Source organism: Bowmanella dokdonensis, assembly GCF_017254865.1.
GTDB classification, from domain to species: Bacteria; Pseudomonadota; Gammaproteobacteria; order Enterobacterales; family Alteromonadaceae; genus Bowmanella; species Bowmanella dokdonensis.
The window spans coordinates 56,750-140,048 of the sequence record NZ_JAFKCV010000011.1 but is presented as its reverse complement, the minus strand read 5'-3'; the positions used below and the strand labels follow the sequence as shown (position 1 = coordinate 140,048).

The following is an 83,299-nucleotide window of genomic DNA, read 5'->3' as shown; positions in this document are numbered from 1 at the left end:
ATCGAGAAGAGCGTATGGTTTTAGAAATTTTGAAAACTACCGGATCAGAGTAATGACCCATTGCGGATGGAATGGTGTTATTAATCGTGTACGTTGAGTGCTGATCCCCCGTTTATGGGGTAGAGCCTACGTTGAGTGCTGATCCCCCGTTTATGGGGTAGAGCCGAAAATAAGAATACAGAGTGGTGCCCGGGGCCGGACTTGAACCGGCACGGCGTTACCGCCGAGGGATTTTAAATCCCTTGTGTCTACCAATTTCACCACCCGGGCATCGGGGGATTTTTGTTGATACAACGTAAGTGTATCGAAGTCTCTAATCTTGTCGTTGCTCCTGCGGAGCAAACCAATTTGCCCTTCCCGGCTTCCTGCCTCCCATGGCACTCGTGCTTCCTGCACATCGCCCCCCCGGGCATCGGGGGATACCCAGGTAAATAACCGTTTAAATGAGATTTACCAGGGGGAGTCTCCCTGTATCAGGGAGAGAAAACTGGAGGCGGAACCCGGAGTCGAACCGAGATCCACGGATTTGCAATCCGCTGCATAGCCATTCTGCCATTCCGCCAGATTTGGAGCGGGAAACGAGACTCGAACTCGCGACCCCAACCTTGGCAAGGTTGTGCTCTACCAACTGAGCTATTCCCGCTTAATTCTTTTCTTGAGGCTGTCATAACTCAGCAAGCTGAGCTATTACAAAATACATCCTGTATCTTGCCCTCCGGGCCGTCGCTTTGGCGACGTTCAACATGGTTCCAGACCATGTTGTCCCGCTTAATTCTTTTCTTGAGGCTGGTCATAACTCAGCAAGCTGAGCTATTACAATATACATCCTGTATTTTGCCCTCCGGGCCGTCGCTTTGGCGACGTTCAACATGGTTCCAGACCATGTTGTCCCGCTTAATTCTTTTCTTGAGGCTGTCCATAACTCAGCAAGCTGAGCTATTACAAAATACGTCCTGTATTCTCCCCTCCGGGCCGTCGCCTTGGCAACGTTCAACATAGTTTACCCGGCATTTGACGGACAAGGAGCCCGGTCAAATGTGAGGCTGAATTCTACAGTCAACACCTAAGCTGTCAACCACAAAAGCGTCATTTTCAGACTGAGTGTTGAAAATTTGACTGATAAGCAGCAAAAACGCCCATTCCATTTGATTGCCTTGTCAGGCTTCGGCAGTGAGATGCTTCCAGGCCGCCTTCAGATAGACAAGCATGGACCAGACCGACAGGACCGTGGCAATCAGCAACAACAGCTTGCCAAGCGTAACCCAATAGAGGGGGAAGCCCATGAAAAATTCCAGCTCAGACAGCAATCCTATCAGCGCCAGCATTTGCGCCATGGTCTTGGCTTTGCCGATAAAAGAGACCTTGACCGTGTCCCGCTTACCGGCTGCAGACATCCATTCCCGCAATGCCGAGACAAAAACCTCCCTGGACATCAGCAGGATAGCCGATACGGTGATCCAGACCGTATCGTAACTATGCGCAATCATCAGCAACGCAGCGCATACGATGAGCTTATCAGCCACCGGGTCAAGAAACGCACCGAAGGCGGTGGATTGCCCCAGTCTGCGCGCCAGATATCCGTCAAACCAGTCGGTAATGGCGGCAAACCAGAAGATCAGGGCACCGGCCTGATGGGCCCATTGCCAGTCGAGGAAATAGACGATAACAAATACCGGAATCAGGCATACACGAAGGGCGGTGAGGAGATTGGGAATGGTCCACATACTACTTGTCAAATTCCGGTCATATTCTTCTTCTGGTGGCAATATTACACTATTCGGGCAGATGCCGTCCCGCTATTACACGGCCTTTCGTGTCCATCTTCAGCCATGCAGATGCTCATAGATACTCTGGGCCATTTCTTCGCTGATACCTGGCACTCTGGCCAGCTCTGACTGGCTGGCATTGAGTACTTCCTGCAAGCCCCCCATATACTTGAGCAGACTCTGCCGTCGTTTGGCCCCCACCCCGGGTATGGACTCCAGCCTGGATTGGGTTTTAACCTTCTGCCTACGATTGCGGTGCCCTGCAATGGCAAAGCGATGCGCTTCGTCGCGGATATGCTGGATCAGGTGCAGGGCCCCGGAATCCGCCTCAAGGGGGATGGTGTCGTGACTGCCCGCCAGGATCAGGGTCTCCAGGCCCGGCTTGCGGCTGGTGCCTTTGGCCACCCCTATGAGCATGGGCGTCTTGGCATGGGGCCAGTTTTCGAACTGGGCCTCAGCCTGGGCCAGTTGGCCCTTACCGCCGTCTATAAACAGGATATCCGGGATCTTGTTTTCATCCTGAATACTGCGGTAACGGCGCTTCAGTGCCTGGGCCATGGCCGCATAATCGTCCCCAGGGGTAATGCCCTCGATATTGTAGCGACGGTAGTCGGTTTTGTACGGTCCTTCCCGGTTAAATACCACACAAGAGGCCACAGTCTGCTGACCGGAAGTATGGCTGATATCAAAACACTCCATACGCTGAATGGGACGGTCCAATTCCAGCACCTGCTCCAGTTCCAGAAAGCGTGCGAATACCGATTTCTGGCTGCTCTGCTGGGTTTCCAGGGCATTTTCGGCATTGGTGTTGGCCAGTTTGAGATAACGGCGCTTCTCGTCACGGGCCCCCTGAAAAAACTGCACCTTATAACCCGCCTGGCGACTGAGCAGCTCTTCGATAGCTCCCCCCTCTTCCAATGACATGGGGATCACTACCTGCCTGGGAATAGACTTGTTGCCTGCCAGGTAAAACTGTAACAGGAAGGACTGGAAGACTTCGCCCGGGGTGGAATCGGCCGGCACCTTGGGAAAAAAGCTTTTGCTACCCAACAACTTGTTGTCGCGGATAAAAAAGCCCTGAATACTGGCAATACCATTGCGGTAGGCAAAGCCGAATACATCCATCTCCGGTTGATCGCCACTGACCCACTGTTGTTCCTGAACTTTGCTCAGAGCCGCTATCTGATCCCGGTAGCGGGCGGCAGCCTCAAACTTCAGTTCGGTGCTGGCCAGTTCCATTTTATCTACCAGCACATTGATCACCTCTGCGTTCTTACCCTTGAGAAACATCCTTGCCAGTTGCACCTGCTGCTGGTATTCCTCATTGCTGACCAGGCCCTGCACGCAGGGCCCGGCGCAACGTTTAAGCTGGTATTGCAGGCAGGGACGTGTCCTGGCTTTGTAATAACTGTCTTCACACTGGCGGATGGGAAACAGCTTCTGCATGGTACGCAGGCTTTCCCTTACCGCCCAAGCGCTGGGATATGGGCCAAAGTACTCCCCTTTTACCTTGCGCCCTCCCCGGTGAATGGTCAGGCGGGGATGCTGATGTTCGGTAAGCAATATGTAGGGATAGGACTTATCATCCCGCAACAAAACGTTGTACCTGGGCCGGTACTTCTTAATGTAGTTGTTCTCAAGGATGAAGGCTTCCGTCTCGCTGTGTGTAACAGTGACGTCCATGTTGGCAATCTGGCGTACCAGAGACTCGGTTTTGACACTGCCGAGGTTGCTCCTGAAGTAACTGGCCACCCGCTTTTTGAGGTTTTTGGCTTTGCCCACATAGATTACATCGCCTTTCTCGTTGTACATGCGGTACACACCGGGCTGACCGGTCAGCGACTTGAGAAAAGCCTTGTGATCGAAGGTCTGCTCCTGGCTCATTGGCGCGGATTCACCTCTTTGCCTGATTGGGTTTGCATGGCCTTATTCTGGCAGTTTTTTGCTGGCAGCAAAACGCCCACCAAGACAAAAGGCACGTGAGAGAACATCAAGGACAACGAAACAGGCTTACAGTTGATCTGGATTGATCAGTTTGTGGCGCAGGGCCAGGTGGGTAAGCTCCACATCCCCGGTTACCCCCAACTTTTCGAACATGCGATAGCGATAGGTGTTGACCGTTTTGGCGCTGATGCTCAGGCGTGAGGCAATATCCGGCACCTTTTCCCCCTTGGTCAGCATGATCATGATCTGCAGTTCTCTTTCCGACAATTCCCCAAAGGGGTTGGATTTGTTGCCATCCACCTTCCCCAGCGCAATCTGCTGTGCCACGTCCGGCGCAATGTATTTCTGCCCCGCGCTGACCTGGAAGATGGCCCGGATCATTTCCTTAGGCTCGGCATCCTTGGTGATAAACCCCCACGCCCCAAGTTGCATGACCTTGGCAGGAATCGGGTTTTCCTTGTACATGGACAGAAACACCACCTTGACTTCCGGGTTGTAACGCAGGATTTTCTTGGTGGCTTCCAGTCCACCCATGCCGGGCATATTCATGTCCATCATGACAATGTCCGGTTCCTGACCGCGACAAAACTTTATTGCCTGCTCGCCGCTGTCGGCTTCCCCAATCACCTGGAAGGACTTCTCTGAATCCAGAATCAGTCTGATACCGGTGCGGACCAGGTCATGATCATCTACTAACAAAATCTTTATCAAGGGTCAGCTCCGGCGATACTAATATTGTTGTGAGCTTTAAGTGTTCCCTGGCCCGAACTTCTCGCAGTTACTTTGCAAAAAATTTTCTCTGACCAGAATGAAACCCTGGCCTCAACTCAGGCTATTTCCATTAACGGTAAAAATGGCTGCACAGGCGATTCCAGCCCATGATGACCTGCTGCAGCCCCTGCCCTATATTGCGGGCATAGCATCGGCGTACCTCACAGGTAATGATCCAGCGATCTTCACATTCCCCCACTCTTGCAGGGTTTGACGGCGCGCCGCCACATCGGCATCTGGCAGGTCTGACTGGTAAACCTTCATTCATATTCTGCCATATTTTCCGTGTCACCAGATCTGACAGATAGATAGCATAAAACCCTTGGTTAAGGCTATCAGTAGTCTGTAAATTCTGGCCGAATGTTTATTAATCGGACGATCCTGTTCTTTGTTGTTCCACTTTAAACCTTTCAGCCTTTGGGTGCGACTTCTGCTATCAGTCTTAAACATCCAGATTGGGAGTTGCCACCAATGATACGTGTCTTATTGCTTTTTTGTAGGCTTCTGTCAGGCCTGATTCTTACATTTCCTGTGTCGGCCGATAGTGTCCGCTTCGTTGGCGGTTATTGGTTTGACGGGGAGAAATTTGAACCTGAGCAGTGGTACGCAAGGGACGGCAGACTAACCCGACAACGGCCAGAGCAAATAGACCGGCAGATTGACCTGGCAGGTCTTTACCTGCTGCCTCCATTTGCCGAGGCACACAATCACAACCTGCAAAACCCCTTTCTCGCCCGACGGTTTCACGATGACTATGTGCACCGGGGAATCCTCTATGGATTGATGATGTGCGCCTCTCCGTCGCCAGATAGCATAAGCCTTACCCGGCAGATACTGCGAGAACGGCAAATCCTTGACATTCAACTGGCCAGCGCCTGTATATCCAGCTCAGACGGCCATCCCCTGGCAATGGCACTGCAACCTGAGTCTGGCAGCAGCCAAGCCCCCCGGCCACAGGATCTGTATGATACTAGCTATATCGTTATTGATGAGTTAACCCAAATCGAGACTAAATGGGAACTGGTACAGTCCAGTCAGCCAGATTGGATAAAACTGATACTGGTGCATAGTGAAGACGAATCGCGGAGGGGCAATGAGCACTTCTTCGGTATTAATGGTCTCAAACCTTTTCTGATTGCGCCTTTGGTGGAAAAAGCCCATGCTGCTGGGATCCGGGTTACCGCCCATGTGGAGTCGGCAGCAGACTTTGAGGTGGCGGTAAATAGCGGGGTGGATATGATTGCCCATCTGCCCGGCTACCACTGGCATAAGGGATATGCTCTTAGCGGCTATCGTTTAACAGACAGCAGTATCGCCATGGCCGCACAGAAGAATATTGCGGTAATTGCGACCAGTAACGTGGCAACCATGTTTCACACGCATGATCCGGACCGCCAACAGGCTGTCAGGACACTGCAGATAGAAAATCTCAGCAGGCTGAAGCAGGCCGGCGTACCAATCCTGACCGGCAGTGACAATTTTATGGGCTCAGTGCTGGACGAAATATTTTACCTTAAAGGCGCAGGACTGTTTTCCAACCTGGAGCTGCTTCAAAGCCTGTCCGTAAAAACCCCGCAACAGCTTTTCCCCAAGCGACGATTGGGACAATTTGAGGAGGGTTTCGAAGCCAGTATGGTGGCTCTTAGGGCCAATCCACTTAACGATTTGCGGGCCCTTCAGGAAGTGCAAAAGATCATCAAGCTGGCCAGGGATGTCTCCCCGGCTCCCCGGGCGGCTCCCTGACCAAACTCAGGGAGCCTCGGCAAGCCACTTAGCCCTGCTGTTCGGCCCACCGATTCAGTTTAGCTTCCAAAACAGGCATCGGCATGGCACCGTCAATCAACACCTGAGTGTGGAATTCACGAAGGTCAAACTTGTCGCCCATCCTGGCCGCCAGCTTCTCCCTGAGTTGCCGGATAGCCCGCTCCCCCGTCTTGTAAGACAGGGCCTGACCAGGAATGGCAATGTAACGTTCCACTTCAGACTCGATATCGGCTTCTCCCATGGAAGAATTCTGTCGCATAAAGTCCATGGCCTGCTCCCGGTTCCAGCCTTTTGCATGCAGACCCGTATCCACCACCAGACGCATGGCTCTGAGCTGCTCGTCCGACAGTCGGCCGTACCACATGTAAGGATCGGTAAAAAGTCCCAGTTCCTTACCCAGACTTTCGGCGTACAGGGCCCAGCCCTCGGAAAATACCGTATAACCTTCGAACTTACGAAAATCCGGCAGGCCTTCCACCTCCTGCTGTATCGCTATCTGAAAATGATGTCCAGGGGCTGCTTCGTGAATGCTCAGGGTCTCCAGCAGGTATTTGGGCTGGGACTTGAGATCATGGGTGTTGATGTAAAAAATGCCGGGACGGGAGCCATCTGGGGCCGGTTGCTGATAGCTGGCGCCGGCTGATGAAGCAGCACGGTATGCTTCTACCGCACGAACCTCGTAATCCGCTTCAGGTGCAATACTAAACAGTTTTGGCAGGCGGGCGTTGATATCCGCCTTGACCTGTTCATAGGCCTGGATCACCTGCTCCGGGCTGTCGAAGAAGAACTTGGGATCGGTCTTGAGGTGTTCGAAAAAGGCTTGAAGATCGCCTTCAAAGCCCACCTGTTCTCGCACTTTGTCCATTTCGGCGCGGATACGTGACACTTCATCCAAACCAAACTGGTGGATCTCGTCGGCGCTGAGCGGCAAGGTGGTGTTGACGGCAATCATGTGTTCGTACCAGGCCTGCCCATTGGGCAGTTCCGACAATCCCACCGAGTCCCGCCCCCTTGGCAGATACTCGCTCATGACAAACTCATGCACCTTGCGATACGTGGGCACAATCACCTGCATGATCATGGCCTCGTAGTCCTTTTTCAGTCTGGCCTTCTGTTCATCGCTGAACCCGGCATGGTCTTCCAGCGCCTTAACCGGGCCGTAAAACACACTGTCGCCGGGCGCATCGACTATATGTGCCTGAAGCTGTGGCAGCACTTTGACAATGATGCTTTTGGGCAGCACCACACCTTTTTCCATACCCTGACGCATGGCTTCAACCGCGCTGTCCATATAGGTGGCGAAACCTTCGGTGCGCTTGATGAAATTTTCGTAATCTTCAAGGGTATTGAAGGGCTGTGCGCTGGCCCCTGAGCCCAGCATGGGATAGAAGTTCTGTACACCCCACATCTGATTAAACGGCATCATATGGGCGTTGAACTCAAAGCCCCTGATGGCCATTTTCCGATCCCTAAGGAAGATGTCATAGCTGAGTCTGTCCTGTCCGGACAGGGCATCGGCATCGATGGCCTGAATGGCCTTCAGATACTTCTGTTCGAAGGCCAGTTGTTCGGCCAGGGTGGCTTCGCTAATAGGGTCGGAAAACCTGTCGTTGTAGTCATGCACACCAACAAAGGTGGCATAAACGGGGTTGTTGGCCAGGGACTCGCTGAAATAAGCATCCACCGTTTGCGCCAGTTGTTCGCTTGGCGACACCTGAAGTTGGGCGGCAACGCTTTGCGTCTGATCTGCTGATGCAGTGTTGGTGGGGTGCTGGGCATCCTTCTGACAGGCTGTCAGGGCCAGGGTGACACTAAGGGCGATAAGATGTTTGTGCATGGCATGACCTTTTTATCTTTGTTGTTTACTACCAGTAGGTGAACCATCTTATCCCAGTTGGGCGCCCTTGACAGCAGGTTCGGGTGGCCCTGACTGGGACCACCCGCTAGAATAGCGGCAAATTCTGCAGAAGCGCGACTGTCCAATGAAAAAACATATCTATGTGGCCTACACTGGCGGCACCATCGGCATGCGTCCCTCCAGCAAAGGCTATGTGTGCGTGCCGGGATACCTGTCGCAGACCCTGGCCAGGATGCCCGAGTTCCACCGCCAGGAAATGCCGCAGTTTACCATTCACGAATATGACAGTCTGATGGATTCCTCGGATATGTCGCCCATGGACTGGCAGCGGATTGCCGATGACATTCGTTCAAATTATGACGTGTATGACGGCTTTATCATCCTGCATGGTACCGACACCATGGCCTATACGGCCTCAGCCCTGTCTTTCATGCTGGAGAACCTGAGCAAGCCGGTGATTGTCACCGGCTCACAGATCCCCCTGGCAGAAATCCGCAGCGACGGCCAGGTCAACCTGCTCAATGCCTTGTACCTGGCGGCAAATTACCCGGTGCATGAGGTCTGCCTGTTTTTCAATAACCAGTTATTACGCGGTAACCGCAGCCGTAAGATCCACGCCGATGGCTTCAACGCGTTTGCCTCTCCCAACTTCCCCCCACTCTTGGAGGCCGGTATCAATATCGAGGTGGTTGAGGGTAAGGTACAACCCATTATCCAGCAGGAACTGGTGGTCAGCCCGATGACAGCCCAGCCTATCGGCGTAGTGACGCTCTATCCGGGGATCAGTGCCGAAGTCATCCGCAACACCCTGCAACAGCCGGTCAATGCGCTGATTTTACTCAGTTACGGAGTGGGCAATGCGCCACAGAATCCGGCTCTGTTGGCACAACTCGAACAGGCCAGGAAGCAAGGCATCATAGTGCTTAACTGTACCCAGTGTCTGCGTGGCAAGGTGAACATGGCCGGCTATGCCACCGGCAATGCTCTGGCCCAGGCAGGTGTGGTCTCAGGGGGCGATATGACTCTGGAAGCGGCGCTGGCCAAACTGCACTATCTGCTGAGCAAGGGGCTGCCTGTAGAACAGATACGTGAATTGCTGACCCAAAGCCTGCGTGGTGAGCTCAGCGAATAATACCAATCGGATTAATCTTTAGTGCAATCAGAGCTGCCCAGGAAGGATTAGTTCAAGGCGCGGCTTCGAAGGCATAGTGGTGCTATGTCGAGAAGTCGGAACGCAGAAATAATCCTTCCTCGGCGCTCCCTGTGGGCGAAGTCAAAATGCCCGCTACCTGTGTTGCTCGCATTCGATTTAGCGCCACTAGACCTTCATACGAGCGCCTTGGTATCGAACATTTTGTCTTTCGCTGAATGTACTAAAGATTAATCCGATTGGTATAAAGCCTCACCAGAGGACTATCTGGCTTCGCTGCCGGATACGCTCAGCAGTTCCTCATGCAGTGCCCATTTTTGCATAATCTGTCTGTACTGGCCCTGATCTTTGAGGGCCTGCAGAGCATTACGCAATTTTTCCACTGTGCCCACCGGGGTAAGTTTACTCGCAGCGAGATGGATCTCGCCGGGAAAATCCTCCAGGGCAAAGACCCGCTTAAGTTCAGCCGGTTGAAAGCCTGCATCACTGACCTCCGTGCGCATGGCCAGGGTATTGGTCATTACCAGGTCGATGCGTTTTTTAAACAATAGCCCCCACAATTGATGATATTCAACGCTGAGTACCAGGTTGCCCTGTTCTTCACTGAAACCATGGCTGCGCAGATAACCTTCAGATGTGTAGCCCCGGATAGTGCCGACAATGTACTTCTTGGCCTGTTCGAGACTATCTATTGTGAGTGGGTCCCTCTCGGACAGTGCGACCAGAAAGGGTTTATTGACAAATACCTGGCCCAACCAATGAAAACTCTGTTCGCGCACCGGGCTGCGTAGCAGCGAAGCCATAATGACATTCGGCTGGTGCAGGCTGAGCTCGTGGGCCCGGGCCCAGGGATGGATTTCAAATCTGACCGGTAATCCCGCCTGGTGGCCGATGGCCATCGCCAGTTCATAGATAGCGCCTGTGGGTCTTTTGTGTTCATCGAGATAGTGGAAAGGGGGGAGATCTTCCGAAACAAAAGTAACAGTTGGCGGTTGGGCTTCGGCACCACCAGCCAACAACAGAGCCAGAAGAATCCTGCGAATCATGCTTTTATTCCGGACGATCACTCCATGCCAGAGTACAACAATCAGGCCCTGTTACTCAAAGATCTGTCTGACTCTGGTTAACAATTGCCTGTCCTGCTCCGTCAAACAGCCCTGCCCAATCCAGCTCACCAGCAACTTATCCAGGTTTGGCATCTCCCCTTCCTGCAGCTTTGACGCCATCAACTGCAACTGCAACTGTCTGCGCATTTCCTGCTCCTCCCGGGGGGAAGGGTGATCCGCCACCAATTCCATCAATAGAGTGATTTCGCGCCTGTCCTGTCCTATTTCTGAGGTTGGCTGTTGCACAAAGGCCTCACGCCATTGAGCCGGTAATCCCTCTACTCCCTGGGGCACAGTTCCTGTCCAGTTGGCCAGCAGTTCAAACAGGCTTTGTTTGTCAGCCTGTTGTTGCTTGGCCTGCTGCCCGGCGATCACCTCTTGCGCCAGCCTGTCCAGTTCATCAATCCGTTGACGCCAGTGCTGGGCGGATTTTCCCTCAAGCTGTTTCAGCAAATTCTCAAGTTCTTCACGACATTCCTGCAGGGCCTGACGGACACCTTCCTGGCTGTCCGAGCTGGACAAGCGGCTGCGGATTTGGGTCACCAATTCAAAGAGTTGTTTTTCCACCCGTTCCTGCTGCTCCCTGCCTTGTTGCAAACGGGTATTGCGCCTGGCAAACAGTTCGTCATTGATCTGCCTGAATTCCTGCCACAGGGCCTTCTCGTCCTTATGCCCGGCATGTCCTGTCTGCTTCCATTGCTCCTGGAGCCCCTTGGCCTGCTCACTGGCTTCCAGGCTGTCGGCCTGTTCCAACAGGCCTCTGGCTTTTGCGATAAGACGATGCTTTTGGGCCCCATTGTCCTGTTGCCAGGCGACAATCCTTTCCTGCAACGGCGACAGTGCCTGGCGATAGGCCTGATTCAGCTCATCGACACGCTGATGATCCACCTCACCTGCATTACGCCATTGCTGCTTGAGTTGACTGACTGTCTCGGCAAGTCGCTCCACCGGTACAGTTTGTCCTGCCAGTGCATTGAGCTCTTCGAGCAGCGATAGCCTGGTTTTCAGATTCTGTTCACGGCGCTGCTCGGCTTCGGCGTAATACTGACGAACAGGTGCAAAAGCCACCTCACAGGCCATATCAAACGCCTGGTTAAGCGCTTCGTCTTCTTCGGTATCAATCCTGCCCAGACTGTTCCAGTCCTTGCGTAATTGCTTTACCTTGTCTGATCGTTCCTGCACTGGCAGGTCGGCGCTGGCCAGCCGCTGCACCTCTTCCAATAGCGCTGGCTTTCTTGGCTGGGCCAGGTAAACCTGCCAGTCCCTGAGATTCTCGACCCGCTCCTGAACCTGTCCGAATAAGCGACTTTGCTTCTCCCTCTCCTGTTCGGGCAGCATCTGATACCATTGGCAGGCGCGTTGGTACAGTCCGATAGCCGCATGGAATTTGCCGGTCTGCACCTGAACCTGTACTTTGTGAAGGCTGCCGCGGACCTTACTGGCCAGTTCGCGGACCTGCCCCTCAAGTCCATTGATCGACTGCCTCCAGGCTCTGTCCAGTTCCTGCCACTGTTGTTGCAAGCTTTGCGGCCAGATAGCCACAAAAGAAGATTGGGCCTGACGATACTCGCGTCGAACCTGCTGCCAGAATTGCCTGCTGTCGGCCAGTTCAGGCAGACTCTCAGGCAGTGGATGCTCCGCCAAACACCGGTAAAGCTGCTGTGAATGCTCAATGGCCGCTTGCAGGGCCGGCAGGTCGGCAATCTGAGCTTGCAGGGTCAACAGACGGCTTTGCAAGGCTTCTGGCCGACTGTCCGGACCCAGTCCCTGCAGAACCTGTGCGGCCTGCTCAAGCTTACTTATTGCCAGCTGTTGCCAGGCCTGGTCACAGGTTTCGAGCTGACTCAGTTGAGCCTGAAGCTGCTCTGTTACTTCCTGCACCTGGGCAATCTGTGCAGCCTGCTGCTCTGCTCGCTGCAAGGCTTGTTGCTTTTCCCGCCAGGCTGGCTCCAGTTCTCTTTGCCTGGCGTAGAGGCGGTCACTCAGTTGCTGGTACTTCTCGCTCAGTTCTTGTTGCAAAGATTCTGGTTGCTGTGCAAGACCTTCGGAGAGGGACTGATACTCACTGATCAGCAACTTATGCTCGGTTTCCAGTTGCTGATAATCCTGCCGATCCTTCAAGGCCAACATCTTGGCCAATACCAGACGCAGGGACTTTTCCTGCTTTTCCAATGCCTGCTGGTGATTTTTCAACCCGGCCAGTTTACCGCTCGCCGCCGCTGCCAGCTCCGGCAGCGGATGCTTTCTGGCAATCCGGTTCAGCACGGCTTCTTCGTCAGTCCTTTCCAGCAGGGCTAAACACAGCTCCGCATTGCGGCTTTCCTGTATGACCTTTTGCTCCAGAGCCGGCTTGGCAATTTTGCTCAGTATGGCCAGGCTCAGCGCCGTATCCTCGTCATGCTGCCACTTTTTAAGCAACAGCTTCTCCAGCAACGCCGGATTGCTGCATTCACGGACAAAAGCCTGCCGTTGTTTCTCATCAAGCCGGTTGCCATCTTCCGCCAGCAGCATGGACTCCACCTGCTGCTGGGCCCGCTTATGGATCCGTTCGTTCTTTTCCGTCAGCGCCAGCTTCCACCAAAGGGCAAAACTGTCCAGGTGCTCCAGGGCCGCCAGGCGTACGGCCGGGCTTTCGTCATTAAAGGCCAGTTCATGCAATTGGGATTTTTGCTCTGGCAGGGCCGGATCCAGACTCTGTATAGCCTTGATTCGAACGGCAGGGTCCGGATGCTGAAATTTGGGACGGAAAAGCGCTTTAAATATCATCCGTTTTAAACCTGGCAATGGAAGGCTGAAATTGTTGTTTTAAGTCCCGTTTGGACTTGTGAATAATCTGGCCATTAGCCCCCACCTGCATATGCTGATCGGGTTTGAGAACCTTAGCCTGATACATCATCACCGCTTGCAGGCTGCTGTCCCGCTGGGCGGGAGTCAGGTGGGTGCCATCCGGCCACTTGCCGGTTTCCACGGCCTGCAATAAGCGTTCGTATACCTCAAAGGGCATGGCACAGACCATCGCGTCGATATTCATTCAGTCTGACTTCCTGATAAAAATTAACCGCACCCGATTGACCACATACCAGACAAAACCAATCAGGGAACAACCGATAGCCAGATTGTACTGCAACTGGCCATGCCAGAGGCAGAGGGGGCCGCCGTTTTTTATCAGGTTGAGAGCAAATTCGCATTCAAATTCACTCGGTGCTGAATCCCCCCAGTAGAGGATGGCAAATCCAGCCACAAACATCAGCATAGCCACCATGGATTGCGTCTGGATGGACTGAGTCTTCTTGAACTTCTGCAGGCGCTGCTTGCGCAGAATATCCTCATCCGAGGCCTTACCGATAGCAAAGCCGCAGTGCTGACACTGGCTGGCCTTATCAGAAATTTTCTTGTTGCAGGATGGACAATCAATCAGGGCCATTTTTCCCCCCATCAGTCATAGAAGTTATTCCGTTGGCGCTTATAGCAAAAGCGCGGCCTTGGCCGCGCTTCATCAAACTGTCAGTCCTTCGGGGCCGACTTGGCTTTGAAATCACGCCAGTACTCGTCCACTGTTTCTTTCATTTCCTTGCGCAGCATCATAATACCGAACAGATTCGGCAGGGTCATTACGACAATGGCCACCGCGGCCAGGTTCCACACCAGAGTCGTATCGGAAAATGACGCCCAGAAGAAGCCTGCAACATAAAATACCCGGTAGGGCATGACGGAACGGGGGCCCAGCAGGTAGGTCATGGCCCGGTCGCCGTAATAGGACCATGCAATGGCTGTGGAAAAAGCGAACAACAACAGTCCGATAGAAACGATGTACTGGCCGTAATCCCCGAAGAAACCGCGGGTAAAGGCGATGGTCGTCAGAGTCGCGGAATGCACCAGGGACTTGCCGGTGACAATAATATTGTCCTTGGCCAGCTTGCCGTCCTGCACATTCAGGGTACCGGTGAACAGATCTTCCTTCTCTCCCACGCTGAACATCACATCTTCCGCCACAGAGCGGGCGTTGATGACGGTAAAGTCGCGGGTCAGGGCCTTGCCGGCGACCACTTCAATACTACCGTTGAAGGTTTTTACCTGATGGCCGGTTTCATTATTCAGATAGAGATACAGTTGGTGCTTGTCCTGGTCATTCTGATCTGAGTACTGGCCTGCCAGTATCACCATATCGGCACGTTCAAACTGATTGTCGAACTTTTCCTTCCAGACGCCGGATGACAGGATCACCAAACCAGTGAGGGTACAGATGATAATGGTATCGATAAAAGGTTCCAGGATAGACACCATGCCCTCGGAAACCGGTTCATCGGCTCTGGCGGCGGCGTGAGCGATAGGAGCCGACCCCTGCCCCGCTTCGTTGGAGAACAAACCGCGATTTACACCACGGTTAAAAGCATAAGCGATGGTGGCGCCGAGGAAACCGCCGGCAGCGGCAGAACCGGTGAAGGCATCGGAGATGACCGAGGCAAAGGCCGGACCAATATTCTCGATATTATAGAAAATCACCCCCAGTGCGCCGACAATATAGAGTACCGACATAAAGGGCACGATTCTGGAGGTAACCTTGGCGATACGATGGATACCGCCAAGGATCACCAGACCCAGCAATACTGCCAGTACCCCGCCGGTGAGCATGGGCTCAAGACCGAAAGTGGCTTGCATGCCCTGGGCGATGTTATTGATCTGCGGCAGGTTACCGGTGCCAAAAGAACTGATCACTGTGGCGATGGCAAAGGCAACGGCCAGCCACTTCATATTCAGGCGTCTGTCCATGTAAAACATGGGGCCGCCAGCCATCGTGCCGTCCTCGGTCTTGATCCGGTATTTGTGTGACAGGGTGACCTCAACAAACTTGGTGGTCATGCCCAAAAAGGCCGTGGCCCACATCCAGAACAGGGCGGCCGGACCACCGAGAAAAATAGCGAAAGCCACTCCGCCTATATTGCCCGTACCCACGGTACCGGAAAGGGCGGTAGTCAGGGCCTGGAAATGCGACGTATCGCCCGGGGCGCCCTTACGGTCCAGCTTACCGGTGACCACCAGCCAGGCATGTCTGAAGTATCGAATCTGTGGAAAGCCCAGGTACAGGGTAAAGAACAGACCCACGCCCAGCAGCACATAAGGAAACCAGGCTGCACTGCCCAGCATGCCATCGAGGCCGAGTAATAGTTGATTGAAGGATTCCAATGCGTTCCCCTTTTATTTATCGTTATTTTCGCTTGTTATAGATAAGCGGGCGGCTTTCCATCCACCCGCGCACAGCTTACCTGTGTTCATGCATTATTTGCAGTCTTTTAATCCCGCCGCAGACGCCATCGGACCTGTTGCGGATCGGACCTGTCAGAGCTGGCTGAGCACAGCCCGTATCGCCACCAGCACATCCTGTCCCAGCTTTTTGCTGCGCTCCGGTGACCAGCCGTAGGCCGCATCGGGCAATTCGGCGTTGTCCTTGAACGGCATTTCCAGCGTGTAGGCCAGACACTGGAAGTCGTTGCCCACGGCATTGGAGCCTACGGTCAGATTGGCTTCACCAGGTTTGTCCTTGGGATAGCCGTAGGTATCCTGGAATTCCGGTGTAGCAATCAGCAAAGCCTGTTTGAAAGTGCTTTCCAGATGGGCAATCTTATCCGAGTAATTGGGTATCCCCTCACCGCCGGCCACAAAGTTATAGGGCAAGGCTTCATCACCATGCACATCCAGAAACATGTCCACCCCGGTCTGTTGCATCTTATTGCGAACATGGAAGACTTCCGGGCTGTTTTCCAACGACGGATGAGCCCATTCACGATTCAGGTTAATTCCCTTGGCATTGGTGCGCAGGTGGCCGCGAACTGCACCGTCCGGGTTCATGTTGGGCACCACGTAAAAGACCGCCTGCTCCAGCAATGAACGGGCCAGCCCGTCATCTTCGTCGAGCAACCGCTCCAGCAATCCTTCAACCAGCCATTCGGCCATGGTCTCTCCCGGATGCTGGCGGGCAACGATCCAGATTTTCTTCCTGCCTTGTTCTGCCTGTCCTATGGTCAGCAACGACATATCGCGGCCATCGAGGGTTTCGCCAAGATGACTGAGCTCGCAATCAAACGAAGTCTGCGCCCAGGCCAACAGATCAAGGTGACGCTCATAGGAATAAGGGGCGAAATAAGCAAAATAGGTGGTAGCGTACTCGGGCGTATGGTCAATAATCAGGCTGTTGCCATCGAATTCGCAATCCACCCTGAACCATTCCTGGCGGTCATAGGAGGCTACGGCCTGGTAGCCCTGCCAGCCATCCGGATAGGCAGACTTGGCCAGATCTTCAATGACCAGCCTGTGATTCTGCATGGACTGACTGTCGAGTCGGAAGTGAAACCACTGATAAAAGTCTGATTGATTGTCCTTGCGGATACGAAGACGAATATTGTCCGGGGAATTGGCCTCAACGACCTGGATATTACCGCTATCAAAATTGCAGCTTATTCTCATTGTAAATCTGACGTAAGGTGAATGACGGCGCTTAATCTAACACAAACTGGGGCATTTCTCACAAGCCCGAGGCCAGCCATTGGCGCACTTTAAGTCCCAGTCCCGAGCTGTAACCCATATCCGATGCCAGCACCCGGTTATCCCTGTCCAACAGGTAGTAGGTGGGATACCCGCGAAGATTAAATGTCATTTTCAGTTCCTGATGGCCGAGCAGAACCGGACCACTTACTTCATGTCGGCGAACGAACTCCCACACCTCCTCGACAGAACCATAATCCATGGCGATGGTAATTACCCTGACCGCTTTGGAATCCAGACTGTTCAGATTGCCGATGCTGGCAGCGCAAATCCCGCACCAGGGGGCAAAAAAGTACAGCAGTACAGGTCGCTCGTCTGCCGCCAAGAGGATCGACTCCCTCTGTAACGACAACAGGCTGATTTCCTCTACCTGACTGCCGCTCACAAGCATATGCCGCGTCTGCCACTGGTAAACTCCTCCCAGCAGCAGGATTAACAGGGCCCATCGCCCAAGGGCTCTGAGCCTCCTGGACCTGACCAACTTCTTCATTCACGCCTCCTTTTATCAGGCTGTACTCGTATTTTTATCGTCTCACCGTCTGACAGCCGCGATTATTTTTTAATGCCTTTTCACCGGCGTAAAATTTTATCGCTACACTCATGTGTGGCAGGCCAAAGCTGAACAGAGCCTGCCTTTGGGCGGTCCATCATTCCCGGAGAATGTGCATGGCGTCACGTGATTTGAAAGATCTGGTCCCAGAGGCCAGAGAAAAAGCTGAACGGGTTACCCGTGCCTGCCATGATGCTGCCGGCTTCGACCTGCTTATTTATTGTACCCTCAGAACATTGGAGGAACAGGCCAGACTCTACCGCCAGTCCCGTTCCAGGGCCGAAGTCGAGCAGAAAATGGCCAGCTTCCATCGTCAGGGTTTCGGCTTTTTGGCCAATGTACTCGAATCGGTCGGCCCCTGCTATGGCAAGCATGTCACCAATGCGGCCCCTGGCGAGTCTTGGCACAACTATGCCGAAGCCTGGGACGCCGTGCCGCTGATCGGCGGCAAAGCTGCCTGGAACTATCTGGAAGCCAAAGATCATTGGGATGCCTACGGAGAAGCAGTACGCCAGGTGGGAATGAGCTGGGCGGGCGATTGGACGACCTTCAGGGAATACCCCCATGCACAGTTGCGCATCGGGGGTAACCCGTTGAAAACCCTCTCCCCGGAGGCCGTGCGGGAAACCCTGATCAAAAACAAACTTATCGATGCCAATCTGTTTTAGGAGACTGCACCATGATGCAACTGATTGCCGCCATCCCAAACATCTTCTCTGCCATCAATAAAGTGTCCGATCTGTTTGGCAAGGGGCGCCAGACGGTGCAGCAGATTACGGGCCAGGCATCTGTGGCCTCAACACCGGAAGAGTTGCAAACTGAAGTCCAGCAGATGTCTCTGGATCAGCAGAATCGTTGGGCAGAAATCATGGCCAGGGAAGTGGACCAGTATCTGGCCCAGAATGAGCGCCTAGGTGTGGAGATTGGCCTGGTGGACAGTCACATCACCAGTAAACTGGATGCCAGCGCTGCTTCAAAGATTGCTCTGATGCGCATGACCACCCGCCCCTGGGCGGTGCGCTGGATGGTCTACTATGTGATGTTTCCCTTCTTCCTTGTGGTGATCGACCTGATCCAAAACCTGCTGGTGACCTGGCTGCCTTTCCTGCAGCGTTGGATCCAGCCATTTAACGCTTTCGAATATGTGTTCGGGGTCATGCGCTGGCCGGATCATCCAGACCCGGGCCTGATGAGCGGACTGGCGCAACTTTTCTCTCAGGGACAGGGCCCGGTCACCTTTGCCGGCCAGTTATATATGGAGTCTATTCCCTGGGTGGTGGGGATCATTGTCAGCTACATGGGACTCAGGGAGATTGGCAAAATAAAGGGGGTGGCGGATAAAAAGCCGGAGGGGCAACTACAAAGCGCCTCTCCGCCGTCAGTTGTGACCGAAGCCCTGCATCAGGGCGTCAGTCTGGTCGGCAACATCCGGTCCTGGTTTAAAAAATAACCGGCAGGCCGTTGTCCCTGTCAGGTTCCTGCTGTAAAAAAGCCCGGACAAGCCGGGCATTTTCAGTGTAGCTCTGTTCTTATCGGATGACTTTACTGGCCGGCAGGGTCGGTACCTTTTGTCCGGCCATATCCTGCACCACACGCATGACCTGGCAACTATAGCCAAACTCGTTGTCATACCAAACATACAGGGTGGCCCTGTCGCCTGCCACAATAGTGGCCTGGGAATCCACCACCGATGCAAAGCGCGACCCCACCAGATCGGTAGAAACGATTTCCGTGGACGCCGTATAGTCAATCTGATGCTGTAAATCGGAGAACAGCGAGGTCTTGCGCAAAAACTCGTTTATCTCCTCCCTGCTGGTTTCCTTACCCAGATTCAGGTTCAAGATGACCAGCGATACATTGGGAGTGGGGACACGGATGGCATTACCAGTGAGTTTTCCTGCCAGCTTGGGATACGCCTTGGCCACGGCTTTGGCAGCGCCGGTTTCGGTAATGACCATGTTCAGCGGTGCCGCACGGCCACGACGCTCGGCCTTATGGAAGTTGTCAATCAGGTTCTGGTCATTGGTGTAGGAATGCACTGTTTCCACATGACCGTTAAGAATACCATAGTGCTCATCCAGGGCTTTGAGTACCGGTGTTATGGCATTGGTGGTGCAGCTTGCTGCAGAGAGTATGGCGTCTGCAGGATCGATGTCATGATTGTTGACCCCATAGACGATATTCTTGATGTCGCCTTTACCCGGCGCGGTCAACAACACCTTGGCGGCGCCTTTGGACTGCAGATGCATGCCCAGTCCGTCACGGTCACGCCACATGCCGGTGTTGTCCACCACGATGGCATTGTTGATGCCATACTTTGTGTAGTCCACCTCGGCTGGACTATTGGCATAGATCACCTGGATATAGGCGCCGTTGGCTTTCAGCGCATTGCGCTCCGCATCCACCGTAATGCTGCCGTTAAAAGGACCATGCACCGAGTCACGGCGCAGCAGGCTTGCGCGCTTTTCCAGGTCTCCTTCCTTGCCACCCCTGACGACAATGGCACGCAGGCGCAACTTGTTGTTACGGCCGTGGCGCTCAATCAGAAGGCGGGCCAGCAGGCGGCCAATGCGGCCGAAACCATAGAGCACCACATCCTGGGGTTCATGGGTGTCGTCCCGATCGACGATATCGGCCAGCTCATCACGCAGATAACCCTGTATGTCGCGGCCCTGGGCCTTATCCCCGAAATGATAGTTATAGGCCAGCTTACCCAGGTCCACCTGGGCAGGAGCCAGCTTCATCCCGCTCATGGCCTCCAGCAGCGGCCAGCTCTCACGCAACCGCAGCTTATTGCCCGTATGCAGGCGCACCATGCGATGCGCCTTGATGATGTCTATGCTGTTAGCCCCCAGCAGTGGACGACCATAAAGAGTTACCTCGACCGCCTTTTCACGGTACAGTTTGCCAAGCAGAGGTTGCATCAACTCGGCATATTCCTGCCGCTCCTGCCAGCTGTTCAGTAACTCTTGTTCATGTTGGTGGTTCATGCACTTCGCCTTTACGTCTTTGGGTTATAGAAGAGGTGGGTTGTCGATGACGCGTGGATAAAAACAGGTTACCTCTTGGCATCGTCAAAAACGGCCGCTATTTTAATGAAACAGCGGGCCCACGCCAAATTGTGCTTAAGTTTCAGAATTACTTGAATTAGCTGATTTACCAGTTATTTGTAGGTAAACTTTCTTCATTTTCCGGAGTTTTCATGGGTAGAATCCCCTCAGTTTTTTTACTTTTCCTGCTGTCCGCCTGTGGGGGCTTCAACAGCAACAGTGTCAAGGATATCTGCGAGACCTATCCCGACATGTGTAGCGATCTTAATCCGGATGGCTGGTGCCGGGCGGAAAAGGCCGACATCATCAAGCACAGGTATCAGATGTCGGTCAGTCCCACAGATAAGCTGCGTTATGATCTGTTACTGGATTTCGAAGACTATAAGAAATGTATCAGCAAGGCCTCTCAGATTGAGCATATCAAGCTCAAGGAAAAGAAATCGGAACGTATCCGTGGCCTGCTGACCGCCGAGCGCGAACTCAAGCGGCTGGCAAATGAAACCCGCGATGCCACCACACCGCATCTGCTTTACTATCAATGGTCGCGTTTTCACAGCGAGCAGGCCTTACAGGGATTTTTGCAGTACGAGAAGAACAATCAGCTTGAATACCCCGAAATGCAGGTCGCACTGGCCACTTACTACAGCAAGTTTGATCGCCCAAAGACCATCCGACTGCTCTACCACGCACTGGAGCTGTACAAGGAAGATGAAGAAATCGACAGGGAAATCTTTCGTAGCCTGTCCAGTTTGTTTATGAAGGAAGAGCAGTTTGACTGGGCTTATCTGTGGGGTTATGTCGCTCGGGAATTCGGCGTGGAAGATCTCAACCTGACCAGTATTCAGGCCATTTTGCATGAACAGGGAAAGAAGACCGCCCCCATTGAGGATAAGGCGGCGCACTATATCGAGCTGATTGAAGAGGGGCGCTTTATCGCCCCCCTCTAATCACTGACTGCATTTTTGTAAGCCACTTTCAGGAAAAATATTTGTTCGCAGGACAAAATTTCTGGTTAATTCGTCTGCAATGGCAAAAAAGCCGGCTTGATGCCGGCTTATGCGGGGATCGCACTGTGGGTTATTTCTTGATTGCCACCTGAGGTTGTCCCGGCTGGCTCCATTCGATATGAAATTTTCGGCCCGGTGATTTGTCGGTGCGCTCGAAAGTGTGGGCACCAAAGTAATCCCGCTGCCCCTGCAACAGATTAGCCGGCAGCACCGCACAGCGGTATGAGTCGTAGTAGTTAAGCGCAGAGGACATAGCTGCACAGGGGATCCCCATCAAGGTAGCATCCGCTACCGCCTTACGCCAATTGCCCTGAAAGGACTTTATCTGGCTGGCAAAAAACGGATCCAACAACAGATTGGCCAGGCTGTCATTCTGCTCATACGCCTGGGTAATGGATTGCAGGAAAACCGCGCGGATAATGCAGCCGGCCCGCCAGATCTTGGCTATCTGGGCAAAATCCAGTTTCCAGCCCTGCTCCTTGCTAGCCATCGCCATCAGCTGGAATCCCTGAGCATAGGCACAGATTTTCGAACAATACAGGGCATCGTGCAAATTCTGCACGGCCTGGTCCTTTTCCTGCCCTGAAAGGACCGGCGCCTCTGGTCCCGAAAGGGCATCGGCTGCCACCAGACGTTCGGCCTTAAGACTGGAAATACTGCGGGCAAATACCGCCTGAGTAATGGTCTGCGCCGGACTGCCCACCTGCAGGGCACTGACGGCCGTCCAAAGGCCGGTCCCTTTTTGTCCGGCCCTGTCGAGGATCAAATCCACCAGCGGCTGGCCGGTTTCCTCATCCAGTTTATCCAGCACCTCGGCGCTGATCTCGATCAGGTAACTGTTCAGCACCCCCTGATTCCACTGACGGAAGGTTTCAGCGATTTCTGCTGGCTGCATACCCAAACCGGCGCGCATGATGTGATAGGCTTCACAAATCAGCTGCATGTCGGCGTATTCGATACCATTGTGCACCATTTTTACATAGTGCCCGGCCCCCACAGGACCGATATAAGTGGCACAGGGCTCCCCTTCCCTGACCGGCTTGCCGGGTACATGTGACTCGATAGGCTTGCCGGAGTCCGCATCCACCTTGGCAGCAATGGCTTCCCAGACCGGCTTGATACGGGTCCAGGCATAGGGATCCCCTGAAGGCATCAGAGAAGGACCAAATCTGGCCCCCACTTCACCACCGGATACGGCCGTGGAAAAGAAAATAAATTTGCCCTTGTAATGGGCTTCACGGGCCACCGAGTCGGTCCACAGGCTGTTACCGGTATCCACGACTATGTCATCGGCGCCGATGCCGGCATCAATGAGATGGTTACAGACATGGTCCACCGGTTCACCGGCAGGCACGGACAGAATAACCAGATGGGGCTTCTTCAGTTTGGCCAGCAGCTCGGTGTAGGAACGACAGCCATGGATTCGAACCTCCTCACTGCCGGCTTCCTGCCTGTCCTGGGCCAGAATGGCATCCACCTTGCTCTGATCCAGGTCGAAGCAAGCAATACGGTATCCGTTGTCGGCCAGATTCAGGGTCAGGTTTTTACCCATGACTCCCAATCCGATAAATCCAATGTCGCAAAGCTGAGTATCTGGCGTCATCTTACTATCCCGTATTGTGGACCCGGAAAAATTGGCGGCGATTATACACACTCCACCCCGCCTTGTAACTTCTGCCCGCCACTTCCTGCTTCCCCGTATCCGTCACTCAGCAGGCAAAGGCTTTTGTAGGCCAGGGTGAAGCGTTCATGACAGGGCTGAGTAGGCATATCGGCGGGATGGTCGTAGCGGGTGTCCAGTAATAAGGACCAGTTGGCCGAGCCAGGCGGCAGATGAAACTCCACCTCATGATCACTGGCATTGAACAGAATCAGCAAATGTTCGGCCCCTTCACCTTCCCCCTTCAGTGCCACGGCAAAAGCCTGGTTGTTCACATCATGCCAGTCGTCCACCACCTTTCGGGCGCCGTCCGGGCGATACCAGCCCACCTTGGAAACGTTGTAGTGAAGGCAGAACTGATCGTCATGCAGATTCAGGCAACTGAGCAGCTCGCTACCCCGGCGCAGGGCGATCACATGTCTGCAGAAGGCGAGAAAGTCTTCCTTACGCTGAGTTAACTCCCAATCCAGCCAGCTTATTTCATTGTCCTGGCAGTAGGCGTTGTTGTTGCCTTTCTGAGTGCGGCTCAGTTCATCTCCCCCGAGTATATGGGGGATACCCTGGGAAAATAACAAGGTGGCAAACAGATTGCGTTTCTGACGATCCCGCAATGCCAGTACAGCCTTGTCCTGGGTGGGACCTTCGGTTCCATAATTGGCCGACAGATTGTGGCCATGGCCGTCGCGATTCTGCTCCAGGTTGGCTTCGTTATGACGTTCTGCATAGCTGACCAGGTCCTGCAGGGTGAAGCCATCATGGTAAGAAACCATGTTCACCGTACTGTGCACCGAGCGGGTGTCCTTGTCGAAGATGTCCCGCGACCCCAACAGGCGCGTGGCAAACACGCTGGTCAGGCCTTTGTCACCCCGCCAGAAGGCCCGCACATTGTCACGATACTTGTCATTGCATTCATGCCAGTGCGACGGAAACTGGCCAAGACGATATCCGCCGATGCCCAGATCCCAGGGTTCGGCGATCAGCTTGACTCCTTCCAGCACGGGGTCCTGGCGCAGGGCGCGAAAAAAGCCTGACTGTCCGGAGAACTCGTAAGGATCCCGCCCCAGACTGGCGGCAAGATCAAAGCGAAAGCCATCCACTCCCATCACTTCCACCCAGTATCGCAGGGCATCCATCACCATCTTCATCGCATAGGGATGCGCCGTATTGACGCTGTTACCACAGCCTGAATGATTCAGATAACGACGGTAATCCGGGATGCCGAACTCATTGTGCTGGAACAGATAAAAAGCCTGATTGTCCAGCCCTTTGAAGGACAGGACCGGTCCATCCAATCCTGCTTCTGCTGTGTGGTTGAACACCACGTCCAGAATCACTTCTATCCCGGCCCGGTGGAAGCATTCCACCATAGTACGAAATTCTGCCACCGGGTCCTCAATGGCATAACGGGGATCGGGGCTGAAAAAGTTGATTGGATTGTAGCCCCAGTAATTGGTCAGGCCTTTCTCGCTGATTGCGGGTTCAGGCATAAAAGCGGCCACCGGCATCAGTTGAATTGCCGTAACCCCCAGTCTTTGCAGATGGTCGATGACGACCGGCTCGCACAGACCAAGGAACTTGCCCTGCCTGGCTTTGGGCACTTCCGGATGAAGCCTGGTCAGGCCTTTCACATGGGCCTCGTAGAGGATCAGGTCGGCACTGGTATGATTGGGTTTATCGGCTGCCCGGAAAGTCGGCAGTGCCTCACAGACAACGCCCTTTGGCACCATAAACTGACTGTCACCCTTGTACTGCCGGGCATTCCACAGGGCCGGGCGGTTGAGGCGTCTGGCATAGGGGTCGATCAACAGCTTCTGGGCATCGAAACAATGGCCAATCTCAGGCACGTTCTTGCCATCCACCCGGTAACCGTACAACTGCCCGGCGCGTATCCCTTGAAGATGGCCATGCCAGACCTTGCCGGTCTTGGCTGGCAGATCTATCTGGCAAAGGGGCTCTTCCGTATCAGCATGGAACAGGCACAGAGTGACTTTTTCGGCATTGGGGGCATGCAGGGAAAAATTGCAGCCTGTGGCTGTCAGGCTGGCCCCATAAGGCCTGGGACAGCCTTCGCTAACCGAACAGCTCAGCTCAGGATTCTGGCTCATATAAAACAAACAGAGTCGACAAAGGAGGTAAATTTACCCTGATCGAATGGGGTTTGCCATGCCAGGGCTGCTCATCCTGCACAATAGTCTGCTGTTCATGGTAACCACTGCCCCAGTAACGACTGTCATCGGTATTCAGCAACAACCGGTAGTGACCCTTGTCCAGCGCTCCGATACGGAAGTTCTCCCTGGGGATAGGCGTGAAGTTACTGATCACATAGACTTTCTGCCGGCCGTCGGCGGACCGGCGTAAAAAGGCCAGGACACTCTGTTCTGCATTCTGGTGATCCACCCACTCGAAGCCTTCCGGTTGGTGATCACACTGGTGCAGGGCCGGATACTTCAGGTAAAGGTGGTTAAGTTCCCTGTAAAGGCATTGAATACCTTTGTGTTTGTCAAACTCAAGCAGATGCCATTGCACCGAACTGTCATGATTCCACTCACTGGACTGACCTATTTCGTTGCCCATGAAATTCAGTTTTTTACCGGGGTGACCATACATAAAGGCCGCATAACAGCGTTGGTTGGCGGCCTGTTGCCATTCGTCTCCCGGCATTTTTCGCAGCAACGCCCCTTTGCCATGCACCACTTCATCGTGGGACAGGGGCAGGATAAAGTTTTCGTCGAAGGCATAGACCATGGAAAAGGTCATTTCATTATGGTGATAGCGGCGGTAAGCGGGGTCCTTGGCGATATAATGCAAGGAGTCGTGCATCCAGCCCATGTTCCATTTGAAGCCAAAGCCCAGTCCCCCCTCGAACAGGGGCCTGGAGACCCTGGGATAGGAGGTGGACTCTTCAGCAATGGTCATGGCATGGGGATGCCTGGCATAGACTTCCTTGTTCATCCATTGCAACAGGCTAATGGCCTCATAGTTGTGATTGCCGCCGTCCACATTGGGGATCCACTCCCCGTCTTTACGCGAATAGTCCAGATAGAGCATGGAGGCGACCGCATCCACCCTCAGACCGTCTACATGGAATTTATCCAGCCAGTACAGTGCGTTTGCCACCAGAAACTGCCTGACCGTATCCTTGCCATAATCATAGATGCAGGAGTTCCAGTCGGGGTGCCAGCCCTTTCGGGGGTCTTCATATTCATACAGGTGGGTTCCATCGAAGCGGGCCAGGCCATGACCATCTTCGGGAAAATGTGCCGGCACCCAGTCGATGATGACGCCGATGCCGGCCTGATGGCAGGCATCGACAAAGTATTTGAAGTCGTCCGGATTGCCGAAACGGCTGGTGGGGGCAAACAATCCCACCGGTTGATAGCCCCAGGAACCGTCGAAGGGATATTCGGAAACCGGCAACACCTCAATATGGGTATAGCCCATCTCCCTGACATAGGGAATGAGTTGTTCGGCCAGTTCCCGGTAAGTCAGGTAACGGGCTCCTGTTTCATCCATACGCCGACGCCATGAGCCCAGGTGGACCTCATAAATACTCATGGGGTGGCTGTATTTGTCCCGTCCCGCCGTTTCCCGCCAGTCGCCATCCTGCCACTGATACTGGTGATGATCATAGACCACCGAGGCATGAGAAGGATACTGCTCGGCGTGAAAGCCTACCGGATCGGCCTTATGGGGCAGGCCGTTCCCTTCCCTGTCTTTGAGGGCATACTTATATCGGCTGCCCGGCTCCACTCCCGGCACAAACAACACCCAGTAGCCCAGGCTGGTCTTCTGCATGGGGTGGGCTGTCTCATCCCACCAGTTGAAATCACCTATTAAGCTGACGGCTGAGGCATTGGGTGCATACAGGGCAAAGCGGGTGCCCCTGACAGGGTGTTTGAGTTCCATGTCCAACTCAATAACCTGAGCACCGAGCTGCTGATACAGGTTCTCCGGACTGTGGTCGATAAAATGCACCGCATGGTAGGCCTGGTCCCGGAACTGATACGGATCGACCCGCTGAAATTTGCCCTGGGGCGTGTCAACTTCAAAGGCATAGCAGGAGGGCATCTTCTCTGCCGCCAGTTCAATGCTGAACAAACCGCTCTGGGCCTCTGCCAGCAAGGCACCCTGCAACTTGCCTGTCCTTACATCCACCAAGTGAACCTGATTGGCCCCGGGCAACCAGGCACGAAGGATGACCTTGTCCTCATGGGGCTGAGGGCCCAAAAAGCCGAAGGGTTCGGCCACCCGGGCCTGTTCCAGTGCCTGTGTCTGCATGTCTACCTCATTGTCAATGTGCTAAGCCTGACCGGCTCTCGCTCTGGCCTGTGTCAGGCCACTGGCCAGTCCCTTGAGGGACGGGTCAGTAAATATCTGTTCCAGATTTCGAGTCAGCTTGCGCTGCCAGTTGGGATATTCACTGCTGGTGCCCGGGACATTTACCGGCTTATCCATTTCCAGCCAGTCTTCCAGTTGCAGGCTCAGCAATGTGCTGGATCCGGCGGCCATATGGATCTGCAAACCGTGGTTGAGCTCCTTGCTCATGCCTACCTGTTCCACCTGCTGCCCCACCCACTCCGGGATAGAGCCATGCCCATGGAGGGAATCGAGGATCTGCTGCTTATTGTCGTGCCTGGAATCATATAACCCCTGCAAGATCTGCTCGGATGGATACAGATTCAGACGCTTGCCCAGTTCCAGATCCAGGCAATGCCAGTAACCGGTCAGCGTCGGCATATCATGGGTGGTGAGGGTCGACATGGATTGTACCGGGTAATGGGCCGGGGAGAAAAAGCCGCCGTCTTCTGCCTGTTCGAAGAAAAATACCCGATAGGAATGCACACCGTTGTCCGCCAGTTTATCGCGGATCTCCTCAGGTACAGTGCCCAGATCCTCACCGATAACCAGCACCTGGTTGCGATGACTTTCCAGAGCCAGTATGCCCAGCAAATCATCCACCGGGTAATAGACGTAACCGCCCTGTCTGGCCGTATCCCCCTTTGCCACCCACCACAGGCGCAATAAAGCCATCACATGGTCAATACGCAGTGCCCCACAGGAGCGCATGTTGGAGGCGAATAAGTCGATAATGGGCTGGTACTGTTGCTGATAAAGCACCTGCGGATCCATAGGCGGCAGTCCCCAGGTCTGCCCCAGGGGCCCCAGAATATCAGGCGGAGCACCGACGCTGGCACCTGTGGCGTACAGCGCCTTGTTGCCCCATATTTCTGCACTGCCTTCACTGACGCCCACTGCCAAATCCCGGTACAGGCCAATGCCCATGCCATGTTCGGCCGCCACCTGGTGTGCTTGCTCCAACTGCAGAGCCGCCTGCCATTGCAGGAAAAGGAAGAATTTGATGCGCCTGGCATGGGTCTTCTTGAACTTGCTGACCTGCGGCAGATGGTATTCGGCCAGTTCCCCCGGGAACACCGGCCAGCCCCAGAAGTCTTTTCCCCGCCCCTTAAGGTCTTCTTGCAGGGCATCGTAGGTGGCCAGCATCTCCAGGCTTTCGCCGCCTTCCCGAATAAATTGCTTGAAGGCACGATTCTGCTTGCTGTTACCTTTAAGCAAGGTCTGCTCATAGCGGGTAAAGAGCATATCCAACACTTGCAGCTTGAGTTGGGTAACCGCCTCATAATCCACATACTCCACTGCCCTGGCATGACGAAGCCGGGCCTGGAAATCGGCCGAATTCACCAGTTCCTGCACCTCATCTGATTCAAAGCCCTCAAGAGCGCTCACATCGATGTAAATAAAATTCAACCAGCGACGTGATGAGGGGCCATAGGGGCTGCAGGAGCCTGGATTAGCCGGATACAAGGCATGGATGGGATTCAGTCCGATAAAGTGGGCCCCCTGGGTTGCTGACTGTGCAAGCAGGTACTTGAGATCGCCAAAGTCCCCTATCCCCCAGTTACGTTCGCTGCGCAGACAGTAAAGCTGCACACTCAGACCCCAGAACTTTTTGCCCTGTTCGATCTCCTTTGGCTTATAACAGGCCCTGGGGGCAATAATCAGGCGCATGCCGGCAATCTCGTCACCATCCTCATCCTGCAGACTCAGGTGGTGATATCCCAACCCGGGTTGCGCAGACAAATCGATCAGATATTCCTGGAATTCCACATCCTGCAGGTGCGCCACATTAATCAATTCGCCTTCACAGGGCACTACCTTCTGGGACAAAATCCCGCCCTGCTCAGTGGCCAGTTGTAAATGATAGGAATCGTTGACCAGTTCAATGGGCAGGCGCAGCGTAATGATCAGGGGTTCACCCAGTCGGTTTACTTGCACCGGGTCCAGGGGAGTCATCCAGGCCTGTTCCCGCTCCTGCTCCAGTTTAGCCGTCAGAGCCGCCTTGTCATCCACCGGATACCCCATGGCCTTAAGCAGCTTCGCCTTGGTCTGCGGCTCAACCCGGGCCGGCTTACCCCAGGCATCCACATAATTGGACTCGATACCCTTAATTTCTACCAACTTTTCTATGAGTGTTTCGTTCATGGAGCAGCAACGCCTAAACTGAAATTTGTCAAAAATTACACTTGGAACCCTGTCTCTGGTCTTTATCACCAGAAGGACCCGCTGGCCGACACTATACTGAGTTTTATTGACGAACAGATGATGAAAACGTATGCAAAGCGGTCAAGGGTTTGCCATGCCTGTTTCGAAACAGCCTGCATACAGGTTGGATAGAAGCTAGCCAAGAAAGCAAGCATAGTCTAACTGTTCAGGGTACACCCACACTTATTCGTAATTTAACAACATTATATTGACATAATTTTGCCTTGGACGGCAGTTTGATCCATAATTTCTGTAATTTATTTTCACAATGACCAATGATGAGGAATCCCATGTCAATCAAAGTCGCAATCAATGGTTTTGGCCGCATAGGTCGTAACGTCCTGCGCGCCCTGTATGAAGCAGAAAAGCAATATGATCTTGAAATTGTCGCCATCAATGATTTGGGTGACGCCTCCATCAATGCCCACCTGGTCAAATATGACACGGCGCATGGCCGTTTTGCCGCCAGGGTCAGCCATGACGATGAGGCCATCTATGTCAACGACGACAGGATCCAAATCTTCTCTGAACGCAACCCGGCCGACTTGCCCTGGGGCAAGCTGGGTATCGATGTGGTGTTTGAATGTACCGGTCTGTTTACCGATAAGGCCAGTGCCGGCCAACACCTTCAGGCCGGCGCCCGCAAGGTTATCATCAGCGCACCAGGCAAGGACGTGGATGCCACCGTGGTATATGGCGTGAACCACAACGTGCTGACTGCCGATATGAGCATTATTTCCAATGCATCTTGTACGACCAACTGCCTGGCACCGGTCGCCAAGCCGCTTTACGATGCCCTGGGTATCGAAAGTGGCCTGATGACGACCATTCATGCCTATACCAATGATCAGCGTCTGAGCGATGTTTACCATACAGATGTGCGCCGTGCCCGTGCCGCTGCCATGTCAATGATCCCGTCAAAAACAGGCGCTGCAGCGGCTGTGGGCCTGGTGGTACCGGAGCTGAAAGGCAAGTTCGACGGCATGGCCGTGCGAGTGCCGGTGATTAACGTTTCCCTGGTGGATTTGAGTTTTATCGCCGGTCGTGAAACCAGCGTAGAGGAAGTCAATCAGATTATTGCCACGGCTGCAGCCAGTTCGCCCATGAACCAGGTATTGGCAGTGAACGAATTGCCGTTGGTTTCCGTAGACTTCAATCATGTGGCTTATTCGTCTATCTTCGATGCCACTCAGACCAAGGTGCAGGGGCGCCTGGTGAAAGTCATGTCCTGGTACGACAACGAATGGGGCTTCAGTAACAGAATGCTGGACAATGCCCAATATTGGCTTAGCCTCTGATACTGGATATTCTAAGAAGGCGGCCAGGACCGCCTTTTTTGCAGCAGGAGGACGCTTTTTGTGAAACTTTCCACCCATGTCTCACAACGCACATCCGATCAGGGAATGTCTATCATCAGTATCGATAACCAGGCAGCCAGCCTCGAACTGTCGCTGTTTGGCGCCCATGTCCTGAGTTACATGCCCAAGAAGGACAGCCGCCAGCGACTCTATATGAGTCCCTGTGCACTGATGGATGGCAGCAAAGCCATACGCGGCGGGATCCCCATATGCTGGCCCTGGTTTGGTCAGCATGAGGCAAGCAGTTTGCCCGCTCATGGCTACCTGCGCACCCGGGTCTGGAGAATTACCCGTATCGACGATGATTTGCGTGAAACCCGCCTGCAACTGCAACCCGGCAGAACACGGGGCGAGGGCTTTGACGGCTGTGCCGATGTGACACTGACCCTGCTGGTGGGCGACAGTCTCAGCCTGAGCCTGGATACCCAAAATATCGGCCAGCAGCCTTTTAGCTACAACGCTGCCCTGCACTCTTATTTTCGGGTCAGTGATATCCATAAAGTCAGGCTGGCAGGTCTGGACGGTGACTACCTTGATAAGGTCAGGGACGGGCAAAGAGCTCCCACCCCAGATCCTTATACCTTTGAAGGTGAGACTGATCGAATCCATCTCTGCCAGACATCCGACACCTTACTTACAGACCCGGACTATGAAATGAGTATCGGACACCGGGGCCATGACAGCATAGTGGTCTGGAATCCCTGGCAGCAGAAGAGTGAGGCGATGGCGGATATGCCAGACGGGGACTACCGACAGATGCTGTGTATAGAAACAGCCATTACCCAGGGCAAGCGACTGGCCCCGGATGAACAACATCAACTGGTGCAAATTATTGATTGATCTGTCTGATCATGCGTATTTCATAAAAAAACCGCCTGTAGGCGGTTCTTTTCTAAGTCCAGACCTTAACCGGCCTGGGCATCCACCGCCAGTGCACCTTTAACGGCCTGACTGGCCAGCTCGGTGATCCTGTCCCAGTTACCCGCTTCCACCACATCATCAGGCGCCAACCACGAGCCACCGACGCATTTCACATTAGGCAGGGCCAGATAATCCAGATAATTGTTGGCTGAGATACCGCCAGTGGGACAGAAGGTCACATCCGGAAAAGGCCCGCCGATGGATTTCAGGGCTTTGATGCCGCCAGAGGCTTCGGCCGGGAAAAACTTGAAGTGGGTATAGCCGAGATCCCTGCCCTTCATCAACTCCGAAATGGACGAGATGCCGGGGATCAGGGCAATCTTGGCCTCATTACCGGCTTCCAGCAATTCATGGGTCAGGCCGGGGCTGATGGCAAACTTGGCGCCGGCTTCCACCGCCTGCTGGAGCTGCGCGGCGTTGGTCACAGTCCCCGCCCCCACCAGGGCATCGGGTACCTTATCAGCAATTTCCCGTATTACTTCCAGCGCTGCCGGGGTCCGCAGCGTCACTTCCAGCACCCGGATCCCACCTGCAATCAGGGCCTTGGCCAGAGGTACCGCATGGGCGACCTCTTTGATCACCAGCACCGGAACAACGGGTCCCTGGGCGAACAGCTGCTGTGAAGAAATCATCCAATCTTTAGTCATGAAGTTAACCTTTATAATGCTGGGTCAGGTAAGCGGCAGCGCCGATGAGACCGTGATCCGGTTCGGTGATCACAAAAGTGGGGATGGCCGCCACATATTCATGAAAGCGCCCCTTGGCCTCAAAACGACTGCGGAACTCACTCTTTTGCAGAAAATCCACAAAGCGCGGAGCGATGCCGCCCCCCACATAGACGCCGCCGAAAGTGGCCAGGTTCAGGGCCAGATTACCGCCGAAGCTGCCCATCACCCGACAGAACAGATTCAGGGTCGCCACGCAGAGGTCGCAACGGCTATGCAACGCGCGCTCGGTGATATCGGCCGGATCGGTCAGATCGGCAAACTTGCCCTCATGCTCAGCAATGGCCTGGTAAATTTGCACCAGCCCTCTGCCCGACAAGACTTCCTCGGCTGAAGCATGGCCGTACTTTTCGCGCAGCAAACGCCATACCACCAACTCCAGTTCGTCCACCGGCGCAAAATCCACATGTCCGCCTTCTCCGTCCAGGCATTGCCAGCCGCCGGCAGTGGGCACCAGGTGACCCACGCCCAGTCCGGTGCCGGGACCGAATACGGCAATATTGGTTTGTGCTACCGCGGTCCCGCCACCGATCTGTACCTTCTGCGTATCCGTCAGTACCGGCAGGGACATGGAAATGGCCGTATAATCGTTGATGACATCCAGCCACTGTAAATCCAATTCCTGCTTAAGCTGAGACTTGGAAAAACGCCAGTGGTGATTGGTCATCTTGATCAGATCTTTATCCACCGGACAGGCGATGGCAATGCAGCCAGCAGAGAACGCCACCCCGGGAAAATTGTCCTGATAGGCACGAATGGCGTCACCAATAGTCGCGTAATCATTGCACAGGTATTTCTTCACCTGGGTAATGCCTGACTCTGTGACCTGCGCCAGGCGGATATTGGTACCGCCCACATCCGCCACAAACAGTTGACTCATAAAGCCTGCTCCTGCCTGACGAACAAGGAGCAGGCCCCCTGCTCGGCGCCGGTCAGGTTACAGCGCATACCGGCAAACAGCTCACGACCCATGCCCTGCAGGTGGTGATCGATATCTGCCTGCTTATTCTCACGCCTGGCCAGTTCCGCCTCATCCACATGCAGGATCAGTTCGCCGGTTTCGGCGTTCATCTCGATGATGTCGCCATTCTGCACTTTTGCCAGCAAGCCCCCATCATAAGCTTCTGGGGTCACATGGATGGCCGCCGGTACTTTGCCCGACGCGCCGGACATACGTCCGTCTGTGACCAGGGCTACCTTGTACCCTCTGTCCTGTAACACACCAAGGGGCGGGGTCAGGCTGTGCAGCTCAGGCATGCCGATGGCCTTGGGGCCCTGGAAACGCACTACCACAATACAGTCTTTGTCCAGTTCGCCGGCTTTGAAGGCGCGCCCCAGGTCAAACTGGTCCTCAAATACTACCGCTGGCGCCTTGATACGGGTTTTGCCTTCACGCAGGGCCGAGGTCTTAATGACGCCGCGCCCCAGGTTACCGTTCAGTACCGCCAGTCCGCCATCGGGCTTGAAGGGGGCCTTCACCGAAGAAAACACCTCTTTGTCCAGCGATGCCTTGGGACCGTCCTCCCATACCAGCTCACCATCTTTGAGCATGGGCTCTTTGGTGTACTGCTCCAGTCCCCGGCCACAGATGGTGTTGACATCATTGTGCAGCAAACCCGCATCCAGCAATTCCCTGAACAGCAGCGCCATCCCCCCTGCCGCGGTGAAATGGTTGATATCGGCCGAGCCATTGGGATAAATCCGGGTCAGAAGTGGCACGGCATTGGAGATATCGGAAAAATCATCCCAGTTGATGATATAGCCGGCTGCCCGGGCCACCGCTACCAGGTGCATGGTGTGATTGGTGGAACCGCCGGTGGCCAGCAGCGCTACCAGACCATTGACGATACTCTTTGCATCGACTATGTGGCCGATAGGCATGTAATTGTCACCCAGGTCCGTCAAACGGGTGGCCTGCACTGCCGCAGCCCGGGTCAGGGCGTCGCGCAGGGGCGTACCCGGATTAACGAAGGAGGATCCTGGCAGATGCAGGCCCATCACTTCCACCACTAACTGGTTGCTGTTGGCGGTGCCGTAAAAGGTACAGGTACCGGCCGAATGATAGGACTTGGACTCCGCTTCCAGCAGTTCCTCGCGGCTGGCTTTGCCTTCGGCATAGGCCTGGCGGACCCTGGCTTTTTCCTTATTGGGAATACCGGATGGCATGGGGCCGGCCGGCACAAAGACGGTGGGAAGGTGGCCGAAGCTCAGCGCCCCCAGCAGCAACCCCGGCACTATCTTGTCACAAATTCCCAGCATTACCGCTGCATCAAACATGTTGTGAGAAAGGGCTACTGCCGTGGACTGGGCAATGACATCCCGGCTCATAAGGCTCAAATCCATGCCGGGGTTGCCCTGAGTCACACCATCACACATGGCCGGCACGCCACCGGCAAACTGGGCCACACTGCCCACCTGATGTACCGCTTCCTTGATCAGGGCCGGATACATCTCGTAGGGCTGATGGGCTGACAGCATGTCGTTATAGGAAGAGACAATGGCCAGGTTAGCCTTGGTCATGCTGCGCAGGCTTGCCTTGTCGTCCTGGTTACAGGCGGCAAACCCGTGAGCCAGGTTACCGCAGGACAATACCCCTCGATGGGGGCCCTGACGTCTGGCCTTGTCAATCTTGGCCAGATACTGGGCGCGGGTGGCCTGGCTGCGCTCGATAATGCGCTCTGTCACTTCCTGGATGGTGGAATGCATGGTGTTTCTATCTCCTATGGCGCCCACACTAGCTCGACTTCAGCGCGTTTCAGCACCGCACGGATGGGCATCTCAAATTCATCTTCACCGGCCAGTGCCTTGTCCAGCACGGCACGTTTGGCATCGCCGGTCAGATGCAAAAAAATATGTTTACTGTTGAGCAGGGCGGCCAGGCTGAGTGACATGCGCCAGTTGGGCGCAGTAGCAGGCTGCACGGCCAGATAAGGGCGGGGATAGTCCATATCCAGCCCCTGACCTATCTGTTTTGAACAGGGAAACAGGGAAGCCGTATGACCGTCTTCTCCCATACCCAGAATCAGCACATCAAATGGCTGGGGAATCTCCCGGAGGTTGGCCACGCAGTCGGCAACGCCCTGCTGTGCCTCTGTAGCGGCGTTTTTCAGGCCAACAAACTGTGCCCTGGCGGCCTTGCCTTTGAGCAGGTGTTCCCGAACCATCTTCTCGTTGCTGGCATCATCCGTTGCAGGTACCCAACGTTCGTCGGCAAGACTCACTACCACTTTGGACCAGTCAAGCTCGGCTTCGGACAAACAGGCAAACAATCCCTGGGGAGTACGCCCACCTGAGACAATCAGGCTGGCTTGTCCATGGTTATCGATCCCCTCCTGCAACAGCCCGGCAATGCGCTTGGAAAACTGCTGATTCAGTACCTTGGCGTCGGTGTAAGTGGTCTGTTTCATGGTTACTTTTTCCCCAGCTTGGACTCGTACCAGGCACGATTATCCCGCGCCATCAGGGCGATGGAGGCAACCGGACCCCAGGTGCCCGCCTGATAAGGCTCAGGAGGCTCATTGCTGCTCTCCCAGGCTTTGATAATGCTGTCCACCCAGGTCCAGGCCTGTTCAATCTCATCGCGACGCACAAACAGAGCCTGGTTGCCGATCATCACCTCAAGCAGCAGCTTTTCATAGGCGTCGGCAATGCGCTCGTCGGCAAAGGTCTCGGAAAAACTCAGATTAAGCTTGGATTTCTGCAGGTTCATGGAGCTGGAGCCGGTCAGACCCGGCACCTTGTTCATGACGGTAATTTCCACCCCTTCGTCAGGCTGCAGGCGGATTGTCAGCTTGTTCGGCGGCAGTTTGGCAAAACTGTCCTTAAACAGGTTGTGCGGCTGCGGCTTGAAATAAATCACTATCTCGCTGACCTTGGTGGGCATACGTTTGCCGGTACGCAGATAAAACGGCACGCCGGCCCAGCGCCAGTTGTCCAGCTCAACTTTAAGGGCAACGAAAGTTTCAGTTTCGCTTTTCTGGTTGGCATCGGGCTCGTCCAGATAGCCGGGTACTTCCTTGCCTTTGACAAAACCGCCTGTGTACTGGCCACGAACGGTCTTTTCTCCCACATTACTGCTGTTGATCGGACGCAGGGACTTGAGCACCTTGAGCTTTTCGTCGCGGATACTGTCCGCATCCAGGGTGGTGGGCGGCTCCATGGCAATCAGGGTCAGGATTTGCAACAGGTGATTCTGCACCATGTCACGCATCTGCCCCGCCTCGTCGAAATACCCCCACCGTCCCTCAATACCTACCGACTCGGACACACTGATCTGCACATGATCGATACAGTTGTGATCCCAGTTGGTGGCGAAGATGGAGTTGGCAAAACGCAGGGCAATCAGGTTCAGGACCGTTTCCTTGCCCAGATAATGGTCGATACGATAAATCTGGTTCTCGCGGAAATATTCCGCCACCTGATTATTGATTACCTTGGACGATGCCAGATCGTGGCCGATGGGCTTTTCCAGCACCACACGCATGGTCGGGTCGATGATCCCCGCATCGTTCAGGCCTTTGCAGATGGCCCCGTAAATGGAAGGCGGTGTGGCCAGGTAGCATACCATGGTGCGCTTTGCATCCACATGCTCCTTGAAGCCTTCGTAGGCCAGGCTGTCCTGCATATCCAGGCAGACATAGTCAAGCTTGGCTGAGAAACGCGCCCAGGTGTCCTCACACAGGGACTGACCGGAGAATTTCTCGATATTCTCCTTCACCAGGGCGACATATTCCCCGTTGCTCATCTCATTGCGGGCCACACCGATAATCTTGGTGTCCCGGTGAACCAGACTGGCTTTTTCCAGTTGATATAAAGAAGGCAGGAGTTTGCGACGGGCAAGGTCACCTTTTGTGCCAAAGATGACGAAATCGCAAGGTTCTACTGTATTTTCCAACACCATGAGTTTCAACCCGAATAAAAATAAGTCAAAAAAAGTTCCAAAACGCGGTAAATTTACTAAATAACGTTCGGCTGGCTTGGGTCTCGATGCCGATAGTAAACATTATATGTAGTAAAATTACAACTTAACGTGAAAGTTTTTACCAGACCTGCCCGCTTTTCTGGCCGCCTTTTGGCGAAAAAGCTAGCAAATCTGTCAAAAACTTACAAAAATAGTCCCATACCAATTATAAGTAGAATCCGCAGTGCCTATGAACATTCTTGAAAAAATCAGTCAGAGCCAGTCCGCATTCAGCAAGTCGGAGCGCAAAGTGGCAGAGGTGATCCTGGCCAATCCGCAAACGGCAATCCATTCCAGCATTGCCACCCTGGCCAAGATGTCCAATGTCAGCGAGCCGACGGTCAACCGTTTCTGCAGACGCCTGGACACCAAAGGATTCCCGGATTTCAAGCTGCATCTGGCGCAGAGCCTGGCTAACGGCACGCCCTATGTAAACCGGCATGTGGAAGAGTCCGACGGGCCGGAGGAGTATACCAAGAAGATATTCGAATCCACCATGGCTTCTCTGGAAGTCGCCCGCCAGTCCCTGGATATCAACGTCATAAACCGGGTGGTGGATTTACTGACCCAGGCGCAGAAGATTTCTTTCTTCGGCCTTGGCGCATCAGCCTCCGTGGCCCACGATGCCCTGAACAAGTTTTTCCGCTTCAATGTGCCAGTTATTTATTTCGACGATATCCTGATGCAGCGTATGAGCTGCATGAACAGCTCGGAGGAGGATGTGGTGGTGCTGATTTCCCATACGGGTCGCACCAAGAGCTTGGTGGAAATCGCCCAGATCGCCCGCGGCAATGACGCCACGGTGATTGGCATTACGTCTAAAGACAGTCCCCTGGCCAGGGAGTGCAGCCTGGTGGTGTCGCTGGACGTCCCTGAAGATACGGATATGTATATGCCGATGGCGTCTCGCATAGCACAGTTAACCCTGATCGATGTCCTGGCCACGGGTTTTACCCTGCGCCGGGGCACGAAATTCAGGGAGAACCTCAAGCGGGTGAAGGATACGCTGCGTGAATCCCGCTATGACAAGAAACCCGCGACCTGAGGCGTGAGGCGTGAGGCGTGAGGCGTGAGGCAGTCTGCTTTCATTCCACTGGATATCAGGCATTTTTTTGGCCAGTCGCCTCATTCCTGCCCTTTCCTCTGCCCACCTCACTGATAAGCTACGTTAAAAGATTTCACAAACTCTTCATTTACCGCTAGAATTTTGTAATAAAATTACAGATTGATTGTCACTGTAAGCAAATTCAACCTGGGATGTCTGCACATCCTGTCACCTGTGAGCGAATCCAAGATGCTGAGAAGAACCAAAATCGTTGCCACGCTGGGCCCCGCTACCGATACACCGGAAAAAATAGAAGCCATCATTGCTGCCGGGGCCAATGTGGTGAGGATGAACTTCTCCCATGGCAGTGCTGAAGATCATATCAACCGTGCCGAGCGGGTGCGGGCAGCAGCGGCAAAACTGGGCAAGTATGTCGCCATTCTGGGCGATTTACAGGGTCCGAAAATCCGTGTGGCCAAGTTCACCGAAGGCGCCGTGGAACTGACGGTGGGTGATAGCTTTATACTGGATGCGGAACTGGGCCGCGACGAAGGGAATCAGCAGCGAGTCGGCATCGATTACAAAGCCCTGCCCCAGGATGTCCAGGCAGGCGACATTCTGTTGCTGGACGACGGCCGAATCCAACTACAGGTCAGTGAGGTCAGAGGTAACCAGGTTCACACCAAAGTCACAGTGGGCGGCAAGCTGTCCAATAACAAAGGCATCAACCGCCTCGGAGGCGGATTGTCGGCAGAGGCCCTGACCGAGAAGGACAAAGAGGATATTAAGACGGCGGCCAGGATGAAGGTGGATTACCTGGCGGTCTCGTTCCCCCGTAACGGCGATGATTTGCGTTATGCCCGCCAATTGGCCGTAGAAGCGGGATGCGATGCAAAAATCTGCGCCAAGGTGGAGCGGGCCGAGGCCGTTGCCACGGACGAGGCCATCGACGATGTGATTCTGGCCAGTGATGCGGTGATGGTGGCCCGGGGTGATCTGGGCGTGGAAATTGGCGACGCAGAACTGGTGGGTGTGCAGAAGAAGCTCATCTCCCGCTCCAGGCAACTGAACAAGGTGGTCATTACCGCCACGCAGATGATGGAGTCGATGATTTCCAGCCCCATGCCCACCCGTGCCGAGGTAATGGATGTGGCCAACGCCGTCCTGGACGGCACAGACGCCGTGATGCTGTCCGCTGAAACCGCCGCCGGCCAGTTCCCCATTGAAACGGTCAAGACCATGGCGCGGGTCTGTGAGGGGGCCGAAACCCATCCCAGCGTGAAGATCTCCAAACACCGTATCGATGAAACCTTCAGTTCCATCAGTGAAACCACGGCGCTGTCCGCCGTCTATGCCGCCAATCATTTGTCCAGCATCAAGGCGATTGTTGCCCTGACCGAAAGCGGAGGCACCCCCAGGCTGATGTCCAGGATCACCAGCAGCCTGCCCATCTACGGGCTGTCCAGACATGAGCGCTCACTGAACTGCATGGCTTTGTACCGGGGTGTCAAGCCGGTATACTTCGACTCCACCGGCAGCCCCCCCGGGCAGCTCAAGGCGGATGTCATTGCCTGCCTCAGAGCCAGGGAACTGGTGCAGTCGGGCGACCAGTTCATTATGACCTATGGCGATGAAATGGAGACCGAAGGGGCAACCAACGGCTGCAAGATAGTGGTGGTGCCCTGACCACTGAGGAGTGAGGAGCAGGTGGCCAACCACACTGCTCCGCCCTTGGCTACCTTCTCTGTTCCTCTGCGGGCGCCGCAATATTCACACTTTCCCCATGGCTGGGTTTGGCCTTGCCGACTGCGGCCAGCATCGACCCCAGCATCACCATGCCGGCACCAATGTAGGCCCAGTGGTCCAGATCGCTGGCGGCGAAATGGTCAGGCCATATCCGTACCGCCAGCTCCATGCTGGTAAAGGTAAACAGCGGCGCCAGGGCAATCACGGCACTGACTTTGGATGCATGCCAGATATGCAGGGCTTCGGTAAAAGCCCCGTATGCCACAACAGTATTGGCGCAACAAAACAGTAGGGCAAACAGCTGCAGGCTGCTCATACCCCAGATCAACCCCAGGTCAGAGAATGGCAACAGCACCAGTGTACCTGCAACATAGAGTATAAGTGTCAGTTGCCTTGCGGTCAGGGCTCTGAGCAACACCTTCTGGGACAAGGCATAACCTGCCCAAGTCACCGCCGCCACGATAATCAGCAGCACCCCCTGGGTATAACGGCCAAGGGAACTGAACAACACCGGCAGCCTGTCATTGAAGAACAGCAACAGACCTGCCAGCAGTATGACGGCGCCCAGGGTCTCCAGCTTGTTAAAGCGTTCCCGGTAAATCAGGATGCCTCCAACCATTAATAAAAATGGCGCCAGTTGGATCAACACCTGGGCGGTCTCGGGATTAAGATAGTCCAGCCCCAACAGGTAGAGTACATAGTTGGCAATCAGTCCGACGGCTGCCGATGCGATAAGCAGGTTATTGCTGCGGCTGATGCTGCGCATGGGCGGCAGAGCTTTGCTTCGATAAAGCATGAAGCCCACCACCAGAGCCGCCAGCGTGAAGCGGTACCAGGTAATGCTGATGGCATCCATGGCCTCCAGGCTGAGCTTGAGAAATACCGGCAACATTCCCCACAGCAGCGCCGTAAGCAGGGAAAGGCCAAAACCATACCAATGTCTGACTGGAACGTTTTGCACTTAAGCCTCATGAAACTGGAGTTGAGGGGCATAGGGTAGCCCTGACATCAGGCTGCCAGGGCCTAACTGTTGCCGGCAGGGTGACTATTTCTTTGCTATCTGGTGTTTACGCACTGCCCGTCGCATTCGTGAGATCCGCACATGGTCCAGGCGCTTGTCATCCTCCATAACCAGGGATTCCTTTTCCGGTGGCAGGGAAGCCAGTTTGCGTAAGGCATTGACCTGCTTAAGCTGCAGTTCGACCCAGGCTCCCTGTGGCAGGCGCTTTTCCAGTTCGATGTCCCCATAGCGTACCCGGATCAGCCGGCTGACTTTGACGTCCTGGGACTCCCACATACGACGAACTTCCCGGTTACGTCCTTCACTGAGTGTTACGTTGAACCAATGGTTCATACTTTCTTCATCGCCGGGATGGCGGCGGATACTGGTAAATTTCGCTTCGCCGTCCTCAAGTTTTACGCCGTTTTTCAGGCGTGTGAGAATATCCTGGGTCACGTTGCCAAACACCCGCACCGCATATTCCCGTTCGACTTCATGGCTGGGGTGCATCAAGCGGTTTGCCAACTCGCCATCATTGGTAAACAGCAACAGGCCGCTGGTGTTGATATCCAGACGACCCACGGCTATCCAGCGGCCATGCTTCATGCGGGGCAGTCGATCAAATACGGTATCACGGCCTTCCGGATCCTTACGACTGCAGAGCTCCCCTTCAGGTTTGTTATACATCAGGACACGGCAAATAGGCTTTTCGGTTTGGGGATCCAGCAACTTGCCGTCGACGCGAATCTTATCTTCCGCCTCCACCCGTTGTCCCAGTGTGGCCAGTTGGCCGTTGACGGACACCCTGCCCTGCTCAATCCACTTTTCCATCTCCCGACGGGAACCGATACCGGCGTTGGCCAGTACCTTCTGTAACTTTTCGCTCACCTTTGCGCCTTTTGTCTGATGCTATATGTCGCCCTGCAGTGGGCAGCCATGGCTTTGTGAAGGTCGCTATTCTACCCGTGAAGCTTTCGCAGACCAAACAATACCAAACAATATATCCGCTTAGATTTATCCCTCAGTAGAAGACAACTTCCGCAGCCAGGACCTGAGCCATATTGCCTTCCCCCTCAAGGAAAAGCTTCAGGTCATAGCGTTTACCACTGAGGTTGATGCCATGGTTCTCCACGTAAAGATGATCTCCCAATGACTTTTTCAATGCCGAGAGACGTTGCCCCTGGTGAATGTTGTCGGTCAGTTTCCATCGGCTGTGCTCCAGATCAGATGCCAAGCCGAACAGGCTTTCCTGCATATAGAGGCGACTGGCTGCAGTGCCGCTGGCTTCAAACAGCAAATGGTTGTCAAACACGTCCAGTTGTCGGCCGGCCTGCAGGTAAACACGACCAATTGGTGTACCCAGCCTGACCAGCAAATCGGCAGCCCCGAAAGAGTCAGTACGGCTTATTTCTTCCATCCCCTGATGGAGCTTCTGGTAACGGTCAGGATCGGAAGACAGCAGGATGGACAATGGCTGGCTTTGCAGTGATTCGATACTGAACCCCACCAGATATAGCTGCCGCTGTCGCCCGGACATATCAGCCTGATGGGACTGATCAAACCTAAGGCTCAGACGGCTGTTTTTTCCCTCAAGTAACAATTCGTTGGCAGCATTGAGGGGCACATCCGTACTTAACAGTTTGCGCACATTCTCCAGCGAACTATTCACCGTCAGGTTACTGTCTTTAAGGTGCCAGGCGAATTCGTCAAACACGGGCAAAGGCGGGACGCGATTCAGCAGATCGTAGCTTAGCAGCCGGTCGGTAAAATCGATGCGAATCAGTCTGCCATCACTGAAATGCAGCCAGTGGCGCCGTCCATACAAAAGCGATTCGACACCTTTAAATAAACGAAATTCAGCACTGGGGTAACCTAATTTGTCAATGACCTGCATACGGTTCAGACCCAGGCTCAAATCGTATGGAGCATCTTCCACTGAAAGTGCCAGATCCTCCGGCTCCGGTCTTTGGAAGAAGGCTGTTTCGGGGATGGGTTGTCCGTCCAGCAGAGATATCCCGGCATGCTTCTGTATCGCAAGGACAGTAGTTCTGCCTTTGAATTTCTTTTCATAAAGGGAACGTAATTGACCCAGACTGTCATATTTGCTGTCTTTGCGTTGCGCCAATACTTCTTCCTGGCAGCTTAAAATGGGCAGAACCTGGTATTGATAAAGGGATCGTGACTCCCTCTCGCCACTGCGGTTAAGCAGTGAACGTCGCTGAATATGCAGATCCTCAATGATCAGCGCATTTGCGCCTTTCTCCTGGGCCGCAATCTGCATCCGGTTGAGCAGGCTGGCAAGGGATTGCTGGTAAGCCACTTCACTGTCCCGGATCAGTTCCCCTTGCACCTGCACTACTTCCAGCGCCTGATAATCACAACCCGGGTAATAATCCAGAATCGGCGGTAGGGCCACGGCGGACTGGCTGGCAACAAGGCTGGCAAGCGCTATAAGACATCTGTTCATTATTGTTTCCCTGAATTATTGGTTTTCCCTGAGAAGACCAGAGGTTTCCGGCCCCTGATTGTTAACAATATGTAACAGCTTAGTGCAAGTCCTGCAATGGATGCTGTGAAGGGAGGGCAATATCCTGCTGTTCTTCCAACTGGCTCAGGGCCTCCACCGAAGGCAGGTCTTCCAGTCCTTCCAGGGAAAAGTAATCGAGAAACCCTTTGGTGGTGGCATACAGGGCGGGCCTTCCCGGCACTTCCTTATGACCCACCACTTTGATCCAACCCCGTTCGGTAAGCGTTTTGATGATATTACTGCTCACCGAGACCCCCCGCACATCTTCTATCTCTCCCCGGGTAATAGGTTGGCGATAGGCAATCAGCGCCAGGGTTTCCATCAGCGCGCGGGAATAGCGCGGTGCCTGCTCCTGCCAGAGTTTGCTCAGCCAGGGAGCCAGGCTGTCCATGGACTGAAAACGATAGCCACTGGCTACCTTAACCAACTGTACGCCACGTGGCCGGTAATCCAGTTGCAACTCATCGATTACCGCCTTAAGACGTTTCTGGCTAACCTTCAGGTCCAGAAGCACTGTCTCTTGCAGCTTCTCCGGACTCAGGGGTTCATCGGCAACAAAAATCGCGGCTTCCACCAGTTGTTTGAGTTGCTCATCGGAAATCTTTGCCATGCTCAGCTCTCTTCAACGGCGCTTTTAGCTTTTACATGAATGTCGGCAAAAGGTTGGGCCTGGACCAGATCAATCAGGGATTCTTTCACCAACTCCAATACCGCCAGGAAAGTAACCACGACTCCGGCTCTGCCTTCCTGCACGTCAAACAGACTGCCAAAGGCAACGAATTCATCCATCCGCAGCCGCTCCAGGATACGACTCATACGTTCCCGGGTAGACAGGGCTTCACGCTTGATATGATGATGCTCAAAGGCTGAAGCCCGTTTTAACACTTCCTGGAAGCTCAGCACCAATTCCTGCAAGGTCACGGTGGGCAGAATGCGTATAGGTTGGCAGTTGTCACTGGGCATGGCGCTGGAGAGAAAATAATCTCTTTCCTGTCTGGGCAGTACATCCAGTTCCTGTGCAGCCTCCTTTATGGCCTCGTATTCGCGTAGGCGCCGAATCAGCTCGGCGCGGGGGTCCTCTTCATCCTCTGTGGCATCTTCACGCCTTGGCAACAGTACACGGGATTTAATTTCCGCCAGAATAGCCGCCATCAGCAGATATTCCCCGGCCAGTTCCAGCCTCAGGTCGGTCATCAACTCCACATACTCCATGTACTGACGGGTAATCTGCAGAATGGGCAATGTAGCGATATCAAATTTCTGTTTGCGTATAAGGTATAAAAGCAAGTCCAGTGGCCCTTCGAATGATTCGAGAATCACCTCCAGTGCATCGGGGGGAATATACAGGTCCTCAGGCTTTTCAAGCAATGCCTGACCATGCACAAAAGCCAGTGGCAGCGGGTGCTGCACCGGCGCTTTATCCTTGACTGGAACAATTACCGGCTCAGACAAAGGCGGACACATCCCCTTCACCCTCTCGCAGGATAATGCATTCTCCTTCGGACAAATCCAGAACGGTAGTGGGATGCTCTCCCAGGCTGCCGCCATCGATAATCAGATCCACCTGTTTTTCCAACCTGCCACGGATTTCCTCCGGATCCGATTCTGTCATCTGGTTGCCCGGAAGAATCAAAGAAGTGGACATCAAGGGTTCACCCAGTTGCTCCAGCAATGCCAGGGCAATGGCATTGTCAGGCACACGGATGCCGATGGTCTTTCGCTTGGGATTCTGCAGCCGTTTTGGTACTTCCTTGGTGGCCTTCAATATAAAGGTGTAGGGGCCGGGGGTATTGTTCTTGATCTGTCTAAAAGCCTGGTTGTCCACCCTGGCGTAGACGGATAATTCCGACATATCCCGGCACATCAGCGTAAAGTTGTGGTCCTTGCCGATGTCGCGAATACGGCAGATACGCTCCAGTGCCGCCTTGTCATCGATATGACAGCCTATGGCATAGCCCGAATCAGTCGGGTAAACCACCACGGCCCCCTGATGGATCATCTCACAGGCCTGCTTGATCAGGCGTAGCTGTGGATTGACTGGATGGACCTCGAAAAACTGGCTCATACTGACTTCCCGGTTTGTGGCTGCGCTAAATTCCATGTCTTCCATATTGGCACAAGGTCCTCAGGCAGCGAAAGATTTTTACCCAGCTCGGTCCAGCGACCGGGAAAATGGAAGTCGGAACCCACCGACGCCGCCAGGCCGTATTCCCTGGCGTAGCTGGCCAGTTGCCGTTTGCTGTCGGGCGCCAGTTGCGGGTGGGTAACTTCCATCCCCTCTCCGCCTGCTGCGGCAAACTCCACCAGCAGTCGACGCAGCCATTTGGCCGACAGATCATAGCGGGCCGGATGGGCCAGCACCGGGTTGCCGCCCGCTGCCTTTATCCAACTGATCGCCTCGGGTATTTCCGGCCAACTGGGCTTAACGAAGGCGCGCTTGTCCTTGCCAAGGTATTTGCGAAAAGCATCTTCATGGTCCTTAACCTGTCCTGACTTGACCAGCGCCCGGGCAAAATGGGTACGGGTCAGTTGCCCCTGCCCGGCCAGCCTCCGGGCCTGCTCGTAGATTCCCGGCACTCCGGCTTTTTCCAGTTTGGCGGCCATTTCCCTGGCTCGGACTTCACGTCGCTGTGCCTGTTCAGCAAGCCGTGCAGTAAAAATGGCCTCCTGATGGTCCAGATTCAGGCCGAGAATATGGATATCGAAGCCATGCCAGCGGGTGGAAATCTCTACCCCGGCAATAATCTGCAGGGGACGCCTGAGGCCGGCCTGGTAATGTCTGGCTTCATCCAAGGCGGCCACGGTATCGTGATCGGTAATGGCCAAGACGTCCAATTGCATGTTGTGCGCCCTGTCGATGAGCTCCCTGGGGGTCAGGGCACCGTCGGAATAACAGGTGTGGCTATGCAGGTCTATTTTCATGAATTCGTTTTTGCCTATTGACAGAGCATCTATTTTGTTTTCTTCTATAAGCCTTGAATCTTATAACAAATCGACTCGAACGCCGAGCGTAAATACAGAATCAGCAAAGACTTATGAACATCATGACAAACACAACAGCTTCTTGGTGGTGGCATTTCCCGAACTAGCGGGCTGTGCGTATTTGTGTTTGGACAAATCGATCAGAAGGCCCGCAATTGCGGGCCTTTTTTATTGGTCAGATAAAAACAATCGAGCAGGATGAAGTAACGATGAGTTTAGCGCAACTAAGTGATCAACCGGGCAGAGTGGAAACCCTGATACTGGATAGCCAGTACCAGGCCGATCCGTTGAATCTGTACCAGTTGCTTTGTCATGGCAAGGCTCACAGCCTGTTGCTGGAGTCGGCAGAGATAGACAGCAAGGACAACCTGAAAAGCCTGCTGCTGGTGGACGCCGCCCTCAAAATCGAATGTCGCCGCAACCAGGTTCATTGCATTGCGCTGACCGATAACGGTAAGGGATTGCTGCCCCTGCTGTCTGCACAATGTCCGGCCGACCGGGTACAGAGTATCGATGGCGATAAGCTGGTACTCGACTTCCAGACTCCGGATCCGACCCTCGACGAAGACAGTCGCCTTAAAGCCCGGTCTGTTTTCGATGCGCTGCGCACCCTGCTCAATAAGGTCAAACCACTGCGCCAGCACCCACATGCCTTGTTCCTCGGTGGTGCCTTCGCCTATGATCTGCTCGGTAGCTTCGAGATGTTGCCGGAGGTACCGGAGGGCCATAACAGCTGTCCCGACTTTGTCTTTTACCTGGCCGAAGTATTGATTCTGATCGATCACCAGACCCGCAGTACCCAAATCATCGGTAGCGTATTTTCCGGCCCTCAGGTGGCCCAGAGCTATTTTGCTGTCAGTCAGCGCCTGGAAAGCCTGAATCAGCAGTTGCATCATTCCCATCGTTTCTCTCAGTCTGAGGTGGAGGTCATCAGCCTCTCCCAGTTGCAGGTGGACAAGTCTGATCAGGCCTACCAACAGGATGTCATGGAACTGAAGGAACATATCCTGGCCGGTGACATCTTCCAGGTGGTGCCATCCAGAACTTTCAGCCTGCCCTGCCCCGATCCTCACCTGGCGTATGCCAGACTCAAGTCGCAGAATCCCAGCCCCTATATGTTTTTCCTGCAGGATGAAGACTTTTGCATGTTTGGTGCCTCCCCCGAATCCGCCCTCAAATACAGCCGCTCCACCAATCAGGTCGAGGTTTATCCCATTGCCGGTACAAGACCCCGCGGCATGCGCGCCGATGGCAGCATTGACCGGGATCTGGACAGCCGGATCGAGCTGAATCTGCGTGAGGATCAGAAGGAAAAAGCCGAACATCTGATGCTGGTGGATCTGGCCCGTAACGACATTGCCAGGGTGTCGGTGGCGGGCAGCCGCTATGTAAAGGATCTACTTAAAGTGGATCGCTATTCTCAGGTCATGCATCTGGTCTCGCGGGTGGTGGGGCAGCTCAGGCCGGATCTCGATGCCCTGCATGCCTATCAGGCCTGTATGAATATGGGTACCCTGGTCGGTGCACCCAAGGTGTCAGCCGCCCGTCTTATCCGGGAAGTGGAAAAGCAGCGCCGCGGCAGTTACGGTGGCGCCGTGGGCTATCTTAATGGGCAGGGGGATATGGACAGCTGTATCGTTATCCGTTCAGCCTTTGTCAAAGACGGCATGGCCCGGGTGCAGGCTGGCGCAGGTGTGGTGCACGACTCCGATCCTGCCAGTGAAGCCAATGAAACCCGCAGCAAAGCCCAGGCAGTGATCCGGGCTATTGTAGATGCCCACAGTAAGGGAGATCCTCAATGAGCCATTCCACGCAGGTTTTTTTGCTCGATAACTTCGATTCCTTTACCTATAACCTGGTGGACGAGATGCGCTGCCTGGGATTTGAACTGACCGTCTATCGCAACAACCAGCAAGCAGGATTTCTGCTCGAAAAAATGCAGGCTTGCGCCAATCCTCCGGTACTGATGCTCTCCCCAGGCCCAGGCGCGCCCTCCGAGGCAGGTTGCATGCCGGCACTGCTTAAGCTGGTGCAGGGCAAATTTCCGGTACTGGGCATTTGCCTCGGCCATCAGGCCATTGTCGAACATTATGGCGGCAAAGTCGGCCGGGCAGGTGATGTAATGCACGGCAAGGCATCGGCCATTGAGCATTGCCAGGACCGGATGTTTGCCGGATTGCCCCACCCCCTGCCCGTGGCCCGTTATCACTCGCTGATGGCCTCCCATGTGCCGGCAGGCCTGGAAATCCTGGCCAGATATCAGCATATTCCCATGGCGGTATATCACGCCAGAGACAAAATGCTCGGCATGCAATTCCATCCCGAATCGATACTGACTTCACAGGGCAGCCGGTTGCTGGCCCAGTCCATTGCCTTTCTGGGAGAACAATAATGCAGGCAACATTGGAAAAACTCTATACCAACCAGCCCCTCAGCCAGGAAGAAGCGAGAGAACTGTTCAGCCGGGTAATCCAGGGGCAGATGGATCCCGTCGTACTCTCAGCCGTACTCACCGCCATGAAAGTACGAGGTGAAACTCCGGCTGAGATTGCCGGAGCGGCCAGGGCATTGGTGGACAACGCCAGCGCGTTCCCCCGCCCGGACTATGAGTTTGCCGATATCGTCGGCACCGGCGGTGATGGCCTTAACACCCTGAATATATCCTCGGCAAGCGCCATCGTAGCAGCAGCCTGCGGGGTCAAAGTGGCCAAGCATGGCAATCGTAGCGTGTCGAGCCGGTCCGGCTCGGCGGATCTATTCCGGGAATTTGGACTTAACCTTGAGATGAGCGCCAACATTGCCCGGGAATGCCTGGACAAGAGCGGCCTGTGTTTTTTGTTTGCCCCCAACTATCACAGCGGCATACGTCATGCCATGCCGGTACGCAGTGCACTGAAAACCCGCACCCTGTTTAACCTGCTCGGGCCACTGGCCAATCCGGCCAGACCCACCCATATCATCATTGGCGTCTATCAGAGCCAGTGGGTAAGGCCCTTTGCCGAGACATTGAAGTTGCTCGGTTATCAGCAGGCACTGGTGGTGCATGGGAGCGGCCTGGATGAGTTTGCCCTGCATGGCCCCAGCCAGGTGGCAAGCTTACAGCAAGGGCTGATTGAAGAGTTCACCCTGACCCCGGAAGATTTCAATTTGCCACAGCAACCCATAGAGGCCATCGCCGGTGGCGATCCTGAACATAACAAGTCGTTGATCGAGAAGCTGCTTCACGGCAAAGGTGAAGCGGCCCACCGCCAGGCGGTCGCCATCAATGCCGGTGCCCTGCTTAAGCTGACCGGGCGGGTGGATAGCTGGCGCCAGGGCGCCGAGATGGCCCAGGAGATCCTGCATACCCAGGATGCCATGCAGGTCATCCAACAAACGGCCCAAATAAGCCAGACCCGGGAGCAATGATTGATGGCTAATGTGTTGGAGAAAATTGTCGCGGATAAGCGCGAAGAACTCAAAACCCGCAAGCAGAGTTTGCCGCTGGAGAGCTTCATTGACACACTCACCCCGTCGCGAAAAAGCCTGTTTGATGCATTGTCCCAGCAGCGAGCCGGCTTTATCTTCGAGTGCAAGAAAGCCTCTCCCAGCAAAGGACTGATTCGTGAACATTTTGATTTGGATGAAATACTGGATGCCTATACCCCCCATGCGGCCGCCATCTCAGTGTTGACCGATGAGAAATATTTCCAGGGCAGCTATGACTATTTGCGCCACGTGACAAGCAGGGTCAGCCAACCGGTTCTGAACAAGGATTTCTTTATCGATCCTTATCAGGTTCATCTGGCCCGTCTGTACGAGGCCGACGCGATTTTGCTGATGCTGTCAGTATTGAATGACAACGAGTACCATCAACTGGCTGAACTGGCCAATCATTATCACCTGGATATCCTCACCGAGGTCTCCAATGAACCCGAAGCCCGGCGAGCCTGCCAACTTGGGGCCCGGATCATCGGCATCAACAACCGCAATCTGCGGGATCTGAGCACAGACCTGTCGGCCACTGAACGTCTGGCGCCCCTGCTGCCAGAAGACGCACTGATAATCTCCGAGTCCGGTATTTATACCCATCAGGATGTACTGAGACTGGCCCCCCTGGCAGACGGCTTCCTGGTCGGCAGTTCATTAATGGCGCAGCAGGATCTGGCACTGGCGGTCAGTCAACTGGTGCTGGGGCAGGTCAAGATTTGTGGCCTGACCCGACCACAGGACGTGCAGGCTGCCAGGCAGGCGGGGGCCAGCTATGCGGGGCTGATATTCGCGCCAAAGTCACCCCGATACATCGGCCTGGCCCAGGCTAGAGAGCTGGTGAGAAGTGTTCCGTTTAACTATGTGGGCGTGTTTGTGGATGCCCCTGTAGATGAAGTGGCCAAGACCGCTGCGATCCTGAAACTTTCTGCCGTGCAACTGCATGGTCAGGAGGACGACCTTTACCTTGCCACGCTCAAACCCCGTTTGCCTGATGGCTGTGAGCTTTGGCAGGCACGGGGAGTAATTAACAGTCTGCCGGTGCTGGATAATCCCCTGGTGGACCGTTATCTGTTGGATTGCCAGGTGGGCGGGCATTTCGGCGGCACGGGCCAGGCTTTTGACTGGCAGTTGCTCCAGACGCTTGAGGACAAATCCCGACTGGTGCTGGCCGGCGGCTTGTCACCCGATAATATCCATCAGGCGGCGGCCACCGGCGCGGCAGTGCTGGACGTGAATTCGGGGGTAGAAAGTGCGCCCGGGATCAAGGACAGCGACAAGATCACCTTATTATTTTCCCAATTAAGAGACTACTGATGAGCAAACATTTACCGACCAAGTTTGGCGAGTATGGCGGCATGTATGTGCCCGAACTGCTTATTCCCGCCCTTGACCAGTTGGAGCAGGCCTTTATGGATGCCCAGCAGGATGAAAGCTTTCAGCAGGAGTTTATCGGCCTGCTCAAAGATTATGCAGGCCGGCCCACTCCCCTGACCAAAACCCGTAATCTGGTCAGCAACCCCAAAGTGACCCTGTACCTGAAGCGCGAGGATCTGTTGCACGGCGGTGCCCACAAGACCAATCAGGTGCTGGGTCAGGCTCTGCTGACCAAACGCATGGGCAAGACCGAAGTGATTGCCGAAACCGGTGCCGGCCAGCATGGGGTGGCCACCGCCCTGGCCTGTGCTCTGCTTGGCCTCAAGGCCCGTATCTACATGGGTGCCAAGGACGTCGAGCGTCAGGCGCCCAATGTATTTCGCATGCGCCTGATGGGCGCTGAGGTGATTCCGGTCAATGCCGGCTCCGGCACCCTTAAAGATGCAGTTAATGAAGCCCTCCGCGACTGGTCAGCCAGTTACGACAAAGCGCACTATCTGCTGGGTACAGCCGCCGGTCCGCACCCCTTCCCCACCATAGTGCGCGAATTCCACCGCATGATCGGTGAGGAAACCAAACAACAGATTCTGGAAAAAGAAGGTCGTCTGCCCGATGCGGTGGTGGCCTGTGTGGGCGGGGGATCCAATGCCATCGGTATGTTTGCCGATTTTATCGACGAGCCCTCCGTACAACTGATTGGTGTGGAGCCGGCGGGCAAGGGGCTGCATACCCATGAGCATGGCGCAGCCATTGCCAAGGGCACCAAGGGCATATTGCACGGGGCCTATAGCTATATCATGCAAACTCAGGACGGCCAGATTGAAGAGTCCTATTCGGTGTCGGCGGGACTGGATTATCCGGCCGTTGGGCCTCAGCACGCCTACCTCCATGACATAGGCCGGGCCACCTATGAGTCGGTGACCGATGAAGAGGCCCTGAATGCCTTTCAGCTACTGGCCCGCAAGGAAGGAATTATTCCGGCTCTGGAGTCTTCCCATGCCCTGGCGCATGCCCTGAATATGGCAGACGGTGCAGAGGAGCAAATGCTGATCGTGGTCAATTTATCAGGACGGGGCGACAAAGATCTGACCCATGTACACCAGATTCTGAATGGAGAAACCCAGCGTGGATAGATATCAAGCAATGTTTGAACGCCTCAGGGAGTCGGGACAAGGCGCATTTGTGCCCTTTGTGATGATCGGCGATCCCAGTCTGGAAGACAGCCTGGAGATTATCGAGGCGCTTATCACCGGCGGCGCCGATGCACTGGAATTGGGTATTCCCTTTTCCGACCCCATTGCAGATGGCCCGACCATACAAAAAGCCGCGATTCGTGCCCTTGACAATCAGGTTCGCCCCCGAGATTGCTTTGCCCTCCTCACCCGGGTCCGGGATCGTCACCCCGATATTCCCATCGGTCTGCTGCTGTACAGCAATCTGGTCTTGTCGCCGGGGATAGACAAATTCTACCGCCAGGCCGCCAAAGCCGGCGTCGACTCCATTCTGGTTGCCGATGTGCCGATCCGCGAGTCTGCTCCTTTCAGGCAGGCCGCCAGGGATCACGGCATGCACCAGATCCTGATTGCCCCGCCTAATGCCAGTGAACAGACCATGGCCAGTATCGGAGAGTTTTCCAGTGGCTATACCTATCTGCTGGGCCGGGCCGGAGTCACGGGTACCGAAACCGCTGCCAGCATGCCTGCAGGCGAACTGATTGACCGGCTAAAAGCCGTCGGCGCGGCGCCCCCCATCCTGGGTTTTGGTATTTCCAAACCCGAGCAGGTCAAATCCGCCATCCAGGCCGGTGCGGCAGGCGCCATTGCCGGTTCTGCCACGGTCAAGATCATTGAACAGCACCTGCACGACAAACCGATGATGCTGACCCGTCTGGCAGAATTTGTCGCCGGCATGAAGTCGGCTACTGTTTACAGTTGAAGCCAATGAGCCGGGACAACTCTTTGTCCCGGTCACAATTGGCAACGAACTCGACCTGTCTTGTGAGGTCAAAAATCGGTACTATTCTGCTATCGGACAAACTGAGGTATTCCCCGTCTATGAATTTTTTAATGGAGTTTCTGCCCCTGCTGGTCTTTTTTCTGGTTTATAAGTTCCAGGGAATATTCTGGGCCACTGGCGCCCTGATGCTCGCCACTGCAGTGCAGATGCTGGTGACCTACCTGCAGACCCGCAGTATTCCCAAAAAGCAATGGGTGTTCTTTCTGATGATTCTGGTGTTTGGCGGACTGACCATTGCCCTGCAGGATGAACTCTTCATCATGTGGAAACCCTCCCTCGTCTACCTCATCTTTGCCGCGGTTCTGCTGGTCACCCAGGCCATGAACAAGCCAGCGCTAAAAGGGCTGCTGGGCAGCGCCATGGAACTGCCGGAACCTATCTGGAAAAGGCTGAATCTGGCCTGGGCAGCCTTTTTCCTCGCCAGTGCGGCAGCTAATCTTTACGTGGCCTACAGCTTCAGCCAGGATATCTGGGTCAATTTCAAGGTATTTGGCATGACGGGTGCCACGCTGCTCTTTACAGTATTGACCATCATTTATGTGTATCGCTTTATGCCCGAGGAACAGAAGCAACAAAGCGGTACCAATGACGAGAAACAGGGGTAACCCATGTGGTACATGATTTATTCTGAGGATGTGGACAACAGCCTGCCCTTGCGCAAGCAGGTCCGACCCGACCACCTGGCCAGGTTGCAGCTATTGAAGGATGAGGGCCGCCTGCTGATAGCCGGCCCCTGTCCGGCGGTGGACTCGGAAGATCCCGGTGAGGCCGGCTTTACCGGTTCGCTGGTGGTGGCCGAGTTCAGCAGCCTGGAGGAGGCCAGGGCATGGGCAGAAGCCGATCCCTATGTCACCGCGGGGGTCTATGCCAGCAGCCTGGTCAAACCCTATAAAAAAGTCCTGCCTTGAATTTGCCTCCCCGGGGGAACAGAGTGCACATGAGCAGCAAAGAGGAAAATCTCTGCATCCTCTGTGACTCTGTGGCAAACACCAGATAATGTTGATAATCAGCCGCAACGTCGCCATCAGCGAAGATGAAGTGGAACTGACGGCCATCCGTGCCCAGGGCAGCGGTGGCCAGAATGTCAATAAAGTGGCCAGTGCCATTCATCTGCGTTTCGATATCCGCGCTTCCTCCCTGCCGGACTTTTATAAACATCGTTTGTTAAAACTGTCCGACAACCGCATCAGCAGCGAGGGGGTGCTAGTCCTCAAGGCTCAGTCTTATCGTACCCAGGAACAGAACCGCCAGGATGCCCTGGATCGTCTGGTAGCGATCATCCAGGACGCCGGCAAGACCCAAAAAGCCAGACGCGCCACCAAACCCACCAAAGCCTCACAACGCAAACGGGTGGACAAGAAGAAACAGGCCGGTGCCAAGAAAGCCTTGCGCGGCAAGGTCGACGTTTAATGCCAATCGCACCGGTGTTGGTGCGGCAGTAGTCCTTCGTATCCTTTTCTTTACACCGCACTAAATGGTACCAGCAGGTTCGTCTAGACTTAACAGAACAGGATTTTTCAACCGAAAAGGAGCGTCCAATGAAAAAACTACTCTCTGTTGCCCTGACCTGTTGCTTTTCCAGTCAGTTGCTGGCCCATGCGGCCGTTGTGGAAATGAAAGATGTGAAGTCAGGAAAAAGCCTGGGCACAATTGAAATTACCTATACCGAATATGGGACAGTCTTTACGCCTAACCTGGTCGGGCTGACACCTGGATTGCATGGCTTTCATGTCCACCAGAATCCGGACTGTGGCGATAAGATGAAGGATGGAGAAAAGGTTCCAGGTGGAGCGGCGGGTAGCCATTATGATCCAGAGGACACGGGCCATCATGGTTACCCCTGGACAGCAGATAACCACCGGGGGGATCTGCCTGCCCTGTATGTCAGTAAAGATGGCGTTGCCAGTCATCCTGTCCTGGCCCCCAGGCTGAGCCTGACGGAGCTTGACGAGCAAAGCCTGATGATCCATCAGGGCGGCGATAATTATGCCGACGAGCCCGAACCCCTGGGCGGCGGCGGTCCCAGAGTCGCCTGTGGAGTGATTAAGCATTCCTGACTGCAAACCTGGCACGCACAGACTTTATCCGTTGAAGCCCTGTCTTGGCCGTTAAGGATAATACTGGGGAAAACGCTGCTGAAACTCCATGATCAGACGGGTAAAGGTGCCGTCTTCAAGCATGCTGGCTGCGGTGCGGGCAATGTCGTCCGCCCGCTTCGTAAACCGGGAGTTTTTTGAAAGGCCGACATACACCGGCGTAACGGCACTGACTGAGTACTGGGCCATTGGCAGATTCTGTTGGTACTGGGGATGCTGATTTACAATAAACTCCCCGTAGTTGCGCGTACAACGCACTGCATCTACCCGGCCTTTGGCCAGATGGGAATGCTTCCGCTGCTCGCCTGAATCCAGCAGCCCGGTCATAATGTCCACGCTCCCTTCTTTGAGCCATTGCAGACATCGGTTAGAAGGTATATCGCCGGTAAAGCTTAAGGTCAGTCCCAGCCGATCTGCCAAGGCCCTGGTCACCACCACGTTTTCCCCTGTCACCTTGCCATTGGGCAGGATGACCTGCAGCGGAGGGTAACGGTCGACGCCCATAGCCAGGCTGTTGGCTTCGCTGGCCAGAGCCGGCCAGCAAAATATCAGCCAGCATAGGTGGAATCTCAAAGCGGTCTTCATCTTCAGCATCCCTTCCTTTACAGGGTAAAGCGAGATACCGCCTTATTTAGTTGCGTCATCAACTCACCCACCTGCGAAATGGCGCCGCTGGACTGACGGGTTGAATCGGCGCTCTGCTCGGCCAGCTCGACTATTCTCTCCAGGCTGGCGGCCACCGTCTGCAGAAGTTCATCCTGATATCCGGTATCCTGTACAATCTGTCGGTTGATGGCATCCAGCCCCTGGACGATCTCCTGGATCCCCTGGATTTGCGTGTTCACCTGTTCAATCAGATTAACACTGCTCTCCGCCTGCTTTTGCCCCGTGTCTATGGCACTGACCGCCTGTTTGGCATCCGCCTGCAGGCTCGCGATCATCTGTTCGATTTCCTCGGTGGAATTCTGCGTCCGGTTTGCCAGGGTTCGCACTTCATCGGCCACCACGGCAAAGCCCCGCCCCTGCTCTCCAGCCCGCGCCGCTTCGATGGCTGCGTTCAGTGCCAGCAGATTGGTCTGCTCGGCAATGGTCTTGATTACATCCAGAATTCCGCCGATGCTTTTGCTGTTGTTGTCCAGCCTGGCAATGATGTCTGCTGACTGGGAGGCCTGCTCTGCCTGAGACTGGATCTGGCGGCGTGATTCTCCCACCAGTTTGCCGGCTTTGCCTGTCTGCTGGGTTACCTCGGCCAGGCGTTGCATGCTCTGCTGGATCTGCTCCAGATTGCTGCGGCTGGTCTGACGCACCTGATCCGTATGTTCGGCCGTATTGCGCACCTGACTGGTCTGCTGATCGACCAACTGCAGGGTATTTTGGCTGAGTTTTTCACTGCCTTCGATAGCCTCCTCCAGTAAGGTCTCCTGCTGGATGATCTGCGAGACCACCTGATGCAGGCTGTCGCTGAGCTGATTGACGTTACGGGCCAGGGAGGCGAACTCATCTTCTCCGTGGGCATCCGCCTTATGGGTCAGATCCCCCTGACTGATAACAGCCAGGCTGGCGCGGATTTTATCCAAAGGCTTGGAAATGCTGCGTGCAGCCACAAAACCTATCACCACCACCAGCCCCATGGCCAACAGCATAATCAGCACACTCTTGAGAATATTGCTCTGTACTGCTTCGAGAATGGCGTTCTGGCCCTGCAGCGTGTCGCTATTGATCTGATCAAACAAATCTGCCAGACGAGCCCTGGCCAGTTCCACTGACGCCTCTGCCTGCTCCATGTGCTGGGCGGACTGGGCCAGCAGGGTCAGTCTTTGCTCCTGTAGTTCGATAAGTCCTTCCTTGCCCTGGTATTGTCTGACAAATACCTCAAACTGCTCGTTGAAGGCCTCCATCAGACCATCTGTTTCCACCCCGTCGGCAATCCGGCGGATAAAGGTCACGTTGTTATTCAAGTCCCCCAATGTCAGCAGCAGATTTTCCTTGATGGTGGCACTGAGGTCCGCATCTGCGGTGGCGATATATTCCTTGCTGGCATTGAGCAGGGTCACGATAATGTTGTCGATTCGCGCTCCGGCTCCCACCACCGGCGCCAGCCGGGGATCGTCCTCTGCCCCGTCCAGGTAGGACATGTCAAGAAGGTTGGCGCCGGCATCCCCCCCGGTATACTGGGCCTGGCTGAACACCTCATTAATCTGAGTCTGCAACCTCAGCAATTGCAGTCGTTTGTCGTACATCTGGCCGGTCTGTTGCAGATAGATAGTCGATGCTTCGACGGCACTATCGAGCAGGGCCGCATCCTGCCGGTTTAATTGTTGCTCTGTCAGACTGTTCAATTCTTGATTGAACTGCTCAGCCAACTGGGAAAAGACTTCCCGGTTGGCCTGCAGCGTATCGGCCTTTTGCATGTAATAACCTTGCAGAGAGACCTTGGCCATCGTGAGTATCCGGGTTTGCACCCCCAACATCTGCGACTGGATGGGCATTTTCTCCTGAACCACTTGCTCTGCCGACTCACGGATATCCGCCAGCCCCCAGTACGACAGCACATTGGTAAACAACAGCAGTAGTCCAAACAGGACAAAGCCTGCGATGATCTTTCCGACAACCGTTATACGCATGGATAACTACCTGATAAATGGAGATTTACTCTCTTCTGGATTATGTTGATTCTAGTCTTATAGCCCAGTTTATCAGGCTTCTCGACTTTGGTTTGCCGTCACCGCAGCAATGGCCGCTATAGACCCATCTGGTCAAACCAGACGATTAACGACATGATAACAATATATTTGTAACTGTATCAAAATGTATCTGACCCGGCGCGCTGAGTCGGCTCCCTGAATAAATATCTGTGTCTTCCGACTGAATCGCTTTTCATCCGGGTGCAGTTCCCTATAATGAGTCCATCTTTTACCTAATGAAACCTTGTTGCATGGATCAGAACCAAGAACTTAAGCGGGCCGGCCTGAAAGTGACCCTGCCCCGAATCAAGATTCTGGAAATACTGCAGGATCCCAAGAATCAGCATATCAGTGCCGAAGACGTGTATAAGATCTTGCTGGAACAGGGAGAGGAAATCGGTCTGGCCACGGTTTACCGGGTTCTCAACCAGTTTGACGACGCAGGCTTACTGGACCGGCATCATTTCGAGGGCGGCAAGTCAGTCTTCGAAATCGGCCAGAAAAAACACCATGATCATCTGGTCTGCCTCAAATGCGGGAAGGTGGTGGAATTCGAAGACGATATTATTGAAAAACGCCAGATGGAAGTGGCGAAGAAGAATAAGATGTCACTGACTCACCACAGCCTGTACCTGTATGGCGTGTGCCAGCCCCGCTGTGAAGATGAGTAGCTGCCTCTGACTTAGGGTAATAAAAAAGCTGCCAATGGCAGCTTTTTTGCTCTTTGCTATCAATATTCGTACTTATGGGCGGAAAACAGGGCCTGGGCCTGTTGCCAGATGGGACCGGTTTTGCCCTGCCCCACAGGTTTGCCGTCCAGCTCTACCACCGGTGCCACTTCCTTGCTGGAACTGGTCAGCCAGATTTCATCCGCCGACCTGACCTCATCCATGCTGATAATTCGCTCATCTACAGGCAATTCGCTGTACTGGCGCAGTATATCCAACAGCATATGCCGGGTGATGCCTGGTAATAGTTGATGATCCAGGGGCGGTGTGGCAATCCTGCCCTGTGTAACGACAAACACGTTACAGGAGGCGGCCTCGGTCAGTTCGTTGGCTTCATTGAACAGCAGCACTTCGTTCATCTGGCGCTTCTGGCCTGTGCGGTAGTGCATGATATTTCCCAGCAACGCAGTGGATTTGATGTTGCAGCGCTTCCAGCGTTTGTCCTGCTCAGACACCACCCGGAAAACGGGGGTCTTGCTCGCATCGGCCACCGGTTCTGTGGGGATTTCAAAGGTAAAGGCAAAGACTGTCGGTTCAAGATTGTCCGGATAAGCATGGGCCCGGCGGGTTTCCATACCCCGGCTGACATGCAGGTAAATTCCCAGGTTGCCCTTGCCATTGGCGTCCAGCAATTGCTCAATAATGCCCTGCCACCTGGCGGTATCCATATCCAGGCGGATTTCCAGAGCGGCCAGGCCCTGCTTGAGCCTGGCCATATGCAGAGCAAAGCCGACCATTCTGCCCTGGTAGGAAGGAATGACTTCGTAGATACCATCACCAAACAAAAAACCGCGATCCATGGGAGAAATTCGCGCCTGTTCTATCGGCATAAATTGCCCGTTCAGGTAGATCATATTCATCTGCGGCGTTCCTCTGGTGGTTTATCGGCGCGTCATCATAGCGCAGTTGGGCCGGCCGCTGCCATCATCCCCCCTCAGCACAATGGACAATTTTATCCCGCCACTGGTCGGTGGCATACTTCTTCATCAGTTGGCTGACATCTCTGGGATAATCGAGCAGACCGCGCTGTTGCAGGTACTCTGGGCTGTAGAGTTTGGACGCCGAACGTTCACCCAGATCGCAGGCGAAGGTAACAATGTCCTTGCCCGGGCCCGTCTGTATGGCCGCACACAAGGCGCCGGCCACATTCAACGCCGAGCTGCTGCCCAGCACTATGCCGTCCTTGTGCCTGACATGCCGGGACAGAGTGAGGATATCCAGATCCGGCAGATTGACAGCCCTGTCCACCCTTGCTCTGCGGAAATTTTCCACCAGCCGCATGATGCCGATCCCCTCTGTCATGGAGCTGCCATGGCCGCTGAATTCACCGGTTTTAAGATAGCTGTAGAGGCCCGAGCCATCCGGATCCACCAGCCATACCTGCACTTCTGGATTTTGCTCTTTCAGGTAACTTGAGGTACCGGCAATAGTTCCGCCAGTGCCGGCGGAGGCTACCAGAATATCGACTCTGCCTGACAACTGCTGCCAGATTTCCGGCCCGGTGTTCAGGTAATGCGCTCGAAAGTTGCTGGGATTCTCAAACTGATTGGCCCACCAGTGGTCCTTATGCTGTTCGGCCAGATGTCTGGCCCGATGATAAAAATGATTGGGGTTGCTGAAGGGACAGGGATCCACCGTCATCAGCTTCGCCCCGTAAAGTTCCAGTACGCGCTCCTTCTCCCTGGCCTGATCATTGGGCATCACCGCCATCATCTGCATACCGAACGACTTGGCCACCAACGCCAGTCCTATACCTGTATTGCCGGCCGTGCCTTCGACTATGGTCATGCCGGACTTAAGTTCGCCGCGGGCCATGGCGTCCCTGACCATCTGCAGGGCTGCACGGTCCTTGATGGAGCCGCCTGGATTCTGGAACTCACATTTAAGCCAGATATTGCATCCTGTCAGTTCAGACAGTGAGTGGATGCGCAGTAAATCCGTCTTGCCAATCAGTTCGGCCTGATGTCGGACATTGATCATGGGGTCCCCCTTTTAACCGTGCAGTTTCAGTCTGCGCCTTTATTGGCGATAACATCCAGCGGCTGGCGTTTGCTGCCCAGATTACGGTAGCAATGAGCCAGAAACAACTCAGCAGTGGCGATGGCATCCTCCAGGGCCCGGTGGGCCGGAAACGGCGCCAGGCCGTAACGGGCCCGGCACTGCTGCAGGCTCAGGCCGACTGTTTCCAGGGGTTGATGGCGTTTCTGTAAGAGTCGCTTCTCCAGCATCAGGGTATCGACTACAGGCGGTGGCTGCCAGTCAATGCCCATCGTCTGACAGGCCTCGCGGATAAAGGACAGATCCAGCCCAGCATGATGAAACAACCAGACAGTATGGGGATGCTGCCGGGTTTCCTGCCAAAGCAGCGTCAACACATCAAAGAGCTGGTCCCCGTTGTTCAGATGTGCACGGGTGAGACCATGGATCACCGGACTCTGGCCCAGGGAGCCGCAGCTTTTAACCACAAACTCCCGGCTGTTGGCCACATCAATGACAGGCGGACTGAGCGGCACCCAGGCCGTTGAGAGAATTTCTCCCACAGTTGGATCCAGGCTGGAGAGCTCAAGATCAATAGCCAGATAACGGTATTCCCGCCAGTCGCGAAAATCCTGCTGAACGCCGGTCATTCGCAACAAAGTGGACCACATCAGAATGCACCGCGGGAAAACTTCATTGCCAGTCCCTCCTGGGCATCCTTGAGCAGCCGAAAAGCGGCCTTGAGCTGGCGCCGGGTCAACGAGTCCAGACTATCCGGGTTAATCAAATTATCGCTCACCTGTCCGTCCAGTTGATGCTGCAGGCGTAATTGCACCAGAAAACGCCAGGCCGCCAGCAGGTCTTCGCTGTCCCTGACACTCATGCCTTTGTTCTCGCCAAGGGTGCGCAGGCGCTGGGGTGTGCTGGCAAAGGGGAGCTGCGCCGCCAGGGCGTGAACCCGCACTATATCGTTGAGGATAGCTATGCCGTTTTTCTTGATATCCAGTACCTGCTCATTAACCCCGATTCGCTGCGTGCGAAAACGATTGAACAGACCAATGGGCACAGGCTGATCTGCTGCATTGGCGGCCAGATTGGCCAGGAAAATCTGATTGCCGGCCATTCTGGATACCTGATTGGCAAAGCCCTCATACAGGCGTCTGTCGCCAAATACCCGCCTGTGGTCGAAAAAGATGTTGGTGCGTAACAGCGCATCTTTGTGAGGTTCGTCGATCCAACGAGCAAAGTTCTTCAGCCAGCCGTTAAGGGACAGACGTAGCTGAGGATTGGTCGCCATGATATTGCCAGTACAGAGCCGCAGGCCGCAGCGCGCCATTCCCTGACAAACAAACTCAGCCAGGCCGGCGAACCAGTCCAGATCCTGATCCTCTGTCTGGTCGCTCAGTAGCAGTCCGTTGTCCTGATCCGAGCCCATGGCCTGGTCCCGCCTGGCCTGGGAGCCAAATGCCAACCAGACGAATGGGCCCGGAGCCGGTCCATTCTCTTTGAGATAGAGTGTGATCAACTGAACATTAAAGGCATCAGTAAAGCTGGCCAGCAACTCACCCACCAGGTGCACATCCACCACACGGTTGGCAAACTGGTGCAGATGACCGGGCACCGACTCGGCAATGGCATATAATTGTTCGACTTGGCTGGCCTTGCGTATCTGATTAACCAGAAACAGCGGTTCACTTCGTTGCTGGCGCATCAAATCCGAGGCAGTGATCACGCCGACAGGATTACCCTCCCGCAATACCGCCACATGGTGCACATTGTGGCTGGTCATACGTTGCATCACGTCAAACAAAGGCGCCTGCCAGTCCACGCTAATCACCGGTGACGTCATAAACTGCCGGATCGGCAGCTCAAAGGACTGACGGCCTGCCACGACCCGGCTACGGATATCCCTGTCGGTAACAATGCCAAGCAATTCCTTCTGTTCGCTGACCAGCACACAGGAGATCTTTTCTGCCGTCATGGTCTCTGCCGCTTCAGCCATGCTGCAATCGGGTGCCACGCTGATCAGGGGGCGCTCAAGGATGTCGGTCACCGGCATTTGCGTCCAGTCATGACCGACCCGGCTGCGGGATTCCGTTAACAGGCGGTCACCCAGGGCATGGGAAAAATAACCAGCGAAAGATTTGTCCTGCTGGCACAGACGGTCAAACGCTGGCTGTGACAGGGTATAAACCAGTCCGTCCTCAATCACATTAAGCCGGTTGGTGATGGGACGTTTTGTCAGTAATGACGGATAGCCAAATAAGTCGCCCCGCTCCAGTCTTTCAATCAGTTGGTTGTTACTGTCCAGCAGATCAAATACCCCCTGTTTGACCAGATATAGTTGGGGCTTGTCACGGGGCATGATTTGTTCGACGTTGTCTTTGCACAGGTAGCTCAGTACCAGGTGCTGGCGACAATATTCCAGCAACTCGCCGGATAACTGATCGAAAGGGGCACAGCGGTGCAGAAAATCCAGTACAGAATCCGTCATAGCTATCCTTAATTGCAGGGACGGGATACATGCACCCTCCCTGCAGCCAATATAGGACAAAAAAAATGGCCAGGGGAGTCCTGGCCACAGATGTTTTATTTACTCTGTTTCCTAATGAGCTTTGGCAGCCCCGGATCCTTTGGGAAACCGAATACTTTCGACCATCTCCTGTACATCCTGGGGCACCTCGGCGGTGAAACGGTTCACCAGCAGCGCCACCCCGAAGTTCAACAGCATGCCAAGCGTACCTATGCCTTCAGGTGAAATACCAAACCACCAGTTGGCAGGCACATTAGCAGCCGGATTAATGAACTTGAAGTAGATGATATAGGCTGCAGTAAAGGTAATACCGCTGAGCATCCCGGCAATGGCTCCCTCCTTGTTCATCTTCTTATAGAAAATCCCCATAATAATAGCCGGGAAGAATGAGGACGCTGCCAGTCCGAAGGCGAAGGCGACGACCTGAGCCACGAAACCGGGCGGATTAACCCCGAAGTATCCGGCGATCACAATGGCTACTCCGGCCGCCAACCTGGCGTAGAAGAGCTCCTTCTTGTCGGTGATATCCGGCATCAGGTTGCGTTTGAGCAGATCATGGGACACAGAGGTGGAGATAACCAGCAGCAGTCCGGCAGAGGTGGACAGGGCTGCAGCTATACCACCGGCCGCCACCAGGGCGATGACCCAGCCCGGCAGATTGGCAATTTCGGGGTTGGCCAGCACCATGATGTCCCGATCGATTTGCATCTCATTGCGTTCATCGCCGGAGTAGAACATCTTGCCGTCATCATTCTTGTCCTGCCAACTGATAAGACCCGTGCGTTCCCAGTTCTTGATCCAGTCGGGTGCCTGGGCATACTCGGTACCCTGCATCTGCTCGCCATTAATGGTATTGATCATATTGACCCGTGCAAAAGAAGCGATAGCAGGTGCTGTTGTGTAGAGAATGGCAATAAACAGCAGCGCCCAACCGGCCGATTTACGCGCATCCCGTACCTTGGGCACGGTAAAGAAACGCACTATGACGTGGGGCAGTCCGGCGGTTCCCACCATCAGGGCGGCGGTGATACAGAACACATCGATGGTACTCTTGGTACCCGAGGTATATTCGGCAAAGCCGAGCTCCGTGGACAACCCGTCCAATTTATCCAGCAGGTAGGTCTCAGTGCCTGTCAGGGTGCTGCCAAATCCCACCTGGGGCAGTACATTGCCTGTCATCAGCATGGAAATAAAGACGGCAGGTACCAGATAGGCAAAGATCAATACGCAGTACTGGGCAACCTGGGTATAGGTGATGCCTTTCATACCTCCAAGCACTGTATAGAAAAAGACGATACACATGCCGATGACCACACCTGTGGTGATATCCACTTCCAGGAAGCGACTGAAGACCACACCCACGCCGCGCATCTGTCCAGCCACATAGGTAAAGCAGACAAAAATTGCGCAGATCACCGCCACCGTTCTGGCCAGCTGCGAGTAATACCTGTCACCGACAAAGTCCGGCACGGTAAACTTGCCGAACTTGCGCAGATAAGGCGCCAGGCACAGGGCCAGCAGCACATAACCTCCGGTCCATCCCATCAGGTATACGGCACCATCGTAGCCCATAAATGAAATTAGACCGGCCATGGAGATAAACGAAGCCGCCGACATCCAGTCGGCCGCGGTGGCCATACCGTTGGCCACGGGGTGGACACCGCCGCCGGCCACATAGAAATCACTGGTTGACCCCGCCCTGGACCAGATGGCAATGCCGATGTAAAGCACAAAGGAAGCGCCGACAATCAAAAAGGTTAAAGTTTGAATATCCATGCTCTGCTCCTAGTCTTCATGCACGTTGTACTTGGCGTCCAACCTGGCCATGAGCCTGGAGTAGACAAAGATCAAAACTACAAACACATAAATGGATCCCTGCTGGGCAAACCAGAAACCCAGTTTGAAGCCAAACAGCGGGATCTGGTTGAGAGCATCGGCAAACAATATGCCGCAGCCGAAGGACACGATAAACCAGACCGCCAGCAACTTAAGCACCAGCGCGATATTCTCGCGCCAGTAGGCGGTGGCCTGTTGAGGGTTTTCGAACGCCATAAGCGCCTCCTGATGATTACACTTCGCAGACAGGCCCTTCGGCCCCTGCCCAGGTCCTGAGGACCACCGAGATTAACGGATTTTTGACATTTCGATAACAAATCTAGCAGTCTGGGAAATAAGGAAAATGCGACCATGGTCGTACAGGGAGCCAACGGTGTCAGCTCTTTACCGGAATGATACCCCTGCAGAGCTGATACCTTGGTCGAATAGGCGGGTCAGAGCCGTCTCCCCCATGCTAAAGTAACGGCAAAAACGAAACGCTGAGAGCTGATGACCATGACGTTTTTCTGGATCCTCGCCGCACTGTGTTATGTGGGGCTGTTGTTCTGGCTGGCCCAGCGTGGCGATAAGGCCGGTTCCAGAGCCAATAGGCTGGCCCGGCATCCCGTGATTTACGGGCTGGCCCTGGGGATATACTGTACCTCCTGGACTTATTATGGCGCTGTTGGCCAGGCCGCCAAGTCCCAGTGGCAGTACCTGCCGATTCTGCTCGGTCCGATTCTGCTGTTCCTGTTTGGTTATCCCCTGCTGCGCAAGATGCTGGATGTGAGTAAACGGCAGAATATCACCTCGGTGTCCGACTTTATCTCCTCCCGATATGGCAAGCGGCGAAGCATTGCCGTGATTGTCACCCTGTTGATGACAGTCGCCACCGTGCCCTATATCGCTTTGCAACTCAAAGCAGTGGACGCCAGCTTTGCGGTGTTTGCCAGTCTGGAAGTCGGTTCCGGCACCAACTATAAAGCCCTGGCTGCCACGCTGATCATGGCAATCTTTGCCGTCATTTTCGGCACCCGCCATGCGGATATCACCCAGTACCGTTCCGGTCTGATGCTGGCTATCGCCGCCGAGTCTCTGGTTAAGTTATTTGGGTTGTGCTGTGCAGCCTTATTTGCATACAGCCTGCTGGTTAGTCCAGCACCGTCTTTGCCGCCGGTTGCCAGCCAGCTCAGTCAGTGGCAGGACTGGCAGGGCTCAGTTTTCGACTTTATCGTGCAGGCGGCCATGGCCGCCGCCGCCATCTTCTGCCTTCCACGCCAGTTTCATGTCATGATCGTGGACAACCACAAGCCTGCGCATCTGGCCATGGCGCGCTGGCTCTTTCCCCTGTATCTGCTGCTTACCGCAGTAGCCATCATTCCGGTATCCATGGCCGGTAACCTGCTGTTTACCGGCAGTGGTGTGGATCAGGATACTTACCTGATGCAACTTCCCCTCTCCCAGCAGCAGAGCCTTCTCAGTCTGTTGATTTTTCTCGGTGGTATTTCGGCTGCCACTGCCATGATAGTGGTCTCCAGCCTGGCCCTGTCGACCATGCTGACCAATGATGTGGTAATGCCTTTGTTACTGCGCTATCAACCGCAGCGCTGGCTGAAGGATAAGAACTACAAACAGAAACTCCTGCATATCCGCCGCCTGGTGATTCTGCTTATCCTGTTAATGGCCTATGGGTATTTCAACGGCTGGGCCCAAAGCACGGCACTGTCCAGTATCGGGCTGCTGGCCTTTTCCCTGGTCGTTCAGCTTATGCCGGCCATTCTGGGTGGGCTCTACTGGCGGCAGGGCCATGCCAGCGGCGTACTGGCCGGCTTGGCCCTGGGGCTGAGTTGCTGGGTGACGTTTGTGATGATACCTGTCATGGAACAACCCGGGACAGACAGTATCAGCATTATTACCCAAGGCGTAGTGATCAGCTGGCTGGCCAACCTGGCAGGCTATTTGTTGTTTTCCCTGAGCGCCGGACACAGCCTGCTCGAGCGCATGCAGGCCAGTGCATTTGTCACGCCCCATGCCACGCCGCCGGCAAGAAGCCGTATCACGGCCAAAAGCAAGATCCGTATTATCGATCTGCAGGAGTTGCTCAATACCTTTATCGGCGCCGAGCATACAGGACAATTGTTCAGGAGGTACAGCCGCGACTATCAGGTGGTGCTGGATGCCAACGGAGTACCCACCGACGACTTTATTCAGTTCTGTGAACGCAGCCTGGCGGGCGTGCTGGGGGGGAGTTCAGCACGGGCTCTGGTCAAGGTGCTGGTGTCAGGCCAGCAGATGGATGTGGAGGAGGTATTCACCTTTTTCGAAGACACCACCGAAGCCCTCAAGACCAATCAGGCCATCCTGTTTTCCAGTATTGAAAACCTGTCACAGGGGATCAGTGTAGTGGATAAGGATCTGAAACTGGTGGCCTGGAACAAGGCTTATCTGGATTTGTTCAACTACCCGGCCGGCATGGTGGAAATCGGCCAGCCCGTTGAAAACCTGGTGCGCTTCAATGCCGTACGCGGCGAATGCGGGCCGGGCGAAGTGGAAGATCTGGTCAGAAAGCGCATCGAACACATGCAACAAGGCTCTCCCCACCGTTTCATTCGTCGTCGCTCCGATGGCAGGGTCATTGAGATGAATGGCAACCCGCTGCCCAGCGGCGGCTTTGTTACCAGCTTCACTGATATCACCGAACACGTGGAAATCCAGCAGGCTCTGGAAGAAGCCAACATAGATTTGGAAAAGCGCATCGATCATCGCACGCGGCAAATTCGTGAAATCAATGAAGAACTGAAGCGCGCCAAGCAACTGGCCGAGCAAGCCAACCAGTCAAAGACCCGTTTCCTGGCCCTGGCCAGCCACGATATCCTCCAGCCGCTCAATGCTGCGCGCCTGTATCTGTCATCGCTGGACGAGGACAGCCTAAGCGACCAGAACCGGCACATCATCGACAAGCTTGGCACCTCACTGACCTCCAGTGAGCAATTAATATCCACTCTGCTGGAGATCGCCAAACTGGAACAGGGTGCCCTGTCTCCCACTCTCTCGCATATTTCCCTGGCTGAGATCATCCAGCCCCTTGAGCAGGAGTTTCGTTTGCAGGCACAAATCAATAATGTGCACCTGCGAATTCGTCCCTGCCGTGCTGTGGTTTACAGCGATCCGACCTACCTGCGGCGTATCCTGCAAAACCTGATTTCCAACGCCATCAAATACAGCCCCGGGGGTAAAGTGCTGGTGGGTTTCCGCCGCCGTGGCCAACACATCCGGATTCAGGTGCTGGATACGGGCTTCGGCATCTCAGAAACAGAGCAGAAACTGATATTTTCAGACTTCTACCGGGCTCACCGCGGAGAAATCAAAGGGGTGGGGCTGGGCTTATCGGTAGTGAAGAAAATGAGTGAACAGTTGCACCATCCCATCCAGCTTGAGTCAGAGCCTGGCAGGGGAAGCGCTTTTTGTGTGACAGTGCCGCTGGGCAATGATCAGTTCCTGCAAAGATCACACGCTAATGACATAGGTAGCGGCCAGTTTAGTCATATCCGGCTGTTGTGCGTGGATGACAACCCGGTCAACCTGGACGCCCTGCAAAGCCTGCTGGATAAATGGGGCTGCCAGGGGCGGTATCTGGACAAGGTAGACAAGGCCCTGGACTACGCGAAGCAGCACCAGGCACCGGATATGCTGATTGTGGACTACCAGCTTGATGACGAGTACATCGATGGTCTGGAGTTAATCGAGCAGCTTCGAAACCAGTGGCAGATGCCCCTGCCTGCCTTACTGGTAACGGCCGACAGGAATGAGAGCCTCAAAATCAGGGCTCAGAGCATCGGCGTCAGTTTTTTATCCAAACCCATCAAACCGGCAGCTCTGAGAGCCTGGCTGGAGCACAATCAGAGCAGACTAAAAGGGTAAGGCCGGGGAGCGGTCGATCATTTTATCTTGGCTGCCCCTTTGCTCCAGCTGCATCCAGATTTTCTCATGAAAATAGAAGGCCAGCGTATTAACAGAGGGCTCCACCAAGGCCACCAGTCCACCGATCAGCATATCTCCGGTCAACAGATAGGTAATAGTGAAGGCAATACTGAAATGCAGCAGGGCAAAGGTAAACGTCTTAATCATCTGTATCACCGCTTAATCAACAATCTGTGGGACCAGCTTAGCCACAGAAATACTGAGTTAGAAATGATTAAAAGCAACCAACACAATCTATATTTATGATTAAAATTCCACTGTGACAATCTCATAGCTCAACTTCCCTGCGATAAACGGCCTGAAATGAAGGTTATTTACAATTGAAACCTTATTTTTTTGCCACTGCTTGCTAAAATGTCCCTCCGAATCGCCGGATAATCTTTCAGCCTGTTATTTTTGTCTGAAAAATAACAGGTTACCTACATAATCCGCGATCGACACACACTAGGCACATCAACTGGTACAGATAATGAAAACATTGAAGAAAGCCTCTATTGCACTGGGCGTACATGCCGCCCTGTTCGCACAGTTCACTTTTGCCCAGGAACAACAGGACACCGAGCCAAAGAAAAAAGAAGCGCAGGTGCTGGAGCAGATTACGGTAACGGCGCAAAAGCGCACTCAAAGCATTCAGGAAGTGCCCATTTCCATCGCCGCCCTAAGTGGCGAGCGGTTCGAGAATATGTTCTCCGCCGGTGATGACGTGCTGGCGCTGGCTAACAGGGTTCCCGGTCTGTATGCCGAATCCTCGAACGGTCGCATCGCCCCGCGCTTCTATATTCGCGGCCTGGGTAACAGTGACTTCGATCTGGCAGCCTCCCAGCCGGTCTCCATCGTGATGGACGACGTGGTGATGGAAAACGTGATTCTTAAAAGTTTTCCTTTGTTTGATGTGGAACGGGTGGAAGTGATCCGGGGTCCCCAGGGCACCCTGTTTGGCCGTAACACAACGGCAGGTATCATCAAGTTTGATACCACCAAGCCTCGCCAGGACTTCGATGCTTTTGTGGAAGGCGCCGTCGGCACTTATGGTACCAAGAATATCGAAGGAGCGATTGGCAACGGCATCACAGACGATCTGTCCTTCCGTTTTTCTTTTATCTCGCAGAACCGCAGCGACTGGATAGATAACGCCTACACGGATGAAAATGACGTGATGGGCGGTCACCATGAGAACGCTGCCCGTCTGCAATTTTTGTATGACACCGGCGATTTCAGCGCCCTTTTAAATGTGCATGCCCGGGATCTGGAAGGAACATCCTCTATTTTCCGCGCCAATGGCGTATCCGCGGGCAGCAACAAGCTGAATGAATATTATGTTCGTGACAAGGTATTCTATAACCAGGGCGACAATAACCCGCAGGAATACCAGGGCAGTGGTGCGTCACTGAAACTGGACTTCGACTTTGACGGCTTTACCCTGACCTCCATTACTGCATTGGAAACTGCCGAGGGCCGCGGTAAAGGCGATATCGACGGTGGGGTTGCAGGCGTTGGGCCGGGCTTTATCCCCTTCGATGCGGTTACAGAGGACCAGTTGGATGATCTGGAGCAGTTCACCCAGGAAATCCGCTTTACCAGCACAGGTACTGAAGGCTATGACTGGCAGTTTGGTGCCTTCTATTTTGACTCGTCCTTCGGCGTCACCAGTATCGATGGCTTTTTCGGCGCTACCACTGTCTATCATGACAACAATACTTGGGCGGTATTCGGTCAGTCATCCTACGATGTGACCGAAAAACTGACCGTTACCGGTGGTATCCGTTACACCTATGACGAGAAAGACTTCCGCGTCGGCGCCCAGAATGTGGATGGCTTCGCGTTGGTTATTGGTGCGGCACAGATCCAGGACTATGAAGACATCAATGTCGATGACGGCCAGATCAGCTGGGAACTGGCGGCCAACTACAATATTACCGGGGACTCCAGCCTGTTTGCGCGGATTGCCCGCGGCTTCCGCGCCCAGACTATCCAGGGTCGTGACGTGGCCTTCGAAGCTCCCCCCTCTGTAGCCGAAGCCGAGACTATCGACTCCATTGAGTTTGGATTCAAGTCAGATCTGGCGGATGACACCCTGCGCCTGAATGCTGCCGTGTTCTACTATGAGATTGATGACATTCAGCTCTCCGCCATCGGTGGTGCCACCCAGGGCAACCAGTTGATCAATGCCGATCTGGGCGTGGGCAAGGGCTTTGAAGTGGATCTGGAATATCTGGTCAATGACAATCTGACCGTGACGGCCGGTTACAGCTATACCCACACTGAACTGAAGGACCAGGATCTGACTGTGGCCCCATGTGGTTCGGGTCAGTGCACCGTACTGGATCCGATGGAAGACGGCCTGGCCCTGATCAACGGCAACCCCTTCCCGCAAGCCCCTGAAGATATCTTCAATTTCACCGCACGTTATGCGACCGAATGGGGGGATGACGGGGAGTTCTTCGTCTTCACTGACTGGGCCTACCAGGGTGACACCAACCTGTTCCTATACGAATCCGCCGAGTTCCAAACCTCAGGCAACTTCGAGGGGGGCCTGCGCATCGGCTACGAAAACTTCAGCCATGACTACACCGTTGCCCTGTTCAGTCGCAATATCACCAATGAAAACAATATCAAAGGCGCCATCGACTTCAACAACAACACTGTTTTTGTCAATGACCCCCGCATTGTCGGCATAGAGTTCCGCGCCAACTTCTACTAAGCGCTGCTACCTGAAACCGACTCTAAAACGCCCCACCCGGGGCGTTTTTTATGGCGACGTCAACCCCGCTGATTTTCCCTCACTTGACGGATACCGGTGTAGCGCATTTACTTACCCACTGCGCTTGTTCGCAACCTTCAGGGAGAGAAAAAATGAGAAACAATCAACCCGTTACACAGAAAGAATAAAGCTTTGACGATAGTCAGCGTCTGATATCCGGTACCGACCACCGGGGTATTATCACCCATTGCAATAGTGCCTTTATCGCAGTCAGCGGTTTCAGCAAAGAAGAACTGATCGGAAAACCTCATAATCTGGTGCGCCATCCGGATATGCCCCCTGCCGTTTTCAAAGCCATGTGGAACACAATTTCCAGTGGCCGTGTATGGATGGGCCTGGTCAAAAACCGTCGTAAGAACGGTGACCATTACTGGGTCAGTGCCTTCGTCACCCCGGTTTTTGGAGGGGATCGGATCACCGGTTATGAATCAGTACGGGTCTCAGCCACCAGGGAGGAGAAGCTCCGGGCAGCGCAAATCTACCAGAGAATGCGCAATGGGAAGTCGCCCCTCTCGGCGATTAGTGCTCTGCGACACCAGTTAAACCAGGTGTTGCCCAGCCTGGTGCCGGGGCTGATACTCAGTATCCTGCTGGCGGTGCTGACAGGGCCCCTGGCGGCCTCCCTGGCGCTGGCCGCAACATTGCTGTCAGCCCTGTGGACAGGCTCATGCACCAGCCGGGAATGGCTGGATTTGGTAAATCTCAGCCCCGGCTCCTTCAGCGATGCGTTGGTTGCACAAACCTATTATGCGGATATGGGCAACCGGGCTCGTGCGAAGCTGGTCCTCGGCAGTGAACTCGCCCACAACCGGACCGCCCTGACCCGTATCGAGGACGCGGCTTCGGTGCTGGACAGCATAGCCTCACAGACCCATCAACAGGCAGAATCCACTTCCTCAGCCGTGGATCAGCAGAACCACGCTACCCAGCAAATAGCCTCGGCCATTAATCAGATGTCAGCTGCCATCCAGGAGGTGGCGGGCAATGTGGAAGACAACTCAAAAAGTGCCAGACAGGCGCTGATCAGCGTCAAGGATGGCGCCACACTGGCTGACGATGCCAAACATGCCATCGATGAACTGAACAAGACCGTTGCCAGTATTGCCAGAACGGTTAATGAGTTGGCCGACTCAACCAATGAGATAGGCCAGGCGGCGAGCCTTATCTCGAGCATTGCCGATCAAACCAACCTGCTGGCCCTCAATGCGGCCATCGAAGCTGCAAGGGCAGGCGAACAAGGCAGAGGCTTCAGTGTGGTGGCCGACGAAGTCAAATCCCTGGCCGCTAAAACCAGGGAATCCACAGATAAAATACATGGTATTGTCGAGGTACTGACAAAAAGGGCTGGCAACGCGGTAAAAGTGTCCCAGGACGGAGAGATGGCAGCGAAACAAGGCCTGGAAAAAGTCGAGCTGACCAGCAAGTCGTTGGCCAGTATCAAAGAGGTGGTCGGGCGCATTGCTGAGCTGACTGATCAGATGGCCTCTGCAGTGGAGGAACAAAGTACAGTGGCCGAGCACATCAACCAACAGGTTGTTGACATCGCCGATGGCGCAACCGACACTCGGGAATCGGCTTCCTCTTCATTGAAGGCAAGTTCAACGCTCAGTGAAACGGTGCAGGGAGTCCGTTCGATTATCAAACGGTTCGCCATAGAATAAACCTGCTGTCCGACAGCATAAAAAAGGCCGGTCACTGACCGGCCTTACTTGTATTCATTGCCCGCTGTCAGGCCACTGATTTTTCTTTTTTGTTTTGCTTGGCACTGCCTTCCAATTCACCCGGCGCAAAATCGTCCACGCTCAGGGCAATACGCCGCAGATTGTCGGTCCGCTTTAGCTGCTCGGCTTCATGCTCGGAAATCACGCCTTCTTTCAATGCCAGCTCCAGTGTCTGTGCCAGCGGCAGCTTGCGCGGAACACGCTTGTCTTTCTGCGCAGCCAGGATCTTCTTCTCAACCGGCACACTGTCAAACATGGCCAGAAAGGCTTTTTCAACCATGCCAACCGGGTCGTCTTCCTTGTCACCGATATAGCACAGGTGAGTAAGGCGATCGCGCATCACTCCGGGCTGCATCAGGCTGTCACTGACCTGCTGGGTGATCTCATCTTGTGGCATCTGATAATGGATACCAAAGGGAAACACTACCCGCTTGACCAGATGGGCCACAATCCGGTTGGGGAAGTTCTGGAAAAAGCCGTCAAAGGCCACCCCAATCCTGAACAGGCAACGCTGCAGTGCATAATGGACAAATGGCAGGTCTGCCACCTGGCGACCATCGGATTCGTAGCGACGCAGCACAGCAGAGGCAATATACAACTGACTGAGCACATCACCCAAACGGGCGGAGATCATCTCCTTACGCTTGAGATCCCCACCCAGAATCAACATGGAGAAATCTGCACACAAAGCCAGGCCACGGGACATACGGGACAGCTGCTTATAATAAGTGGCCGTTTCTCCCGATACCGGTGCACTGTTAAAGGCACCGACTGTCAGGCCCTGAAACAATGAGCCAAAGAAGTTCCCCATGGCAAAGCCCACATGCCTGACCAGCAGGCCGTCGAACTCTTTCAGTCCCTGTTCGGCATCGATATTGGCTGCCGCTTCCATCTCGGCAAAGACATAGGGATGGCACCGGGTGGCGCCCTGGCCAAAAATCATCAGATTGCGGGTCAGGATATTGGCTCCTTCCACCGTAATGGCCACGGGCGTGCCGAAGTACTGGTGAGCCAGGTAATTCTTAGGTCCCAGTTGCACCCCCTTACCCGCATGGATGTCCATAGCGTCGTTAATCACCTCACGGGACATCTCTGTCATATGGTACTTGGCAATGGCGGTCACCACAGACGGACTCTCGCCCAGGTCTATGGCCCCGGCTGTCATGGAACGCATGGCTTCCAGGGTATAGGTCAGGCCACCGATACGGCCCATGGCTTCCTGGATACCTTCAAACTTGCCGATAGACAAACCAAACTGTTTGCGCACAGCGGCGTAGGCGCCGGTAGTACGGGCAGATAAGTGGGCGGTGGCGGTCGCCAGCGCAGGCAGCGAGATACCCCGGCCCGCTGACAGGCATTCAACCAGCATACGCCAACCACGGCCGGCATAGTCCGGGCCGCCGATAATCCAGTCCAGGGGAATAAATACGTCTTCGCCTTTGGTCGTGCCATTCATAAAGGCCATAGCGACCGGGAAGTGGCGATCTCCCACCTGCACACCTTCATGACTGGTGGGGATCAGGGCACAGGTAATACCCAGCTCCTTCTTGTCGCCCAGCAGTCCGTCAGGATCGTACATCTTAAACGCCAGACCAAGCACGGTGGCCACCGGCGCCAGGGTAATATAGCGCTTGTCCCAGGAAAGCTTCAGACCCAGTACTTCCTTCCCCTCGTGCATGCCCTTGCAGACAATACCCGTATCCGGAATGGCTCCCGCGTCTGAACCGGCTTCTGGGCCGGTCAGGGCAAAACAGGGAACGTCGGTACCGTCAGCCAGGCGCGGTAACCAATAGTTTTTCTGTGCCTGGGTACCATAGTGCATTAACAGCTCCCCCGGGCCCAGCGAATTGGGCACCATGACGGTGACGGCTGTGCTAAGAGAACGGGTGGAAATACGGGAGACGATGGTGGAGTTGGCAATAGCCGAAAACTCCAGGCCCCCGTAAGCCTTGGGAATAATCATGGCAAAGAAGCCTTCCTTGCGCAGGTACTGCCAGACTTCCTTGGGCAGGTCTTTGTCTTCGTGGACTATCTTGTGATCGTCCAGCATTTTCAGCAGGGTCACCACCTGATTATCCAAAAAGGCCTGTTCTTCTTCACTCAGCGCCGGCTTGGCATAGCCGTGCAGTGTGTTCCACTGGGGCTTGCCACGAAACAATTCCCCTTCCCACCAGATCGAGCCGGCTTCCATAGCCTCACGCTCAGTGCTGGACATGGGCGGCAGGATTTTTTTGAAGATCTCAAACACCGGTTTGGTGATGAGATTGCGTCGTATGTCGGCTACACCAAGGATCACGGCGAGAACGACCAGTATTATCAATAAAACAGACATGATGACACCTTCTCTTATGCAATATCCAACATGGGATTTGGGTTCTGAACTGCGCTGGCAGGTGCCCCTACCCCCGCAGAAATATAGGGCATCAACCTGTGGATGATGCCTTCGACATTTACTTGCTGCTGGTAATCGGCCAGGGCAATTTCACTCAGGGCCTTACTCGAAGCCATGGTGAACACGAAAGTTCCGATGGCAAAGTGCAGGCGCCAGAAGATTTCGGCGGCGGACAACTGGGGCACGGCCAGGTGCACGGCGTTCACAAAACGCTGTAAACTGGCACCGTAGTGATGGGTAATATATTTTCGCAGGTGTCCCTGAGACTCCGAGTAGCCCCGCCCCAACAACCTCACAAAGATGGCGGTGCCGTTGGGCCTGACCTGATTGAGCAATAATAATGGCTGGACCAGACTGGAAAACACCTGATCCACGCTGGGCTGCGGATGTTGAGCCAGCAATTGCTTAAGCTGCTGATCGACCGCCGGCATCAGTATTCGCAGATAACGCTGCAAGACTTCCTGAATCAGTTGCTTCTTTGAGCCGAAATGATAATTCACTGAGGCCAGGTTGACTTTGGCCTGACTGGTAATGGCCCGCAAGGAGGTATCGCCAAAGCCATGTTCGGCAAACAGGCTCTCGGCCGCATTGAGGATCTCTGTCTTGGTCTCTGCACTCATATCAAACAACCGATTCAAACAATAGTTTGAATTTATGTTTAAATCGACTCAAGTTCAAGTGCTTGTTTGAAACAAACCTCTCCACCGTCGCGATTGAATGTCTATCTTATTGTTTTATATAAAAATTAAATATATTTAACATTCTGTAACATTTGCGGGGAACTCCGACGTATTGTGCAGGTCACAGTAAATAGCAAGGTTATGTTTTCTGCTCTCCCTGGACCCGATTTCACTAGCGCTTTATGAAACCGGGTCTTTTTTTATGCCCGCTTCAGTCCTCTGTTCTTCCTTGCAGACGTTTTTCCAGATGCCCTGCCCCGCCATTGACTGTAGCCCTCGCCCTGTTCAGGAGCCGTTGTTATACTGACCCGGCAACAGTTGATACCTACGACAAGAACCGGGCATCGAAGCCCAATAACGATAAGAACGAGGAACCTATGCTCAAACAGAAAATGGCCCTGTCGGCCGTGATGCTGGGCCTGTCCATGGCCCTGTCCGCCTGCCAGCCCAAAGAAGCCCCTGATACCACCACTCAGGCGCCTGTCGGGACAGAACAGAAACTGACGGCTGAGGATGCCAAAACCTTTATTGAAAACGCCCAGAAGGAAATGGAAAAGTTGCAGATGCCTGCAGCGCAGGCCGCCTGGGTGTATGCCACTTACATTAACCAGGACAGCGCCGCCGTCTCTGCCTACTTGAGTGAAAAGCTCTCAGTCCGCACCGCAGAGCTTGCCGAAGAGGCCGCCAAGTTCAGGGATGTGGAAGTGGACGCTGCCACCCGCCGTAAGCTGGACCTGTTGGTCAATTCCTTCGTGCTGGCGCCGCCGGCCGATCCGGATAAATCTGAAAGGCTGTCCAAACTGTCAGCCGAACTGGACGGCATGTATGGCAAGGGAGAGTATTGCCGCGAGAACGGCGAATGCTGGGACCTGGGCCAACTGACGTCAAAAATGGCCAACAGCCGCGACGAAGCGCTGCTGAAGGAAATCTGGACCGGCTGGCGTCAGGTTGCCGTACCCATGAAGCCCCTGTACGAAGAGTTGGTGACCCTGGCCAACGAAGGGGCCCGGGATCTGGGTTTCAAGGACACCAGCGAACTGTGGCGTGGCAAATACGACATGCCGGCTGACGAATTCCCGGCCATGCTGGACAACACCTGGAATCAGGTAAAACCCTTCTACGAAGCTCTGCATTGTCATGTCCGAGCCGAACTGGGTGAGTATTATGGCACCGACGTAGTGCCGCAGGACAAGCCGATCCCTGCCCATCTGCTGGGCAATATGTGGGCCCAAACCTGGGGCAATATCTATGAACTGGTCAAGCCCGAGCGCAAGATGCAGGTGCCGGATGTAACGGCGGCCCTTAAAGACCAGGACTATGATGAACTCAAGATGGTCAGGCAGGCCGAATCCTTCTTCACCTCTTTGGGCTTCGAACCCTTGCCCGAAACCTTCTACGAGCGTTCCCTGTTCACCCAACCGGCCGACCGGGAAGTCATCTGCCACGCTTCGGCCTGGGATCTTGATGACAAGGACGATTTGCGTATCAAGATGTGTATCCAGAAAACCGGTGAAGAATTCAACGTGATTCACCATGAACTGGGGCATAACTTCTATCAGCGGGCCTACAAGGACCAACCGATGCTGTTCCGCGGCTCAGCCAATGACGGCTTCCACGAGGCAATTGGCGATACCATTGCCCTGTCGATCACGCCCAAGTATCTCAAGCAGATTGGCCTGATTGACGAGATTCCTGATGAGTCCAACGACATCGGCATGTTGCTGCAGGTGGCCCTGGACAAGATTGCCTTTGTGCCGTTCGGCCTGATGGTGGATCAGTGGCGCTGGAAGGTGTTCTCCGGTGAAGTCACCCCGGAAAACTACAACCAGGCCTGGTGGGAACTACGGGAAAAATACCAAGGTGTGATGGCTCCTGTTGATCGCCCTGCCGATGCGTTCGATCCGGGTTCCAAGTACCATGTACCGGGAAATACGCCGTACACCCGCTATTTCCTGGCGCATATCCTGCAGTTCCAGTTCCACAAGGCTTTGTGTGATATTGCCGGCGACCAGGGACCGGTGCACCGCTGCTCTATCTACGGTAGCAAAGAGGCCGGCAAGGCTCTCAACGAGATGCTGGAAATGGGCATGAGCCAACCCTGGCAGGACGCTCTGGAAAAACTCACCGGCACCCGTGAAATGGACGCCACCGCCATCCTGGCCTACTTCGCCCCGCTTAAGCAATGGCTGGATGAACAAAACCAAGGCCGCCAGTGCGGGTGGTAATGCGGTTCGCGTAGCGAATCCAGAGTGATTTGTGAGCCACGTCCCTGTGGCTCCTCTGTTTCACAGACCAGCTAAAGCTGTCCCAATTTATTCCAGATAAATTGGTAACATCGCTCTGACAAAATCGTCAGGAACGATTTTGAACAGCCAGAGGCTGGCCCGGAAGGCAAACTGCAAGAAGGAGTTTGTAAAGGATTACCACGGGACAAATTCTTCTGGAAGGAATTTCTACATCAGAGGAACGACGATGGCCCGTAGGGCGGAGGGCAGGACGCCCGGAGAAACACAGGAAGTACGACCTGGGTGAGCTCCATCATGGATGTGCGCAAAGCTGACCTAAGATACTCAATATACAAACCCGCTCCGGTGGGTTTTTCTTTATTCCTGAATTCCAATGCCTGCCGGCTAACCTTGAATCACCTCTTGTAACAATCAGGTCATTGAGCGTTTATTAACCACCTGTTAAGGTTCAGAGTCGAAAAATAATAAGGAAACGCATGGACGCCGGGAAAATACAGAAATGGGCCGTTACCGGTCTTGTATCCATACTGCTGCTAGCGCTCCTGGCAATGGGTTGGGTGGAATATCAACTCAGGTATTTTGCCGGCGAGTACAGCAAGGTGGTGGACCCCGGCGATTTTTCAACGCCACGAACGCCCCTGCTTATAGCCAATGTCAGCACACTCAGTCCTGACGGCACCACTATGTTAGACAAGCAGTATATTTTTTTGGACGGGGGACAAATCCAATCCGTATCGACCACCGCTCCCTCAATCCAGGGAATCAAGACCATCGACGGTAGCGGACTGTTTGTTGTTCCGGGCCTGACAGACAGCCATGTCCATCTCAGGCATAGCCAGAACGACCTGCTGCTTTACCTGGCCAATGGCGTCACCAGTATTAGTGAAATGAGCGGCAGCAATACACATCTGCAATGGCGGCAAAACATTGAGGAAGGACAGGCCGGTCCCCACCTGTTTGTCACTTCACAAAAGCTGGGTAACTGGGGCTGGCTTGAAGGGCTGTTTCAGCACTGGACCCGTGGCCGCATAAATATTGGTAATCCTGACCAGGCCCAGGAACTGGTTTCATCGTTGCAAATACAGGGCTATGACGCTATCAAACTCGGCAGTTTTGTCGATGCAGCCAGCTATAAAGCCCTGGGACTGGCGGCCCGTGAGGCAACGATACCGCTGGTGGGTCATCTGCCATTGTCGGTGGATTTTGATGCGCTGTGGCGTTCTGAGCAGACACAATTGGCGCATATCGAAGAGATCGTCAAAGCCCTTAACACCGAGTTTGGTTACTTCAGGCCGGAAAACGCCGATGAGTTTCTGGCATTTGTTGGACAAAGGGCAAAGGCCATTGCCGGAAAACTGGCCAGCAAACAGATAGCGGTCAGTACCACCTACTGGCTGATGCAAAGTATTCCCACACAGAAGTTTGCCCTGAATAAACTGCTGCAAGAGATTGACCTTGCCTATGTGAATCCGGCAATGGTGGAGGGCACACTTTTGTCACCCGGTTGGCTGCCGGGACATCACCCTTACCAGCTGGACGGCCAGGAGAGCGAAGAACAGTTGCAACGGATCCGGGTTTACTGGCAAGCCAACGCCGATGCGCACAAACTGGTTCTGCAAGCTCTAATTCAGGGCAATGTCAGGTTGCTGGCTGGTACAGACGCCAATAACGCTGTCGTCGTACCCGGCTTCTCTTTGCATGATGAGCTTGAAGCCTTGGTAGAGGCCGGCATGAACCCGGCACAAAGCCTGCACAGTGCTACCGCGGCTCCTGCGGACTGGATGGGCAGGAAGACCGGTCGGATTGAACCTGGCTACGCCGCCGATCTACTGGTCCTCAGACAAAACCCGCTGGAGAATATCAGTCATACCTCGAGCATCGTAGCGGTGGTCCATCAGGGACGACTATTTGACAGGAGCCAACTGGATAAGATGCTTGACGCAGTGCGACAGGCTAACAGGCAAAGCAGAAATATCTCTATCGACCCTTGGCTGCCATAACGGCAGGTGAACCAATAGTTGCAGGAGATGTCCGACCGTTGCCCTGTGCTCAATTTGATCTGGAAAACCTTGATAGACAACTCCTTCTTGGACACATTCAGTTAATTTGTCCAAAGAGCGTATATACCTGTCCCTTGCCCTTTCGATTATCTTAATACTGGCCAGACAAGGCAGTATAGTCGCAACTGACTATATCAACCCACCTGACAGAGCTGGACAGCCAGTAGGCAAGCTCCGCCAGCTGTGAGGTCGGATTAACCAACTAAATGCCAAACACGCCACCGACCCGGTTTTTGAAGTAAATGGCAAATCACTGGGCTCTCTGTTCCTTGCCATGGATACGAGACCAGATATATTGGCTTGCACCGGACACATCCTGTCCCGACTGGAGCCAGGATAGAACCAGACGTAGATCCTCCCGGCTTTCCACCACCGCCAGAAACAAATCTCGCGCATGCTAAGGTAGAAGCGATTCAAGCATGATTGAATCTGATACATCAGTCTTAAACCTAAACTGTACTAGCTCAGACCTGATCTGACAGTTACCCGATTTTGCGGTGCCAGCGTCAGATTAGATTTGAGCTAAATTCTTTTCCGCCCAAATCCGTTTTCCATCAGTCAAAGTGTCCATTGGTGTTCTGCCACAGCACATCTTGCCCTGATGAGTTCGTTCATTGTTGTAATAATCCAGCCAGTCATCAAGATCTTTCTGAAGCTCCTCCAGTGAGCCGTAGAGCTTCTTACGGAAGGTTACTTGGTAGAACTCGTTTAGAATGGTTTTGTGGAAACGCTCGCAGATACCGTTGGTCTGCGGATGCCTCGCCTTGGTTTTGGTGTGGTCGATGTCGTTGATGGCCAGATAAAGCTGATAATCATGTTGTTCGACCTTACCGCAATATTCTGTGCCCCTGTCGGTCAGGATGCGAAGCATCGGCAGTTCTTGTGCCTCGAAGAACGGCAATACGCGGTCATTGAGCACATCGGCTGAGGTAATCGGTGTTTTCGTGGTGTAGAGCTTGGCAAAGGCCACTTTGCTATAGGTATCGATGAACGTTTGCTGGTAGATACGGCCTACGCCTTTGAGATTCCCCACATAGAAGGTGTCCTGTGAGCCAAGGTAGCCGGGATGGTGGGTCTCAATCTCACCGCAGGCTTCATCATCCTGCTGCTTCTTCTCCAGCGCCGCAACCTGGTCGTCGGTCAGGATAATCCCGTCACTTTCTACTTTCGCTTCCAATGCGGCCAGGCGCTTTTTGAAATTTTCCAGGTTGTGACGTAACCAGATTGAGCGAACACCACTGCCAGAGACAAACACACCTGTTTTACGCAGTTCATTACTGGTTCTGGCTTGTCCATGAGCTGGGAATGCAATGGCGTGTGCTATAACCGCTTGCTCAGTCTGCTCATCGACCCGATTCTTCAGGTTCGGTGTGCGCCTGGATTGGTTGATAAGCGAATCAACACCCCCTTCCTCCACCAATTCCTGATAGCGATAAAATGTATCCCGAGACACGCCCATTACCTTACAGGCTTTGGATACATTTCCCAGCTCTTGAGCCAGATTCAACAAACCGGCTTTGTGTTTAATGATGGGATTGCTAGTATGCAACATGAGAGTTACCTTTTTGTTTTGATTTAAGATTCGACACCTTTATCAAAACGGGTAACTCTCTGTTTTTCAAGCAGATGTGTCAGATTAGGTCGAGACTAGTTCACCTAAACAGATCATTTCTGGCGACGACAATTCGCTCTACAACCATCTTCTGGTGCGTTGTTTATACAGCGCAAACTGCTCACCAAATACTTCCTCTACTCGTTGCTCCTCACGTGGAA

67 protein-coding genes and 3 tRNA genes (1 of these 70 only partly in view) are annotated in these 83,299 nt (G+C 54.3%); 25 read left to right on the top strand and 45 right to left on the bottom strand.

The annotated features are described in order from the left end of the window. Positions 1–183: 183 nt before the first annotated feature. The 6 genes from J0A66_RS16975 to uvrY form a co-directional block, all read right to left on the bottom strand. Positions 184–270 (bottom strand) — tRNA-Leu (locus tag J0A66_RS16975). 218 nt (positions 271–488) lie between these two features. After that, positions 489–562, bottom strand: a tRNA-Cys gene (locus J0A66_RS16970). 5 nt (positions 563–567) lie between these two features. Continuing rightward, positions 568–643, bottom strand: a tRNA-Gly gene (locus J0A66_RS16965). 514 nt (positions 644–1,157) lie between these two features. Next, positions 1,158–1,724: a CDP-diacylglycerol--glycerol-3-phosphate 3-phosphatidyltransferase gene (gene pgsA, locus J0A66_RS16960; protein ID WP_206575037.1), complete on the bottom strand. Its 567-nt coding sequence runs from the start codon at positions 1,722–1,724 to the stop codon at positions 1,158–1,160. 99 nt (positions 1,725–1,823) lie between these two features. Next, positions 1,824–3,650 (bottom strand): excinuclease ABC subunit UvrC, encoded by a 1,827-nt coding sequence (gene uvrC / locus J0A66_RS16955; RefSeq protein WP_206575036.1) that lies wholly within the window; start codon positions 3,648–3,650, stop codon positions 1,824–1,826. 126 nt (positions 3,651–3,776) lie between these two features. Further along, entirely contained in the window at positions 3,777–4,421 is a 645-nt protein-coding gene (uvrY, locus tag J0A66_RS16950; protein WP_206575035.1) for a UvrY/SirA/GacA family response regulator transcription factor, read from the bottom strand. Between the two features lie 591 nt (positions 4,422–5,012). Here uvrY and J0A66_RS16945 point away from each other — a divergent pair. Next, the gene (locus tag J0A66_RS16945) at positions 5,013–6,224 is read left to right on the top strand and encodes an amidohydrolase family protein (RefSeq protein WP_206575034.1); all 1,212 of its coding nucleotides are present in this window, start codon (positions 5,013–5,015) and stop codon (positions 6,222–6,224) included. A 28-nt stretch (positions 6,225–6,252) separates the two neighbouring features. Here the strand turns inward: J0A66_RS16945 and J0A66_RS16940 are convergent, their stop codons facing one another. Continuing rightward, positions 6,253–8,082 (bottom strand): DUF885 domain-containing protein, encoded by a 1,830-nt coding sequence (locus tag J0A66_RS16940; protein WP_206575033.1) that lies wholly within the window; start codon positions 8,080–8,082, stop codon positions 6,253–6,255. Positions 8,083–8,227: 145 nt separating this feature from the next. On the opposite strand from J0A66_RS16940, the gene ansA reads away from it, so the two are divergent. Continuing rightward, positions 8,228–9,235, top strand: coding sequence for an asparaginase (ansA, locus tag J0A66_RS16935; protein WP_206575032.1), 1,008 nt, complete (start codon positions 8,228–8,230; stop codon positions 9,233–9,235). A gap of 281 nt (positions 9,236–9,516) precedes the next feature. On the opposite strand, the gene J0A66_RS16930 is transcribed toward ansA, so the two are convergent. The 7 genes from J0A66_RS16930 to J0A66_RS16900 all read right to left on the bottom strand — a co-directional run bounded on the left by J0A66_RS16930 (position 9,517) and on the right by J0A66_RS16900 (position 17,389). Further along, positions 9,517–10,299 (bottom strand): substrate-binding periplasmic protein, encoded by a 783-nt coding sequence (locus J0A66_RS16930; RefSeq protein WP_206575031.1) that lies wholly within the window; start codon positions 10,297–10,299, stop codon positions 9,517–9,519. 51 nt (positions 10,300–10,350) lie between these two features. Beyond that, entirely contained in the window at positions 10,351–13,125 is a 2,775-nt protein-coding gene (locus J0A66_RS16925) for a DUF349 domain-containing protein (RefSeq protein WP_206575030.1), read from the bottom strand. Beyond that, entirely contained in the window at positions 13,115–13,390 is a 276-nt protein-coding gene (locus J0A66_RS16920) for a YeaC family protein (RefSeq protein WP_206575029.1), read from the bottom strand. The genes J0A66_RS16925 and J0A66_RS16920 overlap by 11 nt, the downstream gene beginning before the upstream one ends. Next, positions 13,391–13,783: a zinc ribbon domain-containing protein gene (locus J0A66_RS16915; protein WP_206575028.1), complete on the bottom strand. Its 393-nt coding sequence runs from the start codon at positions 13,781–13,783 to the stop codon at positions 13,391–13,393. Between the two features lie 80 nt (positions 13,784–13,863). Then, positions 13,864–15,543 (bottom strand): alanine/glycine:cation symporter family protein, encoded by a 1,680-nt coding sequence (locus J0A66_RS16910; RefSeq protein ID WP_206575027.1) that lies wholly within the window; start codon positions 15,541–15,543, stop codon positions 13,864–13,866. A gap of 153 nt (positions 15,544–15,696) precedes the next feature. After that, a complete protein-coding gene (locus tag J0A66_RS16905) occupies positions 15,697–16,821 on the bottom strand; it encodes a M14 family metallopeptidase (RefSeq protein WP_206575026.1) in 1,125 nt (374 codons plus the stop codon). A 58-nt stretch (positions 16,822–16,879) separates the two neighbouring features. After that, the gene (locus tag J0A66_RS16900; RefSeq protein ID WP_206575025.1) at positions 16,880–17,389 is read right to left on the bottom strand and encodes a TlpA family protein disulfide reductase; all 510 of its coding nucleotides are present in this window, start codon (positions 17,387–17,389) and stop codon (positions 16,880–16,882) included. 176 nt (positions 17,390–17,565) lie between these two features. On the opposite strand from J0A66_RS16900, the gene J0A66_RS16895 reads away from it, so the two are divergent. Beyond that, entirely contained in the window at positions 17,566–18,117 is a 552-nt protein-coding gene (locus J0A66_RS16895; RefSeq protein ID WP_206575024.1) for a M15 family metallopeptidase, read from the top strand. A gap of 11 nt (positions 18,118–18,128) precedes the next feature. Continuing rightward, a complete protein-coding gene (locus J0A66_RS16890; RefSeq protein ID WP_206575023.1) occupies positions 18,129–18,899 on the top strand; it encodes a hypothetical protein in 771 nt (256 codons plus the stop codon). Positions 18,900–18,978: 79 nt separating this feature from the next. On the opposite strand, the gene J0A66_RS16885 is transcribed toward J0A66_RS16890, so the two are convergent. Continuing rightward, positions 18,979–20,439, bottom strand: a complete 1,461-nt coding sequence (locus tag J0A66_RS16885) for a glyceraldehyde-3-phosphate dehydrogenase (protein WP_206575022.1) — start codon at positions 20,437–20,439, stop codon at positions 18,979–18,981. Positions 20,440–20,651: 212 nt separating this feature from the next. On the opposite strand from J0A66_RS16885, the gene J0A66_RS16880 reads away from it, so the two are divergent. Continuing rightward, entirely contained in the window at positions 20,652–21,446 is a 795-nt protein-coding gene (locus J0A66_RS16880; RefSeq protein WP_206575021.1) for a DUF2989 domain-containing protein, read from the top strand. A gap of 130 nt (positions 21,447–21,576) precedes the next feature. On the opposite strand, the gene gnd is transcribed toward J0A66_RS16880, so the two are convergent. From gnd to malQ, 4 genes are read right to left on the bottom strand one after another with little or no spacing between them, the layout of a single operon-like run. Beyond that, positions 21,577–23,109 (bottom strand): NADP-dependent phosphogluconate dehydrogenase, encoded by a 1,533-nt coding sequence (gene gnd, locus J0A66_RS16875; protein ID WP_206575020.1) that lies wholly within the window; start codon positions 23,107–23,109, stop codon positions 21,577–21,579. 41 nt (positions 23,110–23,150) lie between these two features. Further along, positions 23,151–25,271: a glycogen debranching protein GlgX gene (gene glgX / locus J0A66_RS16870; protein WP_206575019.1), complete on the bottom strand. Its 2,121-nt coding sequence runs from the start codon at positions 25,269–25,271 to the stop codon at positions 23,151–23,153. Beyond that, positions 25,255–27,444 carry a 1,4-alpha-glucan branching protein GlgB gene (gene glgB / locus J0A66_RS16865; RefSeq protein ID WP_206575018.1) on the bottom strand — a complete coding sequence of 730 codons (2,190 nt, stop codon included), beginning with the start codon at positions 27,442–27,444 and terminating at the stop codon, positions 25,255–25,257. Before glgB ends, glgX begins: the two co-directional genes overlap by 17 nt. A 21-nt stretch (positions 27,445–27,465) precedes the next feature. Next, complete coding sequence (malQ, locus tag J0A66_RS16860) at positions 27,466–29,667, bottom strand: 4-alpha-glucanotransferase (protein ID WP_206575017.1); 2,202 nt, start codon at positions 29,665–29,667, stop codon at positions 27,466–27,468. Between the two features lie 350 nt (positions 29,668–30,017). Between malQ and gap the strand changes: the two genes are divergently transcribed. Together gap and J0A66_RS16850 are read left to right on the top strand one after the other, a co-directional pair. Next, a complete protein-coding gene (gene gap, locus J0A66_RS16855) occupies positions 30,018–31,025 on the top strand; it encodes a type I glyceraldehyde-3-phosphate dehydrogenase (protein ID WP_206575016.1) in 1,008 nt (335 codons plus the stop codon). Positions 31,026–31,085: 60 nt separating this feature from the next. Continuing rightward, a complete protein-coding gene (locus J0A66_RS16850; RefSeq protein ID WP_338143909.1) occupies positions 31,086–31,925 on the top strand; it encodes a D-hexose-6-phosphate mutarotase in 840 nt (279 codons plus the stop codon). 65 nt (positions 31,926–31,990) lie between these two features. On the opposite strand, the gene J0A66_RS16845 is transcribed toward J0A66_RS16850, so the two are convergent. From J0A66_RS16845 to zwf, 5 genes are read right to left on the bottom strand one after another with little or no spacing between them, the layout of a single operon-like run. Further along, a complete protein-coding gene (locus tag J0A66_RS16845; protein ID WP_206575015.1) occupies positions 31,991–32,653 on the bottom strand; it encodes a bifunctional 4-hydroxy-2-oxoglutarate aldolase/2-dehydro-3-deoxy-phosphogluconate aldolase in 663 nt (220 codons plus the stop codon). Positions 32,654–32,657: 4 nt separating this feature from the next. Next, positions 32,658–33,611, bottom strand: a complete 954-nt coding sequence (locus J0A66_RS16840; protein WP_206575014.1) for a glucokinase — start codon at positions 33,609–33,611, stop codon at positions 32,658–32,660. Continuing rightward, on the bottom strand, positions 33,608–35,437 hold the full coding sequence (gene edd / locus J0A66_RS16835; protein WP_206575013.1) for a phosphogluconate dehydratase: 1,830 nt from the start codon (positions 35,435–35,437) through the stop codon (positions 33,608–33,610). Before edd ends, J0A66_RS16840 begins: the two co-directional genes overlap by 4 nt. A 14-nt stretch (positions 35,438–35,451) precedes the next feature. Then, entirely contained in the window at positions 35,452–36,138 is a 687-nt protein-coding gene (gene pgl / locus J0A66_RS16830; RefSeq protein WP_206575012.1) for a 6-phosphogluconolactonase, read from the bottom strand. Between the two features lie 2 nt (positions 36,139–36,140). Continuing rightward, positions 36,141–37,631: a glucose-6-phosphate dehydrogenase gene (gene zwf, locus J0A66_RS16825; protein ID WP_206575011.1), complete on the bottom strand. Its 1,491-nt coding sequence runs from the start codon at positions 37,629–37,631 to the stop codon at positions 36,141–36,143. A gap of 250 nt (positions 37,632–37,881) precedes the next feature. Here zwf and J0A66_RS16820 point away from each other — a divergent pair, with 250 nt between their 5' ends. Together J0A66_RS16820 and pyk are read left to right on the top strand one after the other, a co-directional pair. Beyond that, a complete protein-coding gene (locus J0A66_RS16820) occupies positions 37,882–38,736 on the top strand; it encodes a MurR/RpiR family transcriptional regulator (RefSeq protein ID WP_206575010.1) in 855 nt (284 codons plus the stop codon). Positions 38,737–38,985: 249 nt separating this feature from the next. Then, complete coding sequence (pyk, locus tag J0A66_RS16815; protein WP_206575009.1) at positions 38,986–40,422, top strand: pyruvate kinase; 1,437 nt, start codon at positions 38,986–38,988, stop codon at positions 40,420–40,422. 49 nt (positions 40,423–40,471) lie between these two features. Here pyk and J0A66_RS16810 read toward each other — a convergent pair whose 3' ends face one another. The 7 genes from J0A66_RS16810 to J0A66_RS16780 all read right to left on the bottom strand — a co-directional run bounded on the left by J0A66_RS16810 (position 40,472) and on the right by J0A66_RS16780 (position 46,931). Continuing rightward, on the bottom strand, positions 40,472–41,443 hold the full coding sequence (locus J0A66_RS16810) for a DMT family transporter (RefSeq protein WP_338143908.1): 972 nt from the start codon (positions 41,441–41,443) through the stop codon (positions 40,472–40,474). 84 nt (positions 41,444–41,527) lie between these two features. After that, positions 41,528–42,370, bottom strand: a complete 843-nt coding sequence (gene rluB, locus J0A66_RS16805; RefSeq protein WP_206575008.1) for a 23S rRNA pseudouridine(2605) synthase RluB — start codon at positions 42,368–42,370, stop codon at positions 41,528–41,530. A 133-nt stretch (positions 42,371–42,503) separates the two neighbouring features. Next, the gene (locus tag J0A66_RS16800) at positions 42,504–43,949 is read right to left on the bottom strand and encodes a hypothetical protein (protein ID WP_206575007.1); all 1,446 of its coding nucleotides are present in this window, start codon (positions 43,947–43,949) and stop codon (positions 42,504–42,506) included. Positions 43,950–44,028: 79 nt separating this feature from the next. Beyond that, positions 44,029–44,619, bottom strand: a complete 591-nt coding sequence (gene scpB / locus J0A66_RS16795) for an SMC-Scp complex subunit ScpB (protein ID WP_206575006.1) — start codon at positions 44,617–44,619, stop codon at positions 44,029–44,031. Positions 44,620–44,621: 2 nt separating this feature from the next. Next, on the bottom strand, positions 44,622–45,473 hold the full coding sequence (locus J0A66_RS16790; protein ID WP_206575005.1) for a segregation and condensation protein A: 852 nt from the start codon (positions 45,471–45,473) through the stop codon (positions 44,622–44,624). After that, complete coding sequence (locus J0A66_RS16785; protein WP_206575004.1) at positions 45,454–46,074, bottom strand: L-threonylcarbamoyladenylate synthase; 621 nt, start codon at positions 46,072–46,074, stop codon at positions 45,454–45,456. Before J0A66_RS16785 ends, J0A66_RS16790 begins: the two co-directional genes overlap by 20 nt. Further along, positions 46,071–46,931, bottom strand: a complete 861-nt coding sequence (locus J0A66_RS16780; protein ID WP_206575003.1) for a PHP domain-containing protein — start codon at positions 46,929–46,931, stop codon at positions 46,071–46,073. The genes J0A66_RS16785 and J0A66_RS16780 overlap by 4 nt, the downstream gene beginning before the upstream one ends. A 269-nt stretch (positions 46,932–47,200) precedes the next feature. On the opposite strand from J0A66_RS16780, the gene J0A66_RS16775 reads away from it, so the two are divergent. The 10 genes from J0A66_RS16775 to J0A66_RS16730 all read left to right on the top strand — a co-directional run bounded on the left by J0A66_RS16775 (position 47,201) and on the right by J0A66_RS16730 (position 55,909). Beyond that, positions 47,201–48,793, top strand: coding sequence for an anthranilate synthase component 1 (locus J0A66_RS16775; protein WP_206575002.1), 1,593 nt, complete (start codon positions 47,201–47,203; stop codon positions 48,791–48,793). Then, complete coding sequence (locus J0A66_RS16770) at positions 48,790–49,383, top strand: aminodeoxychorismate/anthranilate synthase component II (protein WP_206575001.1); 594 nt, start codon at positions 48,790–48,792, stop codon at positions 49,381–49,383. Before J0A66_RS16775 ends, J0A66_RS16770 begins: the two co-directional genes overlap by 4 nt. Further along, entirely contained in the window at positions 49,383–50,399 is a 1,017-nt protein-coding gene (gene trpD, locus J0A66_RS16765) for an anthranilate phosphoribosyltransferase (protein ID WP_206575000.1), read from the top strand. Before J0A66_RS16770 ends, trpD begins: the two co-directional genes overlap by 1 nt. 3 nt (positions 50,400–50,402) lie before the next feature. Continuing rightward, a complete protein-coding gene (gene trpCF, locus J0A66_RS16760) occupies positions 50,403–51,776 on the top strand; it encodes a bifunctional indole-3-glycerol-phosphate synthase TrpC/phosphoribosylanthranilate isomerase TrpF (RefSeq protein WP_206574999.1) in 1,374 nt (457 codons plus the stop codon). Continuing rightward, entirely contained in the window at positions 51,776–52,969 is a 1,194-nt protein-coding gene (trpB, locus tag J0A66_RS16755) for a tryptophan synthase subunit beta (RefSeq protein WP_206574998.1), read from the top strand. The genes trpCF and trpB overlap by 1 nt, the downstream gene beginning before the upstream one ends. Next, on the top strand, positions 52,962–53,771 hold the full coding sequence (trpA, locus tag J0A66_RS16750) for a tryptophan synthase subunit alpha (protein ID WP_338143907.1): 810 nt from the start codon (positions 52,962–52,964) through the stop codon (positions 53,769–53,771). Before trpB ends, trpA begins: the two co-directional genes overlap by 8 nt. 119 nt (positions 53,772–53,890) lie before the next feature. Continuing rightward, positions 53,891–54,457: a septation protein A gene (locus J0A66_RS16745; protein ID WP_206574997.1), complete on the top strand. Its 567-nt coding sequence runs from the start codon at positions 53,891–53,893 to the stop codon at positions 54,455–54,457. Between the two features lie 3 nt (positions 54,458–54,460). Beyond that, the gene (locus tag J0A66_RS16740; protein WP_206574996.1) at positions 54,461–54,760 is read left to right on the top strand and encodes a YciI family protein; all 300 of its coding nucleotides are present in this window, start codon (positions 54,461–54,463) and stop codon (positions 54,758–54,760) included. A gap of 88 nt (positions 54,761–54,848) precedes the next feature. Beyond that, positions 54,849–55,262: an alternative ribosome rescue aminoacyl-tRNA hydrolase ArfB gene (arfB, locus tag J0A66_RS16735; protein ID WP_206574995.1), complete on the top strand. Its 414-nt coding sequence runs from the start codon at positions 54,849–54,851 to the stop codon at positions 55,260–55,262. A 128-nt stretch (positions 55,263–55,390) separates the two neighbouring features. Then, positions 55,391–55,909, top strand: a complete 519-nt coding sequence (locus J0A66_RS16730) for a superoxide dismutase family protein (RefSeq protein WP_206574994.1) — start codon at positions 55,391–55,393, stop codon at positions 55,907–55,909. 51 nt (positions 55,910–55,960) lie between these two features. Here the strand turns inward: J0A66_RS16730 and J0A66_RS16725 are convergent, their stop codons facing one another. Beyond that, positions 55,961–56,533 carry a transporter substrate-binding domain-containing protein gene (locus tag J0A66_RS16725; protein WP_206574993.1) on the bottom strand — a complete coding sequence of 191 codons (573 nt, stop codon included), beginning with the start codon at positions 56,531–56,533 and terminating at the stop codon, positions 55,961–55,963. 17 nt (positions 56,534–56,550) lie between these two features. Further along, on the bottom strand, positions 56,551–58,572 hold the full coding sequence (locus J0A66_RS16720; protein ID WP_206574992.1) for a methyl-accepting chemotaxis protein: 2,022 nt from the start codon (positions 58,570–58,572) through the stop codon (positions 56,551–56,553). Between the two features lie 311 nt (positions 58,573–58,883). Between J0A66_RS16720 and fur the strand changes: the two genes are divergently transcribed. Further along, the gene (gene fur, locus J0A66_RS16715) at positions 58,884–59,303 is read left to right on the top strand and encodes a ferric iron uptake transcriptional regulator (protein ID WP_206574991.1); all 420 of its coding nucleotides are present in this window, start codon (positions 58,884–58,886) and stop codon (positions 59,301–59,303) included. 59 nt (positions 59,304–59,362) lie between these two features. On the opposite strand, the gene J0A66_RS16710 is transcribed toward fur, so the two are convergent. The 6 genes from J0A66_RS16710 to J0A66_RS16685 form a co-directional block, all read right to left on the bottom strand. Beyond that, on the bottom strand, positions 59,363–60,220 hold the full coding sequence (locus J0A66_RS16710; protein ID WP_206574990.1) for an aminotransferase class IV: 858 nt from the start codon (positions 60,218–60,220) through the stop codon (positions 59,363–59,365). Positions 60,221–60,284: 64 nt separating this feature from the next. Next, positions 60,285–61,340: a cysteine synthase A gene (locus tag J0A66_RS16705; protein ID WP_206574989.1), complete on the bottom strand. Its 1,056-nt coding sequence runs from the start codon at positions 61,338–61,340 to the stop codon at positions 60,285–60,287. A 26-nt stretch (positions 61,341–61,366) separates the two neighbouring features. After that, positions 61,367–62,008, bottom strand: coding sequence for a 3'-5' exonuclease (locus J0A66_RS16700; protein WP_206574988.1), 642 nt, complete (start codon positions 62,006–62,008; stop codon positions 61,367–61,369). Beyond that, positions 62,008–63,831, bottom strand: coding sequence for a putative nucleotidyltransferase substrate binding domain-containing protein (locus tag J0A66_RS16695; protein ID WP_206574987.1), 1,824 nt, complete (start codon positions 63,829–63,831; stop codon positions 62,008–62,010). The genes J0A66_RS16700 and J0A66_RS16695 overlap by 1 nt, the downstream gene beginning before the upstream one ends. 111 nt (positions 63,832–63,942) lie before the next feature. Continuing rightward, the gene (locus J0A66_RS16690; protein WP_206574986.1) at positions 63,943–65,646 is read right to left on the bottom strand and encodes a sodium:solute symporter family protein; all 1,704 of its coding nucleotides are present in this window, start codon (positions 65,644–65,646) and stop codon (positions 63,943–63,945) included. 9 nt (positions 65,647–65,655) lie between these two features. Next, the gene (locus J0A66_RS16685) at positions 65,656–65,922 is read right to left on the bottom strand and encodes a DUF4212 domain-containing protein (RefSeq protein WP_206574985.1); all 267 of its coding nucleotides are present in this window, start codon (positions 65,920–65,922) and stop codon (positions 65,656–65,658) included. 273 nt (positions 65,923–66,195) lie between these two features. Here J0A66_RS16685 and J0A66_RS16680 point away from each other — a divergent pair, with 273 nt between their 5' ends. Next, a complete protein-coding gene (locus tag J0A66_RS16680; protein WP_439098876.1) occupies positions 66,196–69,606 on the top strand; it encodes a hybrid sensor histidine kinase/response regulator in 3,411 nt (1,136 codons plus the stop codon). Here J0A66_RS16680 and J0A66_RS16675 read toward each other — a convergent pair. Continuing rightward, the gene (locus tag J0A66_RS16675; RefSeq protein ID WP_206574984.1) at positions 69,595–69,813 is read right to left on the bottom strand and encodes a DUF2061 domain-containing protein; all 219 of its coding nucleotides are present in this window, start codon (positions 69,811–69,813) and stop codon (positions 69,595–69,597) included. The genes J0A66_RS16680 and J0A66_RS16675 overlap by 12 nt on opposite strands. Positions 69,814–70,135: 322 nt before the next feature. Between J0A66_RS16675 and J0A66_RS16670 the strand changes: the two genes are divergently transcribed. Beyond that, on the top strand, positions 70,136–72,367 hold the full coding sequence (locus J0A66_RS16670) for a TonB-dependent receptor (protein WP_206574983.1): 2,232 nt from the start codon (positions 70,136–70,138) through the stop codon (positions 72,365–72,367). 137 nt (positions 72,368–72,504) lie between these two features. Here the strand turns inward: J0A66_RS16670 and J0A66_RS23730 are convergent, their stop codons facing one another. Continuing rightward, a complete protein-coding gene (locus J0A66_RS23730) occupies positions 72,505–72,693 on the bottom strand; it encodes a hypothetical protein (protein ID WP_338143906.1) in 189 nt (62 codons plus the stop codon). Here J0A66_RS23730 and J0A66_RS16665 point away from each other — a divergent pair. Next, positions 72,604–74,088: a methyl-accepting chemotaxis protein gene (locus J0A66_RS16665; protein WP_338143910.1), complete on the top strand. Its 1,485-nt coding sequence runs from the start codon at positions 72,604–72,606 to the stop codon at positions 74,086–74,088. The two genes, J0A66_RS23730 and J0A66_RS16665, sit on opposite strands and share 90 nt — an antisense overlap. Before the next feature lie 67 nt (positions 74,089–74,155). Here the strand turns inward: J0A66_RS16665 and J0A66_RS16660 are convergent, their stop codons facing one another. Together J0A66_RS16660 and psrA are read right to left on the bottom strand one after the other, a co-directional pair. Next, positions 74,156–76,480 carry an acyl-CoA dehydrogenase gene (locus J0A66_RS16660; RefSeq protein ID WP_206574982.1) on the bottom strand — a complete coding sequence of 775 codons (2,325 nt, stop codon included), beginning with the start codon at positions 76,478–76,480 and terminating at the stop codon, positions 74,156–74,158. Positions 76,481–76,494: 14 nt separating this feature from the next. Then, positions 76,495–77,160 (bottom strand): TetR family transcriptional repressor PsrA, encoded by a 666-nt coding sequence (gene psrA / locus J0A66_RS16655; protein ID WP_206574981.1) that lies wholly within the window; start codon positions 77,158–77,160, stop codon positions 76,495–76,497. A 437-nt stretch (positions 77,161–77,597) separates the two neighbouring features. On the opposite strand from psrA, the gene J0A66_RS16650 reads away from it, so the two are divergent. Beyond that, a complete protein-coding gene (locus J0A66_RS16650; protein WP_206574980.1) occupies positions 77,598–79,445 on the top strand; it encodes a M2 family metallopeptidase in 1,848 nt (615 codons plus the stop codon). Between the two features lie 497 nt (positions 79,446–79,942). Next, positions 79,943–81,466 (top strand): amidohydrolase family protein, encoded by a 1,524-nt coding sequence (locus J0A66_RS16645; protein WP_206574979.1) that lies wholly within the window; start codon positions 79,943–79,945, stop codon positions 81,464–81,466. Between the two features lie 571 nt (positions 81,467–82,037). Here the strand turns inward: J0A66_RS16645 and J0A66_RS16640 are convergent. Both J0A66_RS16640 and J0A66_RS16635 read right to left on the bottom strand, forming a co-directional pair. Next, entirely contained in the window at positions 82,038–83,078 is a 1,041-nt protein-coding gene (locus J0A66_RS16640) for an IS481 family transposase (RefSeq protein WP_206574978.1), read from the bottom strand. Between the two features lie 138 nt (positions 83,079–83,216). Next, positions 83,217–83,299, bottom strand: partial view of a methyltransferase family protein gene (locus tag J0A66_RS16635; RefSeq protein ID WP_206574977.1) — the 3' end only. 358 nt of this gene lie beyond the right edge of the window; only the last 83 of its 441 coding nucleotides appear in the window; the start codon falls outside the window, past its right edge — the gene reads right to left on this strand; its stop codon occupies positions 83,217–83,219.

Excerpts from the sequence above, each read along its gene's own strand:
- pgsA (WP_206575037.1), bottom strand. The coding sequence starts at position 1,724 with ATGTGGACCATTCCCAATCTCCTCACCGCCCTTCGTGTATGCCTGATT.
- uvrC (WP_206575036.1), bottom strand. The coding sequence starts at position 3,650 with ATGAGCCAGGAGCAGACCTTCGATCACAAGGCTTTTCTCAAGTCGCTG.
- J0A66_RS16940 (WP_206575033.1), bottom strand. The coding sequence starts at position 8,082 with ATGCACAAACATCTTATCGCCCTTAGTGTCACCCTGGCCCTGACAGCC.
- ansA (WP_206575032.1), top strand. The coding sequence starts at position 8,228 with ATGAAAAAACATATCTATGTGGCCTACACTGGCGGCACCATCGGCATG.
- J0A66_RS16930 (WP_206575031.1), bottom strand. The coding sequence starts at position 10,299 with ATGATTCGCAGGATTCTTCTGGCTCTGTTGTTGGCTGGTGGTGCCGAA.
- J0A66_RS16925 (WP_206575030.1), bottom strand. The coding sequence starts at position 13,125 with ATGATATTTAAAGCGCTTTTCCGTCCCAAATTTCAGCATCCGGACCCT.
- J0A66_RS16920 (WP_206575029.1), bottom strand. The coding sequence starts at position 13,390 with ATGAATATCGACGCGATGGTCTGTGCCATGCCCTTTGAGGTATACGAA.
- J0A66_RS16915 (WP_206575028.1), bottom strand. The coding sequence starts at position 13,783 with ATGGCCCTGATTGATTGTCCATCCTGCAACAAGAAAATTTCTGATAAG.
- J0A66_RS16905 (WP_206575026.1), bottom strand. The coding sequence starts at position 16,821 with ATGAGAATAAGCTGCAATTTTGATAGCGGTAATATCCAGGTCGTTGAG.
- J0A66_RS16900 (WP_206575025.1), bottom strand. The coding sequence starts at position 17,389 with ATGAAGAAGTTGGTCAGGTCCAGGAGGCTCAGAGCCCTTGGGCGATGG.
- J0A66_RS16895 (WP_206575024.1), top strand. The coding sequence starts at position 17,566 with ATGGCGTCACGTGATTTGAAAGATCTGGTCCCAGAGGCCAGAGAAAAA.
- J0A66_RS16890 (WP_206575023.1), top strand. The coding sequence starts at position 18,129 with ATGATGCAACTGATTGCCGCCATCCCAAACATCTTCTCTGCCATCAAT.
- J0A66_RS16885 (WP_206575022.1), bottom strand. The coding sequence starts at position 20,439 with ATGAACCACCAACATGAACAAGAGTTACTGAACAGCTGGCAGGAGCGG.
- J0A66_RS16880 (WP_206575021.1), top strand. The coding sequence starts at position 20,652 with ATGGGTAGAATCCCCTCAGTTTTTTTACTTTTCCTGCTGTCCGCCTGT.
- gnd (WP_206575020.1), bottom strand. The coding sequence starts at position 23,109 with ATGACGCCAGATACTCAGCTTTGCGACATTGGATTTATCGGATTGGGA.
- glgX (WP_206575019.1), bottom strand. The coding sequence starts at position 25,271 with ATGAGCCAGAATCCTGAGCTGAGCTGTTCGGTTAGCGAAGGCTGTCCC.
- glgB (WP_206575018.1), bottom strand. The coding sequence starts at position 27,444 with ATGCAGACACAGGCACTGGAACAGGCCCGGGTGGCCGAACCCTTCGGC.
- malQ (WP_206575017.1), bottom strand. The coding sequence starts at position 29,667 with ATGAACGAAACACTCATAGAAAAGTTGGTAGAAATTAAGGGTATCGAG.
- gap (WP_206575016.1), top strand. The coding sequence starts at position 30,018 with ATGTCAATCAAAGTCGCAATCAATGGTTTTGGCCGCATAGGTCGTAAC.
- J0A66_RS16845 (WP_206575015.1), bottom strand. The coding sequence starts at position 32,653 with ATGACTAAAGATTGGATGATTTCTTCACAGCAGCTGTTCGCCCAGGGA.
- J0A66_RS16840 (WP_206575014.1), bottom strand. The coding sequence starts at position 33,611 with ATGAGTCAACTGTTTGTGGCGGATGTGGGCGGTACCAATATCCGCCTG.
- edd (WP_206575013.1), bottom strand. The coding sequence starts at position 35,437 with ATGCATTCCACCATCCAGGAAGTGACAGAGCGCATTATCGAGCGCAGC.
- pgl (WP_206575012.1), bottom strand. The coding sequence starts at position 36,138 with ATGAAACAGACCACTTACACCGACGCCAAGGTACTGAATCAGCAGTTT.
- zwf (WP_206575011.1), bottom strand. The coding sequence starts at position 37,631 with ATGGTGTTGGAAAATACAGTAGAACCTTGCGATTTCGTCATCTTTGGC.
- J0A66_RS16820 (WP_206575010.1), top strand. The coding sequence starts at position 37,882 with ATGAACATTCTTGAAAAAATCAGTCAGAGCCAGTCCGCATTCAGCAAG.
- pyk (WP_206575009.1), top strand. The coding sequence starts at position 38,986 with ATGCTGAGAAGAACCAAAATCGTTGCCACGCTGGGCCCCGCTACCGAT.
- J0A66_RS16800 (WP_206575007.1), bottom strand. The coding sequence starts at position 43,949 with ATGAACAGATGTCTTATAGCGCTTGCCAGCCTTGTTGCCAGCCAGTCC.
- scpB (WP_206575006.1), bottom strand. The coding sequence starts at position 44,619 with ATGGCAAAGATTTCCGATGAGCAACTCAAACAACTGGTGGAAGCCGCG.
- J0A66_RS16790 (WP_206575005.1), bottom strand. The coding sequence starts at position 45,473 with ATGTGTCCGCCTTTGTCTGAGCCGGTAATTGTTCCAGTCAAGGATAAA.
- J0A66_RS16785 (WP_206575004.1), bottom strand. The coding sequence starts at position 46,074 with ATGAGCCAGTTTTTCGAGGTCCATCCAGTCAATCCACAGCTACGCCTG.
- J0A66_RS16780 (WP_206575003.1), bottom strand. The coding sequence starts at position 46,931 with ATGAAAATAGACCTGCATAGCCACACCTGTTATTCCGACGGTGCCCTG.
- J0A66_RS16775 (WP_206575002.1), top strand. The coding sequence starts at position 47,201 with ATGAGTTTAGCGCAACTAAGTGATCAACCGGGCAGAGTGGAAACCCTG.
- J0A66_RS16770 (WP_206575001.1), top strand. The coding sequence starts at position 48,790 with ATGAGCCATTCCACGCAGGTTTTTTTGCTCGATAACTTCGATTCCTTT.
- trpD (WP_206575000.1), top strand. The coding sequence starts at position 49,383 with ATGCAGGCAACATTGGAAAAACTCTATACCAACCAGCCCCTCAGCCAG.
- trpCF (WP_206574999.1), top strand. The coding sequence starts at position 50,403 with ATGGCTAATGTGTTGGAGAAAATTGTCGCGGATAAGCGCGAAGAACTC.
- trpB (WP_206574998.1), top strand. The coding sequence starts at position 51,776 with ATGAGCAAACATTTACCGACCAAGTTTGGCGAGTATGGCGGCATGTAT.
- J0A66_RS16745 (WP_206574997.1), top strand. The coding sequence starts at position 53,891 with ATGAATTTTTTAATGGAGTTTCTGCCCCTGCTGGTCTTTTTTCTGGTT.
- J0A66_RS16740 (WP_206574996.1), top strand. The coding sequence starts at position 54,461 with ATGTGGTACATGATTTATTCTGAGGATGTGGACAACAGCCTGCCCTTG.
- arfB (WP_206574995.1), top strand. The coding sequence starts at position 54,849 with ATGTTGATAATCAGCCGCAACGTCGCCATCAGCGAAGATGAAGTGGAA.
- J0A66_RS16730 (WP_206574994.1), top strand. The coding sequence starts at position 55,391 with ATGAAAAAACTACTCTCTGTTGCCCTGACCTGTTGCTTTTCCAGTCAG.
- J0A66_RS16725 (WP_206574993.1), bottom strand. The coding sequence starts at position 56,533 with ATGAAGACCGCTTTGAGATTCCACCTATGCTGGCTGATATTTTGCTGG.
- J0A66_RS16720 (WP_206574992.1), bottom strand. The coding sequence starts at position 58,572 with ATGCGTATAACGGTTGTCGGAAAGATCATCGCAGGCTTTGTCCTGTTT.
- fur (WP_206574991.1), top strand. The coding sequence starts at position 58,884 with ATGGATCAGAACCAAGAACTTAAGCGGGCCGGCCTGAAAGTGACCCTG.
- J0A66_RS16710 (WP_206574990.1), bottom strand. The coding sequence starts at position 60,220 with ATGAATATGATCTACCTGAACGGGCAATTTATGCCGATAGAACAGGCG.
- J0A66_RS16705 (WP_206574989.1), bottom strand. The coding sequence starts at position 61,340 with ATGATCAATGTCCGACATCAGGCCGAACTGATTGGCAAGACGGATTTA.
- J0A66_RS16700 (WP_206574988.1), bottom strand. The coding sequence starts at position 62,008 with ATGTGGTCCACTTTGTTGCGAATGACCGGCGTTCAGCAGGATTTTCGC.
- J0A66_RS16695 (WP_206574987.1), bottom strand. The coding sequence starts at position 63,831 with ATGACGGATTCTGTACTGGATTTTCTGCACCGCTGTGCCCCTTTCGAT.
- J0A66_RS16690 (WP_206574986.1), bottom strand. The coding sequence starts at position 65,646 with ATGGATATTCAAACTTTAACCTTTTTGATTGTCGGCGCTTCCTTTGTG.
- J0A66_RS16685 (WP_206574985.1), bottom strand. The coding sequence starts at position 65,922 with ATGGCGTTCGAAAACCCTCAACAGGCCACCGCCTACTGGCGCGAGAAT.
- J0A66_RS16680 (WP_439098876.1), top strand. The coding sequence starts at position 66,196 with ATGACCATGACGTTTTTCTGGATCCTCGCCGCACTGTGTTATGTGGGG.
- J0A66_RS16675 (WP_206574984.1), bottom strand. The coding sequence starts at position 69,813 with ATGATTAAGACGTTTACCTTTGCCCTGCTGCATTTCAGTATTGCCTTC.
- J0A66_RS16670 (WP_206574983.1), top strand. The coding sequence starts at position 70,136 with ATGAAAACATTGAAGAAAGCCTCTATTGCACTGGGCGTACATGCCGCC.
- J0A66_RS23730 (WP_338143906.1), bottom strand. The coding sequence starts at position 72,693 with ATGGCGCACCAGATTATGAGGTTTTCCGATCAGTTCTTCTTTGCTGAA.
- J0A66_RS16660 (WP_206574982.1), bottom strand. The coding sequence starts at position 76,480 with ATGTCTGTTTTATTGATAATACTGGTCGTTCTCGCCGTGATCCTTGGT.
- psrA (WP_206574981.1), bottom strand. The coding sequence starts at position 77,160 with ATGAGTGCAGAGACCAAGACAGAGATCCTCAATGCGGCCGAGAGCCTG.
- J0A66_RS16650 (WP_206574980.1), top strand. The coding sequence starts at position 77,598 with ATGCTCAAACAGAAAATGGCCCTGTCGGCCGTGATGCTGGGCCTGTCC.
- J0A66_RS16645 (WP_206574979.1), top strand. The coding sequence starts at position 79,943 with ATGGACGCCGGGAAAATACAGAAATGGGCCGTTACCGGTCTTGTATCC.
- J0A66_RS16640 (WP_206574978.1), bottom strand. The coding sequence starts at position 83,078 with ATGTTGCATACTAGCAATCCCATCATTAAACACAAAGCCGGTTTGTTG.